Origin of the sequence: Haloarcula sp. JP-L23 (assembly GCF_011602445.1) — an archaeon.
GTDB lineage: Archaea > Halobacteriota > Halobacteria > Halobacteriales > Haloarculaceae > Haloarcula > Haloarcula pellucida.
This window is the reverse complement of the sequence record NZ_CP050014.1, coordinates 1,510,660-1,621,461: the sequence shown is the minus strand read 5'-3', so window position 1 is coordinate 1,621,461 and position 110,802 is coordinate 1,510,660. Positions and strand designations below refer to the sequence as shown.

The window sequence follows — 110,802 nt, the reverse complement described above, 5'->3', positions numbered from 1 at the left end:
GCTTTCGAGAGGTCCCGATTGCTGAGTTCGTACTGGTCGAAGCGTGGCGGTTCGCCCGAGCAGTCGTCGGCGACTTCGGTGACGCCGACGTACATCGCCCGCAGTTTCTCGTTGTGGGCCACGTCGTCGTAGAGGTTCGCCATCGCGCCGAGGGTCGTCAGGCCGCGGCCCCAGCCCATCGAGCGGTAGGTCGTCCCGAAGTCCACGGCGGTTTCGAGCGGCGTCGTGAAACCCTCGCCGAGGTCGTCTAAGTTGATGACGGCCTTCGCCGCGACGAGGTCGATGTTCTCCTGCATCGCGTCGGCGAGGCGGTTGCGCCAGTGGGTTTCGGGCGGCACGTCGGGTTCGGGGTCCGGGTGGACGTACACGTCGCCGTCGCGTATCTCGACGGGGAACGTCTGGACGTCGTCGGCCCACGGGTCGAGCGTGTCGCCGCAGGCCAACTCGAAGCGGGCGTGGTGCCAGTGACAGGTCAGGAGGCCGTCGTCGACGGTGCCCTTCGAGAGGGGAAACCCCATGTGGGGACAGCGGTTATCGACGGCGTAGACGGTGCCCTCGTGATGGAAGAGGGCGATAGACCGGCCGCCGACCTGCGCCAGTTGCGGCGAGTTCTCGGCGAGGTGGGCAAGCGGGAACAGTTCGCGGTAGGCGTCCTCGGTAGCCATGTGTGAACAGTCGGCACAGGGGAGTGTAAAGATTCGCTGAGACGAGTGCGTGTTGTCACAGTCGCTTACGCAGTCCCGTCCCCGACGGTGACCGTCCCCAGCGTCGCCGTCCGCTCGTTCGGCGCGCCGACGAGCCGTCCCGTCCAGACGACGGCGACGGTGTCGCCCGACTCGAGGTAGAAGCCGACCGAGCCGTCGCCGTCGAGGTAGTCCCCGTCGCCGTCGCTGTCGACTCGGGGGTCGTCGACGGTGACGGAGTCACCCGTGGTGACGGGGAACTCGGACGCCTCGTCGGCCCACAGCAGCGTCGTCGTCGCGTTACGGTCGGCGTCGGTGACGACGACGGCGAGTTCGGTCGTGCTGGTGGCGGTCAGTCGGTCGCCGCCAGTGTGAGACACCGTAATCGACCCGGCCTCGACGTCGTAGGTGCCCTGTACGTCGACGCTGGGAGTCGCCGTCCGCAGGTCGGCGCCGGGGCCCGCAACGAGCGCCGCCAGCCCCGCGATGGCCAGCGCTGCGAGTAGCCAGACCGCGACGCGCTCGACGGTCACGACACCGCGCGTGCCCGACCGGGAGGTCCCCCTCATTGGTGCATCCGTCCAGCGGCACCGAAATAAGCGCCTCGGTCACGCTCCGACGGCGGCCGCACCCGTCGCCGCGACGACCAGTACCAGACCCGTTCCGTTGAAGTGGCTGAGTCCAGTATCCATCGCACAACGAATGAGCCAGGACTTCTATGAGATACTGGGCGTCTCGCGGGACGCCTCCGAAGACGAGATTCAGGAGGCGTACCGCGAGAAGGCCCGGGAGTACCACCCCGACGTCAGCGACGACCCGAACGCCGAGGAGAAGTTCAAGAAGGCGAAGAAGGCAAAGGAGGTCCTCACGGACGACGAGAAGCGCCAGATGTACGACCAGATGGGTCACGAGCGCTTCGAACAGGCCGAGAAACGCGGCGGCGCCGGCGGTGGCGCCGGCCGCGGCGGCATGGGCGGCGACCCCTTCGGCGGCGCCGGCGGGTTCGACATGCAGGACATCTTCGACCAGTTCTTCGGTGGCGGCGGTCGCCGAGGCGGCGGCAACCGCCCGCAACAGGGCCAAGACCTCCAGACCCGACTGGAGATAGACCTAGAGGAGGCCTACACGGGGACCACGAAGCAGTTGAACATCACGCGTCCGGAGACCTGTGACGATTGCGACGGCAAGGGCCATCCACCGAGCGCCGACTCCCAGACCTGTCCGGAGTGTAACGGACAGGGCCAGACCACGCGGGTCCAGCAGACACCGATGGGGCGAGTCCAACAGACCGCCACCTGTCGCCGCTGTGAGGGTGACGGAACGCTGTACGACGAGACCTGTTCGACCTGCCGTGGCAGCGGCACCGTCCAGAACGACGCGTCGCTGGAGGTGGAGATTCCGCCCGGCATCGAGAACGGCCAGACGCTCCGGATGGAACGTGAGGGCGCGCCCGGCGAACGCGGCGGTCCCAACGGCGACTTGCTGATACAGTTGTCGGTCCGGGACCACCCTGACTTCGACCGCGAGGGCGACGACCTCTCCCATCAGCACGCCATCTCCTTCCCGCAGGCCGTCTTCGGCGATACGGTCAGCGTACCGACGCTGGACGGTGACATCGAGATGGACATCCCCGCCGGAACCCAGAGCGGCGAGGTGTTCCGACTGGAGGGCAAGGGGATGCCCCGCCTCCGCCGACGCGGGAACGGCGACCTCTACGTGCAGGTGCAGGTCGTCACGCCCGATAGCCTCAACGAGGAGCAACGCGAGGCCTTAGAACAGTTCGCGGAGGCCGGCGGCGAGGAGGTCGACGTCGAGGAAGGGTTCTTCGAGAAACTGAAGAACTCCCTGTAACTGCCTCGGCGGGTCGTATCGGAGCGAGCGATTCTGCGGCCGGGTTCCGTCTGGCTTTTGTCCGGGCACGCCTAACAGACGCCCATGCAGGTACTCGGCGACCTCGTCGCAGACGGGCGCGGCCGTGACGGCCCCCTCTTTACCGCACCGGAACGGACCGCGCCGTACAGTTACCGGGACTTCTGTACGAACGCCTGGAAAGGCGGGAACCTCATGCGCCACTACGGCGTCCGGAAGGGAACCCGTGTCGCCGTCGTCGCCGGGCCGAAGGACCCCGTCGACGGCGACGAACCCGGCTATCTCGGGACTGCTCCGGACCCGTTGTTGGCCGTCCTCGCGGCGACGCTCGACGGCGCAATCGTCGATCTGGACCCGCCGGGCGCCGTGGACGCGACGGCGCTGGTCGCCCCGGCGGCGTGGCTGGACCGCTACGAACTCGGGCCGGGGACGAAGGCACTCGCCTACGGCGGGCCGAGCGACGACCCGACCGTCGCCCAGTTCGAGCGTGAACTGTGGAGCGAGAACCCGCTGCAACCGCCGGGCGAAGTCGCGCCCGACGACCCGGCGCTGGCCGGCGAACGAACCTACACCCACGGCGACCTGCTGGCGGCGAGCGAGCGAGTCGTCGCCGAGAACGACCTATCAGACGAGACGACGGTCGCACTCCGAGCCCCCGTCACCACGGCGGGCGCTATCGTGGCAGGCCTCCTCGCACCGATGCAGGCGGGGGCGACGGTGTTGCTCGGCGACGACGACGCCGACATCGCCGTGGCTCCCGAGGGAGTCGACGTACCGGAGAAACGGGCTATTCGGCCGAGCGCTATCTCAGTGTGAGGCGCGGTACTCGCCGTGTTTGACGCCCAGAAGGAGCGTCACGACGCCGAACACGAGCAGTCCACCCAGCACCATCATCACGGTGCTGGTGGTCATCGGACTCATCAACGTGCCGACGGCGAGGACGCCGAAGAGCAAGACGAAGGCGGCGGCGGTCTTTGTCAGGTCGAATTCCATGCCGGTCGGGGGTTGGGGTGGAGCGCGCCTAAACGTTGTCCTCGCGGTCATTCCGTCGGGCGAGCGAAGTCCGCGAGCGTCACCAGCAGTCCCAGAACCCACCCGACGGGGAACGAGATGGCGACCCACATCACCACGTAGGCCGCGCCTTCGAGGTCGAACGTCCGGGAGAACAGGTCGGCGAGGCCGACCGGAGCGAGGAGGGTGTCGAGCAACCACTGGGCGAGCGCGGTGCTGCCGGGGAGCACGACGGCGGCGAGCGTCTTCGAGAACAGCGCCGCGACCACCGGCGGGAGGAAGATGGCTGTCATCGCGAACGGGTAGGCCAGTGCGACTGTCGTCCCGCGCCCGCCCACCGTACGCGCTCCGACCGCAAGCGCCGCCGAGACGGTCGCGACGACACCCGCGAGACCGATGGCGAGGACGCCACCGGTGACGAGGTCCAGTTCGAACCGCGCCAGCGCGGTGAGCCCGCCCCAGACGAGTACCGAGAGGAGGACGACGCCAACGACACCCAACCGCGTCGCCGTCCCGTCGATGCGGCGGGTCTGGAACCGGAGGAACGCGCCGAGCAACACGAGGGGGTAGACGAGGCCGATGACTGGGACGCCGATGGCAGACCACAGTCGATAGAGGACCATCCCGAACTGCGAGTCCGGCGTCCACGTGCCCAGTACAGTGTCGCCCGCGTTGCGCTGGCGCGGGTAGACAATCTCCATCCACGTCTCGTGTAACCGCCTGAGGTCGACGCGTATCCCACTGACGACCCCGTCACTCCCGGTAGCCATACTCGCCAGTTTACCCCTCCCACCGTTAAAGGTTTCAGGCCGATACGGCCGTCCTGACAGCCTAACGACAGAGAACCGGTCGGTTCACCGAACGGCACAGCGACGACGGACGACGTGTGGTTCCGGCCCGTCAGTCCCACGCGTCGGGTCCGAACGACGGATCGATGCGCCGGTCGGTCCGTTCGACGTCGTCGATGCGGGCGACTTCCTCGTCCGAGAGGGCGAGGGAACTGCTCGACAGGTTGTCGACGATGTGGTCGCGACCGGTGGCCTTCGGGATCGCCGTGACGCCCTTCTCGCGCAGCCACGCGAGACTGACCTGTGCGGCGCTGACGCCGTGGTCGTCCGCGACGTCGGTGAGAACGTCGCTCTCGAACACCTCGCCGCGGGCCAGCGGCGAGTACGCGACGAGTTCGTAGTCGTACTCGGCGGCGTGGGCCCGGAGTTCTCGCTGGGGGAGAAACGGGTGCATCTCCACCTGATTGGCGAACAGCGGGGCGTCGAGAACCTCCATCGCCTCTTCGACGTGGTGTGGTTCGAAGTTCGAGACGCCGACGTTCCGTATCTTGCCCCGCTCGTACAGTTCGTCGAACGCCGCCAGCGTGCCTTCGGCGTCGTAGTCACCGCTCGGCCAGTGGACGTACAGGGCGTCGACGGCGTCGACGCCGAGGTCGTCGAGGCTGTCGCCCACGCTGTCGAGGACGTCGTCGTGCGAGAGGTTCGACGTCCAGACCTTCGTGGCGAGGAAGACGTCCTCCCGGTCGACGTCGGCCGCGGCGATACCGACGCCGACGGCGGCCTCGTTGCCGTAGGCCTGTGCGGTGTCGACGTGGCGATAGCCGGCTTCGAGCGCCGTCTGGACGCTCGTCGCACACGCGTCCGGGTCGTCGTTCTGCCACGTTCCGAGGCCGAGCATCGGCATGCCGCTCGCTCGCGGAACGCTATCGGTGGTAGAGTCCTGCTGAGACATGTACGGGACCCAAGTTCCTGCGCCGGAAAGGAGTTCGGAAAGCGGTCACGGTGGGCGATTGGAAACCGACATATTCACGACGGGGACCGTCCAAACCCGAAGTATGACAGACGGTAGTGCGGACGTGTCTCGCCGGGCGTTCATGCGGACCGCCGCAGGGGCCACCGCGGCCTCCGCTGCCGCGGGGACCGCTACTGCACAGGAAAGCGGCGGAAACAACTCGAGCGACGGCGGTGGCGGCGGTGGCGGTCCGCCGGACTACGGCAGTTGGTTCAGCAACGTCCAGAACTTCGACGGCGAGACGGTCGATGCGACCGGACAGGACACGGTAACCGTTACAGTCGGCGCGGAAGGCAACGGTGGCGCGTACGCGTTCGACCCACCCGCAGTCCACGTCGACAACGGGGCGACCGTGAAGTTCGAGTGGACGGGCGAGGGCGGTGGCCACAACGTCAAGTCACAGGGCGACGGCCCACTCGACTCCGGGTCGCCCGTCTCGTCCGCTGGTGTCAACTACGAATACACCTTCGAGGAGGACGGAATCTTCAACTACGTCTGTGTGCCCCACGAGGGCCTCGGTATGAAAGGCGCCGTCGTCGTCGGTACCGACTACCCCACCTCGGGCGGCGGTGGCGGCGGCGGGGACGGCGGGTCTCCGGAAGTCCCGAACGGCGCGAAGACGCTCGGGGTCGCCACCTCCTTCGTGATGGTCGCGACGCTGGGTCTCGCGTACTTTTTCATGCGGTACGGCGGCGACTACGAGACGCCCGACGTCGAGTAATCGACCGGGTGCCGGCCGGACTCAGACCGAGTCCGGCCCCGTCTGAATCGCTAGGTCGACGTCGCGGCGCTCCCCTTCGATATCCGCGACGACCCGCTCGACGATTCGCGTCGCTTCCTTGTGGATCAACGGTTTGACCTTCTCGATGACCCAGTCCAGCGAGACGAGTCGTGGCAGGTCGACGGCGTTCGACGACGCCGAGTCCGGATCGAACTCGATGTGGAGGACGACTCGCGAGGCGACGTCGACGCCGTCCGGCGCCGACACCTCCTCGACGTACCAGTACCCATCGGCGTCGATGTCCTTGACGATACGCCAGTCGATACGCTCGGGTTCGTCGACACCGGTCACCTCCGAACGCGCGGTGTAGGTGAGCTTCCACCACGAGAACACGAGGTCGTAGTTAGTCCCCGGCGTTCCGTCACCGTCCTGTGTAACCCGGTCGATGTACTCCGAGTAGCGCGCGTACCCCGGGAAGTCGAGCAGGAACTCGTACAGCTCCTCGGGGGGCGCATACACCACCGTGCTGACCTCGACTTCGTCCACACGCCCAATGGGGATGGGTTCGGAAGTAAACTTTCGGGCGTGACCGCCGCCAGCTGCCGATAATGTTGCCGCAAGATTTCTCGTGCGCATGAGAGAGAAGGAGAAATATTATTATCCTGTATCCGATAGGGGAGAGTACATGAGTGCATCCGACATCCAACGCGTAGAGGACGAGGACGAGGAGTCAGTCGGGTGGGAGGCCATCAGAGACCTGCCCCCGAGCGCGAAACTCGTCGCGAAGGTGCTGGAGTACAACGAGACGCTTACCCAGAGCCAACTCGCCGAGGAGACGCTTTTGCCACCTCGAACGGTCCGATACGCGCTGAACCGACTCGAAGAGGTCGGCGTCGTCGACTCCCGGTTCTCCTTTGCGGACGCGCGAAAGCGCATCTACACGCTCAGTATCGAGTGAGCGCCCCCGCGGCCCGCCACCGAGCGTCGCGTCGAGCCCCGGTATCGCCGGCAGCCCCTCTCGAAACAGGGCAACGTTGATTAGTTACCCGCCAGAGACGTTGGATATGAAAGTCGTCCTGATTGGTGTGGGACAGGCCGGTGGGAAGGTCACACAGTCCCTCGCAGAGTTCGACTACGAGATGGGGTTCAACGCCGTTCGCGGCGCGCTCGCGGTGAACACCGCGAGACCGGACCTCCAGAACCTCGACATCGACACAGCCCTCATCGGACAGGACCGGGTGAAGGGCCACGGCGTCGGTGGCGACAACGAACTGGGCGCACAGATAATGCAAGAAAACGCCACGGAGGTACTAGAGAACCTCGACGGCCGCATCACGACCGAGGCGGAGGCCGTCGTCATCGTCGCCGGTCTCGGCGGCGGGACTGGCTCTGGCGGCGCACCAATGTTGGCTCGCGAACTGAAGCGCATCTACGAGATGCCCGTGTACGTCCTCGGCATCCTCCCCGGCAAGGACGAAGGCGGCCTCTATCAGGCCAACGCGGGCCGCTCGCTCAAGACGGCCGCCCGCGAGTCCGACTCGCTGCTCCTCGTCGACAACGACGCGTGGCGCGGGAGCGGCGACAGCGTCGCCGACGGCTACAAGCGAATCAACGACGCCATCTCTCAGCGCGTCGGCCTCTTGCTCGCCTCCGGCGAGGCCGTCGAGGGCGTCGGCGAGAGCGTCGTCGACTCCTCGGAGATCATCAACACGCTCCGTGGCGGCGGTATATCCTCTATCGGCTACGCCAGTGCACAGGCCAGCGAGGACCCAAGCGAGAACGTCAACACCATCACGAGCGTCACCCGCAACGCCCTCCTGACGAGTATGAGCCTCCCGAACGCCGTTGAGGCGGAGTCAGCCCTGCTGGTCGTCGCCGGCGACCCGGAACGACTCTCCCGGAAAGGCGTCGAACGCGCTCGCCGCTGGGTCGAAGACGAGACGGGCAGCATGGAGGTCCGTGGCGGCGATTTCCCGCTCGGGTCGGACAAGATAGCCGCGCTGGTCGTCCTCTCGGGCGTCGAGCGCTCGGGCCGCGTCGACGACTTCATGCGGAAGGCCAACGAGGCCGCAAAGTCACAGGGCGGCACCGTGGACCCTGACGAGTTCGACAACGAGAATCTGGATAGCCTCCTGTAACTCCACTTGTTACTTCGTCGGACGGCGTTCGGCCACCACTCGTCGTGAAAACGTCGAGAACGGCCGGCCACTCGCTTCGCTCGTCGTCGGTGAGACGGCGGTTCACGTCCGAACCGCTCGATACAGTGGGTCTACAGTAGACTGCCGCCGTCGAACTCGGTCCGTTCGTAGTCCTGTTCTAGCAGTTCCAGAATCGTCGGCGCGATGTCGTAGAGGTCCGCGTCTCGAACGGTGGCGTCGGCGTCGTCGATCAGCAACGTCGCGTTGTCGAACGAGTGCATCCCGTTGCGCGGGCCGACGTCGAAGACGGCCTCGCTGCCCTTGAACCCGGCCTTGAGGTCGAAGCCGTGGTTCGGGACGACGACGAGGTCCGGGGCGATGTCGTCGTGGTCGCCGCGGAACGCCTCCTCGCGGGTGACCACGCGGTCGGCGACTTTGTTGCCGTTCGGGCCTTCGAGGGCCTCGAGTTTCTCCTTGAGGTCGTTCCGAACCGACTCGTACTCGTCCTCGTCGACGCCGCCGTCGGGTTCGCGCCCGTCGAGGTTGATGTAGAACCGGCCGGGGATGAGCGAGTAGGCTTTGGCGTCTTCGCTGATGTCACCCAGTTCGGAGTGGTCCTCGTCCTCGAACTCCAGCCACCCCTCCTGTTCGAGCCACTCGTTGAAGTGGACCTCGTACTCGAGCGTGGTGAAACCGTGGTCCGAGGCGACGACCATCGTCACGTCGTCGGCGAGTTGCTCGCGGAGTTTGCCCAGATACTCGTCGACCTTCTCGTAGAAGTCGAAGAACTCCTGCTGGTACTCACCGTCCTGCTCGTAGTGTTTGAACAGGAAGTGATTGACCCGGTCGGTGGTCATGAACACGCCGAAAAAGAGGTCCCAGTCGTCCTGCTCGACGTAGTGTGAGAACGTCTCGTAGCGCTTTTCGAGCGTCTCGTGAGCGTCCTCGATGAACTCCGTCTTGTCCTCGTCGTGACCCAATTTGGCGTTGACGTCGATGCGGTAGTTCGTCTCTTCGAGCCGATCGCGCAGTTCGTCGGGGTAGGCGGCCTTGTCGACGCCGGGCGAGAGGAACCCGGAAACCATGCGCTGGACGTTGCGCTGGGGCGGGAACGTCACGGGGACGTTCAGCACCGTCGCGTCTCGACCCGCCTCGGTGACCCGGTCCCAGAGGCGCGTCGCCTGCACGTCCCGACCCATGGGCACGTACGTGTCGTAGGAGCCGACCTCGCGGTCCTGAAAGCCGTAGACCCCAGTCTGGCCGGGGTTGACACCGGTCGTCAGAGCGGGCCAGCAAGCGCTGGACTCGGGCGGAACGATGCTGTCGATGGGGCCGCCGCTCCCCTCGGTCTTGAGGTCGGTGAGGTTCGGGAACACGTCCGGATGCTCGTCGATGAGGCTGTACGGCACGCCGTCGATACCGAAGAAGGCGACGCGGGGAGCGTCGTCACCTTTCAGACGGTCGAATAGACCCATACCCGTCGTTAGACCGGTCGGGGACAAGAAGCTTCTTTTCGTGGCTGTGTCACGGACACCGGCAAAACGCTCGCCGTCGCCGTCGCGTCGATTACCGCTCTGCGTTCTCCGGGACGACTGTCAGGTGTGCGATGCCCGGCGGTATCGGGTCCTCTCGCTCCGTTCCACCACTGACGTCGGCAAGTGTCGTCTCGGATTGATCGGTCGCCATTGTATCTGTAACACCGGCCGCCACCCTCAAAACATTACCCATGCTCATACATAATCGGCAACGACTGCCGATATTATCGGAGAGCATACGCCCCGTATCCGTCGTGTGCTCTCGACCGACGGGGGCTGTCGCTGGCGTGGACGAGGACACGGACGACACGAAAGAAAAAGGCGGTCGACCGCGCTTCAGTTGAAGTGCTCGTCGTAGAGGTCTTGGGCGTGCTCGATAGCGTCCATCGCGGCCTGCTTGTCCTCCCATCCGAGCGTCTCGACTTCCTTGCCCGCTTCGAGGTTCTTGTAGGTCGCGAAGAACTCGTCGATCTCGTCGAGCGTCTGCTGGGGGATGTCGTCTACGTCCTCGATGTGGTCGTAGCGGGGGTCCTCGCTCGGGACGGCGATGACCTTGTCGTCCTGTTCGCCGTCGTCGTCCATTTTCATCAGCGCGACTGGGCGGGCCTCGATGACGCAGCCGGGGAACGTCTGGTCCTCGACGAGGACGAGGACGTCGAAGGGGTCCTCGTCGTCGTAGTACGACTGCGGGATGAACCCGTAGTCCGAGGGATAGTGAACGTTCGAGTGGAGCACGCGGTCGAGGACGACGCCGGGGATGTCCTTGTCGTACTCGTACTTGTTGCGCTCGCCCTTGAGGCACTCGACGACGGCGTAGATCTCTTCGGGCGGGTTCGGTCCGGTTTCGAGGTCTTCCCAGAGGTTCGTCATCACCCGCGACTGCGCGACGCCGGCAAAAGTTACTTTCGTAATCGTCCCGGAGCGGGACGGCGCGGAGGCATAGAGACGGCCCGGCGTCGAACGGGCGAATCGTGAGTACGACGCTCCCTCCGTAATACATAAAGTATTTATGCAGTACTCTTGCAGGATTATCCAACAGTCGACGGAGACAGCTTCAGGGCACCCTACGCGACAGGGGCCAGACGGGTTTGGCCCGTACAACTGCTGTACATACCGCGTTTTCGATAGTTGTTGCTGTCTGAAATATGGGCCTCCGTCGTCCGGTAGTAATCGTTCGTACGTCGGAGTTAACAAGTGTTAAATAGCTTGATGACATTTAACTAACCATGTCAGAGGCACAATCCATCAAGGGTAGCCCCGGCGTTGCAAAGGACTTGACCGCGTTCCAGCAAAACATCCTCGTCATTCTCGCAGAAGAGCCACGATACGGCCTCGCTATCAAGCGCGAACTCGAAGCGTACTACAGTGACGAAGTCAACCACGGGCGTCTCTACCCCAACCTCGACGACCTCGTCGAGATGGAACTGGTGGAGAAGAGCGAACTCGACAAGCGTACCAACCAGTACTCCCTGACCGACAACGGCAAAGACGCCGTCCTCGACCAGCTCGGCTGGGAGTTCTCGAAGTTCGTCACCGGCGAGGACCGCGCCGACGAGCTCCACGACCTCGTCGACGCTCAGGAGTAATCGACTTACTGCTCCGGTAGCCGACCACCCGCTTTTTCGACCGTCACACGGATCGACTCCTCGAGCAGCGCCCGCTGTTCGTCGGTCGGCCAGACGTTCCGCTGGAAGTACTCCTCGCGGAACTCTCGCAGTTCGTCGGTCGTCGCGTCCGCAATCGGCTTCGCGTAGTGGTTGCCCATGAAATCGGCGAGCGCGTCGGCGGTAGCACCGTGGACGTCGCCGTGGTCCGCCCGGACCGCGTCGACGACACGACGGTTCTGTTCTTCGACCGCGTCCCACTCGTCGGGCGCCTCCGGTCCGGAGAGTCTGACTTCGACACCACGGTCGGTGTCCTCGACGCGGTCCGGGCGGATGACGCCGTCCTCGACCCATTCGGCGGGGTGACAGACGATTACCTCGCCCGTATCTTCCTCACGAATCCGCGAGGTGTAGCCGCGTTCGTCGAGAAGTGCCGCTCGTTCCGCCCGGTACGCCGCCGCTTCGTCTTCGTCGACCGCTTCCCGGGCGAGTCTGGTGAGACGTTCCACCTCGTCGACCGTCTCGCTTGGCAGGTCAGTCATCGAGTGCGTCGTTGGCTAGTTGGTCCGCGCGGTCGTTTATCTCTCGCGGAACGTGCTCGATGTCCCACTGATCGAACTGGGTCAACAGTTCGCGGACCCGGACCCGCTTCTCCCGGAGGTCCGGGTCGTTCGTATTCCACTCGCCGCGTACTTGCTTGACGATGAGTTCCGAATCCCCACGGACGTGTATCTCGTCGAAGCTGTAGTCGGCGGCGACTTCGAGGACCTTGATCAGGGCGGCGTACTCGGCCTGATTGTTCGTCGCGCGGCCGATGGTCTCGCCACCCTCGGCGACGATGCCGCTGTCGTCGACGAGTACGTACCCCACCGAGGCCGGCCCGGGGTTCCCGCGGCACGCGCCGTCGAAGTAGGCGTGGACGCGCCCGCCGTCCTCGCCACGCAGGAGCGCCTCCAGTTTGGCGGTGTCGTCGCCTTGCACGACGACCTTACCCTCGTATGCGACGGCCGTCGCGCCGCCGTATTCCGCGCGCCAGCGCTCGTGGCCGGTGCTTCCCTCCTCGATAGTGACCCCAGCGTCGGCTAACTGCTCTCGGGCGACAGTCTCGTCACACTCGATGACCGGCATTGTTCGAGAACGACCGGGGAGTCGCAAAAACCGTTGTGGTCTCCCCGCAGGACGCCGACCGGTCAGTTACCAGCGCGCTTTGCGATACGCTGTGCGCCGGTCTGGCGCCCTTCTTCGCCACCGACGTAGCGGTCGACGATTGCCACTGCGCCACCGGCCGTGACGACGAGTCCGAAGAGGAGCATGACCGTCAGGAACGGGTCGACGGCATAGAGGAACATCGGCGACACCGTCAGTAACAATCCACAGACGATGGCCGTCACCGCTGCCAGCGGGGCGGCCTGCTTACCCGAGGCCGCCCGGTATGTGGAATGACCGACGGCGAGCGCCGCTATCTCGCCCACCAACAGGTTCGTCAGTGCCTGTGTGTGTGGAACCGAGAAGACAGCCGGCAAGAGTATGACGACGACGCTTACGACGGTTGCAGCCAAACCGAGCCACTTCGTTGCATTCACCATGATTTATATCACCCGTTGTTACTCAGTCCAGGTACGTAATACTTGTTCACAGACGTTCGGCAGGGACAGGTTCATGCCCGACAGGGGCAAAGCGCAGATAGATGCAGCTCGACGAGTTCATCGAGGGGTTCGAACGTGACGAGGCCGCCGAGAAGCGTCGCCTCGCCGAGGAGAAGTCCTACGCCATCACCGATCATCTCGAAGACGTCGAGCGGCAGTTCCAGGAGACGGTACAGGGCGACTCGCTCTTTGGTTCGACGGCCCCCGAGATATTCGTCGGCCGGTCGGGCTACCCGAACGTCTCGACGGGCCTGCTCTCGCCCGTCGACCGGGACGCCGCCGCCGAAGGGTTCGCGACGAGCAGCGAGTGGTACGACGCCGGTCTCGGCATCGAGGACGTCCTCCAGCGCCGTACCGGGATGCTCAACTCCACTCGCCCGACGGCCGTCGATGCCGTGAGTACGGGCGGCGGGCGCGAAAGCGGTACCGGCGGCGCCTACGACGTGTGGAACGGCTTCGTCGGCGTCCAGCGCGAAGTCGCCATCGCCGACCATCCGGTCGACGTCGAGGTCGGACTCGACGGTACGCCCGAACTCGACGTGCAGTTCGATGACGTGGGGACGCCGACCGGGCCGCGTGCCCACGCGACCGGCGCGGACTTAGCAGAGAACCCCCACGTCCCCCGGCCCGTCGAGAAGACGCTCTCGGACGACGACTGGCAGGCCGAGGGCGCGATGACGTACCTCTACCGCCGCGGTTTCGACGTCTACGACATCAACACTATCCTCTCGGCTGGGGCGCTCGGACAGGCCAACGAGCGGTCGCTGGTGCCGACACGGTGGTCCATCACCGCAGTCGACGACACCGTTGGCCAGTACCTCCGGGGGACCACGCGTAACAGCGACACTATCGACAAGCCCGAAGTCTGGTACAACGAGTACATGGGGAACCGCTACTGGGTCCTGCTGGCACCGGGCCGCTGGGAGTTCGAACTCGTCGAGATGAAAGCACCCGAGAGCGTCTGGAACCCCCGGCCCGGGACAGGGTACTACATGTCGAGCGCCCACGAGGGGTACGAGGGTCGGACGGGGTACGTAGAGGAGACGGCCGGCGCGTACTACGCCGCCCGACTGGGCGTTCTCGAACACCTCCAGAAGCGCGGCCGACAGGCCAAGTGTCTCGTCCTCCGGGAAATTACCGACGAGTACTGGGCGCCCGTCGGCGTCTGGCAGGTCCGTGAAGGGGTTCGGAACGCCTTCGATGGCGACCGAGGGGTCGGCGAGCACCCCCTCGCCGGTGAACCCGGCGTCGGCCAGTCGTTCCGCGAGACGCTCTCGGCCGTGGGCGACCACCTGCCGGTCAGTATGGGGGCACTGCGCCGCAAGTCCGAACTCGTCGCCGGCCTGCAGTCACAGCTCTCGGACTTCTGACCCGTCAGAAGTGACAACGATTAATGCAGACGTTGCGGTACTTCCCAGCGTGTCCCCTCCACTCCTGTTGTTCCCCGGTATGCCCGGTACTACCGAACTGGTCGTCATCCTCGTGCTGATGGCGTTGTTTTTCATCGTCCCCCTCGGCCTCGTCGCCGTCGCGTACCTGTTCGGAAAGCGACGTGGTCGGGCCGAGGTGGCCGACAGCGACGGGACAGAGCGTGTCGAGTAAGAGACAGGGAGTCGCCTTCTCACGCCCGCTGCGGCCGGAATCGACTGGTTTAACCGTCCGAATCCGTGAGGTTCGACTGTGTCCCCTCAGCCCGCAGACACTGCCCCGCCCGAGGAGTTGACGAGTCAGGCCTACCACATCACCGTCGACGACGGCCGAGATTCGTTCTGTGCACTCAGCATCGAGTCGCCCGACGTCGATGCGGCGTGGCTCATCTCGGATACGGTCCACTCGCTAGAGAGCATGCGATAGCGTCTCAAAAGCGGTTTTAGCCCGCCCGTGCTACGCCCAGCCATGTACCTGCTACTGCAGGGTCCGGGACTGGGCGGGCTGGTCGTCGTCGTCCTCTTGCTGCTGGCGATGGTGATCCCCGTCGTCGTCGTCTTCGGTATCGCCCTGTATCTGACGAGCGATCAGTGGGACGACCGGAAGGACGTGGTCGGGACGCCGGCGGACCCGACGGTAGACACGGACGAGACGCCCGCAGAAGACCAGCGTGCCGACGACGAGTCGGCGTAGTTACTCGGTCGGGACGGGACCGGTGCCGATGACCTCACGGACCGCGGCCTCGAACTCGTGGCGGTCGGTGAAGTACGGTACGTCGACGTCCTCCATGACCACGGCCAGTTCCTGCGGGCCGTCGGGCGTCCGGATGGTGGTGTCTCCCTCTCGGTCGACGACCGTGCTGTGTTCGATGCCCCACGTGAGTCGGGCGGTGACGCGGGCCAGCGGCGCCCCCTCGACGTCGGGCCCCTCGCCGAGTTCGACGGCCGGCGCCTCTTCCTCGCTATCGTCGTCGCTCATACTCGAACTGTTCCCGCCGGCCCGATTAGTGCTTTCGGAATGCGAGCGGTCCGTCGGCACCGTTCGCCACGCATCGCTCGCGCGCACGTCATGCGCCCGTCTGACGGGTAGTTTTGAGGAACGCCGTCCTAGAGGCGTCTATGACCAGTCTGACGGACGTCTACGAGGGGGAGGTCGGCCGCGTCGCGTCACGTCGCCAGCAGCTCGTCGGGTCGGGGCTGTTCCTCGCCGGGGTCGCGGGACTCGTCGCCGCCATCGCGCTGGCGACGACGAACGTGGGGTCGACGGTCGGCCTCGGGGACTACGCCGCCCGGAAGGCCGCCGGCATCCTCGCAGGCATCGGTCTCCCAGTGGTCGTCCTCGGCGTCTTCGCCGTCCTGCCGGCGAGTCGACGCGTTCGGGCGACGGCGATTCTCGGCGCGTGCGTCTCCATGCTCGGCGTCGCCGTGTTCCAGCACATCTACCCCTACAACTGGATGACGAACGCGCCGCTTCAGGCACTCGGGACCAGTATCGTCTACGTCGCCGGCGTCCTGACGACGTTCTGGTGTCTCTTTGTGGCACTCGCGACGTTCAACACCCGGAAGTCGCCGGGCGGCACCGCTCGAATGGCAGTTACCGAGGAGGGGACTATCAAACTCGTCGAGGAAGCCCGCTCGATTCCGGGCCTCGGCGGCATCGGGTTCTTCGGCGAGGACCCGGACGGCGGCGTCGAGACGCAGACCAACCGACACGAGGCGGGGCACGGGACAGTCAGTGACGGCGGCGACGAGAGCGAGGTGCTTCGGTCCCCTGCCGGATCGGGTACACAAAGCGGGACGGCGTCCACGACCGGCCCACAGAGCGCCGGCCGGCAGTCCGCAAACGGGCGACCAGACGAGACCGACGCCGAGCAGTCCACGAGCGTCGGCCCGTCGGAGCACGAACTCGACCCGGATATCGCCAGTGCCGGCCCAGAATCCGCCCCGAGCACGGACGGCGGGACGACGCCCCACACCGGTCAGGACCCCATCACCGAGACGGCCGTCCACCGCGGCGAACCCGACAACTACTGCGGTAACTGCCGGCACTTCCAGTACGTGATGGACGGCGACGACATCCAGCCGTACTGTACGTTCCACAGCGAGCAGTTGGACGACATGGACCCGTGTCCGGCGTGGGTCACCAACGACTGACGCGAACCCCGGCGTTTAACACGCCCGCGTTGCTTAACGGAGGACAACAATGGAGTTTTGCGACGACTGCGGTTCGATGATGAAGACAGAGGGCAACGTGTGGCTCTGTGAGAGTTGCGGCTACGAGAAACCGCGCAACGCCGACGCCGAACGGGAGATGGCCGTCACCACGCAGGGTCAAGAAGAGTCGGAAATCGTCGACACCTCGGAAGTGGACGCCGCGGACATGGGGCCGACGACCGGCGCCCGCTGTCCGGAGTGTGGCAACGAGCGAGCCTTCTACGAGATGAAACAGATTCGGGCCGCCGACGAGTCCGAGACCCGGTTTTTCACCTGCACCGAGTGTGAACACAAGTGGCGCGAGGACGACCACTGAGATAGCGTGTCCGACGACGCCTCGTTTCCAGACGTTCCCGCAGACCACCTGCGCGAAGAGGGGTGGGAACTGACAGACGAGAGCGTCGAGACGGTGTTCAAACTGCCGACGGCCAGCGTCGTCGGCGCGACGAAACTGTACGATGACGTGCGCACGCGTGCGGCGGCCGAGGCCGCCGCCGGCGTCGACTACCAGTGGCGCTTCTTCTTCGCGACGGCGCTGACCTTCCGTCCCCCGCTGACACCGGGTATCGGCCCGGCCATGATTCTCCCGACAGTCCGTTCGGAGGCCAACTCGACGTTCGCCGACGAACTGCGTGACCGTGGCTTCGAAGACGTCGAGCGCGGTCGACGGGAGCGGATTCGGACCGACAGCGGTGCCCGGGCGAGGCTCCGGACGTACACGGCGTCGATGCCGCTCCCCGAGACCGACGCGACGCTGTCGATAACGGGATGGGTCGGGGTCTGGCACGGTGACGGGTTCCGCATCGCCGCCGGCGCCTATCCCGACGACGCCATCGGCGAGTTACTCGGCGTCGACGACCCGCCCGAACGGCTCCGACGCCGACCCAGCGAGTACCGCGACGACCTGCTCTCGCTCATCCGCGCCGTCGAGTGACGGCGGCCAGTACTGGCCCCTCCGGAACGAGTTCGACGGGGCCGAGTCCGAGACGGCGAGCCACGGGACTCGGGTCGGCGGCCGCTCCGATGCGCGCGACCGGGACGCCACGGGCCTGTACTTCGACAGTTAGTCCAACGGAGGCCAACGCGGCCGCCACGTCCATCGTATCGGCCGGGAGCCGACGCCACAGCGAGAGGGCGGCGAGGAGCGACGGGAGGTCGACGGCGACGACGTCGTCGTAGCCGACGACAGTCAGCCCGTAGCCGTCCACCTCGACGTCGAGGTCCGCTTCGACGCCGAGGGACGGCCGGTCCTCTATCGCGTCCAGTAGCTCTGCAACGGTCTCGATTGGCTCGCGGTTCCGCCGCTCGGTCGTCGTAGTCACTCGTTCTCGCGGGTAGTAATAGTCAGCGTGCCGTCGACACGCCAGTGTGCGTAGTCGGCGTCGTCGCCGGTCTTGCTCGGTACGTCGACTTCCATGTCCTCGAACTCGTAGGTTATCTCGGCGTTACGGCCGGTGAGCCGGTCGTACAGTCCGATAGCGAGTTCGGGCCACGTCGTCGTCTCGTCTGGAGCCTCGGCTTCGCTCATACACCCACACGTACGTGTCAATGGGGCTTGAAACCACGGCCCAACTAATCCGGGACAGGGAGAGTCGACCTGATTTTTCAGGGACGACGGGCGAAGGTGAGGTAGCCGGTGTGGCCGACCCCACCGGTGGACGGCCGCGAGCCTCGGTCGTCGAAGTCCATCTCGCGCTGGATGGTGTCGAGCGTCTCGACGTTGTCGAGGCCCACCTCGGTGGCCGCAACGACGACCTCGCGCGTGTTCTCGACGAACGGGGAGTACACCGCGAGCGATCCACCGCGGTCGAGCAACGTCGGCGTTCGCTCGACGACGGTCGGCGCGTCCTCGGTGTCGAGCGTGACCACGTCGAAGCCCGAGAGTTCGTCGAGGTCGTCGGTCACGTCGCCGGTTCGGACCTCGACGGCGTCCTCGACGCCGGCCACCGCCATGTTCTCGCGGGCCACCTCGGCGAACTCGGGGTCTATCTCGTAGGTCACGACGTCGGCACCCAGTCGACCCATGTACGCGCTGAGGATGCCGGTCCCGGTCCCCGCGTCGAGGACTCGGTCGCCCGCGGCGACGCCCGTCTTGCCGACGACGAGGCCCACGTCGCGGGGCATCATCGGCGCGCCGGTCCGTTCGAGGTGATTGAACAGGTCCGGGCCGCGGAGGCGTCGGACGGTAAAGCCGGTTCCCAGATGCGTCTCCACGACGTCGCCGGGTTCGACGTCTTCGGGGACCTCCAGAATGCCGAGGTCCGATTCGAAGCGCTCGCCCGGGTCCAGCAGGTACTCGCGGTCCTCGTGGACGAACAGGTAGGACACGTTACTCCAGTTGGTCGACGGCGTCCGCGAGGTCGCCGTCGTTGTCTTCGAGGGCCTCGCGGGCCGTCTCCTCGTCCACACCCGTTCGCATCGCGACGAGTTCGACGTCGTCGGCGTCGACCACGGTTCCGTCGTCACCGCTCTCGGCCGTCTCGCTGTCGCCGGCCACGTCGTCGCTTCCGGCGCCCCGTTCGCGGGTCTCGGGGTCGCCGACGACCTGATACGTCTTCTGGCCCTGCGCTTCCATCAACTGGACCTCCGCGTCGGTAAAGACGAGTTCCTCGTCCGGTGTTCGGATGATTACCTCTTCGGCATCGATGTCGTCCATGTCGATGCCCATCTGTTCCATCATCTGCTTCATCTTGCGAGGGTTCATGCCCCCGCCGCCGCCTCCAAACATACTCCGGACTGCGCGTTCTGGATAAAAAAGGCTAGCGACCCACCTTTTTCGACGGGGGCATCGGGCGCGTCGCGCCCTCAACCCCCGCGCAAAAACGTGGGCGAAAAAGGCCGGTCGCGCGCCGCGCGACCGGGACGGCAACCGATGAGACAGCTACCGAACGGCCCACACCTCGGTGTGGCCGTCCGCTCTCACGCACCGTCGTCCGTCGTCTTCCGGGGCAGGTCACCGTACAGTTCGCGGTTCATCAGGTCGGCGACGAACTGCCGGACGGCGACTATCAGTTCGTCCTCGTCGGCGTAACTGACGACGCGGGCGTCCCAGCGCTGGCCGATGCTGCGAATCATCGCGCTGGAGACGGCGTCCTCGTGGGCGAACAGCACCCGTTCGCGGTCGGTTTCGTCCATGTCTTCGAGTACCGACCCGACTTCCATCCCGACGCCCAGTTTGTCGCCCAGTCCCGGGACGACGAACAGCGTCGCGTTGCTGGCCCGGGCGAAGGCGATGCTCTGGCTCGCGGCGTCCATCTCCGAGAGCGGTATCTCCGGGTCGACGGCGAGGAAGGCGTTGACGCCGGGGTTCTCTCGGAGACGTCCCTGCACGCGCCGAAGTGTCGCCATCATCTCGTCGAGTTCGTCGTCGTCGGCCCTCGCGGCCGGGAGCGAGACGGCCGCCGGGTCGACGCTGTCGGGAACCAGCTTCTCGACGTCGAAGGTGGTGTACGGACCCATCAGGTAGACGAGGAAGTCGCCGTAGGCCACCTCGCCGAGCGAGGACTTGATGCGGGCGCGCATATCGGGGCCACTCCCGGATAGTATATAAAACACGGCGTTACTCAGCGTCGGCTGACTCAACAACCGTTATGTCGGTCGCGCCACGAGTTACGGGTAGACAGATGGGCATCAAGACACCCGAGGAGGGGACCGGGCCGGCCGACCCAGCGGACCTCCTGCCAGAGGGGGGCGTCCTCACGTTCGAGGAGTACATGGCGATGCAACGCGCCGTCGGCAACGAGACGCGCTTTCGCATCCTCTATCGGCTGAAACGCGACGGCTCGATGAGCGCCAAAGAGCTTCGCGAGGCGCTGGACCTGCCCGGAAACACGCTCCACCACCACCTCGACACGCTGGTCGACGTCGGCCTCGTGGAGAACCGCAAGCGCAAGGAACCCGACAGCGAAGGGCTGTACTCCTACTACCGCGCGACCGGCCTCGGCGAGGGTCTGCTGGACCACGGCGTCGAGGAACTGCTGCGGCGCGAACAGGTGTTCGCGGACGCCTATCAGTAGTCACTCCTCCCAGAACACGTCGATTTCGTCCGGGTGGACCGTGACGAGGTGGTTCGACCCCATCCGGACGTCGTAGGCCTCGATATAGAGCGTCATCGTTCGGTCCGGCCCGTTCTCGACGGTCACCGCGAGTTCGTAGTCACCGGGCGAGCGGATGCCGCTGTCGTACTCGCGGATGTCGCCGTTCCCGAGCGTGACGGATTCGTCGAGGTGTCGCCGACCGTCGGGGCCAGTCAGCGTGAGCGACACCGTCCGCTGGGCGCCGCTCTGGTTACGCAGGACGAACAGAATCGGGTCGTTCTCGGGAGGAGTCACCGGCGCGGTCGCCGTCGGTTCGTCGGTCCCAGTGTCTCGCTGGTCGTCGGTAGGAGAGTGGGTCGCACCGGGACCCGTGCACCCGGCGAGCGATGCGGCGGAGAGGGCGGCGGCCGTGAGGACCTGACGGCGGCGCATATCCGCACTTCCGAGCGGTCGAATAAGTGCTTTGTTCAGTCGCCGTCGGCACCACGGCGAACCTTCACGGCCATCCCCGTCTCGAAGTCGGTCATCCCGTGGCCCGGCAGTTCCGCGCGCCCGACGGCCAGCAAGTCGCCGTCCTCGTGGACGACCAGCGCCTCGTCGCCGGGACGCAGGTCGGGGTCGGCCTGCTGGACGAACTTCGCGAAGGCGTTGCGCCCCTCGCGGACGAACGGTTCGCTCTCGTCGCCGACGACGACGCGATGGCGCGGCGCTTCGAAGTGCGCGTGCAGGCGGTGGCCGCCGGCAAGCCCCAGCGTGTAGCGGCCGTCGGTGCCGTAGGTGACCAGACGGCCGTCCTCGGCGATGACCTGTCGCGGCCGGCCGGAACTCGTGTGCGTTACCTCGATAGCGTCGACCGACGGGAACAGGGCCCGGCCCGCGCCGCGGCCGAACTGGTAGTCTGCGCCGCGGCGGAGGCCACGGTACTCGCTCTCGCTCATTGGCGGTGTTCACGGCCGGGACACCAACCCCCTTTCGGTCCGGCGGCAGACCCACCATCCTGGCATCGAAGTGACAGGAAGCCGCAATACTGTGGTGTTTGTGACTGTCTAACGCACCCCCGTCCGTCGGTTTTGGGGAAATTTATACCGGATGAACGCAAAGCGAGGGGTACAATGGCTACCGACAACCGAAAAGTGATACTGGGTGCGCTGTTGCTGTTTGTCAGCACGGCGCTCATCCTCGGGACAGGACCGATAGACGTCGCCATCCCGGCCGTCGCCGCCGGCGTCGCGGCGCTGGGGCTGGCGGCGGGTGCGCTCCTCGTTGGCACCTCCGAAGACGGTCGCCCGGTCTAAGCCCGACAGCGTATATTCGCCGAGACCGACTGCTCGTGAGTGACCACTACAGCAGGAACCGGTCCGGGTCCTCGCTCAGGTCGACGAACCCGTCGACGGCGTCTTTCAGGTCCTCCGAAGAGGACTCCTCGAAGCCCATCGCCTCGATGCGACAGCCCTCGTGACGAACGTAGCGACAGACCCGAGCGAAGTCGCCGTCGCCGGTACAGAGGACGACGGCGTCGTTGTGTTTCGCCAGCGTGACGGCGTCGAGACTCATCCCCACGTCCCAGTCGGCCTTCTTCGACCCGTCCTGGAACGTCTTTATCTCCTTGATACGCGTCTCGAAGCCGATGTCGACGAGCGCCTCGAAGAACGTCTCTTCTTCGGGTGAGTCCGCACGGATGACGTACGCGATAGCACGAGTGAGTTCCCGGCCGTCGACGGCCGCCTCCAGCAGAGCCGAGTAGTCGATGTTCCGCGTGTAGAGACTCCGGGCGGTGTGATAGAGGTTCTGCGCGTCGGCGAGGACGGCGACGCGCTGACCCGGGTGTGATACGGTCATAACTGGATTTGGCGGCCCCTCTCGGATAGGTTTTCGGATGAACAGGAAAGAACACAACAGCTAAGTCCCTCACGGTCTGTCACACAAGCATGCGACGCCGCTCTCACGCCACGGACGGACCGGTCGTCAGCGGCGTCTGCGTCCGCTCGAAACGTAAGCGCACGCACAACTACTGACTCGCGGCGGGCGTGGCGCCCCCGTCACGGGTCGATTTCTCCCGCACCGCCTGCAACCGGACCACATATCCCACAGCGACACCACAGCACTCAGCAATGACAGCAATCGATTTCCACGGCGTCTACCCCGCGATGTGTACGCCGTTCAACGACGACGAGGACCGCAGTATCGACTTCGAGACACTCCGAGCAGACGCCCAGCGACTCGAAGCGGCGGGCGTCGACGGCCTCGTCCCGGTCGGCTCTACGGGCGAGTCCGCGACGATGACCCACGACGAACACGTCGAGGTCGTCGAGGCCGTCATCGACGCCGTCGACGACGTGCCGGTCATCGCCGGCACCGGGTCGAACAACACCCGCGAGGCGCTCTCGCTCTCTCAGCGGGCCGCCGACGCCGGTGCGGACGCTCTCTTGCTCATCTCGCCGTACTACAACAAGCCCGAACAGCAGGGCCTTATCGACCACTACACGACCATCGCCGACGAGGTCGACTGCCCGCAGATCGTCTACAACGTCCCCTCGCGCACCGGACGCAACATCGAACCGGACACGGCCGTCGAACTGGCGAGCCACGAGAACATCCGCGCGTTCAAGGCCGCCAGCGGCGACATGAACCAGATCTCGGAGATCATCGAGCGCACGCGTGACGAGGAGTTCACGGTGCTGTCGGGCGACGACGGCATGACCCTCCCCATCCTCGCTGTCGGTGGTCACGGCTGTATCTCCGTCTCCGCGAACGTCGAACCCGAGCGGACCTGTGCGATGGTCGGCGCGGCACTGGCCGAGGACTACGAGCGCGCTCGGGCCATCCACCACGAACTGGGGCCGCTGTTCCGTACGCTGTTCGTCGAGACGAACCCCATCCCGGTCAAGGAGGCCATGCGCATCCGCGGCTACGGACCCGCACACGTCCGGTCACCCCTGACGCGCCTCTCCGAGGAACACCTCGACGACCTGCGTGACGTACTCGCGGTGCTTGAGGACGAGGACCTCGAAGACGAGTACGCGGAGATAGAGCGATGACGCGGGTCGCCGTCAACGGCCTCACCGGCCGGATGGGCGGTGCCGTCGTCGAGACGGCCGCCGACCGCGACGTCGAGGTCGTCGTCGGATTCGCCACGAGCGACGTCGAACGGGCCCACGGCGTCCCGGTCGTCCATCCCGACGAGGCGGCCGACGCGCTCCGGGAGTACGACGTCGAGGTGGTCGTCGACTTCGCGGCCCCCGAGGGCGCGCTGACCGTCGCCGACGCCTGTGCCGAGACGGGCGTCGCGATGGTCGTCGGCACTACCGGGTTCGACGAGGACGGCCTCGACCACTTCGCCGCCGTCAGCGCGGAGGTGCCGCTCCTGAAGGCGAGCAACTTCTCGCAGGGGATTCAGGTGCTTCAGCGACTCGTCGGCGAGGCCGTCCGCGCGCTGGACGACTACGACCTCGAACTCATGGAGAGCCATCACAACGGCAAGGTCGACGCGCCGTCGGGCACGGCAAACAGCATCCTCGCGACGATTCAGGAAGAGCGGGACGTCGACCCAGTCTACGGCCGCGAGGGACACGCGCCACGTGACGAGGACGAAATCGGCGTCTTCGCCCGTCGAGCGGGCGACATCCGCGGCGAACACGAACTCATCCTCGCGGGCAACGACGAAGTGCTGTCTCTCTCACACCGGGCCGAGGACCGCGGCGTCTTTGCGGCGGGCGCGCTGGACGCGGCGACGTGGCTCGTCGGCCGCGACGCCGGACAGTACGAGTTCGGCGAGGTCGTCGACGCCTCCTAGGCCCCTTCGACAGCCTAATACAGTTCGGTCAATATAACGCATAGCCTTATACGAACCGGCGCCGGAGCGACAGGTATGGCTACGCAACACAGCGGTCGACTGCCAGCGTCGAAGTGCCCCCACTGTTCCGGCGAGTTCGAGATAGCGACCAGCGTCGGACTCTGTCCGGACTGCGGCTACGTTCCGGGCGAAGGGTCGGACTGAGATTCCGCCGGTTTTCGAACGCCGATTTCCCCAGCAAGGTGTCGTCGCCGTGACCGGTCGAAATCCCCGGTCGCTATACGTCCGGAGGCGGTACCGACGGTCAAGATGCTCGGACAAGACCTCGAACAGAACATCGGGGACCTCTGGACAGCGTACGAACAGGGAGCCACCGTAGAGGACGTCGAACCGCCGCAACTGGACACGCTCGATGCGTTCCTCGCCGCACTGGAGAACGGCGACGTCCGCGCCGCCGAGAAGGTCGACGGCGAGTGGCAGGCCAACGAGTGGGTCAAGCAGGGCATCCTGCTCAACTTCGCGTTCCGGAAGACCCACAGCCGAGAGTACGGCGGGGTCAAGTACCACGACGTGCTTCCCCTCCGCGACACCGGTGACCTCGGCGAGCGCGGCACCCGGAACACGCCCGACGGGACGACCATCCGCCGGGGCGCGTACCTCGGCGAGGACTGCATCATGATGTCCCCGTCGTTCGTCAACATCGGCGCACACGTCGGCGACGGCACCCTCATCGACTCCTGTGACACCGTCGGCTCTTGTGCCCAGATCGGCGAGAACGTCAAACTCGGCGCGAACACGCTCATCGGCGGCGTCCTCGAACCGGTCGAGAGCGCGCCGGTCATCGTCGAGGACGACGTCTCGCTCGGTGCCGGCTGCCGGGTGACCAGCGGGTTCGTCGTCGGCGAGGGAAGCATCGTCGGCGAGAACACGCTCCTGACGCCGCGCATCCCCGTCTACGACCTCGTCGAGGACGAGGTCATCTACGGCGAACTGCCGCCCGAGCGGCGTGCGTTCCAGCGCTTCGTCGACTCCTCGGTCGGCGAGAACGACCTCATCCCCGGCGGCGCGTACAAGCCCGCCGTCGTCGCCACCGACGTCGAGGAGGAGACGCTCGAGGCGACGGAGCGAGAGGACGCGCTCAGAGACTAAGCAGGGGAGAGTACCCCCTCGGGTTTCGAGCAGCGACCGAAGGGAGCCGTGAGTAGTAGCGAGCAGATAGACCACGTTCTCCATCGAGTGCCGGAGCGTAAGCGCGTGTTACCCACACGGACGGCTCCCCACTATCTGTTGTATATTTGTTACCAACTCGCATAGTGGTCGGTATGAGCGAGCGACTCGTCATCGCACGTCTCGCACACTCGCTCCGGTACGAGTGGGGTGCGGGCGCCGCTGGCGGACTCGTCGGCGGCGTCGGAATGGGAATCGTCTTCCACGCCGGTGCGAACCTCATGCCGTTCGTGGGCGCGCTCTACGGGTGGCCGACGGTGGTCGGTGGCTGGGCCGTCCACCTGCTGAACAGCGTCCTCGCCGGCGTGGTGTTCAGCCTCCTCGTCTCGCATCCGTTGGTCGACGAGCAGACGACTGAACTGGCCGAGTACGTCGCGGCCGGCGTCGTCTACGCCGCCGCTATCGGTCTGCTCTCGACGGGGGTGTTGTTGCCCGTCTCGATGCAAGCGCTGGGCGTCCAGTCGTTCCCGGAGCCACTGGTGCCGCTACCGGGGCTACTCGGTACCTTCCTCGTCGTCGTCTCGGTGGGCGTCGCTCACGTCGTCTACGGCGTCCTCCTCGGGGCGACCTACGCCGTCGTCCACGACCACTCGCGAGCGAGTGTCGACGTCACCGAGGAGAGTTAGGCCGTCGACGTGTCACTCGTCGTTTCGTCGAGTGTCGCCTGTCGGCCGCCGGAGGTCTCTCTGCGACCGCCGTAGGCTTCCTGCAGCGTGAGTGCGAGCGCCCCGAGACCCAGCAGGAGTGCGACCAGTTCGAGGACGCCGCCCAGCACCGGAACGGCACCGAGGATAGCGAACCCGAGGAGGCCGACCACGAGCGCGACCCAGCGGTTGTCGCCGTCCGCGAGCGAGAGGGCCCACGCGCCGACGGCGTACTGGCCGTAGACGACGGCGACCCACACGCTGATGCCAAACGCCACCGCGCCGACCAGCGAGAGTGGGATGCCGACGATAGTGGCCGCGAGGACTATGAGGGCGAGCGGGACGGCTACCAGCGTCAACAGGCCGATACCGCCAGACTTCACGGGGTCGTCGGCGACACGCTCGGCCACGCGGGTGGAGAACGCGGGGAAGGCGGCCAGCAGGACGACGCCGAGCAACAGGTTCGCGAACAGCCCGTAGATGGTGCCGAGCCATCCCGGGACCGCGAGGCCTCCGAACGTCGGTCCGGCACTGTCGCGGATGGAGGCGTCCTGGACGACGGAACCACCGACGCTGGCGTCGGGGTCGCGGGTGAACGTCTCGGCGTCGTAGCGGAAGTCCCCGGCCACCTGCGCGTTCGGCCCGAGGACGATAGTCTCGGCCCCGGCAGTCACGTCACCGTCGACGGTGCCGTCGATGGAGAGGTACGCCGCGCCCGATTCGAGGGACCCACCGATACGGGCCGTCTCGCCGATTTCGACCGTGCTTCCGGCGGCGTTCACGTCGCCGGCGACGTTCCCGTCGATGCGGACGGTGCCGGCAGCGGTCTGGACGTTCCCGCCGACGGTGCCGCTCTCCGTGACGTGGACGGTCCCGGCGGCCGTCGAGACGTCGCCGGTGACGGTGCCGCGGACGATGACCGTGCCGGCGATGCCTTCGATGCTGTCGTACGTCTCGTCCGGGCCGACGACGACGGTACCGGCCGCCCCCTGAAAGGACTGGGCGGCGGCGACGCCGCTGCCGACCGACAGGAGGAGGACGAGGGCGAATGAGAGGGCGACTACTCGCCGCCAGACGGTGGCTGCTGGGAGACTCATGGGCGAAGCTACCCTCAGCCGAGTAATAAGTATTTGCTGACACGTGCTGTCGCTGGCACCGGCCCGAAAGGCTAGTCAGGGTCTATCTCCGCCGACCACCGAGTCGTCCCGACGACCGAGTCCGGACGACGGGTCGCCACTGTCGCCGCGTACGAGTGACTTACTACCGCCCGACTGGCGTCTCGGTGGATCGCCGCCCGACGCTCTCAGAAATAATTCGGATATGACAAGTCTGCTAGCCGTGTCGGGACGTGACGCGAAAGCGTGGCCGCCGCTGGCGCCGGCCGATACGCCGAAGCGGAACCCTTGTTAGCCGCCGTCGCCGTTGTACGGCCAATGAGTCACGACTCGCCGCCCGTCCGCCGCCTCGCGGACTGGGACCACGACCGACTCGGTCGACTCGCGGCCGAACACGGGACGCCGCTGTACGTGCTCGACGTGGACCGCGTCGCCGAGAACTACGAGCGATTCGCGTCGGCGTTCCCCGACGCCCACGTGATGTACGCGGCGAAGGCCCACACCGGCCGCGCAGTCCTCTCGAAACTGCTGGAGACCGGCGCCGACATCGAGTGTGCCGCGTGGGGGGAACTCCAGCGTGCAATCGACGCCGGTGCGGACCCGGATACGTTGCAGTACACCGCCGTCAACCCGCCGGACCGCGACCTCGACTACGCCGTCGACCTCGCTGAAGACCACCCCGGACTGACCATCACCGGCGGCGCCCGGGACACGTTCGACCGCCTCGAAGCACGCGGCTACGACGGCCGCGTCGCCATCCGCGTCAACCCCGGCATCGGCACGGGCCACCACGAGAAGGTCGCCACCGGCAAGGACGCGAAGTTCGGCATCCCGTACGAGCAGGTACCCGAGGTGGCCGAAGACGTGGCCGAGCGGTTCGACCTCGTCGGCATCCACGCCCACGCGGGGAGCGGCGTCCTCCACGACGACCTAGACGACCACTGTCGAGCCATCGGGAAGGTCGCAGACATGGGCCGGCAGATAGAGACCGAAGTCACGCCGCTGGAGTTCGTGGACTTCGGCGGCGGGTTCGGCGTCCCGTACCGCGAGGACGAGGAGCCACTCGACATGCAGGTCGTCGGTGAGAAGGTCCGCGACGCCGTGGGGGAACTGGACGCCCAGATCAAACTCGAACCGGGCCGCTACGTCGTCGCCGACGCGGAACTCATCCTCACCGAGGTCAACACCGTCAAGGAGACGCCCGCAGCAACCGTCGTCGGCGTCGACGCCTCGCTGGCGACGCTCATCCGCCCGGCGATGTTCGGGTCGTACCACCCGATTCGGAACGTCACCGCGCCCGACCGCGAGGCCGACCCCGTCTCCGTCGGCGGCCCGTGCTGTACGAGCGCCGACGTGTTCTGTACCGACCGACCAATCGCTCGCCCGGAGCGCGAGGACCTGCTCGCCATCGGCAACGCCGGCGCGTACGGCTACGAACTGGCCAACCAGTTCCACTCCCAACCCCGACCGGCCGAGGTGGCTATCGAGGGCGGCGAGACGCGCGTCGTCCGCGAGCGAGAGACGCTCGACGACGTGACGAGTCTGGAGCGATGAGCGCGACGTTCGACCTCGCGGACTTCCACCGGCGGGCCGTCGAGACGGACTCCACCGAGTCGGTCGACGAGATGCGGACGGTCCTGCTCGACACCCTCGACGCGGCCGACGTAGCCGCGAGCGTGGACGACCTCGGCAACGTCGTCGCCACGCGCGGCGCGGCCGACCACGAGGCCGCCGCGAGCGCCGACACGCATCTGGTCCTCAACACCCACATCGACACCGTGCCGCCACACGTTCCCTACGAGCGACGGACGGAGCGACCCGGTGACGAGGCAGTCGACGGGAGCGAGGACGCGGGCGAGGGCGACGTGGTCTGTGGCCGCGGTTCGTGCGACGCGAAGGGACCGCTCGCGGCGCTGCTGGACGCCTTCCTCACCGTCGACCCCGAGGACGGCGCGGTGACGCTCGCCGTCTCCATCGACGAGGAGACCACGCAGACCGGCGGCGCACACCTCGCCGAGACTATCGACGCCGACGGCTACATAGTGGGCGAACCGACGGGACTGGACGTGTGTACGGCGGCGAAGGGCCAGTTCGAGGGGACCGTCACTATCCACGGCGAGAGCGCCCACGCCGCCGACCCGGGGAGCGGGCTGAACGCTATTCGTGCTGCTGCGCCGATTCTGCAAGCGATGGAGAGTTACGATGAAACGGAGGGACCGGACGACCACGAGACGCTGGGTCGCCCCATCCTGACGCCGTCGATGGTGGAGGGGGGTGAGGCGACCAATCAGGTGCCCGCCGAGTGCACCATCACCTTCGACCGGCGGAGCGTCCCGCCGGAGACGAGCGACGCGTTCTGTGCGGATCTGGAGGCCCACCTCCGGCAGTGGCTCCCCGACGCGATGGACCTCGACGTGGCGCTCATCCGACCCGACACGCCGTTCCCGGAGGCGTTCGCGACGGACCCCGACGCGGAACTGGTCCGGACCTTGCAGGAAGCCAGCGGCGGTACGGTCAGGCCGTTCGAGGCGGCGACGGAGGCCTCCTACTTCGCTCAGCAGGCCCCGACGGTCGTGTTCGGGCCGGGCGTCCTCACCGACGAGGTGGGCGCCGTCGCGCACTCGAAGCGTGAGTACGTCAGGCTCTCGGACGTGCGAACCGCCGCGCGTGCGGTGCGTGAGACGGTCGAGCGACTACTCTAACAGCGCCATCGCCTCCTCGTCCGTGACCTGCGAGAAGTCCCGGTAGAACTGCCCGACGGCACTGAAGTTCGTCGGCTCCTCCAGCGTGACGAGGCCGTCCGTGACGCGTGCGACGGCGTCGGCCGTCTCCGGCGAGGACACCGGCACCCCGACGACGACGCTCGCGGCTCCCGACGCTTTGATCCGTTCGACGCAGGCCCGCATCGTCGCGCCCGTCGCGAGGCCGTCGTCGACGACGAGGACCCGCTTGCCAGAGAGGTCCAGCGGCGGCCGGTCGGCGCGGTAGCGGTCGAACTTCTCTTTGGCCGCGCGCTGTTCGTGTTCGGTCTGGCTCTCCAGGTAGTCGGTCGTCAGGTCGAGCGAACCGATGAGTGACTCGTTGCGCCACGTCGTCCCGTCGTCGGCGACGGCCGCGACGGCCAGTTCCGGGTTCCCCGGCGCGCCCACCTTGCGGGCGACGACGACGTCTAAGGGGACGCCGAGTGCGTCCGCGACGGGACGCGCGACAGGGAGCCCACCGCGGGGGATAGCCAGCACGATGTCCGCCTCGACGTCCTGCCGCCGGAGTTCGTCGGCGAGTCGGTCACCGGCGTCCGAGCGGTCTGCGAACATGTCAGTAGCTACGACGGTCGGTGGCTTAACGCTCGCGGTCAGTCCTGTGGGGAGGGTCGTGGGGACTCCTCGCCCACGGCCAGCGTCTCCTCGACCTGCCAGTAGGTCAGTCCGAGCGCGAACAGGGCCATCGCCGTGCCGACGGTGAAGGGGGTGCTGAAGCTTCCGAGGTTGAACAGCACGCCGGACGCGAGGGGGCCGACGGCGACGCCGAGGCCGAAGGCCATCGTCAGCACCGACAGCGTCGTCCCCGACCCGCGCGCCCCCGCGAGGTCACCGGCGAGCGCCAGCGACGGCGCGAACACGAGGGCGACGGCGATACCCTGTACGAACCGCGCGCCGAGCATCAGCCACGGGTCGGTGACGATACCCTGCGCGTAGACCGACGGGACGAGGACGACGAACCCGGCGACGACGAACGGACGGCGACCGAATCGGTCGCTCGCCCGGCCGATGGGCACCTGTAGGAGGACGTTCGCGATGACGACGGCGGCGAACTGGACGCTGAACATGAACGTCGACTCGTCGAGTCGCATCCGGATCGGGCCCTCCAGCGTCGCGAACAGCGCGATGGTCGTCGCCATCATGAACGTACCGACGCCGAGGACGAACACCGAGTCCAGTCCGTTCCCGTCCGGGTCCATCACGGCGATAGAGAGGTCTTTACTGGCGGCGTCCTCGGCCACCGGTGGGTCCTCGATGAGCAGCGCCACCAGTGCGAAACTGACGACGGCCCCGAGGACGGCGACGGCGAAGGCGGCCGTGAACCCGGAGAACGTCAGTCCGCCGAGGACGTAGGAGACGACGCCCTCGGCACCGAGGCCACCGGTGATGACGACGCCCGCGATTATCGGCCCGAACCCGAAGCCGACGAGACGGAACGTGTTGAAGACGCCGAAGTTCCCGCCGCGTTCGCTGTCGCTCTCGGCGTAGTCGTTGACCAGCGCGATCGTCGCGGGGATGGTAAAGGCCGCGCCGATGCCCTGAAACGCCCGGGCCGCCAGCACCGACCAGTACGAGGTGAGGAACGGGTAGGCGGCGCTTCCGATAGCAAAGAGGACCAGTCCCGTGAGGACGAACGCCCGACGGCGGCCCGTTCGGTCCGAGAGCCGACCGGTGAGCGGTTGGCCAAAGGAGTTCAGCAGGCCAAACAGTGAGAGGACCAGACCGATGAGCGTCTCCTGACGGAGGACGAACCCGAACAGTTCGGTGCCGACGATACCCGCGAGCGTGACCTGCCCGCTGGCGATGTACAGGGGGAGGACGATGATGAGAAAGGAGTTGCCCAGCGCGTCGGCCATCCGGGCGAACGCCAGCGTCAGGATACGGGAGTCGGTACCGAGAACCATCTACCGATTGGTAGGCGGGACGACACCTGAGCGTTCCGTTCTCTCGTCGCCCTCCGAGCGCAGTGCGCACCCTCCACGCGCTCTCGCGAGCGACGTGTGAGCGCCAAACTGTCCCTGTAAGGGATACTTACGGCCACCAGAGATTCAAAGGACCAGTCGATACCGGGCGGTATGGGTTCAGACGACCAGTTGAGCAACAGAGTGGTTATGGCCGTGGCAGAGGCGGAGGGCGTCGACCCGACGGACCTCTCGGAGACGCTCTATCCCGCTATCGACGGCGACGCGCTGGACGCCATCTTCTGTGACGCGCCCGGGAGCGTCACGTTCGAGTACAGCGGGTACGAGGTGACCGCAGACAGCGACGGGGACGTCTCCGCCGTCCCGCTCGAACGGGCGTGAGACCGTCCCGCCGTCGACGCCACCCTACACGTCGTCTGCCAAGTCCGACGCGATACCCGTATACCCCGCCGGCGTCAGTGCGTCCAATTCCGCGCGCACCGACTCGCTCACCTCGAGGTCCGCGAACATCTCGCGGAAGTCCTCGATAGTCACCTCACGGCCGCGCGTGGCCTTCTTTACCTGTTCGTAGGCGTCGTCGTGTCCCTCGCGGCGGAGGATTGTCTGGACGGCCTCGCCGATGATTTCGGGGGTGGCGTCGAGTTCCTCTCGCATCACCTGCTCGTTGGGGACGACCTTCGCGAGGCCGTTCTGGCACTTGCCGTAGCCGACGAGACAGTGGGCGAAGGCGGCACCGATGTTGCGCTTGACCGTCGAATCCGAGAGGTCACGCTGGAGGCGGGAGTTGGTGACGTAATCGCCCAAAAAGACGAGGTCGGAGTTGGCTTTCGAGAGGTTCCCCTCGCTGTTCTCGAAGTCGATGGGGTTGACCTTGTGTGGCATCGTCGAGGACCCCGTCTCGCCCTCGACCGTCTCCTGTCCGAGGTAGCGGTCCGAGACGTACAGCCACATGTCGAGGTCCATGTCGAGCAGGACGTTGTTCGCACCGCGCAAGGCGTCGAACAGGACTTCGAGGTCGTCGCACGGGTTGACCTGCGTCGTCAGCGGTTCGTGGTCCAGTCCGAGCGACCCGACGAACGACTCGGCGAAGGCCGGCCAGTCCACGTCGGGGTAGGCCGCGTGGTGGGCGGCGTAGGTGCCCGACGCGCCCGCGAGTTTCCCGGAGAGGTCGTCGGCGGCGCGTTCGACTCGCGCGATAGCCTGCCCGAGTCGGGAGGCGTAGACGGCCATCTCCTTGCCGAACGTCGTGGGGGTCGCTGGCTGGCCGTGCGTTCGGGCCAGCATCGGCACGTCGCCGTACTCGTGGGCCATCTCGACGAGCGTGTCCCGAATCTCGCGCAGTTCCGGCACCAGCACCTCCTCGGCGGCCGGCTTGACGAGGAGACGGTGCGCGAGGTTGTTGACGTCCTCGCTGGTCAGGCCGAAGTGAATCCAGTTGTCGGCGTCGAGGCCCTCGGGCATGCCCAGACGGATGAAGTACTCGATGGCCTTCACGTCGTGGTTGGTGGCGGTGTACTCCCCGTATCCCTCCGTCTCCAGTTGCTTGACGACGTCTGCGTCCTCGTCGTCGAAGGACTCGTACAGCCCTCGCAGGGCCGACCGCTGGTCCGTGTCGATAGAGAGCGGCGTCGTATCGAGGTCGGCGAGCGCCAGCAGGTACTCGACTTCGACTTCGACGCGAGCGCGCATCAGCGCCCGCTCGCTTGCGTACGGGACGAGCGGTTCGGTGTAGCGGGCGTACCGCCCGTCGAGCGGCGACACGGCGGATAGTGGCCCTCTCTCGGTCATACTCGACTCTCCGAGGGAGGCCCGAAAAAGCGTGTCGTCTCGTCGTCGGCCTACGCGTTCGTCGCGCGTTCGTAGTGGTCCCGATACCGCCGGAGTTTGCGGTAGAGGAGGTAGCCGACGGCGGCGTCGAAGGCGACGACGAAGCCGACGAAGACGACCGCATTCCACGGGAGGAGCTGCGGGAGGTACGTCACCGAGGTGTTGTAGACGGCGTGGATGAGCGCCGCGACGACGATGCCCTTGACGACGATGGGGCCGGCGTCGTCGGGGTTGAACTTCGCCAGTCCGAGGTAGTAGCCGGCGAACGACGAGTACAGCACGTGGCCCGGGCCGACGAACGCTCTGCTGGTCGCCGTCTGGAGCGCCGCCACGATGGGGTCACCGTTCTGGGCCGACGCCGCCTGCGTGTACCCTTGCGAGATGTACAGCGCGTTCTCGATGGTCGCGAAGCCGAGGCCGGCGACGGCGCCGTACACCACGCCGTCGACGACGGCATCGATAGTGCCGTAGCCGCCGACGCGAATGGCGAGCCACTTCACCGTCTCCTCGATGGGGCCGACGACGACGAAGAAGAACAGCGCCATCCCGACGACGGGAATCCAGGTGAAGAGCGGTTGGAGTAGCGTGTTGACCAGCGCGGCGATGCTGGCGAAGAGGATGGCGAGGACGAACGTGACGGCGAGCGGTTCGAGCGGTTCGCGCATCGTCGGATCGCCGTACCAGAGGTAGCCGACGATAGCCAGCGCAGGGACGACCGACAACGCCCCCAGCGCACCGAGTTCCGGCCGTCGAACCGCCAGCAGGACCGTCCCGGCTAGCTGGGCGACAAACAGGAGCACGGCGAGCGCGATGAGGAGCCAGCGCCGGGACGCGTGCAACGCTCCGTAGAGTCTGACCGAGAAGCCGTCGAGGGCGGACCGCGGTTCCCACTCGGCGACGTCGTAGAGGTCGGTCGACCCGGAGAGCGCCGCCGCCACCGGGTCGCTGTCTTGGTCTGGCACGTGCGCCACGTCACGAGGGAGCTACCTCAGACTTTCGGCGGTAGTACTGGCGCCGTCGACAGTCTAGCGGCACAGCGAGTGCGCTCCCGCCGGTCGCGCCCATCGCTACCCCAACCAACCGTAATCCGCGTTCGCGTCCCCGAATCGGCCGTCCGGCGGGTCGTATCGATAGAGGTCCTGTCCGAGCGCGAGCCACGCCAGTCCGTACGGGAGCGCCGCCCACGTCGAGAGGTCGAACCCGAGGAACGCGACGGTCCCGACGGCGAGCGAGACGCCGAGCCACGGCGGCTGGACGCGGGTCCTGACGAGGCCGACGCTCGTAAGCAGCGATCCGCCGACGAGCGCGAGGACGCCCAGTCCGACGACCACCTCACCGACCCCGGTGAGCGCCCGGAGCAGTTGGCCGGCGGCGAAGACGACGCCGCCGGCCGCTCCCAGCCACGCTCCACCGGTGCCGGGTCGCTTCATCCGGGCGCCGTGGAAGCTCTCGACGGCGTAGTGGCCGGCGACGACGCCCAGTGCCGAGAGCGAGACGGCGACCAGAATCCAGTCCCTCTCGCGACCGGTGACGCTCAGTGCCACGGTCCAGCCGACCCACAGGAGTCCACCGAACGCGGCGACGGCTCCAGCCTGCTGACACCGTAGCTTCGACATATCCGCGACTGAACGGGCCGGCTACAAAGGAACATCGACACGGCACCGACTCGGTGCGTGTGACAACGACGCCCGTGTCCGTCGTGTTCATACGCTCAGCGTTCGTTTCGCAACTACTTTGCACGGCCCCACCCGCCACTCAGGTATGAAACTCGCCGGTATGGCCAGCAACCGTGGCCGGAACCTGATGAACATCGCGGACCGCGCCCCGGGCGGGGCGGAATTCGCCGTCGTGCTGACGAACGACGCCGACGCGCCCGTCCTGGAGGCGGCCGCCGAGCGCGGCATCCCGACGGAAGTCGTCGAGCGCGAGGACGACGAGGCCCGCGAGGCCCACGAGGAACGCGTCCTCTCGGCGCTCTCGGAGTACGACTTCGACCTCGTGACACTGGACGGCTACATGCGTATCCTCAGTGAGACGTTCCTCGATAACGCGCCGACGACGCTGAACGTCCACCCCTCGCTCCTGCCGAACTTCCCCGGCGCGGACACCCACGAGCAGGTCATCGAATCGGGCGTGAAGGTGACTGGGTGTACCGTCCACGTCGTCGACGAGACGGTCGACGGCGGCCCCATCGTCACGCAGGAACCCATCCCGGTCTTCGAGGGCGACGGCGAAGACGACCTGAAAGAGCGCGTCCTCTATCAGGGCGAGTTCACTGCGTACCCACGCGTCATCAAGTGGTTCGCCGAGGACCGCGTCGATATCGACTGGGAGTCCGGTACCGTCGACGTCGAGGGCGACGAAGGCGGGAACTTCCCTGCACGCCGCCTCGTCTCCGACGACCGGGCCGCCGACCTCCGCTACGGGGAGAACCCCCATCAGGACGCTGCGCTGTACGCCGATACCACTGTCTCCGAGGCCAGCGTCGTCCACGCCGACCAGTTGAACGAGGGCGCGAAGGGCCTGTCGTACAACAACTACAACGACGCCGACGGCGCACTGAACCTCATCAAGGAGTTCGAGGAGCCAGCGGCGGCCGTCATCAAGCACACCAACCCCGCGGGCTGTGCGACGGCCGATACGCTTTCGGACGCCTACGAGAAGGCCCTCTCGACGGACCCGATGAGCGCGTTCGGCGGCATCGTCGCGCTCAACCGCGAGTGTGACGCCGCCACGGCCGAACAGATCATCGACTCGTTCAAGGAAGTCGTCGTCGCGCCGGGCTACACCGACGCGGCACTCGACGTCCTCTGCCAGAAGGAGAACCTCCGCGTCCTCGAGGTGACTGACAACTTCGAGGTCACGGACACGCTGACCGAGAAGCCACTCGTCGGCGGCCGTCTCGTACAGGAGCGAGACACCCAGCACCTCACAGCCGAGGACCTCGAAGTCGTCACCGACCGGGAACCGACCGACGAGCAGATAGCGTCGATGCTGTTCGCGTGGCACACGCTGAAGCACGTGAAATCGAACGGCATCCTCTTCGCGAAGGGCACCGAGACGGTCGGCATCGGCATGGGACAGGTCTCCCGCGTCGACGCCGTCCGACTCGCTGCGATGAAGGCCGAGGAACACGCCGAGGGCAAGGACGCCGAGGGCGCCGTGATGGCCTCGGACGCCTTCTTCCCGTTCCCGGACGGCATCGAACACGCCGCCGAGGCCGGCATCGAGGCGGTCATCCAGCCCGGCGGGTCGAAGAACGACGAGAGCGTCATCGAGGCGGCCGACGAACACGACATCGCGATGGTGTTCACCGGCCAGCGGTCGTTCAGACACGACTGACGACGGGCGCGTGTGCCGTCGGTGGTTCGGACGCGGCCGGGAGCGTCCCGAAAGAGGCTTCAAAAGCGGTCGTAAACCGTGGGTCTATGCCGGACGATACTGACCGGGAAACGGCAGTCCGTGACGCCGTCGACGTCTCACAGAGCGGAGCACCGGCGGGTGGGCACACCATCCGCGACAGGTTCTCGGCCGACGAAATATTCCAGCGCATCGTCGTCGCGGCAGACGAAGAGATTACCGCCACCACGCGGGAACTGTTCTTCAGCGGACTTGCCGCGGGGTTTGCCATCACCGTCACGTTCCTGCTGTACGCGTCGCTGTACGCGTCGACGGACGGCGACCCGGTTCTGAGCGCGCTGCTTTACCCGCTCGGGTTCGTCTTCATCATCCTCGGGGACTACCAGTTGTACACCGAGAACACGTTGCCGCCGGTCGCGCTGACCCTCGAACGGCTGGCGAGTCTGCCGTCGTTGATGCGCATCTGGGGACTCGTCCTCCTCGCCAACCTCGCGGGCGGGTTGCTCGGTGCGCTCGCGCTCTCCTCGACCGGCGTGCTCTCGCCGGCGGCGGCCTCGGCGGCAGAGGGGTTCGCACAGAAGGCCATCGAGACGCCCTGGTGGACGCTGTTCTCGAAAGCGGTGTTCGCCGGCCTCATAGTCGCTGGCGTCGTCTGGGTCGACTACTCGCTTCGCGACAGCATCTCGCGACTGGCGCTCGTGTACGTCTCGTTTCTCGCTATCCCGTTCGGGAACCTCTATCACGTCGTCGTCTCCGCGACGGAGATGCTGTATCTCGTCTTCAACGGCGAACTCGCGCTCTGGGTCGGCGTCTCGCAGTTCGTCGTCCCCGTCCTGCTGGGCAACTCTATCGGCGGCGTAGTGTTGGTCACCGTCGTCAACTACTTCCAGACGACTGAACGGCGGCTGGCGTCGGCCCGCGAGGCCGGAAAGAAAAACCGGCTCACGGTTCGCGAGTGGGTGCTTGGTGGCTTCTCCGATTCTGGTCGGTCCTACGTTCCCGTCAACGGACACGACAGGGACTGATGACCAAACCCATATGCCCCGTCTGTGACTAGTGGGACTGTGAGCTGGGTCTCGGAAAACCGCCACTGGCTACTGTTTGCCGGCGTCGTCCTGTCGACGCTGGGCGCCGTCGGCGTCGCCGCCGTCGGCCTCGTAGCGACCCTGTCGACGCTCCTGACCGGGGGCCCGATTCTGGGTATCGTCGCCGCGTGGATTCTCGGGACGCTCGTCCTCGCCGGCCTCGACGTGGTCTGTCTCGCCGCGCTCCTCTCGGAACTCGCCAGTCGGGCGTCTATGCCGAAAAGCCAGCGCGCGGCCGGTTTCTTCCGTCGCGTCGAGTCGGTCCTGCCGCCGCTCGCCGCACTCGGCCTCGGCGACCGGTTCGAACCGTCCGTCGAAGCGCGGCGCGCCGAACTCACCGAACGCTACGTCGACGGGGACCTCTCGGAGGCGGAACTCGAAGCGGAACTACAGGCGTTACTGGACGAGGACGGACGGGCAGGGTCCGGTCCCGTCGAGACCACGCGCGAGAGTGCCGTCGACGCGGCCAAACAGCGTGACCTCGCCGACGACCGAGAGGTCGAAACGGAGACGTAGCGACTCAGTCGCCGGCCGTCGGATGGCCCCGGACCGCGGTCACGCGGATTTAAATCGCGTCCGGCCGTCGTTCGTGGTATGGGCGACTACACGATTCTCCGTGTCGACGTGGACGCCGGCGTCGTCGCGCGGGTACTGGACGCGGTTCCCGGCGTCGCCGTCGCCGAGGCCGAGGCGTCGACGGTGGCCGACGAGGCGGTCGCAGGGACTGCGCCCGCAGGCAGTCGGGGCACCACGGCGGAGACAGAGTGCGGCCCGGACGCCGACACAGGGGCCGAGGAGGAAGCGCCGTCGGCACTCCGTGAGTGGGGGCTGCTGGGAGTCGGCGTCTCGCTGGTCCTCCTCGGGATTGCGACGGTCGGTATCTGGTGGTACCGCCGACGTGACGGTGGCGACGACGGGTCCCTCGCGGGTGGGGAGACACCACCGCCGACGACGAAGGTCGACCGACCGACGGCAGGGCCGTCCGACAGGGAGACGGCGGCCGCCGAGTCGAGTCCGGAAACTGAGGGCGTCCACGAGACACCGGCCCCGGACGACTCGTCGGCCGAACACGGCGAGTCCGTCTCCAGTACCGTTCTCGACGAGGAACCGACGCCCGAGGACGCCGAACCGAACGGACGGACCGAGGACCGCTCGAACGTCGAGTGGGCCACGAAGGACGCGCGCGACCGGCAGACCGAGTCCGAGAGCGGCGACGCGGAGACGGTCGACGAACCGACGCCGCGGCCCGGTGGGACCGTCGACGTCGCGCCGTTGCTCGGCGTGGCCTTCCTCGCGGTGAGCGGGGCCGTCGTCCGCTGGATACAGGACGACCGGCGAGACGAGCAGTAGGGGCCTGTTGGCGACGGCGCTCGGCCGAGTTGGCGGCCTCGTTCGATGCGTACACCGGTCCGACAGGCTAAAGCGCGCGGCTCCGATTGTTCCGGGTATGGAGTTCCACGAGGCCGCGAACTTCCTCTTCGAGTTGCGCCGGTTCGCGTCACGGGCCGGCACCGACGCCACGCGGGGCCTGTTGTCCGATATCGACGACCCACACGAGGGTCTTCGCTGTGTCCAGATCGCCGGCTCTAACGGGAAGGGCTCGACCGCCCGGATGGTCGAGCGCGCCCTCCGGGAGGCCGGACTGGACGTCGGCCTCTACACCTCGCCGCATCTCGACGACGTACGCGAACGCATCAGAGTCAACGGACGGAAGGTACCCGAGGCCGCGCTCGTCGAGTTCGTCGAGACGGTCGAACCGTACGTCACCGAACGGGGTGCCGACGGGGAGTCACCGACCTTCTTCGAGACGCTGACCGCCTTCGCCCTCTGGGAGTTCGACCGACAGGACGTCGACGTCGCGGTACTGGAAGTCGGCATCGGCGGGCGATACGACGCCACCAGCGTCGTCGACCCCGTCGCCAGCGCCGTGACGTCGGTCACGCTAGAGCACACACACATCCTCGGGGATACCGTCGAGGAAATCGCCCGCGACAAGGCCCACGTCGCGCCCGACGACGCGTCGCTGGTCACCGGGGCCACGGGCGACGCCCTCGCCGCGGTCCGCGAACAGGCCGGCGACGTGGTGACCGTCGGCGGCGGCGACGACGTCGACGTGACCGTCACCTACGGCGGTCGCGACGGCCTCGAAGGTGCGGTCACCGTCGACGGTCCGGACTGGCACGTCGACACCCACCTCCCCCTGCTTGGCGAGCATCAGGCCCACAACGCCGGTATCGCGGCGACGCTCGTCCGGCAGGTCGCCGACGTGACACAGGCGGACCTCGAACGCGGCCTGCGAAACGCCCACTGGCCCGGTCGCTTCGAGGTGATGGGCGAGGACCCACTGGTCGTCCTCGACGGCGCACACAACCCCGGCGGCCTCGAACGCACCGTCGAGACGCTCGACTCGTTCGACTACGACGACCTGCACGTCGTCGTCGGTGCGATGGTCGATAAGGACCACGCGGGCGCCGCCGAGGCGCTGTCGGCGGCCGACCACGCCGTCGCCTGCGAACCGAACGTCGACCGGGCCGAGAGCCCGGCGGTCGTCGCCGAGGCGTTCCGGTCCGCAACCGATGCGGACGTCGAGACGCGCCACGACGTGGCCGGTGCGCTCGGGGTGGCGCTCGACGCGGCCGACGACGGCGACGCCGTCCTCGTCACCGGGTCGCTCTATGCGGTCCGGGAGGCCCGTACGCGCTGGGCGCGCGCGATGGTTCCCAAACGCGTCGACTCGATCTCGGAGTCCCGCGAGACAATCAAGGCCGCCCACGTCACCGACGCCGGCGCGTGGCGGATGCGCGGGAAGGGCGTCCACCGCGTCCTCCGAACTCGCGTCCAACCGCGGCAGGCCCAGTACCTCAAGGAGGAACTGCTGTCGCTGGGCGGTGAGTGTGCCATCTCCGGGCTGAACGATCAGGACGAGGAGCGCGTCGACGTCGTCACGATGGCGACGATGGCCCAGTACCGACGGCTGACCGACAAACTCGACGGCCAGCCCTACGGCCTCTCGACGTTCGCCGACGAACTTCGCGAGGCTCTGGACATCCAGCAGCCAGACGACGCGCGTGGCTATCCGTGGGAGGACGGCACCGCCGTCATGGGCATCCTCAACATCACGCCGGACTCGTTTCACGACGGTGGGGAGTACAACGCCGTCGAGGACGCCGTCGCCCGCGCCGAGCAGATGGTTGCAGACGGCGCGGACATCCTCGACGTCGGCGGCGAGTCCACCCGGCCGGGGGCGGACGTCGTCCCGGTCGCGGAGGAGATAGACCGCGTCGTCCCCGTCGTCGAGGCCCTCGCCCACATGGACGTCCACGTCTCCGTCGACACGCGGAAGGCCGCCGTCGCGCGGGCGGCCCTCGACGCGGGCGCGGACATCCTCAACGACGTCTCCGGCCTCGAAGACCCCGAGATGCGACTGGTCGCCGCCGAGCGCGACGTCCCCGTCGTCGTGATGCACTCCATCGAGACGCCGGTCGACCCCGACAGTGACATCCACTACGACGACGTCGTCGAGGACTGCATCGACCAGTTGACCGAACGGGTGTTGCTGGCCGAGAAGGCCGGACTGGACCGCGAGCAGATTCTCGTCGACCCCGGCATCGGCTTCGGGAAATCGGCCGTCGAGAGCTTCGAACTACTGGACCGACTGGCGGAGTTCCGGGCGCTGGGCTGTCCGATTCTGGTCGGTCACTCCCACAAGTCGCTGTTCGGCCTCGTCGGCGAGGACCCGGGCGACTGTCTGGAGGCGACCATCGCTGGGACGACCCTCGCGGCCGAACGCGGGGCCGACGTCGTCCGGGTCCACGACGTGGCGGAGAACGCCGCTGCCGTCAACGTCGCCGAGGCGGTCCGTGACCCCGAGCGCTCCGACACTAACTGAACCCGACCACGAGGTCGCAGTTCGCACAGTGCCAGAGTGTGACCGTCTCGTCGCCTGCGACAGTTACCCTCCCGTCGTCGTGGATACGCACCCGGTGGACGCGGCGGCCGGCCCCGAGGTCGTCTGCCCGTTCGACCTGCGCGCCGCAGTCGGGGCAGGTCATAGCGGGGACCATGACCGGGCTTGGTCGTACAGACATATAGTTACAGCTTCTAGCGACTGAGGTGTTCAGATCCGGCGGCGCTACGTGCATAGATTTCACACGACATCACATAGGCAAAAAGCACTTATCGGCCGCTCCTCCAGCCACGGTATGAACCAGCGGGACGTCGTGAGGGAGGGGTACGACGAGATAGCGGCAACGTACGCGGCCGAGCGAGATGGAGAGGGGCGCGAACGTGCCCTCGTCGAACGACTCGCGTCGACTCTCGGCGATGGGAGTCTCGTCCTCGATGCAGGCTGTGGAGCGGGTACGCCAGCGACCGAGCTCCTCGCTGAGCGACACGACGTGCCCGGTCTCGATATCTCACGCGAGCAGTTGCGGACGGCGCGCGAGCGAGTCTCGAGCGCCGGACTCGTACAGGGTGACCTCGCTCACCTCCCGTTCGGTGACGGGACGTTCGACGCCGTCGTCTCCTATCACGCGGTCATCCACGTTCCCCGCGAGGAACACGCCGCCGTCTTCGCCGAGTTCGAGCGCGTTCTCCGGCCGGGCGGGCACCTGCTCGTCGCGGTCGGGGCCGAGGCGTGGGCCGGGGAGAACGACGACTGGTTGGACACCGGCGAGCGGATGGCGTGGAGTTTCCACGGCGTCGATCGGAACCGTGAGTTACTCACAGACGCCGGATTCGAGATAACGGATGTCGAGGAGATACCCGACGAACTCGGCGGAACGTTCGCCATCGTACGGGGCCGGGCCTAGTCCTCGGCTACGGGCGGGTCGACGGCCTCGGTCTCGTTCACGCGGATGCCCTTCGAGGCGAGGTGGCGCATCTGCCGGCGGACGAAGTCCTCCTCCGTCGTCCCCCGAGTGGCGAGAATGACCATGCGCGCGTCGCCCGCGGGCCGCATCGTCCGCCCGGCCCGCTGTGCCCCCTGCCGCCGGGACCCGCCCAGTCCCGAGGCGACGATAGCGAGTTCGGCGTCGGGCAGGTCGATTCCCTCGTCGCCGACCCGCGAGACGACCAGCGTGTCACGTTCGCTCCGACGGAACTCGTCGAACAGTCGCTCTCGCTGGGCGTGGGGGGTCTCGCCGCTGATGAAGGGCGCGTCGATGGCCTCGCTGATGGCCTCGCCTTGGTCCAGATACTCGACGAACACCAGCGCCTTCGCGCCCGGCTGTTCGGCGAGCGTGTACCGTATCTCGTCGACTTTGCCGGTGTTGCTGGCGGCGGCCTGTCGCCGGTCGTGACCCGACGTGGCGGCGTACTCCGAGCGCTCGCCGTCCTCGCCCCACGGGACCAGCCGAATCTCGACTTCGGGTTCGGCGACGTAGCCCTCGTCGAACAGTTTGCCCCAGTCGGTGCCGATGGGCGGGCCGACGAGCGTGAATATCTCCTCCTCGTCGTCGCTCTCGCGGGTCGGCGTCGCCGTCAGGCCGAGGCGGTGTTTGGTCTGGAGGTCGGCGCTCCGGCGGTGGATGGGACTCGGGACGTGGTGGACCTCGTCGTAGACGATGAGCCCCCACTTGCGCTGGTCGAACAGTTTCCGGTGGCGGTCCATCCCGGCGGTGCGGTAGGTGGCGATGGTGACCGGGCGAATCTCCTTCGTCCCGCCGTGGTACTCGCCGATGTCGGCGTCGGAGAGCGACGTGTGTCGGACGAGTTCGTCGTGCCACTGCGTCGCGAGTTCCCGCGAGGGGACGAGAATCAGCGTCTCGCCGCCGATAGCCGCCATCGCTCCCATCGCCGCCACCGTCTTGCCGGACCCCGGTGGCCCGACGAACACGCCAGAGCCCTGCTCGGTGAACCGCTCCACCCAGTCGGCCTGATAGTCCCGCAGGCGAAGCAGGAGGTCCATCTCCAAGGCGTCGCCCTCCTCCAGTTTCCGGTCGTCCCGGACCGGATAGCCCGCCTCGTACAGCGTGCGCTTTACCTCGGCGGTGGCGTCCTCGTTGACCCACGCCTCGGAGTCCGAGATGGGCGCCCGGAGGGTGTCCTCGGCGAGTTTCTGCCGGGCGACGTTGCCCATCAGGTCGTCGCTGTCGGCTTCGAGGACGACGTAGCCGTCCTCGTGCGTGTAGAGACGGAACTTGCGGGCGCGCTCCCACTGGCTCGTCACCCACTCTTCGAGGTGAGGTGAGCGCTCCCCGAGAACGTCGCGCATCGTCGCCAGCAATCCGTCGATCGACTCGTGGGGGGCCGCCCAGATGTCGGCTTCGCGAATCTCGTAGACGTAGCCGCCCGACCGATTGGAGTCCTGTAGGCGGGCGAACTGCGAGAGTTGCGCCCGCGTGAACTGGTCGGGGTGTTCGACGACGACTTCCCGGCGGTCCGGAAACAGGACGACCCGTTCGCGGTCGGTCACCTCGGCGACGTCGGTCGGGTACCAGACGGCGTCCGTCTCGGCGACGTCCTGTCGCTGGATGTCACCGTCGGCGGCGAGCGCTTCGAGGGCGTCGCGGGCCTCGTCGGGGGTCAAGTCGGTCTTCCGGGAGAGTTCCGTCGCAGTCAGATGTGGCCGACCGACGGCGTCGATGGCGTCGTACACCGCGTCGAGTTCGATAGTCGTACCGGCCGTCTCGTCGGCTGGCTCCTCTGCTGTCACTACAGGCAGGGACGGGCCAGAGGGGCAAACGGGTTTCGTCTGGGCGGTGCACCCCCCTCTCAGAAGAACCCGTACGCCTCGACCAGTCGCTCGTACAGCGACTCGTACTCGCCGCGCACCGCGTCGTGGTCGAAGGCCGCCAGCGACTCGTCGACGGTCCGCCGTTCCATGTCCGCCGAGGCGACTATCTTGTCGGCTATCTCCTGCGGATTCGTCACGCGGAAGGCCCGGTCGCGCTGTTCGACGAGTTCGTGCGCGCTGGACCCGGCCTGATACTCCACGATGCCGATACACCCGGCGGCCAGCGCCCACAGGAGGTCCGTCGCGAAGTACTCGCGGAACGCCGTCTGGACGAACACCTGCGCGCCCTTATAAATGGAGACGCGCCGCTCGCGGTCACACGCGCCGACGAACTCCACGCGGTCGTCGATTCGGAGGTCGGCGGCCTCCTGTTCGTAGACCTCGCGCTTGGGTCCGTCGCCGACGACGGTGGCAGACCAGTCCTTCTGGCGGAGTTCCGCGAGGGCGAGGAACAGCGACTCCATGTTCGCGCTCTCGTCCAGCGGATGGGCGTACACCACGTCGACTTCCTCGGCCGGGTCGGCCTCGCGGACGAGGTCCATGTCGATGCTCTCGGGGACGATGGTCGTCCGGTCGTCGGGCGCGCCGGCCTCCCAGAGACCGGTTTGGACGAGTTCCGAGGGGGTGACGAACTGGTCCGGAGCGCGGAGCGACCAGTCGGTCCGGCGGGCCTCGGGCAGGGCCTCGTCGCCGTACCACTCGACGACCAGCGGCGCTCGGGAGAGCGTCCCGCCCAGCGAGGCAGCGAGCAGCACCGACGGCGGCGAGGGCACCGCGTGAATCACGTCGGGGCGGTAGTTCGCGAGCAGTGCGGGCAGACGCGTACAGAACGAGGGGACGGTCGGCGAGACGGTGACGGCGCGGTACGTGACCTCCTCGGGGGCGAACCGCTTGCCGTAGCCGTCCCACCACTGTGAGCAGAACACGGACACTTCGTGGCCGGCGTCGGCCAGTTCGCCGGCGACGCGTTCGATTCGGCGTCGACCTTCGGTGTCCCGGTAGTGACTCGTCTCCATGGCGACGACCGCGACACGCATACCCATCGTCTCGGTGGGGGTTCTCAAAAAGCCACCCGTTCGCCGGCAAGGGTTTTGGTCGCGCCACTCCTCGGGAGAGGCGTGTACGACTACGACCTCGAACGCTACCTCAACGTCCGCAGCGCCTACGGGGCCTCCATCTCCCCGGAGGGAACGCTGGCCTTCCTGATGGACACGACCGGCGTCGGACAGGTCTGGACGCTGTCCGAACCCGGCGGGTGGCCGGACCAGCGGACCTTCTACGACGAACCGGTGAGTTTCGTCGACTACTCGCCGACCCGCGAGGAACTCGTCTTCGGGATGGACGAGGGGGGCAACGAGCGCGCCCAACTGTACCGGCTGGACGACGACGGCCGGGTGACCGAACTGACGGCGATGCCCGACGCCAAACACCGCTGGGGTGGCTGGCGACCCGACGGCGAGGCGTTCGCGTTCGCCTCGAACCGCCGCGACGAGGCCGTCTTCGACGTGTACGTACAGGACCGCGACGCCACCGGTGACGATGCCGAACTGGTGTACGAAGGCGACGGGTGGTTCACCGTCTCCGGGTGGTCGCCGGACGGTCAGCACCTCGCCATCAGCGAGGCCCACTCCAGTTTCGACCAGGACGTGTACGTCCTCGACGTCGAATCGGGCGACCTGACGCACCTGACGCCACACGAGGGGAGCGTCCGGTACACGAGCGTCTCGTGGGGCCCCGAGGGCGGCGCGCTGTATCTGGTCACGGACGAGGGACGCGACACGCTGGCGCTGGCACGCCTCTCGCTGGAGGGTGACCTCGAAACCGTTCGTGACGACGAACAGTGGAACATCGACGGCGTCGCCATCGACCAGGACACCGGCCGCCTCGCGTACTCCCGGAACGTCGAGGGCTACAACGAGATTACGGTCGGCGAGTTCGACGGACCGACGACCGTCGAGGCGTTCCCGTCACCGGACCTGCCCGGCGGCCTCGCCGGCGGCGTCGCGTGGGGGCCGGAAGCCGAGGAGTTCGCCGTCAGCGTCACCGGCCGCACCGTCAACACGAACGTCTTCGTCGTCGACGCCGAGCGCGGCGAGAGCGAGCGCTGGACGGACGCGTCGACGGCGGGCATCCCACAGGAGACGTTCGTCGAACCCGAGGTGGTCCGCTTCGAGAGCTTCGACGGCCGCGAGATTCCGGCGCTGTTCTCGCTCCCGCCGGCGGCCGAGAACGACGGGAGCACCCCCGTCATCGTGGACATCCACGGCGGCCCGGAGAGCCAACGCCGCCCCTCCTTCGCCGGCCTCACACAGTACTTCCTCTCGCGGGGCTACGCCGTCCTCGAACCGAACGTCCGCGGGTCGACGGGCTACGGGAAGGCCTACACGCACTTAGACGACGTAGAGAAGCGGATGGACTCGGTGAAGGACATCCGCGCCGGTGTCGGCTGGCTCCACGACCACCCGGCGGTCGACCCGGACCGCATCGTCGCGATGGGCGGGTCCTACGGCGGGTTCATGGTGCTTGCGTCGCTGACGGAGTACCCCGACCTGTGGGCCGCGGGCGTCGACGTCGTCGGCATCGCCAACTTCGTCACCTTCCTACAGAACACCGGCGAGTGGCGCCGCGAACTGCGCGAGGCTGAGTACGGGTCGCTGGCCGAGGACCGCGAGTTCCTCGAATCCGTCTCGCCCATCAACAAGGTAGAGCGCATCACCGCACCGCTGTTCGTCCTCCACGGCGCGAACGACCCGCGGGTGCCCGTCGGCGAGGCCGAGCAGATAGCCGACGAGGTGGCCGACCACGGCGTCCCCGTGGAGAAACTGATATTCGACGACGAGGGCCACGGCATCAGCAAGCGGGAGAACCGCATCGAGGCGTACACCCGCGTCGTCGAGTTCCTCGACGAGCACGTCTGACCGGGCGCGTATAGACCGGCCTCGCGAGCGACCGCCGGACTGCGGCCGGGTGGAGTCGACAGTCCCATCGCAGTCTGTCGGTCTCCAGCGTATCCGCACCGAGAGCGATTGATTGGGTTTATACGCGGTCCGCCCCAGCCACGCGGCATGGACGTATCCGACCGCTCTCGGGCCCGAGTCGAAGAGCGACTGAGCCGGCTCGACGCGGAGTTCGGCTCGCCGGCGGTCACGCAGACGACGTTCGAGGTGGACGAAGAGAGCTACGAGCGAGCGGTCGAGCGGTCCCGCGACGGCCAACTCGACGTCCACGCCATCGTCCGCGACGAGGACGGCGCCGTGATGCTACGAGAGGGCGACGGAGAGTGGATGCTCCCGCGTGGACAGACCCGCCCGGACGAAGACCTAGAGACGGCGGCAAAGCGCATCGTCCGAGACGCCGCCGGCGTCGACTGTACCGTGACGGACGCGGTCAGAGCGACCATCTCCGGCGTGCGAAACGGTGACGACGAGTCGGCCGAGACGGTGTATCGACTGAGCGTCGTGTTCACTGCAGAACTGACCGAAGCAGAAGGCCAGCGGGGCGACGAGGCGGTCCGGTGGGACGCGAACCCCGACGCGGTCGGCGAACTCGTCTAGACGACGCCCGTGACCGTCGCGGCCTCGATGGCGGCTTCTTCGCTCATCCCGTCGCCCAGAATCGTGTACCGGTCGCGAATCTCGTGGGCCGTGGTCAACGCCTCGATGACCGTCTCGCGGTCGATGCCGAGGTCGTCGGCCGTCGTCGGGGCGCCGAGCGCGCCGAGCGCGTCCCGGACGTCGCGCCAGCGCCCCTTCGGCCCGCTGTGGAGGTACTCCGTCATGATTGCCCCGACGCCGACCTGATGGCCGTGGAGCGCGGCGTTGGGTGCGATGCGGTCGAGTTGGTGCGAGAAGAGGTGTTCGGCGCCGCTCGCGGGCCGGGACGACCCCGCGATGGACATCGCGACGCCGGAGGAGACGAGCGCTTTGACGACTATCCACGAGGACTCTTCGAGTCCCTTCTTGATGGAGCCAGCGTTCTCGACGAGCATCTCGGCGGTCATCTGCGAGAGGGCACCGGCGTACTCCGAGTACGGGACGTTCTTCAATCGATGTGCGAGTTCCCAGTCGCGGACCGCCGTGTAGTTCGAGATGATGTCGGCACACCCGGCGGTGGTCAGGCGCCACGGGGCCTCGGCGAGGATTTCGGTGTCGGCGACCACCGCAAGTGGCGGTTCCGCGGCGACGCTGTGGCGGGTGTCGCCCTCCGGGACCGAGCCTCGCCCGGAGACGATGCCGTCGTGGCTGGCCGCCGTCGGGACGGAGACGAACCCGAGGCCGAGGTCGTCGGCCGCCATCTTCGTGATGTCGATGGCCTTCCCGCCGCCGACGCCGATGGCGAACCCCGCGTCGACCTCCTCGGCGTGGGCGATGACGCGCTGGACGGCGTCGAAACTCGCCTCTTCGATGACGATTTCGGCCGGGTCGTACCCCGCCGCCGCGAACTGCTCGACGACCCGTTCGCCCGCGACGGCGTGTGGCGTCGGGCTGGAGACGACCAGCGGCCGACCCGAGAGGTGGAGTTCCTCCACGGCGGCGAGCGTCTGGTCGAGCACGCCGTGCCCGATGACGACGTTCCGCGGGAGGCGTATCCATGTAGATTTCTCGAACATACCCCAACTCCTCCCCGTGATGGGAAAATTGTTTGTCCTCACACGGCACTGCGGGCGGTTTGTTCCGAGCGGATGTAGCGGATACAAACGCTTTGGCAGTCGTCTCACCAGTAATTACCAGAAACAATTATTAACGTCCCCGGGTGGCTGCGGACGGGATGACACGAAACCCAGACACGGCTGACGACACCGGCGCGGAGACGTCCCGGCGGACGTTCATGAAGGCGACCGGAGCGGCGACGGCAGCGGCGGCGGTAGGCACCGGTGCCAACAGCGCTGTGGCACAGACCGACGGCGACGTAGACGCGATTCTGAACGACCTAACGCTCGAACAGAAGGCGGGGCAGATGACGCAGGTGGCTATCAGTTCCTTCGAACCCGATCCCGGGGAGTCGAACGTCCCAGACAGTTTCGGCGTCGACACCGTCGGCGAGTACTTCAGCGAACTCGGCGTCGGGTCCGTCCTCTCCGGCGGGGCGGCCCCGCCAAGTTTCGACGGAAGCGAGGTTGTCTCGGGCATCAACGCCTTGCAGGAGTACAACCTCCGGAACGCCGACCACGGCGTCCCGTTCCTCTACGGCGTCGACGCGACGCACGGCAACGCCCTGCTAGCGGGCGCGACCGTCTTCCCCCAGCGACTGAACATGGGGTCGACGCGCGACGTCACACTCGTCGAACGGGCCGAGCGTCACACCAGCGACGCCACGGCGTCGATGGGCGCTCACTGGACGTTCGCGCCGACGACGGACCTCCAGCGTGACCCCCGGTGGGGCCGATTCTTCGAGGGCATCAGCGAGGACCCGAAACTCGAAGGCGACATGTCTCGGGCACGCACCCGCGGGTTAGAGGACGACGACCGACTCACCGCGTGTGTCAAGCACTTCGGCGCGTACTCCATCCCGAACAACGGCAACGACCGCGCGCCAGCGTCCACCTCGCTCCGAGACCTCCGCACGAACGTCCTCCCGCCGTACCGCGAGGCGTTGCAGGCCGAACCCGGCACGGTGATGGTCAACAGCGGCGCGGTCAACGGCAAACCGGCCCACGCCTCCCACTGGCTACTGACGCGGATGCTCCGGGAGAACTACGGGTTCGAGGGGGTGGTCGTCTCGGACTGGGACGACCTCGACCGGATGCTGACGAACCACGACTACGCACCGACCTTCCGGCAGGCGACGAAAGAGGCCATCAACGCCGGCGTCGACATGTACATGATAGGCAACGGTGGGAACGCCCCCGGTCCCGTCGAGTACATCGACACCGTCGTCTCGCTGGTCGAGGACGGCGAGATACCGATGGCACGCATCGACGAAGCGGTACGGCGGATTCTCGAACTCAAAGTCGACCTCGGCCTGTTCGCGGAACCGACCGTCGACGAGTCCCGCATCGACGGCACCGTCGGCGGCGCACAGGAGACGTCCGAGCAGTTGGCACGGGAGTCGCTGGTCCTCTTACAGAACGACGACGACACGCTCCCGCTCTCGGGTGACGAGAACGTCCTGCTGACCGGCCCCGGCGTCGACGGCGACGGGAACAACACGCGGGCGCTGATGCAACACGGTGGCTGGACGCTCGGGTGGCAGGGGCCGAGTGCCGGCGGCCCGTTCCCGCGACAGCGTCTCCTGACCGAGGAACTTCGCACCCGGGTCGGCAGTCTCACCCACGTGCCGACGACGTACGAAAACACCACGTGGTGGGCCGGACAGGGCGACGGCGAGAACCAGCAGAGCGACGAGAACGGGGAGTTCGAGTTCACCGACGAACAGGAGTCGGCCGTCCGGTCGGCCGCACCCGGCGCCGACGCCGTCGTCGTCGTCCTCGGCGAAGGGAGTCACAACGAGGGCTTCGGCGACAGAGACGAACTCGTCCTCGACGAGTCACAGCAACGACTCGTCCGGGTCGTCTCCGAGACGACGGCCGACTCGACGCCCGTCGTAGGCGTCCTGCTGGCCGGCAGTCCCCGCGGTGGCCCCGAGACGTTCGCGCACCTCGACGCACTGCTGTTCGCCGGGCAACCCGGGAGCGACGGCGGCGCGGCCATCGCCGACGCCCTCGTGGGCAACTACAACCCGTCGGGCAAGCTCGCGTTCAGTTGGCCGGGCAACGCCGGGACGCCGGTGGGGACGACGCCGGTACAGTACAACCGCTACCCGCCGACGTCGACGGGCGGGACCGACAACGCTCCGCTGTTCGAGTTCGGACACGGGCAGAGCTACACCACCTTCGAGTACGGGACCGCCTCGCTGTCCCGGACCACCGTCGGGAATCCGGCGAACCAGTCCGAGGTGACTGTCAGCGTCGACGTCACCAACACCGGTGAGATGGCGGGCGACCACGTCGTCGAGGTGTTCAACACCGAGTCGTACGGGTCGGTCCTCCAGCCGATGCGTCGACTGCTGGGCTACGAGCGCGTCTCGCTCGACGTCGGCGAGACGAAGACGGTCGACGTGACGGCCGACCTCACCGCACTGGAAGTCGTTCCCGGTGACATCCTCGGCGTCCAGCCGAAAGTCGTCGAGGCCGGCGACTACGAACTCACGGTCGGTCGGGACGGCCCGACGACGACGCTGACGGTACAGAACACGGGAAGCATCACCGACTCCGATCCCGTCCCCGGACGCTACGACATCGACAACGACGGTGACGCCGACATGGCGGACGTGAAAGCGCTGATGCAGGGCATCAGGACCCGCGACGACGACTGACGAGCGGGGCGGCCCACCCAACAGCGAACTCGCGTCGTCGTACACGGGTCGACCAAAGACTAAAGTACTGGAGAGAGGACGGGGCTACCGGTGCAGTGCCCCGTTGGCACCCAGTACAACGGACCAAACGATGCCGAACAAACCAGATATAGATGCGGCGACCATACGCGGGAAACTCCAGCAGTACGGCTTCTCGGAGACGGCAGCGGAGACGTACCTCGCCGTCGTAGAGCGCGGGTCGGCGACGGCCAGTACCGTCGCAGAGGCCGCCGGGGTCTCGACCAGTTACGTCTACGACGTCTGTGACGACCTCGCGGCCGACGGCTTCGTCACCGTCGAGGACCACCGGACGCCGACGGAGATACGAGCGGTCGACCCCGCCGACGCGTTCGGGCGCCTCAAGAGCGACCTCGACACGCTGGAGTCGGCCGTCACCGCTCGGTACCAACAACACACCGGCGAGGAGGACACGTTCGAAGTCGTCAAGTCTCGGCCGACGATGGACAAGCGACTGGAGAGCCACATCGACGCGGCCGACTCGGAGGTGGTCCTCCAGTTACCGGCCCAGCGACTCCCGACCGTCGCGGACGCACTCAAGCGGGCGCGGGACCGAGACGTCCTGGTCCTCCTCTCGCTGAACGGCGACCCGAACCACGGTCCGAGAGGTGCCCTGAAGACGTCCCCGGAGGGGGACGCCGACGGCATCGCCAGCGTCGTCCGGTCCGGCCTCGCCGGCGGGCCGTCGCTGCTCGCGGCCGACCAACGGCGCGGGTTCGTATCGCCGGCGACGCTGTTGAGTTGGGACCACGACGAGACTCGCGCAATCGCGTTCCGGCAACACGACGTCGCCTCCGTGCTGGTCGGGTCCTATCTGGGGAACTACTGGCCCATCGGCGAGGAACTGCTCGTGGCCAGACCGCCGTCGCTCCCGGTGACGTACCGGATGTTCCGCCCCATCGTCTTCGCCGTGACGTTGCAGTTGCGGGCCGGCAACGACGTCGCCGTCGACCTGTACGCCCGACGGGTCGGTACCGACGACTCCTTCGAGACTATCAGCGGCACCGTCGTCGACGTCCGGCAGAACCTCGTCTCGCCGGTCAACAGCGACTTCGGGTTCGAGAACTCGCTGATAGTCGACACCGGGTCCGAACGCATCAGCGTCGGCGGGGTCGACGCCTTCCTCGAAGACTACGAGTGCAAACAGGCGACCGTCAGGCCGACCTAACGCCAGATTACTCCGACACACTGTCCACGGCCACGTCGACCCGCTCTCTGTCCGGACGTCTGTCACAGATGCGGTAACTGGTGCCAAACTATACTGTCAAGTAGCGATATCTTTCCAGTCGAGGCGGGCGTCTGGGTCGCCAGCACCGCCGACGCACCTCAGCAATGATAGCGATACACGTCGAATCGAGCGGTCAGGTACCGACAACGGGTCCGACGAGGCGAGGCGTCCCTGTGACGACGTGGCTGTCCCCGAACGAACACGTGCGGAGCCACCCATGCTAGGGACGCTGTTACAGGTCCCGGTTCTGGGCATTGAGTTCTCGACGCTCGTCATCCTCTTTATCGCCGCGTTCGCCGGGGGTGCCTTCGGTGCGGCACTCGGGGCGCTCCCGGCGTTCTGTTTCACCGGGTTCATGGTCATCGCGGGCGAGGCCGCCGGGTTCGCGCAAGCCGAGCTGGCCGGGAACGTCACCGGACTAGTCGCGTTCGGCCCGGTGTTTGCCCCCCACATCTCCTTTGCCGGCGGAGCGGCCGCCGCGGCCTACGCCGCCAGAGAGAACGAGATGGGTGCCGGCTTCGACTACCACAACGCGAAAGCGATTACCTTCGCGCTCGGCACCGAACCGAGCCACCTCGTCGTCGGTGGCCTGTTCGGCATCGCGGGGATGCTCATCACGCAGTTCTCCGCGGCGCTCGCGCTCCCGTGGGACCCAATCGCTATGGGCGTCACCCTCAGCGCCCTGCTCCACCGCGTCGTGCTGGGCTACTCCATCATCGGCGTCGTCGCCGGTGACGGCCTCTTCGACATGACGCCGTTCGAGCGCGGCGAGAAACGGTCGGCGGGCGTGGTCGGCGGCGACGCGGACAAACCCGGCAAGGAACGGTTCGCCGTCGAACCGTGGCTCCCCCACCAGTACAAGTGGACCGGCGTCGCCCTCATCGGACTCGTCACCGGCATCCTCGGCGGCTACATCTGGTTACGGACCGGGAGCTACTTCCTCGGGTTCGGCATCAGCGCGGCCTCGCTGACGTTCCTCAACCTCGGCGTCGAGAAGATTCCGGTGACACACCACATGACGTTGCCGGGGTCGACGGCCGGCGCCGCCGTCGTCGCCAGCGACCCCGCCGCCAGCGGCATACTGGTCGTGGTCGTCGCCGCAGTGTTTGGCATCTACGGCGCGCTGCTGGGCGAGGTGTGGCAACGGATATTCTACGCGCACGGCGACACGCACTGGGACCCGCCCGCGGCGGCTATCACGCTCGCGACGTTCACTATCGCGGTGCTGTCCATCGTCGGCGTCTTCCCCGGGTCGGCGTGGGTGCCGGCCCTCGGGTTCTGACTCGTCGGGTCCCGTCTTCCGTCTTCCGTCGCGCCTCACTCGGTGAGGTCGTCGAGTAGCGCGATCTCCGTCTCTCGGTCCGGGCCGAACTGACGGCCGGTTCGCTCGTTCTCCCGGTGTTCCGCGACCGTTCGCTGGAGCGCGAGTCGCTGCGGGGTCGACGACCAGCCCAGCGCCCTGAGTTTCGCCGTCTCCAGTACGTGTGGCGAACTCCGGTACATGGGGAAATCCTGTGGTTCGAGGCCGTTGCGCGCGAGGTCGCGCGCGGTGGCCCCGACAGTCTCGACGCCCGTCTCACAGGTCTCTGCCAGCAGGTCTATCCACTGCCCCAGCATGGGTGCGTGTTCGTCACCGACGTTGTAGGCCTCGCCGGCCGCACCATTCTCTGCGACGATACGGAGCGCACTCGCGACGTCCTCGACGTAGGCCATCTGCCAGAGGCTCAGACCGTCGCCCGGGACGACGATGCGGTCCGCTACGTCCACCCGGTCCACCCAGTAGGCGAACCGTTCGGTGTAATCGTGGGGGCCGTAGACGACGGTCGGCCGGACGCTCATCGCTCGGACACCCGCCTCGGCGGCCGCGAACACCGCCCTGTCGCCCTCGGCTTTCCGCGGCCCGTAGGTCTCGGCGCTGTCGGTCGTGGCCTGCTCCTCGGAACACGGTTCGAGCGCCGTGTCGTCCTCGCGTTTCGGGACTCGCTCCTCGCCGTAAGCCGCTCCGCTGGAGACGTAGACGTACGCGTCGGCGTCGGCGAAGACGTCCGTCGCGGCCCGGACGTCTGCCGGGAAGTAGGCCACGCAGTCGACGACCACGTCTGGGTCCACAGCGTCGGAGGCTGCTTCGAGCGCCGCCCTGTCGCGGCGGTTGCCCTCGAAGTGAGTCACGGACTCGTCGTCGGCGAAGGGGTTCTCCCGCGTCCCCCGGTTGAACATCGTCACGTCGTAGTCGGCGTCGCGGAACTCCGCGACGGTGTGGCGACCGATGAAGCGCGTCCCGCCGATGACGAGTACGTCGTCCATACCGGCGTATGGAGCGGCGGCGTCAAAACGAGTTGGGTGACAGTCGGACGTCCCGCTGACCCGAACCGAGCGCGACTGCCGTCGGCGACCGACTCGACGAGTCGTGCACATTTTGTTCACCCGTTCACGCCATATGCACGATATCGCTCACGCCCCTCAGCAGTCGCCGCCGAGGGAGCTCGCCCCAAAAATTGCCCAAATCTGCGTATTTGGTCCGAATTACGGCATTTTAGATATAATTGGACACGCGTTACGTAATACTTCGTAGTGATTATGTGTGAATAATAACCCACATAATTTATTAACCATGCCCAAATTGTGTTCATTTGCATGCAGCGACAATCCAAGCGAACTCGGCGACGGTTCATCAAAGGTGCAGGCGCTATCGGCACGGTCGCACTCGCGGGGTGTGGCGGGAACGGTAGTTCGGACGGCGAGAGCGGGTCCGACGGGTCCGGCGAGACCACGGGGACCGGCACGGAGTCCATGGCCGACAGTATCGTCTTCTACAACGCCGGGAGTCTCAAGTACGACCCCGGGACGGAGGCGAACATCAAGCGATTCGAGGACGAGACGGGCATCTCCGTCGAAGTCAACGAGGTGCCGTGGAACAACCTAAAGACCAGCCTCACCACCATCTGGCGGAACAAGGACGCGACGGTCGACGCCTTCAACGGCCCGACGTGGTGGCTAGCGGACTTCGTCGCCTCCGACTGGCTCGAACCGCTCGAACTGGGCGACAGCCACATGTCTAACTTCCCGAAGAACCTCCAGGACCTCGTCACGCTGGACGGGAAGACGTACATGGCCCCCGAGTTCGGCAAGTGGGGGACGTACCTCTACGACCAGACGCACTTCGAGGAGCAGGGCGTCAGTGAGGCTCCGCAGACGTGGGACGAAGTCGTCTCCAAGGGCCAGCAGTTGAAGACCGAGAACACGTCGCCCTTCGCGTTTACCTGGTCGAACAAGAGCGTGTTCACGTTCAAGCAATTCCTCTACCAGGCGGGTGGCCAGCTGTTCAACGATAGCAACGAGCCCGTCTTCGTCGACGGAGGGATGGACGTCATGGATTTCTTCACGAAACTCCGCAAGCAGGACCTGATTCCCGAGGGCATCTCCAGTATGGGCGAGGGTGGCGCTGGCGACACGTTCATCGCCGGCCAGCTAGCCTCCGTGGAGTCGTGGACGCCGCTGGGCGCACGTGCACTCGACGCCGACGGGTGGGGCAAGGACCGTCTCGCCAGTGCGAAACCCCCGAAAGGTCCCGACTCTCGTGCGACGTTCCAGGACACGAACGGTATCAGCGTCTCGGCGTTCTCCGAGAAAAAGCGGGCTGCCAAGAAGTTCGCTCAGTTCATGACGACGACGAAGTCGTCGAAGACGAACATGAAGGTGGAGGGCAACCCCGCGGTCATCCCGTCGGTGTACGACTCCGAGGAGATCCAGAGCCAGTACCCGTCGTGGCTGCTCGAGGACATGAAGTTCAACCTCGAACACGCAAAGAGCGAGACGTATCTCGCCCAACCACAGGTCGACGACTACCTCGCCGAACAGATCACGCCCGCGCTTCTGGGCGACAAGGACCCACAGAAGGCTCTCGAGACGGCACAGAGCAACATCGAGCGGCTGTATCAGGACATCGGGTTGCTCTGACCGGGACCCGTCACAGAATCGCCAGCTAATCACACAGCGACCCTCACCACATGTCGACAGAAAAACAATCACTGCGACGCAAACTCGACCGGCTGTTCGTACCCCTGACGGTCGGCCCGACGATGCTCTGGATAGCCGGCATCATCGTCTACCCGACCCTGAAGTTACTCTGGAGCAGCGTCTTCTGGACGAATCCGATAACCAGTCAAAAAGAGTTCGTCGGCCTTCGGAACTTCAAACGACTCATCTTCGCCGAGGAGAGCAGCGGGACGTTCCTCGGCCTCGCACCGGATTTCGTTTCGATTACCTGGCACACGTTCGTCTACGTCGGGCTGAGCGTGAGTATCTCGTTCGCGCTGGGACTGGGCATCGCGCTCCTCCTCGACAAAGACCTCAAGGGACGTGGGTGGTTCAGGACCGCCGTCATCGTCCCGTGGATTCTCCCCTACGTGATGAGCGGGCTGATGTGGCGCTGGATGTTCAATTCGGAGTACGGCGCCATCAACGGGATACTCACCCAATCCGGCCTCCTGTCCAGCAAAATCGCGTTCTTCTCGGACGGGACGCTGTCGATGATGGCGCTCGTCATCGCGGACATCTGGGTGTTCACGCCCTTTATCATCATCATCCTGCTCGCGGGGCTCCAGAACGTCCCAGAGCAGTTGTACGACGCCGCCGAAGTCGACGGCGCCGGGAAGATATCGCGCTTCGTGAACGTCACGTATCCGTTCCTGAAGCCGTCTATCCTCGTTGCCCTGACCATCCGAATCATCTTCGACATCCGCGCGCTCGACCTCGTCTGGGTCATGACCCAGGGCGGCCCGGGGAAGTCGACGGAAGTCTGGGCCTCCTGGCTCTACCGCACCGCACAGGTATTCAACCGCCCCGGAGAGGGTGCAGCACTCGGTGTCGTCCTGCTCGCGGTCACGTTCATGATCGTGGCGCTGCTGTACAGAGTCTTCGGTGAGTCACCCTACTAACAATGAGCACGAAACAATCCACCCTCGGTCAACTGATCGCGGCCCTCGGACTGGACACCGAGAACGAGTGGTCCCATGTCGTCCGTGAGCGCCTCGTCGCGTACGGACTGTTGGGACTGTACGTTTTCGTCATCTGGTTCCCCATCTACTTCATCTTCATCACGAGCATCAAACCGACGTCGGCGGTGCTGGACATCCCGATATCCTTCGTCCCGACCCAGCCGACGGTCAGCAACTACGTCGAAATCTTCCAGAACCGGCCGTTCGAACTGTACACGCTGAACAGCCTCATCGTGGCGAGTACGACAACCGTCATCTGTGTCACGCTCGGGACGGTCACCGGCTACTCGTTCTCCCGGTACGACTTTATCGGCAACAAGACGCTGTTGCTCTCTATCGTCGGGGCGCGGATGATTCCGCCCATCGCGCTCATCGTGCCGTTCTTCAGCATCATGTCGAACCCGCCGCTCGTCGGCGGCCTGACCGGGAGTCTCTACGACACCCGAATCGCGCTGATACTGACGTACACGTTCTTCAACCTCCCCTTTGCCGTCTGGATAATGAAGAACTACTTCGACGGCGTGCCCGAGTCGCTGGACGAACAGGCCCGTATCGACGGCTGTTCGCGCTGGGAAGGGTTCGTCAAGATCATCCTCCCGATGGCGAAACCCGGCATCGCCGCGACGGCGATTCTCGCCTTTATCTTCTCGTGGAACGAGTTCGTCTTCGCGCTCGTTCTCACCTCCTCCGAGCAAGCACAGACCCTGCCCATCGCCGTCTCGCTGTTCGTCGCCGACGACTTCGTCGACTGGGCACACCTCGCCGCAGGCGGGATGATCGCGGCCCTGCCGGGCATCCTGTTCGGCCTGTTCTTCCAGCAGTACATCGTGAGCGGACTGACCCAAGGAGCTGTCAAGGAGTAATCAACAATGGCACACGTAGAACTCAACGACCTCGTAAAGGAATTCGACGACGTCACCGCAGTCGACGGCATCTCGCTGGACATCCCCGACGAGAGCTTCACCGTCTTCGTCGGCCCCTCGGGGTGTGGCAAGACGACGACGCTTCGTCTCATCGCCGGCCTCGAACGCGCCACGGACGGGGAGATTCGCATCGGCGACGAAGTGGTCAACGACCGGCGCGCGTACGAACGGGACATCGCGATGGTGTTCCAGAACTACGCGCTGTACCCCCACAAGACCGTCCGCGAGAACATGCGCTTCGGGCTGGAACAGCACGACACGCCCGAGGACGTCATCACGGAGCGGGTCGCCGAAGCCGCAGAGCTACTGCAGATACAGGACTTGCTCGAACGCAAGCCCTCGGAGCTCTCCGGCGGCCAACAACAGCGCGTCGCGCTCGGCCGAGCCATCGTCCGTGACCCCGCGGTGTTCCTGATGGACGAACCGCTGTCGAACTTGGACGCGAAGCTCCGCGTGCAGATGCGCGCGGAACTCAACAAACTCCACGAGGAGCTATCGACGACGACGGTGTACGTCACCCACGACCAAGTGGAAGCGATGACGCTGGCCGACCAGATCGCCGTCATGGACGACGGGCAGATACAGCAGGTGGGCGCGCCCACGCACGTCTATTCGAACCCGCGCAACATGTTCGTCGCCGGGTTCCTCGGGTCCCCCAGCATGAACTTCATCGAGGGGACGCTCGAACGCGACTCCGCAGAGAAGCTACAACTCGACATCGGGACGGACACCCACGATATCCCCGACGAGTTCGCCGACGAACTGGAGGCGTATCTGGACGACCAGGTCGTGCTGGGCATCCGCCCCGAGAACATCTCGCTCAATCAGGACGGCATCGCCGCGAACGTCCACCCCGCCACCGTACAGGTCGTCGAACCGCAGGGCGAGAAGACGGTACTCGAACTTGACCTCGACACCGGCCAGACCATCAAGGCCGCCGTCGACCCGGACACGACGGTCCAGATGGGCGACAGCGTCAACCTCAGATTCGACCGCGACTCGCTCCAGTACTTCGACCCCCAGACCGGGGAGTCCCTGACGCACGAGGCGAAGTCCGAGCAGAAACTGACCGCCTGACGATGCGACCAGACACCACCCGTAGCCTGTCACGCGTTACACTGGCTGCGTTCGGCATCGCCGGGATACTGGCGGCTATCGCCGTGTACGACTACGCGACTGGTGTCCACGGCGGCGCTATCGTCAGCAGCCTTGGGACAATCGTCGCGACGCTGTTTGGGGTCCTCACCGAGTAATATGAGGGACCATATTTATGAATACGACACAGACTGTGAATATAACGACGTGCGGCGGACGAGGATGTCCGTCGTAGACGTATGCAAGACCGAATGTACCGATTCCGTCGGTGGAGCCTCCCGGTGTCGAGAATGTCGATTATAAACAAGGCTATACGCGTCGCTACTATAGCTACGAACCGACAACCGGCGCGTTCGATACGGAATAACTCGTGACTATGTTGCCCGAGGAACGACGAAAAGAGATAGTTCGAAAAGTAAACAGCAGTGACAGGGTCACAGTCGAAGAACTCACCGAGACGTTCGGTGTCTCGGGGGCGACGATTCGACGCGACCTGGCGTCGCTGGCCGAAGACGGTCTCATCGAGCGGTTCCACGGCGGTGCGCTCCCTGCCACGAACGGACGGGAGGACGTTACGGACACCCGAGTGACGAACAGCGTCGAGAATCCAAACGGGAAACGTGCCATCGCCGAACGGGCGGTCGAAGAGTTGAGCGACGGCGACGCCGTCTTTTTCGACACCGGCCAGACGACGATGGAAGTAGCGAGAGAGCTTCCGGAGTCGGTGTCGCTCCTCGTCGCGACGAACTCCCCGGAGAACGCGTTCGAACTCCGGAAAGCCTGCGGTGAGGTGAAAGTCGTCGGTGACTCGCTCCGACCGACATCGGATGCCCTCGTCGGTCCGAGCGGCGAGTCGTATCTGCGCAAGACGAACTTCGACATCGTCTTTCTCGAAACCGACGCCATCCAACAGGACGGGAGCCTCTCGGTGTCGAACGAGGACGAGGCCCGTATCAAGTCCTTGCTGGTCGACGGCGGCCATCGCGTCGTCCTCGTCGCTGACGGGAGCAAACTGGGCCAGCAGAGTTTCCGTGAGTTCGCCACCGTCGACGACATCGACGTGTTCATCACCGACGTCGCGCTGGGCGAGGATATGCAGGCCGTCTTCGACCGGGCCGGCGTCGACGTCGTCGACAATCTGGTCGTCGTGAGCTAACAGTCGGGTTTCGAAGCGGCCGTTAGCCGACCTGCGTTCTCGGCCCGGATAGACGAGCGTGGCGCGTCGTCCGCAGCGTGACGGTACGTAGCCGTCCTCGCAGCGGCCGGGAGAATCGTTCTCGTCTGCTGTCTGTCCCGCGGAGAGCGAGCGAGACGTCTCGAAAACCGAACGGAGCGACGCCGGTCCTCAGTCGTCAGAGGAGGCCGCGAAGTCGGCCTCGCCGGCCTCGGCCGCGGGCGTCGCGGCGGCCGGCGGTTCGTTGCGCACGTCGTCGCGTTCGCGGTCGGAGATGACCTCCGCGTAGGCGTCGGGCATCACCATGGTGAAGTTGTCGAGTTCGGCGTCCCAGTCCGCTAGCAGTTCGTTCGCGCGGTCCGAGTCGGTGTAGGTCGCGTGGTTCTCGACGAGGCGGGTGATCATCTGGCGGTCTTTCGCCTCCAGCGTCTCGCGGATGGAGACCATGCCAGTGTTTGCCTGTTCGGCGAAGGATCCATCGGGGTCGTAGACGTAGGCGACGCCACCGGACATCCCGGCCGCGAAGTTCTTGCCCGTCTCCCCGAGGACGACGATGGCGCCACCGGTCATGTACTCACAGCCGTGGTCGCCGACGCCCTCGACGACGCCCTTGACGCCCGAGTTCCGGACGCCGAAGCGCTCGCCTGCCATCCCGTTGATGTACACCTCGCCTTGGGTCGCGCCGTAGAGGGCGACGTTGCCGATGACGATGTTGTCGCTGGCCTCGTAGGGCGCTGCCTCGGGCGTGTTGACGATTAGCTTCCCGCCGGAGAGGCCTTTGCCGACGTAGTCGTTGGCCGTGCCGGTCAGTTCCATCGTCACGCCCTGTGCGAGGAACGCGCCGAAGGACTGGCCGGCGGTGCCGTCGAAGTCGACCCGGACGGTGTCGTCCGGCAGGCCGTCGCCGCCGTACGTCCGGCAGATGCGGTTCGACAGCGTCGCACCGACCGCGCGGTTGACGTTGTCGATGCTCGTGTCGATGGCGACCGGTTCGCCGTTCTCGATTGCGGGTTCGGCCGCTTCCAGCAGGTCCCAGTCGAGTTGCTCGTCGACCTCGTGGTCCTGTTCGCGCTGTTTGTACCGGCCGTCGTTGTCGGCCGGTTCGGCGATGACCGAGGAGAGGTCGAGTTTCTTCGCCTTCGGTTGCGTGACGTCGTCGCGCTGTTCGAGCACGCCCGCGCGGCCGATCATCTCGTCGACCGTCTCGAAGCCGAGTTCGGCCATTATCTCGCGTAGTTCCTGCGCGACGAACGTCATGTAGTTGATGACGTGCTGTGGCTCCCCGGGGAACCGGCTCCGCAGGTTCTCGTTCTGCGTGGCGATGCCGACCGGACAGGTGTTCTCGTGACACTGCCGGGCCATCACACAGCCAGAGGTAACCATCGAGGCGGTCCCGAAGGTGTACCCCTCGGCGCCCAGCAGGGCGGCGACGGCCACGTCACGGCCCGTCTTCATGCCGCCGTCGGTGGTGATTTTGATGCGCGAGCGAAGCCCCGTCGCGCGGAGCATCTGGTTGGCCTCGGCGACGCCCAGTTCCCACGGGAGACCCGCGTTCTTGATGGACGTCTTCGGCGACGCGCCGGTGCCGCCGTCGTGGCCCGAGATGTGGACCACGTCGGCGTTGGCCTTCGCGACGCCGGCCGCGATGGTGCCGATGCCGTCCTCGGCGACCAGTTTGACGTTGATGTCGGCCTCGGGGTTCGAGGCCTTGAGGTCGTGGATGAGTTGCTTCAGGTCCTCGATGGAGTAGATGTCGTGCAGCGGCGGCGGCGAGATGAGGCCGACGCCCGGCGTCGCATAGCGGACGTGGGCGATCATCTCGTTGACCTTCTTCCCGGGGAGGTGGCCGCCTTCACCGGGTTTGGAGCCCTGTGCCATCTTGATCTGGAGTTCGTCGGCCGCGGCGAGGTACTCCGAGGTGACGCCGAAGCGACCGGAGGCGACCTGCTTGGTCGTACACTCCTTCTCGGTGTGGAACCGCTCGGGCGGTTCGCCGCCCTCGCCGGTGTTGGCGTTGGCGCCGAGACGGTTCATCGCGATAGCGTTGTTCTCGTGCATCTCCGGGGAGAGCGACCCCAGCGACATCGCCGCCGTCTCGAAGCGCGTGACGATGTCCTCGACGGGTTCGACGTCCTCGATGGGGACGGACTCGCGGTCCGAATCGAGTTCGAGGAGGCCCCGAAGCGTCTGGAGTTGCTCGTTCTGGTCGTTGACGAGTTCGGCGAACTCTTTGTAGGTATCGTAGTCGCCCATACGGACGGCCTGCTGAATCTTGCCGACCGTGTTGGGGTTCCACTGGTGGTGGATGCCGTTCGAGCGGAACTCGTACTCGCCCTGCCGGGGCATCTCGGGTTCCTCCTCGCTCCACGCCACCTCGTGGCGCTGGAGCAGGTCATCCTCTATCTCCTCGATGCCGATACCCTCCGTGCGGCAGGTGGTGCCCTCGAAGTACTCGGCGATGAAGTCCGAGGAGAGGCCGACGGCCTCGAATATCTGGGCGCCCTGGTAGGACTCCACCGTGGAGATGCCCATCTTCGCCATCGTCTTCAGCAGACCGTCCTCGACGGCCGTGATGTAGGCGTCGATGGCGTCCGAGAGGTCGGCGCCGTCCGGGCCGGCGACGAGGTCCTCGATGGTCTCGTAGGCGAGGTATGGGTTGACCGCGCCCGCACCGTAGCCGATGAGCGTCGCGAAGTGGTGGACGGCGCGCGGGTCGCCCGATTCGAGGACGAGGCCGACGTGGTTGCGCAGGCCGTTGCGGACGAGGTGGTGGTGGATGCCACCGACCGCCAGCAGCGAGGGGATGGGGACGCGGTCCTCGCCGGCGGCCTTGTCCGAGAGGACGATGATGTCGTGGTCCTCGGCCGCGGCGTCGGCCTCGGCGCGTGCGTCTTCGACGGCCTCGCGGAGGTCCGTGCCCTTCTCGTAGGTGATGTCGACGACCTTCGTCGACATGCCGTTCTCGTCGATGTCCTTGATGGCCTTCGTCTCGGCGTCAGTGAGAATCGGCGAGTCGAGGACGAGTTGCCGGGCGTGCGCCTGTGTCTCGTCGAGCAGGTTGCGCTGGAAGCCCAGACGGGACTCGAGCGAGGTGACCAGTTCCTCGCGGATGTAGTCGAGCGGCGGGTTCGTGACCTGTGCGAAGAGCTGTTTGAAGTAGGTAAAGAGCGGCCGGTTGAACTGCGAGAGGACCGACAGCGGCGTGTCGTCGCCCATGGAACCGACCGGGTCCTTCCCCTTCTCGGCCATCGGTTCGATGAGGTGGTCGACCTCGTCGTAGGTGTAGCCGTACATCGCCTGATGGCTCCGCAGACCACTCACTTCGTGGCGCGGCGTGTTGTCAGAGCGGTCGGCCACGTCGTCGATGTCGACCTGCTCTTGTGCGACCCACTCGCCGTACTTCTCGCCGGCGATGTCGTCGAAGACTTCCTCGTCGGGGATGACGCGACCTTCCTCGGGGTCGGCGAGGAAACACTGTCCGGGCTGGAGTCGGCCGCGTTCTTCGATTTCGCTGGCGTCGTGGTCGAGCGCGCCGGCCTCGGAGGACATGACGAGCGTGTTGTCCGAGAGGATGTCGTAGCGACACGGACGCAGGCCGTTGCGGTCGAGGACCGCACCGATGCGGTCGCCATCCGTCGCCGCGACGAGTGCGGGTCCGTCCCACGGTTCGACGAGGGAGGCGTGGTAGTCATAGAAGTCACGCCGGTCGCCGGAGACGTTGTTCATCTCGCCGCGCCACGCTTCGGGGATGAGCATCCGGAGCGCGTGCGGGAGGTCACGGCCGCCCTGCAAGAGCAGTTCGAGCGCGTTGTCGACGCTCGCGGTGTCGGACTGGTTCGGGTCGTCGATGATTGGTTTGATGGTCTCGACGTCGTCGCCAAAGCGCTCGCTCTGGATGTCCGTCTCGCGAGCGCGCATCCAGTTGATGTTGCCCTGAATCGTGTTGAACTCGCCGTTGTGGATGATGCGGCGGTACGGGTGTGCGAGGTGCCACGCGCCGAGCGTGTTCGTCGAGAAACGGGCGTGGACCATCGCGAACGTCGACTCGAAGCGCTCATCGGAGAGGTCCGGGTAGTACTCCGGTAGCTGTTCGGCCTTCAGCAGGCCCTTGTAGACGACGACGTCGGTAGCCAGCGAGACGACGTAGAAGCGTTCGTGGCCCGGCGGCTGTTCGGATTCGACGGTGTTCTCCAGCACGCGGCGGGCGACGTAGAGCTGGTTGTCGAGTTCCTCGCCCGTCTTTCCCTCGACGGACGTGGTGACGAACTGGACGACGGCCGGTTCGGATTCGAGTGCCGTGGCACCGATGTCACTGTTGTCGGTGGGGACGGTCCGCCACTCGAGGACGTCCAGCCCTGCACCGGCGAGTTCCGTCTCGACGAGGTCTTTCAGACCCTCGGTGGCCTCGTCGTCGTCCTTCGGCAAAAAGAGCGTCCCGACGGCGTACTCGCCCGGTGCAGGCAGGGCCGCGTCCAGTTCCTCGGCGAAGAACTCGTGTGGAATCTGGAGCATGATGCCCGCGCCGTCGCCGGTGTTTTGCTCGGCTCCGGTGGTCCCTCGGTGTTCGAGGTTTTCGAGCAAGTCGAGCCCGTCCGATACTGTCCCGTGGTCGCTGCCGCCGTCGAGGTCCATGACGACCCCGACGCCGCAGTTCGACCGTGCGTCTGTCGGGTCCGCGAGCCCGGCCCCGCTCGCAGACTGATCGCTGTCGTATCGCTCAACCATGTGTGCGCGCATCTATCGGGGACTCCCATAAGAGGATGTTCCTGAAGGTATTAGTGTTCTTTAGCCCCACATTAGGACATATATATTTATCACGATAGTTGGCGCTGTATTGCGGTTGACAAAGACTTCCGCCGTCGTCGATCCGGAATCGTCGTCGGACATCCGGCAATTCTTGCGCCGTCTGCCGGCCGATTAGCTCGGCGCGCGTGCCGGCGTCGGGTCCTCGATACCCGAGAGGTACGCAGTCAAATCCGTCGTCGTCAGCATCCCGACGACGCCTTCGGTGTCGTCGACGACGGGGACGTGGTGGATGCCGTGTTCGATCAGGAGGTCAGCGACGCTCTCGATGGACTCGTTGGCCGTCGTCGTCACCACGTCGGCAGTCATGTAGTCAGCGACAGAGAGCGTTCCCGTCGACTCGTCGGCCGCGGCGATAGCCACGAAGTCCGTCGAGGTGAGGATACCTGCGAGTTGGTCGTCGTCGTCCACGACGACCACGGAACTGATTCCCTCTTCGAGCATCAGTTCGGCAGCCGTCTCGGCGGGCGTATCGGCAGATACGGTCGTTACAGGTGAGGACATCAACCGTCCAACAAAGATGTCGTCCATGCCCATGTTTCACACACACGCAGGGATAAGGGTGTTGTTACCGACAGGGTAAGCCGCGTATACAGCGGCACCGCCGCATCGTCCCCGATAGTCGTCGGCCGAACCTGTTACCTTTCGGGAGAGTCCAGTCGCTGTCTGCCGTTTGTATGACCCGAGTCTGACGCCGATTTATATATGCCCGTGTAACAGTCCTCTGTGGGGGCACGGAGAAAGTCACACGCTCCCTGAGCCCCATCCTTTCCTGAACGGCCGCGTCGGCACTACTGCTGGATCACTTGTCGTACTCGTCCTTGTGCTGTCCCCGGATATTCACAAGTGCGAGGACGGACTCGCTAAGCATCGCGAGTACTGCCGGGACGAACACCGCATCCCGAGGGGTCCATCGGAAGACATATCCGCCGAGTTACACCGAGCCATCGGCCGTCGAAGGCCGGACCCGCTCGAAAGACCGCACGGCCAACAGCCCGTTGGGAAGTACGCCGTCCGACCGTTTTCGTCGTCGGGTGCCTCGTTGCACTCGCCACCACTCCTCGACAAAGGTCGATGAAAAACGCTTCCCCTCGCTCCGGTCGGGTCAGTACAGACTCAGTAGCTCTTCGCGAAGTACGCCGTCTCCTCGGCGTCCTCACCGCAGATGGCACACTCGTCGTGGACCGGTTCCTCGTCGCGGTCCAGCGGGACCATCACGATTTCGGCGGCGATGGCCTCCTTGATAGGGTCCTCACAGTCCTCGTCACCACACCAGCCACACTTGACGTAGCCGCCGTGCTGGCCGATGGTGCCGAGAATCTTCTCGCGGGACTCGGCCTCGCGAATCTCGCCCTCCAGCGTCTCCTCGGCGCTGGCGTACAGTTTGGCGTGGACGGTGTCGAGGTGGTCCGCGACGGTATCGTCGATGTCTTCACGGTCGACCGTCTCGCTCTCGCCGTCGGGGCGATGGACCAGCGTCGCCTCCTCGTCGTCGACCTCGTGGGGGCCGACTTCGATTCGGAGCGGGACGCCGTTGAGTTCGTGTTCGTTGTACTTGAAGCCGGGATTGCGGTGGTCCCGGTCGTCGAGTTCGACCCGGATGCCCGCCGTCTCCAGTTCGGCGGCGAGGTCCGCGGAGTACTCCAGCACGTCGTCTTTGGTGTCTTCCTGCCAGATGGGGACGACGACGACCTGCGTGGGGGCGAGTGCGGGCGGGAGGACTAGTCCCTGATCGTCGGAGTGGGTCATGATGAGTGCACCCATCGCGCGCCACGAGAGGCCCCAGGAGGTGGTGTGAGCCACCTTCTCCTCCTCGCTCTCATCGGCGTAGGTGATGTCGAACGCTTCGGCGAAGGAGGTGCCCAGATAGTGGGAGGTCGCGGCCTGCACGGACTTTCCGTCGGGCATCAGCGCCTCGACCGTCGTCGTGGTGTGGGCGCCGGGGAACTTGTCGTGTTCGGGCTTGCGGCCCTTCAGTGGCGGCATCGCCATGACCTCCTCGTAGAGTCGCTCGTACTGGTCCAGCCGGGTCATCGTCTCGTCCCACGCGCCCTCCTCGTCCTCGTGGGCCGTGTGGCCCTCCTGCCAGAGGAACTCCTTGGTGCGGAAGAACGGCTTCGTCTCGGTGGCCTCCCACCGGACGACCGAACACCACTGGTTCAGACGCATCGGGAGGTCGCGGTGCGAGCGGGTCCACTGGGCCATGAACGGCGCGATGATGGACTCGCTCGTTGGCCGGACTGCCAGCCGTTCCTCCAGTTCCTCGTGGCCGCCGTGGGTGACCCACGCGACCTCCGGGTCGAACCCTTCGACGACGTCTTTCTCCCGTTCGAGATAGCTCTCGGGGATGAACAGCGGGAAGTACGCGTTCTGGACGCCGGTGTCTTTGAACCAGCCGTCGAGGTGGCTCTGGATGCGTTCCCAGACGGCATAGCCACGCGGGCGCGTGACGATGAACCCGCCCATCGGGGCGTAGTCCGCGAGGCCGGCCTTCTGGACGACCTCGGCGTACCACTCGCCGGGTGAATGCTCTTTGCTCTCCGTGATGCCGAGTTCCTGCTCGCCGCTCATTACCGGAATCGTGGCCCACGCCGCTAATAAACTCCCCGAAGGGTCGGGGCGGTGTGTCACTACGCGCCGAGGGTCGTCAACGACGCCACGGAGTCGGCGACTCGCCGCCCCATGTCCGTTCCGGCGAACGTCGGGACGGGCGTCGTCCGGAGCGCGTAGAACTCGCCGTCCTCGCCGCGGGTGAAGTCCACGCCGACTGCCCGCGCGCCGAACCGCTCCAGTAGCTCACGGACGCGCGTGGCCAGCATCACGTCGACGTCGGTCTGTGACACCGGGTCGCCCGTGTCCGAAATCGAGGTCCGTATCGCCAGTGCGCGGACGTGCGTCTCCCGTCCGTCGTCGACGGCGTAGTAGCGGTGGTCGACCGGTTCGGTCCGGACCGACTCGACGTAGAACGACGGCCGCTGTCTCCCCGTTGGCCGACGGCGCCACGCGAACGGACTGGCCGCCTCGAACCCCGTTTTCGGGCCGTCAAAGTGGACGTCGGGGACGCGACACCCGATCGCGTCCAGCGCGTCGAGTGCGACGACGCGGGAGGCGAAAGCCGTCGTCGAGAGGAACCCGTTCCACGTCGGGACGTCTCGCTGGTCCGCATAGCGGAGGGCCCCGAACGACTCTGGGTGAAGCACGCCGTTAACGAGGGCTTCGAGGCCGTCGACATCGGCCCGGCAGATCGGGTCGGTCGGCCGGAGGAACTCGATGTCGAACCCCCGCGCGGCCAGTCGTTCGGCGACCGGCCAGAAGGTTGGGTGGTCCGGTTCACACACGAACCCGATACTGACCATACCGTCGACTCTCGCGGACGGCGTAAAAAAGTCAGCCAGAACCGAGGGAGTCAGGTGGCTTCGCCGTCTAGAGGCCACCATGAACTGGCCGGGTCATCTGGGGTTCCATCTGGGCGACGTCCACGTCGACTTCGGCGTCGTCCTCCTCGTCTCCGGCGTCGCGACGGCGACCCTCTGTGCCCTCGGACTGGCCGCCTACCGTCGGCGCGGGTCGCGGGCGTACCTGCTCGTCGCGCTCGCCCTCAGCGCGCTCGTCGCTCGGCCCCTACTGGCCGGATTATCCATGGTCGGCGCCGTCAGCCCCGACAGCCACCACACGCTCGAACACGCCGCCGACGCACTCCTCGTCGCGCTGGTCTTAGGGGCCGTCTATTATTCCAGACGGATCGAGAAACGACTGGATAACGAGGGATATGAGTAACGAGACGCGGCGGCTGATTCGGGACCGCATCGACCGCGACCCGGGCATCCACTTCCGGGCACTGACCAGAGCGCTGGACCTCGCGACGGGACAGGTCCAGTACCATCTGCGGCGACTCGACGACGTCACCGCCGAGACGGTCAACGGACGAACGCACTACTATCCGCCGGAGTACGACGGCTGGGAGCGACGAGTCATCGCCCTGCTCCGCCGCGAGACGGCCCGAGACGTCGTCACGACACTGTTCGAGACGGACGGCGCCCGACCCGACGCCGTCGCCGACCACCTCGGCATCGCCCGGAGTACGCTCGAACACCACCTCGACGGTCTGGTCGAACACGACGTCGTCGAGAAGCGCCGCGAGGCCGGCCGCGTCACCCTCGAACTCGTCGACCCCGAGGAGACCGCTCGACTGGTCCAGACGCTGGACCCGAGTCTCCCGGCACGGCTCACCGACCGGTTCGAGCGGTTGGTCGACAACCTGCTCGACAGTCCGGAGTGAAGCAGACGGAAGCGGGCCTTCGACGGGTTCGAGCCCGCGAGACGTCGCGTTCGGCTGGTGTACCAGAATCCAGTAATGGGTCGCCACCCTAGGCCGGAGCGATGACAGACCGCGGTATCTCACGACGCGAGTTCGCGAAGAGCGCCGTCGCCATCGGTGGGACGGCCGCGCTCGCCGCCTGTCTCGACCGTGGCACACCCGACGTACCCGAGGGGACCGACGACACTGCCAGTCTGTCGGCCCGCCAGCACGCGTGGAACGACGCGCTGGCAACCGACGACGCCGGCAACCCGCGGATGGCGCGCCACCACGTCCTCCTGTTGCTCGACTACGAGCGTGACGGGAGGCCGACCGACGGCGACCGGAGGCAGGTGGAAGACGCGCTGTCGACGCTGGAGCAGGCCTACGAGTGGAGCAACGACGGCCTCCTGTTCACGCTCGGCTACGGCCCGACCTACTTCGACCGGTTCGAGGCGAACCCGGCGGGCGTAGACGTACCGGAGCCGAAAGCACTGGCCCCCTTCGAGGACCCCGAACCCGATACGCCCGACGCGCTCCTCCATCTCGCCAGCGACCACGAGAGCGTGGTGCTGGCCGCAGAAGAGGCGCTGAAGGGGACCCGCAAGACGGTCAACGACCACGAGATGCCGTCGTCGTTCGCGGGCGTGTTCGGCGTGGCCGACCGCCGGACCGGGTTCGTCGGGACCGGCCTGCCCGCCGAGAAGCAGGACGTCGACGGCGTCCCCGACTCCGAACCCGTCCCCGAGGAGGCCCCGCTGTTCATGGGGTTCAAGTCCGGTTTCAAGGGGAATCAGGCCACCGAGGACCGCGTGACCGTCGACGCCGGCCCCTTCGCCGGCGGCGCGACCCAGCATCTCTCGTTCATCCGCCTGCACCTCCAGCAGTGGTACGAACAGGACTCGCGCGACCAGCGGGTCTCGAAGATGTTCTGTCCCGCCCACGCGGACGAGGGGAAAGTAGAGGGCGTCGGCGAGAACCTCGGTACGGACAGCGCCATCGACGAGTGCCCCGAAGACGCCGTCGAGAGCGGCCGCCGCGAGGGCGTCGTCGGCCACTCACAGAAGCTCTCGCGCGCTCGCGAGGACGACAGCCCCACCATCCTCCGCCGGGACTTCGACTCGACGGACGGCGGCGAGGCGGGCCTGCACTTCCTCTCGCTCCAGCGGTCCATCGAGGACTTCGTGGCGACCAGAGAGGCGATGAACGGTACCGACGTGGCCGAGAACGCCGCGGTCGGGCAGCGTACCAACAACGGCATCCTCCAGTACATGACCGTCGAGCGCAGGGGGAACTACCTCCTGCCGCCGCGGAATCTCCGGGCGCTCCCCCCGGCCGACCCTGCCTGATTCGCCCACCGTACCAGAATCGTCTTTGAAAGCAGGTGGCTACCCGACTGTATGAACCGACGACGGTTTCTCGCCAGCACCGGTCTCGCCGGTGCGTCGCTCGTCGCTGGCTGTGGGTCCTTCCAGAGCCAGTCGACACGCTCGCCGCCACTCGTGGAGAATCGCCCCGACGCCACCTACCGCCCGACCCACGTCGAAGGGATGGGGATGGCCGGGATGGCACAAGCGGGCGACTACATGGTCGGCCTCGGCTACTCGTTTCCCCACCGCTTCTGGACCGTCACGGGCACCGACACCGAACGCGTCGACATCCGCGACACCGACAGCATCCACCTGATGGCGACGGTGTGGGACCCGGAGACGGAGATGGTCCTGCCCATCTCGGCCGGCGTCGCCATCACCATCGAACAGGACGGCGAGACAGTCGACGAGAAATCGCCGTGGCCGATGATCTCCCAGAGTATGGGCTTTCACTACGGCGACAACTACGAACTCGACGGCGACGGTCTCTACACCGTCCGCGTCCGGGTCAACGCCGTCTCGGACCGCCGTCTGGGCGCCTTCGCCGGACGGTTCGGCGACGCCGCCGAGACGAGCGTCGAGTTCGACTTCGCACAGTCGGCGCTCGACGAACTCTCCTACGAGGAGTTCTCGGAGACACAAGGCGAACGCGGCGCCGTCGACCTGATGGAGATGTCGATGCGTCCCGTCTCCCAGACGCCGGTCGCGGACGAACTGCCCGGGACGCTACTCGGGACGAAGAAGGGCAGCGACGGGGTGTACGCCGCGACGTGGCTCTCCGAGGCCGACTTCCTCGCCGACGGCGAGTCGTATCTGGCCGTCTCTGTCCGCACGCCGTACAACCGCGTTCCCCTGCCGATGATGTCCCTCGATGGAACCGTCGAGACGGGCGGCGAGACGGTGTTCGACGACGCGCTTGGCGCGGCGCTCCACCCCGACCTCGGCTACCACTACGGCGCCGTCGTCGAGACGTCCGAGTCGGACCCCTCGGTCGGCGTCGACGTCGTCGCCCCCTCGCAGACATCCCGTCACGAGGGGTACGAGACGGCCTTCCTAGCGACGCCGTCCTTCTCGTTCTAAGCCGAACGGACTCTCGTCCGCCTGCCACGGCCACCCCGGCAATCGCGTCTGGACGCCCGCAGCCAGCGCCGCGTCGAGGTCGTCCGCCCCAGCGGCGTCGCCTTCGGCCCCGTGGGTCCGCACGTCGGCGACGTGGAACGTGGCCTCCGCGAGCAATCGGAGCGGCTGGTCGCCCGCGAGCATCCCCGCGAGTTCACGCCCGAGCAGTTCGTCGACGACGAATCCGGGGTAGTCACCCTCGACGTCGAGGTCCCGGAGCAGACGGACGAGCGCCGCGACGTTGACCGCCCGGTCGCCGTCGGCGAACACCGCCTCGACGGCCTCGCGGTACGCGCGCTCGTCGATGGCGTCGACGTCGACGCCGAACAGGTCGCCGAGGTGGTCCCGGGTGTCGTTGACCAGCGGCACGACCACGTCGGCCCGTTCGAGGGTCCACTCGTACTCCTCGGCGACGACGGCAGGTGTGACGTGCATGAGGGTATCCTCGCGGCCCGTCGCCTTCGGTGTGGCGGCGCGGACGACTCGGGCCGGTCCAGTGCCGAGGCCGGCGCGTATCGGGAACACGAGACTTATTCCGGGGGCGTTCGTCGCTCCGCCGACGATGGTCCCTCCAACACGCCGCCGCGTCCTCCACGGAGCCGCAGGCCTCGCGAGTGCGCTCGCAGGGTGCGGTGGGTTGCTCGACGGAACCGTCGAATCGACACGCGAGACACCGACCGCCGGCGAGACGACCTACGCCGGTTCTGAGTCGGCCCCCGAGACCCTCGGGCTCAGAGCGGACGTCGACCGACCGCCGGTCTGGCTCTCGGACGCCGACGGAGACGACGGCGGGCGGCCCACCGAGTCGGAATACTCGTCTCGCCACACGAGCGCCCTCGTCGACAGCCCCGAACGTGCCGAGCGCGTCTCCGTCGCCGACGTACCGGGCACAGACCGCGTCGGGTCGTTCCTCGGGGAAACCGATTACGACAGCGAATCGGTGTACATCGAGACCCATCAGGTCGAGGATTGCTTCCGCCTCGAACTCTGTCACGTCGCCTGGAACCCGGACGAGGTGCGGACCGACTACGCGCTCTCCAGCCGTCCCTACGACGAGCCCTGCCGGGCAGACGAGAAAGTGTACGCGGTCCGGTTCATCAGGATTCCGGCGCCGCTCGACGACGACGAGGTCAACGGCCACGGCTCCTCAATAGGGACCGGAAGCTGTGACAGCGGCCCGATGGCCGACTCGGAGATGGCTGCCGCGAGTAGCGACGACGCAACGGCGACTGAACCCTCCGAGCAGTCGACGGAGACGACGGAGGGGTCACAGTGACGGACCCGGCTGCGGGGCAGACCCGACGGGGGTTCCTCGCCGTCGTCGGCGCGAGCGCACTCGCCGGCTGTGGTGCCGTCGAACGCTTCGCCGACGGCGACGAGCCGACCATTCGGAGCCACGAGCTACCGGACGTCGACACCGGCGACGACGAGCGCCCGCACCACCTGCTGTTTCCGGCCGTCCCGGTCCCTATCGAGGACGCGTATCTCGGGGCCGGACGCGACCGGACCACGGAACTCCTGTCTGGCCTGCCGACGCCGCTGGGCCCCGACGAGATACCCAACGGGCACATCCGCGAACACCTGCTCGACGCGGCCGACCACGCGACCGAGAACATCGACGACGCCCGGCGGGCGGAGACGGGGTTGATGGCGTTGCGGGCGATTCGTGAGAGTCGACAGAACGCCCGCTACGCGGCGGAAGGCTGGCGGTTCGTGAGCGAGGGGCGGCGGGCCGCTCCCCTGCGCGAGGAGCGCCGGAACGCGGTCGCCGAGGCGCGGTCGTTCGACTCCGAGTACACCTACCTCGGCGACGACCCGGTGCGTGCAGCGCTCGTCCACGCCCGCATCGAGACGGCACTCCGACGCGCGACCGACGCCGAGGAGCCCTCGGTCAACCACGACGGATCGGCGCTGCTGACCGTCGCGGAGTGGGGCGAGGCCGCCGAGTCCGCCCACGTGTACCTCGACGACGCCCGCCACCTCGACGCGCAGTTCCGGGCCTCGCTTCCGGCCGATGCGGGCACGGTCGAAGCACGGCTACGCGGCGCGGCCGAGGCGCTGTTGGCCGACCTCCGCTCCCGGGCTGTCCCACCGGAACCGACCAGCGGGGACTGGGAGGCCCCCGAGCGCGTGCGCTGGGAGGTCAGAGACGAGGCCGTCGACGGGACCACTCGGGTCACGGAGGCCGCCGGACCAGCGAGCGCGCTGCTGGACGCGACCGGCCGCCTCGCCGGGTTCGGCGCGCTGGAGCGGGTCCGACGGCGAATCGAGGAGGGCGAACAGTTCCGCGTCGAGAGCGCCGCCGACGTCCGTCGGTTCAGGCAGACCGCCGTCGACGCACTGCAGAGTACGCTCGGGACGGGGCCGACACCGGGACTGGTCCGGACCGTGCTCACGAACGCCGCCGACCGGATCTGGAGCGCCGACTGGGAACTCAGTCGCGCCCAAGGGGACGTCCGCCCCGCGCAACTGGTCGACCCAGTCTCGGAGTACGTCGTCGCGACCGCACTGGCACGGGCAGCACCGGATGCGGCCGAACGGACCGTCGACGCCCTCGAATCGGTCTGACCACACAGACAGCGTCGGCCTCCGACCGCTCCGGAGTGCGAAGTCTTTAATAATTCGAGCGGGGTACTGACGTGTACAATCGGTTTTCCGGGCAGTTCTCCGCCTGGAGGTCGTTCACCGAACAACGGACAACTGTATGACCGTACGAGACACTCGGTCCAGACCGACCCGCGACGGAGTACACGCCACCAGCAGGCCGCCCGCCCGTTCTACACTATGAGCACGGTAGACAAGCAACTCGAAGACGTACGCGCAACGATCGACGAAGAGGTTCCGAACCACATCTCCATCTCCGACGTCACCTACGAGGGACCGGAACTGGTCATCTACACACGTGACCCAAAGGAGTTCGCCGCCGACGGTGACCTCGTCCGCCGACTGGCGTCGAGACTCCGAAAGCGCATCACCGTCCGCCCCGACCCGGACGTACTGACCCGACCGGAGACCGCAGAGGATCGGATTCGCGAGATAATCCCCGAGGACGCCGGCGTCAGCGGCCTCCAGTTCCTCGCCGACACCGGGGAAGTCCTCATCGAGGCCGAGAAGCCCGGTCGCGTCATCGGCCGGCGCGGCGAGACGCTCCGGGAGATTACCAAAGCAGTCGGCTGGACGCCCGACGTGGTTCGCACGCCGCCCATCGAGTCGCCCACCGTCTCGAACGTCCGGGACTTCCTCACGCAGGAACGCGACGACCGGCGGGACATCCTCGAACGCGTCGGCCGACAGATTCACCGCGAACCCATGTCCAGCGAGGAGTGGGTCCGGGTCACCACGCTCGGCGGATGCCGGGAGGTCGGCCGTGTGGCGTACATCATCTCGACGGCCGACACGCGCATTCTCGTCGACTGCGGTGACAAACCCGGCGAGCGAACCGAACAGCCGTATCTCGACGTTCCCGAAGCCATCGGGTCCGGTGCGTCCTCGCTGGACGCCGTGGTCCTCACTCACGCCCACCTCGACCACGCGGCGCTGGTTCCCCTCCTGTTCGAACACGGCTACGACGGTCCAATCTACTGTACGGAACCCACGCGGGACCTGCTCGGCCTGATGACGCTCGACTACATCGGCCGCGCCGACGCCGCCGGCCGCAAGCGCCCCTACGAGACCGAGATGGTCCGCGAGGCGGTCAAACACTGCATCCCGCTTGAGTACGGCGACGTCACCGACATCGCGCCGGACGTGAAACTCACGCTCCACAACGCCGGCCACGTACTCGGTAGCTCTGTGGTCCACTTCCACATCGGCGACGGCCTCTACAACGTCGCGTTCTCCGGGGACATCCACTACGACAACACCCGCCTGTTCGACGGCGCCGTAAACGAGTTCCCACGGGTGGAGACGCTCGTCCTCGAATCGACCTACGGCGGCCGCAACGACTACCAGACCGATCAGGACGACTCCGAGCGAAAGCTCAAGCGACTCGTCTCAGAGGCCGCCGACCACGAGGGGACCGTGTTCGTCCCCGTCCACGCCGTCGGCCGCGCACAGGAACTGATGGTCGTCTTAGAAGAGGCGATGCGCGAGGGCGACGTCCCCGAGATGCCCGTCTACCTCGACGGGATGATCTGGGAGGCCACGGCGGTCCACACGACCTACCCCGACTACCTCCGCGACGACGTTCAGGACCGCATCCACGACGCCGACCGCAACCCGTTCCTCGCCGATCAGTTTACGCCCGTCGAGGACGGCGACGACCGCGAGGCCATCGCCGACCGCGAGGAGGCCAGCGTCGTCCTCGCGCCGCCGAGTATGCTCACCGACGGCCCCGCCCGGACGTGGCTCGAACACCTCGCACCCGACCCGGACTCGACGCTGACCTTCGTCGACTATCAGGCCAAGGGGACGCTGGGCAAGCGCCTCCAGAAGGGTATCGACGAGGTGTCGCTGAACGGCGACAGTCTGTCGGTAGAGATGCGCGTCGAGACGATAGACGGGTTCTCCGGCCACGCCGACCGGCAGGGTCTAGAGAACTTCGTGAAGACGATGCATCCCCGTCCGGAGAAGGTACTCTGTGTCGACGGCGACGAGTCCGCCACGCAGGACCTCTCCTCGGGGCTGTACCACGACTACAACGTCCGTACCTTCACGCCGGAGAACTTAGAGACGTTCCGGTTCGTCTAGGGAACCCACTTTTTACAGTCGGTCGAGAGTGCGACGCTCTGACGGTGAAACCGCTCGCCGTCGGCGAGCGGTATGCTCCCCACACCACGCTCGTCACTGCCTGCCCTCCCCCGCTCGCCAGCGACGGAGCGCTGGCGAGGCCACCGCCGGCCGCCCCGTCGACGACACCCGCACGTAACGCTTTTTCCGGCGGCGCGCACTCTCACTGTCGTGAACAGCCGGAACGGTGGCGCTGGGGTCTCGCTCGACGCTCGGTCGCTCCTCGCGTTCGCGACGCTGGTCGCGCTGGTCGCCACCACGGGCAGTCTCTACCTCTCGTTGGGACTCGGGCTGACGCCGTGTCGGCTCTGCTGGTACCAGCGCATCCTCATGTACCCGCAGGTGGTCGTCCTCGGCGTCGCCGCCGTCGAACGACGTCCCGCGGTCGCACGGACAGCCCTGCCGCTCGTCGGTCTCGGCGGCGGCCTCGCGGCCTATCACTCGTGGTTGCAGGTGACCCAGACCACCTGTGGTCTCGGCGCGATAAGTTGCGCACAGATTCAGTACCGCGTCCTCGGGCTGACGATTCCGAACCTCTCCCTGCTCGCGTTCCTCATCGTGGGCATCGCCGTCGCGGTGGCGTGGCGACGTGGGTGACTGCACGGATTGCCGGGCGCCCCAGCGCTTTTATCGTCGGCCCCGTTGGAGCGGCTATGGAGTACACCAGACTCGGTTCGACAGGCACAACGGTCTCACAGCTCTGTTTCGGGACGTGGCGCTTCGGTCGCGAGACCGGTGGCGTCGTCGAGACGGACCGTGAGGAGGCTCACGAACTGCTCGATGCGGCGTGGGAGCGGGGCATCAACTTCATCGACACCGCGAACGTCTACGGGACGCCAAACGGCACGAGCGAGGAGTACATCGGCGAGTGGCTACAGGACTACGACCGTGAGGACGTCGTGCTGGCCTCGAAGGTGTACTTCCCCTTCGACGGGTGGGGTGAACCCGGCCCGAACGACTCCGGTCTCGGCCGCAAGCACATCCGCGCCCAGATAGAGGGGACCCTCGACCGGCTCGATACGGACTATCTCGACCTCTACTACATCCACCGCTGGGACGAGGACAGCGACATCGAGGAGACGCTACGGACGCTGAACGACCTCGTCCGCGAGGGCAAAGTCCACTATCTCGGCGCGTCGACGATGGCCGCGTGGCAACTGACGAAGGCCCTCTGGAAGTCAGACGTGGAGGGCCTCGAACGGTTCGAGGTCACCCAGCCACTGTTTCACGCCGGCTACCGCGACGACGTGAAGGACTACCTCGACGTCTGTGCGGATCAGGACATGGCCGTGTGTCCGTACTCCCCGCTCGCGGGCGGGTTCCTCACCGGGAAGTACGAGCGCACCGACGACGACGACCCGACGGCCTTCGAGGGACCGGAGGGCGCCCGTGGCTCGCTCGACGAGCGGTTCGACGACTACTACCTCTCGGAACGTGGCTGGCACGTACTCGACGAGATCAGGGCCGTCGCCGACGAACTCGACGCGACGCCGGCACAGGTGGCGCTCCGCTGGAACATCGAACAGCCAGACTTCACCTGCGTCCCCATCGTCGGCGCCCGCACCGTCGACCAATTAGACGAGAACGTCGGCGCGACGGACATCTCGCTGTCGGACGACCAGTTCAACCGCATCGTCGACGCCCGCTACGCCGAGAGCGGCGAACGGTGGGGTCACCGGGCCGAGTAGGTCGGCGACCACCGAGGAGTTACCAGCCTATTCTTTTTCCTGTTGGGCGATAGATAGCCGAGGATGGCAACCGTCGCAGAGTTCACGATGCCGCCGGAGACGTTCCTGCTGGGAGCGGTCTTCGAGTCGTACCCGGACGCCGTCGTCGAGATAGAGCGCATCGTCCCGACCGGGTCGACCGTGATGCCGTACGTCTGGATAGAGGGCGTCGACGGCGAGACGGTTCGTGAGTTCCTCTCGACCGTCGAGGAGTTCGAGACGGTCACGCTGGTCGACAGCGTCTGCGGACGGTCGCTCCTCCGATGCACGTGCGTGGGGACCCACGAGGGACTGCTGGGAGCAATCGTCGACAGCGACGTGACGATGCTGTCGGTGGTCGGCACCGAATCGGGGTGGCGCGTCGACGTGCGTGGCGACGAACAGCGCGCGATTACGGCGTTCGACCGGGCCTGTCGAGACGCCGGTATCGTCCCGACGCTGTCGGAGTTGACCGACGCCGGGTCGGCGGCCATCGAGGGGGCCCCCGAACTGACCGACAGACAGCGCGAGGCGCTGACGCTCGCCCACGAACGCGGGTACTTCAGCGAACCCCGGACCACCACGCTAGAGGAGATGGCGACCGAACTCGGCATCTCTCGACAGGCGCTGTCGAACCGGCTCCGCCGAGGCTACCGGACGCTCGTCGAATCGCACGTCCTCGAGACCTGACCCGCCACGGACGGTATCAAGAGATTACATAGTCAACCCGCTCTGCTTTACTGCTGTCGGGACTGTTTCGACTCGATGACCGACCGGACGCCATCGACTGTCCGCGGGCAGTCGGGGCACGACGCCGTCGCAGACGGCACAGCGTGTGACTTCACGGACGTATCGACCCACACTCGGACGCACAAGACCCGTGCCGAGTTCGACGCGACCACGGACCTCGCGAGCCTCGCAGTCCCCGAACTCGTGGGCCGCCTCGAGGGGACAGACCCCTGTTCGTTGCCGTCGCTGTACGAGAGCGTCAACCCCGAGGCGCTGGACGAGTTGTTCGCCGACGACCGGGGAGCGAACTGCAACCTCTCGGTTACTTTCGACTACGCCGGGTACAGCGTGACGGTGCGTGACGGCGCGGTGTCCGTGTCACCGGCCGAGTAGTCCAGTTACTCCGGCGCTTCGGCGGGGTCTACCACGTCGCCCGTCGCCGGATAGACGCCGACCTGCGCACACTGGTCCGCGAGCGGACAGGCCTCCGGGTCGTCCAGACACGCCGGCTTGCGTGCCGTGCAGTACTCCCGGCCGAACTGTATCATCGCCGTGTGACCGAAGCCGCACTTCTCTGGGGGGACGTCGTGTTCGATGTACTCCCGAACCGTCTCGTGGTCGGCGTCGGCGGGTGCCAGTCCCATCCGCCGGGCGATGCGGTGGACGTGCGTGTCGACGGGGAAGACGCCGCCGCGGCCGCCGGCGAACAGGAGGACGCAGTCGGCCGTCTTCGGCCCGACGCCGTTCATCTCCAGCAAGCGGTCCCGAACCTCGTCCGGGTCCGCCTCGCGGACGAACTCGTCGAACTCGTCGGCGCCGCCGTAAACCTCGCAGAGACGCTGGGCGATGGCGATTATCCGTTCGGATTTCTGGTTGTACAGGCCCGCCGACGAGATAGTCTCGGCCAGCGTCTGCTGGTCGGCCTCGGCGAGCGTCGCCGCGAGGTCACCGTCGTCCCCTCGCGGGTCGGTCCCCTCCCCGCCCGGACTGTCCGAGGCGCTTCGCGCCTCGCTCCCCCCATATCGCTCCATCAGCGAGTCGTGTGCGGGTTGGCTTGCCTTGTCCGACGTGTTCTGGCTGAGAATCGTGCGCACCAGACACTCGAAGGCCGGCCGGCCGCCGTAGGTCTTCGTCCAGTACATCTCGCCGAGACGGTCGACGACGGCCTCGGCCCGCGTCGCTGCCGTCGACGGGTCGAACGTGGCCGCCCGACCGCCGCCCGACTCGCCCCCGCTGATGTTCTCCTCCGGTTCCGGGTCTGCCATGTCTGTCCGGTGGGTCCCGAGCGCCAAAACCCCTTCACCAAACACGGTCGGTGTGTGGAACGATGGTGCGCGAAAACGCAGTCAGACCGGGTCGACGGTCAGGGTCAGCGTCAGGGCCGCGCCGTCGGCGAGCGCCCCGACTACGTCACGGTCGACGTCGCCGGCGGCCGCGTCGGCGCCGACCATCACGGTCCGGTCGTCCACGTAGTCGCTCGTCCGCAGGACGTGGCTCCGGTCGCTCTCGAAGGTGAGGTCGGGGTGGCCCGACCCCTCGACGGTGACCGTGTGGCCGTCGACCTCGATGGTCGCTGTGATGGTCGCGTCGGCGTCCCGACACGCCTCGACGAACGCGTCGTCGAAGTCAGCCGGGACGGTGTCGGCCTCGATTCCGAGGATACAGTCGCCCGCGGGCGTGAGGAAATCGTCGCTCGTGACCTCCAGCGTACTCGCGTGCTCACCGCTGACGTGTTCGTGGCCGTGCGCGGTGACGACGGCTTCGAGTGACATACGCCGCCGTAGCCGACGGGCGTATTTCAACGGGACGACTCGGACCGGGCGACGGTGACCGTCACCGCGCCACAGGCACACTCGTAGGCCTCGCGGCGACCCCACGCCGTCTCGAACACCAGCGCCGGCTCCCCCAGCGGTCGGTCGCAGTCACTGGCGTCACACGTCGGGGCCGTGCCATCGCGCAGGTCGTGAATCATACCCTATCGGAGCGGTCGAAGCCACCTTAATCCGAGCCGTCCCCGGAGTGAAAGTGAAAGTAATAGCCGGCGTCGGGGTAGTCCGACGGCCCGTCAGACGGGCGTCAGCAACCGGCACCGCCACCGTGGGGATAAAGGATATGCCCCCAGCGGACGGGTCACAAGGTATGTCGCTGGAGTGGCGCGGCGCGGCGGTAGCGCCGGACGACGAGATGCCGACGCCGGAGACTTGGGACCCGGTGAGCGTGCCGGGCCGGCCGACGGCGTTCGCCGGAGCAGACGCCGTGGCCTACGAGACGACGTTCTCGGACCCGCGGAACGAGGACGAAGCTCACGCGGTGCTGGTCCTCCGGGGGACGTACGCACAGACCCGCGTCTGGTGTAACGACGAACAGGTCGCGACACACGACGCGTACTTCACACCGCTTCGGGTCCGACTGCCCGACGCCGAGGAGTACCGGGTCGTCGTCGAGTGCCGGGTCCCCGAGGACCGTTTCGGTGGTCTCCACGCCACCGAGGCCCTCCCGGACGAGCGGTGTGTCCCTGGCATCTGGTGGGGTGCACGGCTCGAGACCTACCCTGACCCGTACGTGAGTACCGTACGGGCGCGACCGCGGCTGACCGACGAGGGGGCGGCCGTCGACGTGACGGCCGACGTCGTGGCGAACGAGGCCATCGACGACCGCATCACGTTCTCGATTCGCCCGGAGGGGAACGTCCGCGGCGGCGGGATGATGGACCGCTCGCGGGTCGCAACCGGGTCGGGCCACACGACGGTCCAGCACACCATCGACGTGCGCGACCCGTCGCTGTGGTGGCCACACGACCGGGGCGACCAGCCGCGCTACGTCGTCCGGGCGAAACTCGACGACGCCGCAAACGAGATCACGACGGGGCTGCGGACGGTCAGCTACGACGACGAGGGACTCCGGGTGAACGGGGAGCGCGTCCCCGCGCGTGGCGTGACGCTGTTGGACCCGACGCCGGAGGACGTGGAACGGGCCGCCGACGCGAACGCGAACCTCGTTCGGGTGCGGGCACAGGCGACCCCGCCCGCCGTCGCCGAGGCCTGTGACGAACACGGCCTCCTCCTCTGGCAGGACCTCCCACTGACCGGCCCGGCGGGTTCGACGCGGACCGCGGGAAGTCGTTGGCCGCGAGTTAGAACGGGAGTACGGGCATCATCCGAGCCTCACAGCTCTGGGCGTCCACGACGACCCCGTCAGCCCCTATGCCGACGGCCTCGGGTCCGGGTTCCTCGACCGCCTGCGCTTTCGCTTTCGGGCATGGCGGGCCGACTACGACGCTGCCCCCGCAGAGGCCGTCGCCGACGTCGTCGACGCGGTCCCGGCGTTCCCCGTGGTCGGCCCGCCCGGTATCGACCCCGATGCCGTCACGCTGTACCCCGGGTGGCAGTACGGCACCGTCAGTGACCTCTCGTGGCTCTGTGACCACTACGGCGTCGGCGACGTCGTCGGTGGCTTCGGTGCGGGGTCGCTGGGTACCGACGACCCGGCGGACGAAACGGGGTTCGACCGCGCGACCCACGACGCTCGCGTCGACGGCGGCGCCACCGAGTCACAGACCTATCAGGCACGCGTCGTCCAGACAGTGACCGAACACCTCCGCCGACAGGCCAGCGAGGTGGCGGTCCTCGATAGCCTCCGAGACGTCGGGGACGCCGGGATGGGCGTGCTCGAAGAGGACGGCACGGCGAAACCCGCGTACGCCGTCCTCACCGACGGGTACGAACCGACGCAGGTCGTCCTCTCGGACCCGACGCCCGGCGAGAGCGACGTCGTCGTCTGCCACGACCGGCCCGACACGGCGACGGTGACCGTCGAGTGGGACCACAACGGCGACCGAGAGCAGGCGGAACACACCGTCGGTCCGTTCGGCCGCGTCACCGTCGGGTCGCTGACGCTCGCCGCGGGCGACGAACTGACGCTCGCCGTCGCCGTCGGCGACGGTGTGGTGACGAACGAGTACGAGATAGGCGGCAGTATATAAGCTATTTCGAAACCGTGTGAATGCTTCACTCCTCCGTATTCGGGTGTGTGAGGCGTCGCCACGGTATCGTATGCACCGGAATATTTAAACAATATCCCCCGGTACTAGCAGACACCAGAACGCTCACGCGTTCAGGCAGTATCGCGTCGCGCCCAACATGAGAGGGAACCCTTGTTATTGGTGCCAGCCCCTCAATAGCGGAGCGCCTGTCTGTGCGAGAGCGGTGATGGCATAGAGGTTTCAACAATGGCAGACTCGATAGACGAATCAAAGAACGTTACAGTAACAGAAGAGGATCTCGAAAACAAATCGAAGGGCGAGCTCATCAAACTCGCCGGCCAGCTCCGTGACCGACGGAACGAGCTGAACCAGATGGCCTCCGAGCGGGCCTCTGACCGCGACGACCTGAACGCGAAGACGCGCGAGAAGGTCGACGAGGCCCAGGAACACCGCGAGAAGCGCGACGAGCTCAACGAGCAGGTCCAAGAGCACAAGGACAAGCGCAACGAGCTCAACGCCGAGGCCAACGAGCTGTTCGACAAGGTCGACAACGTCAAGAACGACCTCGAACTCGACGAGGGCAAGTCCGTCGACGAACTCAAGGACGAGATCGAAGACCTCGAGTTCAAACAGCAGACCGAGGTCCTCTCGTCGGAAGACGAGAAAGAGCTCATCGAGAAGATCGAGGACAAGCGCGAGAAGCTCCAGAGCAAGAAGGAGAAGCTCGACCAGAGCGGTGACCTCGAGGGGCTCAAGGAGGAGGCCGAAGAGGTCCGATCAGAAGCCTCGAAGCACCACCAGAAGGTCACGGAACTCGCCGACGAGGCCCAGAAACATCACAACCAGATGATCGAGGCCTACCGCGAGGCCGACGAGATCCGTGACGAGGCCGACGAGAAGCACGAGGAGTTCGTCGAGGCGCAGGAAGCCGCCGACCAGCACCACGAGGACTTCGTCCGCGTCCAGAAGCGCCTGCGCGAACTGGACAAGAAAGAGGAGAAAGAAGAGCGGTCCCAGCGCGAGGAGAAGCAGGAGGCCGCTCGCGAAGAGGCCGAGGAGATCTACCAGAAGTTCAAGGAAGGCGAGACCCTCGACACCGAGGACCTGATGAAGCTGCAGAAGGCCGGCAAGCTCTAGAGTCTGCGCTCTCTTCTCTCCGTTCTCCCGTACTGTAGATGCATCACTGGGTCACGACGCTGTTACAGTCGCCCGGTCCGCTCGCACTCCTCCCGACGGCAGTCGGTGGCGTCGTCTTCGGCCTCGCGCTCGCGGCACCGCCGGGACCGATGAACGCCGTCATCGCCGAGGAGAGCGCGCTGCGTGGCTGGCGGGCCGGACTGCTGGCGGGACTCGGTGCGATGACCGCGGACGCCTGCTTTTTCGTCCTCTCGCTGGTCGGTGCCGCGACTGTCGTGACCGAGACCCCGGGCCTCCGGGACGCGATGGTCGCCGCCGGTGGGCTCCTCATGCTGTGGTTCGCCTACGGTGCCGTACAGGACGCGAACGCGCTCTCGTCGGTGGAGACCGAGGCGGGCGACGCCGGGGAGAGCCGTGGCTTCCGGAAGGCGCTGGTGCTGGCGCTCACGAACCCGTATCAGGTCGTCTTCTGGCTCACCGTCGGCGTCGGCCTCCTCCAACCCGGGACGCTCGACGTCCTGTCGTACCTCCCCGCTATCGGGGCCGATGCGGCGGGGCTACTCGTCGTCCAGACCGGACATCCGGTGTTGCTTGCGGGGCTGTTTGGCGGTATCGTCCTCTGGATAACGGGGTTCCCGGCGGCAATCGTCGCCGCCCGCAAGCGCGTCGAACGGCTGGCACCGGTGGTCGCGTGGGTCAGCGCCGCGATTCTCGCGGGGTCTGGCGTACTCTTTCTCGCACAGGTGGCGGGGCCGGTGCTCAGTCGACTCCAGTCGTCCCTCGTCGACGTGGGCGGGGCGCTCCTGTAGCGCTACGAGTCGCCCATCCCGGTCGCGACGTCGTCGAGTCGGTCCTCGGTATCCATCTCGGCGACTTCCGCCTCCAGCCACTCCTGGAACCAGCGCGTGCGCTTGAGTCGCTGGTGGACGATGGACTCCGCCGTGTCGCTCTCGACGCGTTCCTTGGCGTCTTCGCCGCGGTCGATGACGCGGTCGACCATCTCGGCGGCATCCATGTGGGTCCGGGACTCGTAGCCCATCCGCAGGAGCATGAGCGCCGTCCCGTTGGCACCGATTTTGTCGAGGATGTCCGCCTCGATGAGACACCGGGTCTCAAGCGAGAGGTTCGAGAGGTCACCCTGATAGGAGTGGTCCTCGATGGCGCGACACACCTGTTCGACGAACGACTCGGGGTAGTCACCGTGCGCGGTGAGGTACTCGCGCGCGATTCGGGCACCGGCCTCGGCGTGGACGTCCTGTTCGGCTTCCAGTTTCGCGATGTCGTGAAAGAGGGCCGCCACGCGGGTCACGTCGACGTTCGCGCCCTCTTTCCGGGCGATATCCGTCGCGATGTCGACCACGTTGAGGATGTGATTGAAGCGGTACTCCGCGGAGTGCCACGGGTACCACCGCATCCGGCCACCTTCGTCCTCGTTCTCGACGCTGGCGGCGAGGTAATCGTGGACGAACTCCTGCATCGCTTCGAACTCCTCGTCCGAGACTGGTGACTCCCTAATCTCGACGCCCACACCACCACCTCCGGCGATAGGTTCCGATATTCATCTTACAGACAAGAAGGTACGTTCGACTCTTTAGCGTTACGACAGGGCGAACGCGGTCTCTCGTCTGGATACGCCGGAGAAATCACGGGATGACGACACAATATCGAGTTGCCGAGTGGAAGTCCCGATGGTTGAGCGAGCGCGGGACGACAGCGCGGGCGGGACGAGCACCCGTCGAGGCGTCGTGCGCTTGCAGGACATCCTGGCGGCTAGTCGGCACGGACAGTTCGACCGACCGATGGTACACATTCAGGCAGTTTTTCGTCAGTATAATCCCCCATTACCCACTACTGTCCCAACACACAACACATTCACCCCACAAATAGAAGCTTATTCTCGACGCCCACCCTGTAGTTCCGAGGCCCAGTAGGGAACGCGAGGCCACCGCGAATGGGCTGTACGTTTATGCCAGTTCCCGACCAGACAGGATATATGGAACTTCGACCAGCAGAACCAGCCGACAGGCCGGCAATCAGGGACGTTGCACGCCGGTCGCTGCAGGCGTCCTACTCGCTCGGTCCGCAGGCGATAAACAGCGCCATCGAAGAGTGGTACGACGAGGGACGACTCGAAGAGACGCTCGAAGACGAGGAACGACTCCTGCTGCTCGCCGAGAAAGAGGGACAGGTCGTCGGGTTCTCCGAGAGCGTCACCGCAGCGGACAACACCGGGACGCTGCTCTGGCTACACGTCGACCCGGCCCACCGCGGCGAAGGCATCGCGTCGTCGCTGTTCGAGGCCACCCGCGACCACTTAGCGGACCTCGGTGCGCCGCATCTGCTCGGCCGGGTACTGGCGGACAACGTCGAGGGGAACACCTTCTACGAGGACCGTGGTTTCGATAAGGTCGGCACCGAACAGGTGGAGATCGACGGGCGCACCTACGTCGAGAACCTCTACAGCGAGACCGAACAGTGGGGCCGAGAACCCGTCGAGACGGCCGAGGGACGGACCGTCTACGTCGACCACGACAACCACGAGCGTGGCTCTATCGCGCCGTTCCACGTCGTCCACGTCGACGAGGACGGCGACGACCGCTATGGCTACTTCTGTAGCAACTGCAACACGCTCGCCAACGCGATGGACTCGATGGGACGCATCGAGTGTGATTCCTGCGGGAACGTCCGGAAGCCACTCCGCTGGGACGCCGCCTACCTCTAGTTCCCGGTGTCGTTCCGGGGCGGCGAATCGTCCGCTTCCCTGCGAGGCGGGGGCCGCCGTGCCGGCCTGAGTATCAACACGTAGTACAGCACGAACAACACGACAGCGATGCTGACCCCGACGAGGATATCACGGACGACCGACCCAGTCGCGAGGAGTACGAGGCCCATACCACTGCCGAAGAGTGGGTGGAGTGCCGCGACCATGTCTGAAATGTCGTTCGGTACGGATAAAACAGCGTACGAGCGTTCTCTCTGCGTGGGAACGGTGTTCGGCCCGACCGGCCACACAGGACTCGATACCGCACAAACCGAGTCGGCCACGGCGTTTCCCACGTCACCACCCGACCGTACCGACGTGTAGCACCGCTCTATCGACCGTTTCTTTGGTGTCGTGTGAGCGAAGCCCAGAATACCGAGAACCGCCGAGAGAGCGCGGACCGGGGTTCGTCCCGCGAATCGCCAGTCTCGAACTGGCGACCGACACCGGCCACGTCGCGGTCAGTGACTGGGACGCGACGCCGAAGACGTCACGGCTCACGGCATCGAGATATCCAGGGCGGCGGAAGGAGTCGTCTCGTCACGTCTGTTCCTCGCAGAATAGTCCCGGGCGGATTCGAACCGCCGTCAAGGGCTCCAAAGGCCCTTATGATTGGCCACTACACCACGGGACTTCGCTTCGGTCGTTTCGCTGACCTCACGCGAACGCCGACTGGCCGTTCGCGGAGGGCTGTATCAGAACGAATCGCCGGAACCCACTTGAACGCTTCGAGAGTCAGTCGCTCGAAACCTCGGCCTCGACTTCCAGTAATCCACAGACGTCGTCCTCCGCGTTGAAGCAGTCCGGACACTGCGGTTCTCGGTCGATGATGGTGTCGAGTCGCTCTGCGACCGTCTCGTCGATGACGCCTTCGAGTTGTTTGGCCTCGGTCCGGAAGTCCTCGACTTCGAGCACCTCGACGAGGAAGCGTTCGATGATACAGTAGTTCTGGAGCGCGTCCCGTGCCTGCTGGATACCCTCGTCCGTGAGGTCGACACCCTTGTACTTCTCGTGGTCGAGCAAGCCTCGCTCTTCCAGTTTGCCGATCATCTCGTTGGCACTGGCGGGACTGACGTCAAGCAGTTCGGCGATGTCGCCGGTCGAGGCCGGGCCGTCTACCTGTTCCTGTGTGAGATAGATGGCCTTCAGGTACTGCGCCTGTGTGTTCATTGTCGTTCCTCCATGAGGTCGGTCACTTCCTCGACGCCGTCGGCCTCCTCCTCGCGAATCGTCCGGAGGACGTCCAGCAACCGCTCCCGGTCGACGCTGAACGCCGTGTCGGAGGCTTCGATAGACGCGATGAGGTCGTCGTAGAACTTGTAGGCGGTCTCCTCGTTACACAGTTGGTCGTAGAGGACGCCGTCGAAGTCTTCGTCTGCCTCGTACTGTGCCTCGACGAGCATCTGTATCTCTTCGAAGGGGACCGTCTCGGCTTCGAGGTCCTCGACGAGCTGTTCGAGGCGGCTCCGGTGGTCGGCCGACTCCGAGGCGGCGTGGTCCAGTAAGCCCCGGAGCGACGGGTCCAGCGACGCGTCGGTCTCTTCAGCGTGTTTCGCCGCCCGTGCCTCGACGACTTCCTCGAGGACGATGCCGATCTGGAGGAGGCGGGCGAGCTGGTGGTCCGACCCGACGGGCTGTGTCAGACTCATGTGGACCCCCCCGGGCTTGTCGAGACAGTCATAGCAAAACGTCGGGGAGGGCGTAACTTAAGCCGTTCCCTGTACAGCGCACGGAGTGGGTAGGGGTGTCAGTGTGCGAGAGCCAGAAAGCCCCACCCGTAGCTAGCTGCCCGAGCGGGCTGGGAGTGAGCGGGGCGACTGGCCGAAGACGGCGGACGATGTAAGACCGCAACGTAGTGAGAAGCGCAGCGACTCCCCCGAGTTCAGCCAGTCGGGGCTTTCTGGCTGTCTGAATCGCTCTGCTCCGTGACTGTCGCGTCACTACACACCGCCGACAGTGCATCGCCGATACCTTTAGTCGCGTGGCGAGTGCAGATGTCATCTGAGATTAGCCATGACTGACCACCCCGAATGGTACCGAGATGCGGTCGTCTACTCGATCGACGTCAAAACCTTCGCCGACGGGAACGGGGACGGCATCGGTGATTTCGTGGGCGTACGCGACCGATTGGACTATCTCGAAGACCTCGGGGTGACCTGTCTGTGGCTGTTACCATTCTATCCTAGTCCGTGGCGGGACAACGGCTACGACGTCGCGGACTACTACGGCATCGACGAGCGACTGGGGACGATGGGCGACTTCCAGCGGTTCGTAGAGGACGCCCACGACCGGGGGATGTACGTCCTCGCCGACGTCGTCTTCAACCACACGTCGACCGAGCATCAGTGGTTCCGGCGCGCTCACGAGGGCGACGAGGAGTACCGGGACTACTACCTCTGGACGGACGACCCCGCGGACGCGCCCGAAGAGGAGACCATCTTCCCGGGCGAGGAAGAGGACGTCTGGACCTACGACGAGGCCGCCGACGCCTACTACTACCACCAGTTCTACCACTTCCAGCCGGACCTGAACGTCTCGAACCCCGCGGTACAGGAGGAGATGGAGCGGGTCCTCCAGTTCTGGACCGAGCGGGGCGTCGACGGCTTCCGTGTCGACGCCGCGACGCCGATGATAAGCGCGAAAGGCGCAGACCCCGTCTCTATCGACGAACCGCACGCCCTGTTCAAGCGGATGAAGGCCGCGGTCAGTGCCGTCGACGAAGACACCGTCTTGCTCGCGGAGGCCGACGACGAACCGGAAAGGCTCAAGCAGTACTTCGGGGACGGCGACGAATTCGACCTCCTGCTGTCGTTCGTCGCCAACGCACACCTCGTCTGGACGCTCGTAGACGAGAACGCAGACCACCTCGCCGAGGCGTTCGACCGTCTCCCGGCGTACGAGGACATCGTCGAGGCCGGGCAGTGGGCGAACTTCCTTCGGAACTTCGACGAGTTGAACCTCGGGCCGCTCCCCTTCGAGGAGTTCCAGCGCGCCTTCGAGGCCATCGGTGCCGATTCCGACACGCGCATCTACGGTCGCGGCGTCCGCCGTCGCCTCGCCCCGATTCTGGAGGGCGACACCGACCGCATCGCCTGTGCGACGAGCCTCTGTTTCGCGCTGCCGGGCACGCCTATCGTCGTCGCCGGCGACGAGATCGGGATGGGCGACGAACTGTCGCTTCCGGGCCGAGACGCCGTTCGCACGCCCATCCAGTGGACCGACGAGCCGAGCGGCGGGTTCTCGTCCGCCGACGCCGAGGAGTTCGTCCGACCGCTCGTCGAGGGTGAGTACGGCCCCGAGGCCGTCAACGTCGCCGACCAGCGTGCCGACCCCGACTCGCTTCTGGCTCGTGTCCGGGAGCTTATCGCCACCCGCAAGGCCTGCCCGGAACTCTCTCGGGGTGAGCAGTCGGTCGTCGACACCGACGACTCGGCCGTCTTCGTCCACCGGAGCGACTGGGACGGAACGACGCTTCTGACTGCCCACAACGTCGGTCCAGACGCCGTGACGGTTCCGCTCGACACGCCGGACGACGTGGCGACGCACCTGCTCGGTCCCGGCGGTTACTCGCTCGACAGCGACACGCTCACCGTCGAACTCGGCGGCTACGACTACTGCTGGCTTCGGTTCGGCCGGCCGAAGACGCGGTCGGCGTAGGCCGGGCGGGCGGCCGCCCGAATCAGCAGAGGAGAAAGCGGAGCGCGTCCGGAAGCCGACGACGCCACGCGGCTTCGTGGTGCCGCGCGTCGGGGTCCTCGCGGTAGCGGAGGGTCGACACACCGCAGTCACGGAGGAGTGCCACCATCCGTTCGGCGTCGGCCACGTACGCCCGCGACCGTTCCGGGTCGTCGGGGCGCTCGTTCCCGCCGACGTCGACGTAGACGCGTTCGGGGAGCGCGTCGGCGCGGGTGACGTACTCGAAGATGTCCGCCCCGACCCACCAGAACGCGGGGCTCAGCACGCCGGCGGCCCCGAACGTCCCGGGATACTCGAAACAGCCGTAGAGGCTGACGAGTCCGCCCATCGACGACCCGACGAGGGCCGTCTCGGACGACGACGACGTAGTCCGGAACCGGCCGTCCACGACGGGCTTGACCGTCTCGACGAGGTAGGCGAGGTACTCGTCGGCCCGGCCGGGCACTCCGTCGTCGGGTATCGTCCCGTCGAGCCCTGCGGAGTCCGTGCGTCGGAACGGGGAGTACTCGGCGAACCGCCGGTCGCCCTGATTCGGGACGCCGACGACGATAGCCTCGACGCCCGACGCTGCGAGTCGTTCCATGGTCTCGTCGACCCCCCACTCGCCGGCGTAACTCGTCGTCTCGTCGAAGAGGTTCTGGCCGTCGTGCATGTAGACGACGGGATACGTCCGCTCGGTCGTCTCGTAGGACGGCGGTACGTAGACGAACAGTTCACGGCTGTTGTCCAATCGTGGACTGTAGACCGGCGTCGATACGCTGACGTCGCCGACGACGGTCCGCGCCGGGTCGTCGCCGTAGGCCTGCCAGTCGACGGAATCGACCATACCGATAGCCCGCTATCGGCCCGCTTAACGCTACGGGTATTCCCGCGACGTCGTGTGCCGTCGCTCGACGGCGTCGTGTCCGACCGCAAAAGCGGTGGCGTCGTTCGCGCCGTCCGTCGACGACAGCAGAGCGAAGCTCCCGCGGCCCCCGCTCCTGTGAGTCGCGTCGCCGCCGAAAGAACGGGGTCTTTCGAGCCGTCGGTCGTGACTGCGTCACTCGCGGGTCACTGCGTTCCCCGCTCGTGAAACCGAGGTCGCTGCGCGACCTCGCTACTCCCGAAGCCGCTCGTAGATCAGGGTCTCGAGGTCGTCGCGGAGTTCGTCGACCGCGACCTCTTCGAGGACGGGGACGAAGAAGCCCTCGACGAGCATGTTCTTCGCCGCGTCCGGGTTGACACCGCGGGAGGTCATGTAGAACATGTCCTCCGCGTCGACCTGCCCGACCGTCGCGGAGTGGGAGGCCTCGGTGTCGTGGTTGTTGATGATGAGCTTCGGCGACGCGTCGGCTTCGGACTCGTCGGAGAGCATCAGCGTGTTCTCGCGCTGGTAGGAGGACGTGTCCCACGCCTCGCGGCCGACGTCCTGGACGCCTTCGTACACCGACCGGGCCTGGTCGTCGAGGACGCCGCGGGTGACGAGGTCGGCGACCGTGTGTTCGGCCTCGTGCCAGACGCGGGCGGCGATGTCGAAGTGCTGGTCGTCGTGGCCGAAGAACGCGCCGACGATCTGTGACTCGGAGGAGTCACCGAGCAGGCGCGTCTCGACGTTGCTCTTGGTCAGCCGCGAGCCGATGTTGCCCTCTATCCAGTCGATGGTGCCGTAGGTGTCGGCGTGGCCGCGCTTGACCTGGTAGTTGTAGCTCTCTTCCGAGAGGTTCTGGAGCGTGCCGTACTGGACGTAGGCGTTTTCGCCGGCGACGGCCTCGACGACGCCGGAGTAGTACCGCGACCCCTCGACGTCGTCGCCGGTCGTCTGGCGTTCGAGGATGGTGACCGAGGCGGACTCCTCGGCGACGACGAGCGTGTAGTTGAACAGCGACTGGCTGTTCATCGTCGTCCGAATCTTCACGTCCTCGGCGTCGACGCCCTCGGGGACGTAGACGACCGTTCCGGCCGAGAACAGCGCCGTCGACAGCGCCGTCAGGTAGTCCCGCTGGGGGTCGACGACCGAGCCGAAGTGCTCCTCTATGAGGTCGCCGTGTTCGGCGAGCGCGTCGCTCCACGAGAGGACGTCGACGCCCTCGGCGTCGATTCGGTCCTTGTCCTGTGCGTAGTCGAGCGGGTCGACCAGCGTCTCGTAGTCGAGCGCGTCGAGGTTGGTCCACTTGCGACCGGGCGTCTGGATGACGTCGGGCATCTCGAGGTCGTCGAGCGCCGCGAGCGCCTCTTTCCGGGTTTCGAGGAGCCACTCGGGTTCGTCTAAGTCCTCGGAGATCTGTTCGACCTGGTCTTCGGAGAGTGTGGCGTGTACCTGCGTGCTCATGGTTATCCGAGCGAGCCCTCCATCTCGAGTTCGATGAGGCGGTTGAGTTCGACCGCGTACTCGATGGGCAGCTCTTCCGTGATGGGTTCGATGAACCCGGCGACGATCATCTGCTTTGCGTCGTCGTCGTCCAGTCCACGCGACTGGAGGTAGAAGACGTCCTCGTCGCCGATTTTACCGACGGTCGCCTCGTGGGCGACGTCGACTTTCGACTCCTGAATCTCCATGTACGGCATCGTGTCCGACGTGGAGTCGTTGTCGAACATCAGCGCGTCACACTCGACGGACGTCGAGGAGTTCTCGGCGCCGTCGGCGATGTGGACGAGGCCGCGGTAGTTCGTGCGGCCGCCGTCCTTCGCGATGGACTTAGACTCGATGGTGGACTTCGTATCGGGCGCGTTGTGATAGACCTTCGCGCCGGTGTCGATGTCTTGGCCCTCGCCGGCCATGGCGATAGTGATGTGGTTGTCCGTCGCGCCGGGGCCCTTGAGGACGGTAGAGGGGTACAGCATCGTGGCCTTCGAGCCCATGCTGCCGGAGACCCACTCCATCGTACCGTCGGCCTCACAGATGGCGCGCTTGGTGTTGAGGTTGTACGTGTTCTTCGACCAGTTCTGCACCGTGGAGTACTGGACGTGGGCGTTCTCGCCGACGAACACTTCGACGCCGCCGGAGTGGAGGTTGAACGCCGAGTACTTCGGGGCGGAACAGCCCTCGATGTAGTGGACCTCGGAGTTCTCCTCGGCGATGATGAGCGTGTGCTCGAACTGGCCCATCCCTTCCGAGTTCATGCGGAAGTACGCCTGTACCGGCATCTCGACGGTGGTGTCCTCGGGGATGTAGACGAACGACCCGCCGGACCACACCGCGCCGTGGAGCGCGGCGAACTTGTTGTCGCTCGGGGGGACACACTTCGTCATGAAGTGCTCTTTGACGAGGTCTTCGTGCTCCTGGACGGCCTTGTCCATGTCACAGAAGATGACGCCTTTCTCCTCCCAGCGCTCCTGCATGTTCTGGTAGACGATCTCGGACTCGTACTGGGCGCCGACGCCCGAGAGGGCGTTCTTCTCGGCTTCCGGGATGCCCAGTTTGTCGAACGTGTCCTGAATCTCCTCGGGGAGGTCTTCCCAGGACTCGGCGCCGCCGCGCGTCTCGATGTCGGGGCGGATGTACGGGACGATGTCCTCGATGTCGACTTCCGAGAGGTCGGGCGCGCCCGGCCAGCCCTCGGGCATCAGCATCTGCTGGAACTGCTCCAGTGCGCGCAGACGGCGCTGGAGCATCCACTCGGGTTCGTCCTTGTCTTCCGAGATGACCCGGACGGTCTCCTCGGTGAGGCCCTTCTCGGTCTCGAAGGCGGAGTTCTCCTCCTTCTTGAATTCGAAGCGAGCCTCGGTGTCGGTCTCTTTGAGGTGGTCTTGATCTGAGCTCATTGTTGTGTAGGTGTTGTGACTCTGAAGGGAAGGGTGTTACGCGGCCTCGTAGGCTTCCTCGCGGACCCAGTCGTACCCCTCGTCCTCTAGCTTCTCGGCCAGTTCCGGGCCGCCGCTCTGGGCGATCTGGCCGTCGAGCATCACGTGGACGTGGTCGGGTTCGACGTAGTCGAGGATGCGCTGGTAGTGGGTAATCTGGAGGATACCGGCACCCTGCTCGTCGCGCAGCGCGTTGATGCCGTTGGAGACGTCCTGCAGTCGGTCGATGTCGAGCCCCGAGTCGATCTCGTCCAGCACGGCGATGGAGGGTTCGAGGATGGCGGCCTGCAGGACCTCGTTTTGCTTCTTCTCACCGCCGGAGAACCCGGCGTTGAGGTAGCGGGAGGCGAACTTCTCGTCCATGTCCAGTTGCTCCATCTTCTCCTGGAGGATCTGCTGGAACTCGGCGACGCCGACCTCGCCTTCCTCGACGTTGCCCTCCATCGGGGAGGTATCGTAGCCAGCGGCGTCCTCGTTGGTGTCCTCGCCGTCGGCCTCGGCCTCTTCCTCGTCCTCTTCGAAGAGTTCCTCGCGCTCTTCGAGTTTGGCGTTGAGCGCCGTGCGAAGGAAGTTCACCATGGTGACCCCTTCGATTTCGGCGGGGTACTGGAAGCCGAGGAAGATGCCGAGCGCGGCGCGCTCGTTCGGTTCGAGGTCCAGGAGGTTCCAGGTGCGCATGTCCTCCGGAATCTCGAAGTCCGCACCGAACTCGTCGTCCTCGAGGTGGATGAGGACCTCGCCGTCGGTGACTTCGTAGGCCGGGTGCCCAGCGATGATCTTCGCTGTCGTGGACTTGCCAGACCCGTTGGGACCCATCAGCGCGTGGATCTCACCGGAGTTGACTTCGAGGTCGACACCGCGAAGAATCGTCTCACCGTCCTCTTCTGCGACTTCAGCGTGGAGATTGTTGATTTCGAGTACTGCCATAGTGGTCTCTTAGGTCAACCGAAAAGAGGTACGTTTCACCCATCAAGCTTTCGCATTGCAGCGTACTCGACTTTCGCATATAGAAACAATATTTCTCAGACTGGAAAAGGCTCGGTCCGGCGACTACATGTACTGACCGAGTCCGGTCTGTTCTTGCCCGGATTTGACCTCGTTCCACGAGATGTCGAGTGCCTCGAGAATTCTGGCGATAGGGCCCTTCAACGTCTTGTCGAGCATCTTGTCCCAGTCTATCTCGAACTCGGGGGGGATCTGATCGGCGTACTCGAAGCAGATGACGTCTGGGTTCCGTCGGAACTCCCCGTACAGGGGGTCGCGTTTGGGGTCGAGGCCGAGTTCGTCCTCGACGCGTTCGAAGAAGTCCGCGTGGACTCGGTCGAGATAGAGACGTTTGGGTTTCGAACCGCTCTGGAAGTTCGTCCCCAACAGGAGGTTGGCGTACTTCGCGCCCCGTACCTGTGCGGTGTCGGTGTCGTAGTTGTCCAGTTTCTTCCCGATGCCGCCGGGGATGCCCACGTCGTCGTAGTCGACGTTGCCGGCCTGATAGTCCTCGATGACCTCGCCGACGTAGTCTTTGATGTTCTCGGCGTCCTCGCCGTGGACGATGCGGTCGATGACGTCCTTCTGGACGCGTTTGGTGATGGGGGCGATGTCCGAGCGCTGGTACTCGAAGCCGGTGATGTCGATGTCGTCGACGTGCTTGCCCTCCTTCCAGACGATGTGGCCGGCGTAGCGTTTCTTCTTGCCCGCCTGGAAGAACCGCCGGTACAGTTTCTCGAACTCTATCTGGAAGCGGTGGTCGTCGGCGTTGAGTCGCTCGCCGGCGAACTCGTCGTAGGAGGCGTTGATGACGTCCTCCAGTTCGAACCCCTTCTGGATGGTCGCCGCGATGGTCAGCAGTTCGTCGTCGTCCATCGCGGGGTACTTCTCGCGCATCTCGTCGGTGACGGTGACGTCGCCGTCGACGTCGTCCGGACCGACGTCGCCGACCTGCAACATCACCGAGTCCGTGTCGCCGTAGACGACTTCGTACCCTTCCTCGGCGACGACCTCGTCGGTGTAGTCGATGACCTCGCGACCCGTCGCCGTCACCGCCGCACCCATCTCCTTGTCGTAGAGACGGAACCGGTCCCAGCCAAGCACACCGTACAGCGAGTTCATGATGACCTTCACCGCGGCCTGTTGACGGTCGTAGCGCTCGTACTCGGGGTCGTCCGGGTCGTGGTTGTTTCGCAGGCCCTTCTTCTCCTCGCGTTCGGTCAGCAGTTCGTCGACCATCTCCCGGATGACGCCGTCGGGTTCCTTCCGGAAGTGGGTCCCGTTGGGTGCGACGTAGGTGTCGCCGTCGTAGGTCTCGGGGTCGACCTTCGTCTCGGGACTCGCGTTGGTGGTCACCATGCACATCGGGTACAGCGACTTCAGGTCCAGCACCGTGACGTTCTCTCGAACGCCGGTGATTGGGTCGAAGACGGCCCCGCCCTCGTAGTCCTCGCTCTCCTGTTGGCCCTTCGAGGGGAGCGCGAACTCGCCGTACAGTTTGTGCAGGACGTACATGTCGACGGCGTCGCCGGGCGTCGTCGCGTCTTCGAGTTTACACCCGACGAACGTGCGGACCTCGTCCCAGAAGTCGATGATGTCCTGTTCCCTGTCGAGTTCGACGCACAGTTCCACGTCCCGGAGGTTGTACTCCAGCAGGCGTTCGGGTCGTCCTCCAGAGGTCGCCGATGTCGCCGGTGTAGCGTTCCTTGCCGACGCCGAGTTCCTGTTCGCCGACGGCGTCCAGACGGTAGGATTCGAGTTCCGTGAACTGCGTGCGCTTGTACGCGTACAGCAGGTCGAAGACGACTCGGCCCTTGATGTCCGGCCCCTGCCAGTCGCTGCGCCACACCTCGTCGACCCGCGAGAGGCGGTCGACGTTCAGGTCGTAGTCGTGGTCGTAGTGCTGTAGTTCCTCGATACGGTCGAGTAAGTACGGCGCGTCGAAGTCGTCGAAGTTCCACCCCGTCAACACGTCCGGGTCGGTGTCTTCGATGTAGGAGATGAAGGCGTCGAGCATCGCTTCCTCCTCCTCGAAGACGCGCACGTCGGCCTCGAAGTCGGCGTCCTCCCGGATTGGGTCGTACTTCGCGAGGGCCTCTGGACCCTCGATGCCGTCCGGGGATTCGTACAGCCAGACCACGTACTCGTCCGTGTAGGAGTCGTGGGAGGTGAGACAGACGATGGTCTGCTCGCCGTCCTCGGGGAACCCGTGGCGGTCGTCGACCTCGATGTCGAAGGTGTTCACACGCGGTTCGGCGCTGGCTTCGACCGGCGTAATCTCCTCGTGGTGGACTTTCAGGCTCCCGTCGTCGAGTTCGCGGGCCGGGACTCGCACCCCGCTGGTGATGTCCTTGTCGATGAGGAGACGGTTCGGGAAGAGGATGTCCGCCTCGTAGTGGTCGAAGTCGTCCCGCATTTGCCCGACGTCTCTGGGCGTCTGCCCGATGATTTGCAACAGACGCTGACCGCGAATCGACTCGAAGGGGTCCCCGTTCTCGTCCTCGTAGCGCCAGTCGACGATGCGGTCGTACTGTCGCAGTCGGTCCTCGGTGACGCTGTCCGCCGGAACGTAGAAGTACGGTTCGAACTCGTAGACGCGTGCGTGGACCGGATCTTCGTCGTCGGTCCGACCGAAGACGTGGACGACGGGGAACTCGTCGTCGCCCTGTCCCTCCACCGTGTAGTCGACCTGTGTGACCACGAACTCGACAGTCTCGGAAACGTCGGGGAACTGGCGCTCGTCGATGTCGACGACAGTCGTCCCGCTCCCCCCGTTGCCGGCGACGGCCGCTGCCTCCTCGGCCGGCCGAGCGTCACCGCCCCCGTCTACCTCGAAATCCCCGAAGGTGCGCTGGCCTTCGTTACTCATGCTTGCCGACCCTTCGAGACGCCCCATAAAAACGTCGGTGGTCGGCGGTGTTTGACACGGACAGAAGATATATGGTAGGCAATGACATACCATCGCACGACGTCCCCATGTCGCACCACGCATCTCCCGACGGTCAGTCGGACAGGGCGGACGATATTCGGTCGGAGCCCGCACTCCCCGACGCAGTGCAGACCACCGAGACCTACGAGACCGACGAGGGGACAGTGTTTTACGACGCCCAGCAGCCGCTGGCGTGGATTCAGACGGACACTACGCTCGAACTGCAGGACGCGGCCTGACTGAGAAGTCCTTTTACTGGTCGCGGTCCCAACTAGGGTCGTGCTAGACGGCCCCGACGAGACGGACCTGGACAGTAACCCCGGCGTCCTCTCAGAGAAGAGCCCCTTCGAACCGGACGAGTTCGATCCAGAGAGTCTGGGCCCGGACGTCCCGAAAGCGCCCAGTCCCCCCGACGGGAGCGCAAACAGCGAGGTGGCCGGCCTGTTCTGGAAACTCGTCCTCGTGTTCAACGTCGCGTTACTGGGACTCTCGGTCGGCCCGATGCTCGTCTACTTCGAGGGCCGCGTGGACCTCGGTATTCGGGTGTTCCTCGTCGGCCTCCTCGCCTTTGCCTACGGGACCGCACGCTACGTCAAGTTCGAGCGAGAGCGGACGGCAGACGACGAGGCGGGGGAAGACGACGAGGCGGGGGAAGACCGACCGGCCGACGACCCGGATGACGCCGACCACAACGGCTAACCACGCGCGCCGGCTACCGCCGATATGCGCACCGTTCGCGACGCGTCAGGGACCCACTACATCCTGCTGAAAGAGTCCAGCGACGCGAGTCTCATCCGCGACCCGGAAACCGGTGCCGAGCGACACGTCCCCAACGAGGACCTCGAACCCGTCGAGGGGGAGTCACCGCTCGTGACCGCCGCGGGCGCGGTACCCGAGGCCGTCCGGACGGTCGTCTCGGCCGCTCACGACGACCAGTCGCTGGGCCTCCTCGTGGAACTCGACGCCCGCGGCCCCCTCTCGGTCCACCAACTGCTGGACAGCTACGACCTCTGTGAGAGCGACCTGCACGGCCTGCTCGGGGAGTTTCGCGCGGCGGGACTGCTCGAAGAGACAGAAGTGATGGGCCGACGCGGCTACGACGTGACCGAGACGGCCAGCGCGGCCGTCGAAGCCCTCACCGACCGTTAGGCCAGTTCAGCGACCGACTCCTCGATTCGTTCGACCCGGTCGACGTGCGAGCGGTTCGAGGTGGCGTCCTTCTCGACCCGCACGAGGTCGTCGGCCGCCCCGACGAGTTCCTCGTCGTGGCTGACTACCAGAATCTGCTCGACGCCCACCTCGTCCCGCATGTACTCGACGAGGTCCAGCAGTTGGGTGACGTGACCCGCGTCGAGGAAGACCGTGGGTTCGTCGAGGATGAGCGGGGGCATCGGGGCCGACCCCTCGATGCCCTCCGCGAGCAGTCGGTAGATGGCACAGCGGAGACTCAGGTTGAACAGCGCCCGCTCGCCGCCCGACAACTGCTCGGGTTCCAGCGGTTCGCCGTCCTTCTGGAACACCGTCAACTGGTACTCACCGTCGAGTTCGATGTGGGAGTACGAGTCGTTCTGGTAGATCAGCGAGAACGTCTGGTTGAGCATCCGTTCGAGCGTCTCGACGTTCCGCTGGCGCAGTTCGGCCCGAAGGGTTCCGTACATCCCCTGTAGCTGTTCGGCCTCGTCGTAGAGGCCCGCCAGTTTCGAGAGGTCGTCGGCCAGTTCCTCGCGTCGCTCCCGGAGCGACGCGAGTTCGTCGAGTTCGTTCTCGACGGCACCGATATCGCTCTGGTACTCGTCTCGCTGCTCGCGCAACTCGTCGAGTTTCGCGTCGGCCTTCTCGATGTAGTTCTCGGCGCGCTGTTTCTCGTTCCGGGCCTCCGCGACGCTCGACTCGTCGACCTTCTCGGCCAGTTCCTGCTTGCGCTCGCGCTTCTCGGCGAGGCGGTCCCGGCGCTGGTCGTTCATCTCCGCCTGCTGGGACCGCTGCTGCCGTAGCTGTTCGATTTCGGTCTCGCACTCGTCGACGTCGTCCAGCAGGTCCGACACGCGCTCCAGTCGCTGGATGGCCTGTTTGACGGTCTGGTGTTCCTGATTGCACTCGCCGATGACCGACCGGCACTCGGCGGCCTGCTGTTCGGCTTCTTCGGCGGCCTCGCGCTTCGCGTCGGCCTCGACTTCGAGTTCGTCTGCCGACTCGCGCAGTTCCTCGATGCGCTGTTCGTCGGCTTCGAGGCCCGACTCCTTTTCCTCGATGAGTTGGACGACAGTCGAGCGATTGTCTTCGAGCGACGCCAGTCGGTCGGCGGCGTCGGCCAGCGACTCGGCACGTTCGCGGTCCGCTTCGAGCGTCTCGACCCGGTCGCGGGCGTCCGCCAGCGTCGACTCCAGTTCTGCCACGCGCTCCCGGTCGTCCTCGATGGACTCGACGTGTGGCGAGTCCTCGACGTCCTGCCCGCACTCGGGACACTTGCCGGCGTCCAGCAGGTCCTCGGCCTCGGCCAGCGCCTCGCGTTCGCTCTGGAGCTTCGTCTCCAGTTCCGTCACGCGCTGGCGGGCCTCGTCGAGTTCCTCGGCGACGGCGTCTCGGTGGCTCGCCGCCTCGTCACGGCCCACGTCGGCGTCGTCGAACCGCGCTTCCAGCGTCGCGATGTCGTCGTCGATGTCGTCGAGTTGCTCGCGCCGGTCGGCGACTGTCTCGCGGGCACTCGCGAGGTCGGCCGCGAGGTCGTCGGCCGCCTCGCGCTTCTCGTCGGCGCGGGACTGGAGGTCGTCGGCCTGCGATTCGAGCGAGTCGGCCTCGCCGCTGTGCTTCTGGGCCTCGACTCGCTGTTCCTCGATGCGCGAGCGGAGGTCGTCCGCCCGGTCCTCTAACTCGCCGAGACGCGAGTCGACGGCGTCGGGGTCGGCTTCGTCTACCTCCGTCGACGCGAGCGTCTCCGAGAGGTCCGATTCGAGCGACTCGCGTTCCTCCTTCAGGTCCGCGATGCGCTGTTTGAGGCGCTCGCGTTCGGTCTCGGTCTCGGTAATCTCGGCCTCCAAGTCCTCGATGTCGGCGGTCAGTTCGTCCAGCGTCTCGCGGCGGTCCTCGTACTCGTCGAGGACTGATTGGGCCTGCTCTAGCGTCTCCGCGGCCGTCTCTCGCTGGTCCTCGATGCGCTCGATTTCGTCTTGGGTATCCGAGAGGTCCGTCTCCAGCGCGTTCAACCGCTCGTGGAGGTTCCGGTCCGCTTTGGCCTCGATTTGCTCGTCGAGTTGCGAGAGTCGGCTCTGTTTGTCGTCACGCACGCGCTTGACGCCGACGCGGGCGTCGCTTGCCCGCTCGCGGTACTCCTCCAGTTTGCCCAGTTGCAGGAGGTCGTCCAGCATGTCCTGCCGGTCGCTGGGCGAGGCGTTGATGAGTTTGTTCACCTCGCCCTGCCGGACGTAAGCGCAGTTGACGAACGCCTCGCTGTCCATCCGCAGGAGTTCGGTGACGCGACGGCGGACGGCCCGAGCGCCCTCGAACGTGTCGTCTGGCGTCTCCAGCACGCACTTGGCAGTCGTCGCTCGCTCGCCCGTGTTCCGCACGCGGCGCGTGAGGTGGTAGTCGCCGCCGGCGTGGGAGAACCACAGTTCGACGGTGCAGTCGTCGGCCCCGATGGTGACCACCTCCTCTAAGTTCTCGTCGATGGCCTTCGAGCCATAGAGCGCGAAGAAACACGCCTCCAACAGCGAGGACTTCCCGCTCCCGTTGAGGCCGTGGATGACGGTGACGCCGCGGTCCAGCGTGAGGGCGGCGTCGTCGTAGCACTTGAAGTTCTCCAGACGGACGCGCTGGAACCGCATCAGTAGTCCCCCCTCACAGGAACTCCTCCACGTTGGATTGGCCACCATCGTCGTCCGGCGGTGCGTCCTCGCTGCCGGATTCGGGCGTCGAGTCCGCGGCGTCCGTCTCGCCGCCGTCGGGTTCGGCCGCCGCCGCTTCGGGCGCGTCGTCGGTGCTGACTGCCTCGTCGGGACTGCCCGTCAGCGAATCCGGGTCCTCCGCTACCAGTTCGCGAACGCGGCTCTCGACGGTGTCGGCGACGTTGGCGTCGGCCACTTTCGAGGCCCGGACCGTCTCGTCGATGTCGCGAGCGGCGCCGCTCAGACCCAGTTCCCGGACGCGTTCGGTGACTGCCTCGTCGGGGTCGGCGAAACTCACGCTCGTTTCGCGTTCGTCGGCCGCAAGTTCCCGGTGATCGGTGACCCGCGCGACGAGTGCGCCCTCGTCCAGTGCGAACTCCTCGACGCTTGCCGGGGCGATGGGGTCGCCGTCGCCGTCGATACTGACGATGACGACGGCGTCGTCGAGGTCGTGTTGGCCGACGCGACTCCGGACCCGTTCGACGCCCTCCTCGGGCCCCAGTTCCACGTCGACGAAGACGAACTCGCGGGTGTCGAGACCGCGCCGGGTGATACGCGTCTCGCCGTCGAAGGTGACGATGTTGTACCCGCGGTCCTCGCGTTCGCTGGCGCTCGCACGCTCGGTCGACCCGCAGTAGGTGACCCACGCGCCCTCGACCTCCCGTTTGCCGGGCTTGTGGTTGTCCCCCAGTAGCAGGGCGTCGAACTCGACCGAAGATTCGGCGAGTACTTCGGCGGCGTCCCAGTCGCCGTAGTCGAACGGCTGGAACAGACCGTGGGTCACGAGCGCCGCGTGGTCGGCGTCGTGGGGTTCGAAGTCGTATTCCAGCGTGTCACGCTTCGAGCGCGGCACGAAGTCGAGGCCGTAGAAGGCCGTATCGCCGACGGCGGTCGGCTCGTCGTCCAGCCGCGTCGCAAGCCCCAGCGACGCATAGAGGTCGAGCCACTGCGCGTCTCGCTTCGCCTCGTGATTGCCCACGACGGCGAGGAACGGAATGTCGGCCTCGGCGAGGTCCTCTAGTACGTCGAGCGTCCCCATGATGTCCGAAAGCGTCGGCCGCCGGTCGTGGAACAGGTCCCCCGCGTGGACGACGGCCGCCACGTCGTCCTCGATGGCGTCGTGGACGACGCGGCGGAAGGCGTCGAGGAAGTCCTGCCGGCGCTCGGGCACGTGGTACTGCTGGTACCCGATGTGTGTGTCGCCGGTGTGTATCACCCGTGTCATCTGTCAGGTCGTATGCCAGCGCCTCCTAAAGAGGTGTCGCGACCGCGGTGAAAGTGGTCACCGACGCGCGAGTGAGTGGCGGTCGGGAGTGTCACTCACCGCGACCGTCACCGTCTGCGGCCGCCCGGAACCGCTCGAAGGCCGCGAGCGCCGTACGCCCCTCCTCGGCGAGCCCACTCACCTCGTGTTCGGCCCGTTCGACGGCGCGTTCGAGCGTGTCGACGCCGACCGTCTCGACGAACGAGGCCGCCGCGTCGACGTCGTCGGTGGCCCGACTGGCTCGCTCGATGACCGTCCGATAGTCCGCTCGGCCCCACCGCTCTGGGGACGTCTCTGTCGGCAATTCCGGGTCCGCAGACCCGTCGGTCATGCGAGATGCATCGCGAGCCTCACCGTCGGCGAGCGCTGCGAGCGCCGCCTTCACCTGATCGCTCTCGGTCACAGGGCGTCTGGCTTCGCCTTCGGTCAAAAAGGTTCGTCCCGCGAGGCCCCACACGAGAGTTCAAGTACGGTGCCGAGACCACGGCCGGCCATGACCGACGTGGAGACACTCGAAGAGCGGGTTCGGGCCGTCGAACGTGCAGTCACCGACGGCGATCACGGGTTGCCGGCGGTCGAGGACCGCGCGGAACTAGACGCCCGACTGACGGCGGTCGAGGACCGAGTCGACCGACTGGACGAACGCACTGCGGACCTCGAAGCGGCCACGCAGGCACTCCGGGGGTACGTCGGCAACGTCCGGTCGGTCAACGAGGACGTCGAACAGCGTGCCGACACCGCACTGGCCGCGACGGACCGCCTCGAACGCCGTCTCGACGACGCGCTGGACGACCGCCAGCCGTCGTCGCCGGCCACAGAGCAACAGCCAACGGCGACGGATGTTCCCTCTCGCGGGCGGTGGCAGGCGCCCGAGGCTACACCGAACGAGTTAGACAGCGAGCGGCCCCGTCCGGCGACCGAGGGCCCGACGACTCCCGTCGCAAACGGGGACGAGACCGACCAGTCGGCGACGCCGGACAGCGGCGTCCTCGAACGGATACGGGCCCTCCTGTGATACTCCGGGTGGTCCTCGGTGCGGCGCTCACCGCGGCGTTGCTCGCGGTGACGGCGCCCGCACTCTCGACGGCGCAGGCCGACGCCGCCGACGCCACCGTCGAGCGGCAACTGTCGGCCCTCTCGGAGCGACTGGAGACGATGGTCGCCACCGACGACGCCACGCTTGGCCGAGGTGCGCGCCGGGTCACAGCGATTCGGCTTCCGGAACGGACCCAGACGAGTGCCGGCGTCAGTTCGCTCCGGTTCCACAGTCGCGAGGGCGTGGGGGTCGCCAGCTGGCGTGTCGGCGACGCGAGCGGCCACAGAGAACGCCTCGTCGGCGTGCCGATACGCCCCGCCGGCGGGTCGCTCAAGCTCCGCGAACCCGGTGTTCACCGTCTCGCGTTCGGGTTACGGGTTCGAGACGGTCAGACGGTCGTGACGGTTCGGCGGCTGGCTGGCACCGCCGACAGGCCGGGGAGGGACGGATAGATGCGTCGGTGGTTCACGGACGACGCCACAGACGACGAGGCCTGTCGATGTCGCCCGTCGTTCGACGGCGAGACGCTCAGGGTCGCAGCCGACGAGTGTCCCGAGCGCGGGCGACTGGGCGGCTCGCCGGACTGTCGAGCGACGGTAATCGACGCGCTGGGAGGGGAAGACGTCGACGCCGTCGTCACGCGAAGCGACGGGCGAGAGAGAGCCTACCTCGACGGCGCGGCCGCGCTGCTCGTCGCGGCGGGGCGTTTCGCCACGCGGGTCGCACCGCTCGACCAGCGACTGGCCGACCGCGCGCGTCGTGAGCCACTGGCGGCCGCGACGGAGGCCACCGGCCGTGCGGGCAGGTCGCCGACGTCGCCGCGGCGACTGGGTTCGCGCTGGCCGCCGAGCGAGCGAACGCCGACGCCGCGCTCGAACCGTACGTCGGTCCGGCAGTCAGCGACGCCCGTATCGCCGCGAGTCCGCCAGACGACGCGACGCTTCGGGACCGTCGGACCGTCGAGACCGACGCGGTCGTCCGGCGGTACGACACGCCGGCGTCCTCGCTCGACTGCTACCACGTGCGCCCCCGAGAACACGAGTTCGACGCGGCGACGACGGCCACTCTCGCGTCGGCCGTCGAGCGACTGGCGACTGCACCGCTCGACGACCAGTCGACACCGTATCAGGCCGCATCGGCGGTTACCGACGACGGCACCACAGCGGCCGCACTCGGGGCCGTCCTCCGGAAACACACGCGGGGGCTGGGCGTCCTCGAAGACCTGTTTGCCGACCCCCGCGTCTCCGACGTGTTCGCGACGGCACCGGTCGGCGAGACACGGCTGCGCGTCCGCGTCGACGGCGAGACGATGCGGACGAACGTTCGACTAACCGCTGAGGGCGCACGAACGCTCGCGTCTACGTTCCGCCGTGCGAGCGGACGGGCCTTCTCGCGGGCGAGTCCGACGCTCGACACGACGACTACTGTCGCGGACCGACAGGTCCGGGTCGCTGGCGTCATGGAACCGATGAGCGACGGCCTCGCCTTTGCCTTTCGGGCCCACGACGAGACACGCTGGCGGCTGGCCGACCTCGTCGCAAACGGGACCGTCTCACCGCGAGTCGCCGGGTTGCTCTCGGTCGCGGTAGAGCGCGGTGCCGCCTGTCTCGTCGCCGGCCCTCGCGGCGCCGGGAAGACCACCACGCTGGGCTCGCTTCTCTGGGAACTCCCGCGGTCGGTCCGAACCGTCGTCATCGAGGACACGCCGGAACTCCCCGTCACGGACCTGCAGTCCGACGGCCGGGACGTCCAGCCGTTGCGAACCGCGAGCGGCGACGGGCCGTCGGTCGACGCGAGCGAGGCATTACGGACCGCGCTTCGACTCGGAGAAGGCGCCCTCGTCGTCGGCGAGGTCCGTGGCGAGGAGGCCAGCGTTCTCTACGAGGCGATGCGGGTCGGCGACGGCGACAGCGCAGTGCTGGGCACGATACACGGCTCGGGCGGGGAGAGCGTGCGCGAACGGCTCGTCTCGGACCTCGGCGTCCCGGAGAGCGCGTTCGCGGCGACGGATCTCCTCGTGACGCTCGCCCCACCGACGGCCGAGGCCGGCCGTGGCGTAGCCGCCGTCGAGGAGGTGCGAGACCACGGCGAGGGCGTGGGGTTCGCGTCGCTGTTCGAACGCGACGGCGAGCGTGCGACAACCACCGGTCGACTCGGTCGGGGGAACAGTCACCTGCTCGAATCCCTGTCGCACGCCGGCGAGTCCTACGCGAGCGTACTCGACACGGTCGAGACGCGAAGCGCTAGCTTCACAGAGCAGGCCAGTCAGCCGCCGAGGGCGGAACCCGGGACGACCGAGCGATGACCGAGCGACTGGACTCGGGCGAACTCGCCGAACGGCTGACCGACGCTATCAGCGTCCCGGAGCGCTACCGGAGGGCGACCCACGTTCTGGGCGTCGGGTATCGCCCGGAGCGGTTACTCGCCGTGAGCTACGCCGTCGCCGTCGCCTGTTGGCTCCTCGGTCTCACGCTCTTCACGGTCGAGTCCGGGACGCCCGCCGTCGTCGGTGGCACCGCGTGCCTCCTCGTTGCAGTCGGGTCGGGGCTGGCCGGTCGCTACGGTATCCCGCTGGCCGCACAGGCCCGGCGGATACGCGCACTGGGGGCCGCCCCGTCGCTCGTCGTGACGCTGGGTCTGGGGATGACGCTGTGGCCGAGTTCCGAACGAGCGGCGGCGTTCGCGGCGGCCGCCGCCGACGGCCTCCTGGCCGACCGACTCGACGCACACAGGCGACAGGCGAGCGACACGCCACGAGACGGCCTCCGACGGTTCGCCGAGCGGTGGAGCGACGAATTTCCCGCACTGGAAGCGGCGATACACCACGTCCAGCGAGCGGCCGTCGCACCGCCCGGCGAGCGGGCGACCGTACTCGCGACCGCACGGCGGCGGATTCTCGACGGGACCCGCGACGAGATGGCGACGTTCGCCGCCGACCTGCGCGCTCCCGCGACCGGACTGTACGCCTTTGGCGTCTTGCTCCCGCTTGCGATGGTGTCTCTCCTGCCAGCAGCGGCCGCCGCGGGCGTCCCGGTGACCGCGCCGCTACTCGTCGTCGCCTACGGGATGGTCCTCCCGGCGGCCCTCGTCGTCGCGAGTGCGTGGCTCCTCGCGCAGCGACCGATCGCGTTCCCGCCGGCGGTGGTACCGCGGAGTCACCCCGACGTGCCGTCGACGTCGGTCCCGGCCCTCACTGCTGGCATGGTGGCCGCCGTCACCGGCTGGCTTGTCGGGACCCTCGTCGCACCCGGATGGGGGCCGCCAATCGCGGCGCTCGGGAGCGGGACTGGCGCCGCGCTGGTGGTCCACTATCGCCCGGTTCGCGAGGTCCGGGACCACGTCACCGACATCGAGGACGGACTGCCAGACGCGCTGACGGCTATCGGGCGACGCGTCGACCGCGGGAAGTCGGTCGAGGCGGCACTAGAGGAGGCGGTCGACGTGACGCCGGCGCCGTTCTGTAACCGCCTCGACGCGACGCTCCACCGCCAGCGGACGCTCGGCGTCGGCATCGAAGCGGCGTTCTGTGGCGAGTACGGCGCGCTCAGAACAGTCCCGAGTCCGCGTCTCCGGCGCGCGGCGGTGCTACTGGACGCTGCCGCAGATATCGGCCCGCCGGCCGGCGAGACCATCACGACGATGGGGGAGCATCTGGCGGAGCTCTCGGCGGTCGAACGGGAGACGCGCCGTGACCTCGCACAGGTCACCGGGACGCTCTCGAACACCGCCGCGCTGTTCGGACCGCTCGTCGGCGGCGCCACCGTGGCGCTCGCGGGGACGATGCAGAGCGGCGGCCCCATCGAAGCCGTCTCGGCGGCCACGCTCGGCCCGGTGGTCGGTTGGTACTGTCTCGTCCTCGCGGCGGTGTTGACCGCGCTCTCGACGGGCCTTCACCGCGGGCTGGACCGAGCACTCGTCGGGTACCGGGTGGGACTGGCGCTCTGTTCGGCGACGGCGACGTACCTCGCGGCCGTCGTGGCGACGGGACTGCTGGTCTGACGCCAGCGTTTAAATCGGAAGGCGGGGGCAGGCCATCCATGTTCGATACGCACGTCGACACGCTGTACGTCTGGGTGGCGCTCGGTACCGTGAGCGTCGCTGTCTTCGGCGTCGTCGTCTCGCTGCCCGCGTCGGCACCGCCGGACGCGACGGCCACCGCCGCGACGGTCGACGAGGTCGCGACCAGTCCAGCGGGGTCGGTCGCCACCCGCGAACTGGACGCTGTTGAGTGGTCCCTGTCGGATCGAGAAATCGGTCTGCGCTCCGGTGGAGGAGTCGCTCACGCGACGGTCCTCGAACCGTTCGTCCCCGCGCTCGACGGGCGCCTCGCCGCCGTACTCGAGGGCAGACGGCCGAGTCGGTACTTCGGGTCGCCCACCGGTCTCCGACGGGCGGCCGAGCGAGCACGCACCGCCGACACCGGGTGGCGTCCGGCACCCGAGAGACTGACCGTCAGGCACGTCGCCTGGGGAGGAGTCGATGTCACGCTCGTCGGATAAGGGCGCGACGGAACCGCTCGCCGCCCTCGTGGCCGTCTTCGCCGTCTCGACCGGACTGGCGCTGTACGCCGGCGTCCTCGACGGCGCGCTGGTGTCCGCGACCGGCGACCGGAACGTCGCGGCGCCGACCGCCGATTCCGTGGAGCAGCGACTGAGT

115 protein-coding genes, 1 tRNA gene and 2 pseudogenes (2 of these 118 cut by a window edge) are annotated in these 110,802 nt (G+C 66.5%); 65 read left to right on the top strand and 53 right to left on the bottom strand.

What is annotated here, in order from left to right:
- Positions 1–665: the start of a Rieske 2Fe-2S domain-containing protein gene (locus G9465_RS08260; protein WP_166968862.1), read on the bottom strand. It extends 1,075 nt beyond the left edge of the window; 665 of the gene's 1,740 nt are visible here — the first part of the coding sequence; its start codon is at positions 663–665; its stop codon lies beyond the left edge, outside the window.
- A gap of 65 nt (positions 666–730) precedes the next feature.
- Entirely contained in the window at positions 731–1,252 is a 522-nt protein-coding gene (locus G9465_RS08255; protein ID WP_166968860.1) for a hypothetical protein, read from the bottom strand.
- A 133-nt stretch (positions 1,253–1,385) separates the two neighbouring features.
- Here G9465_RS08255 and dnaJ point away from each other — a divergent pair, with 133 nt between their 5' ends.
- Together dnaJ and G9465_RS08245 are read left to right on the top strand one after the other, a co-directional pair.
- On the top strand, positions 1,386–2,534 hold the full coding sequence (gene dnaJ, locus G9465_RS08250) for a molecular chaperone DnaJ (RefSeq protein WP_166968858.1): 1,149 nt from the start codon (positions 1,386–1,388) through the stop codon (positions 2,532–2,534).
- A gap of 84 nt (positions 2,535–2,618) precedes the next feature.
- Positions 2,619–3,368, top strand: a complete 750-nt coding sequence (locus G9465_RS08245) for a hypothetical protein (RefSeq protein ID WP_166968856.1) — start codon at positions 2,619–2,621, stop codon at positions 3,366–3,368.
- Here the strand turns inward: G9465_RS08245 and G9465_RS08240 are convergent.
- The 3 genes from G9465_RS08240 to G9465_RS08230 form a co-directional block, all read right to left on the bottom strand.
- Entirely contained in the window at positions 3,360–3,545 is a 186-nt protein-coding gene (locus G9465_RS08240) for a hypothetical protein (protein ID WP_166968854.1), read from the bottom strand. The genes G9465_RS08245 and G9465_RS08240 overlap by 9 nt on opposite strands.
- Before the next feature lie 47 nt (positions 3,546–3,592).
- Positions 3,593–4,333, bottom strand: coding sequence for a hypothetical protein (locus tag G9465_RS08235; protein ID WP_166968852.1), 741 nt, complete (start codon positions 4,331–4,333; stop codon positions 3,593–3,595).
- Between the two features lie 130 nt (positions 4,334–4,463).
- The gene (locus tag G9465_RS08230) at positions 4,464–5,303 is read right to left on the bottom strand and encodes an aldo/keto reductase (protein ID WP_349674906.1); all 840 of its coding nucleotides are present in this window, start codon (positions 5,301–5,303) and stop codon (positions 4,464–4,466) included.
- 103 nt (positions 5,304–5,406) lie between these two features.
- Between G9465_RS08230 and G9465_RS08225 the strand changes: the two genes are divergently transcribed.
- Positions 5,407–6,084 (top strand): halocyanin domain-containing protein, encoded by a 678-nt coding sequence (locus G9465_RS08225; RefSeq protein ID WP_166968850.1) that lies wholly within the window; start codon positions 5,407–5,409, stop codon positions 6,082–6,084.
- 21 nt (positions 6,085–6,105) lie between these two features.
- On the opposite strand, the gene G9465_RS08220 is transcribed toward G9465_RS08225, so the two are convergent.
- A complete protein-coding gene (locus G9465_RS08220) occupies positions 6,106–6,630 on the bottom strand; it encodes an SRPBCC family protein (RefSeq protein ID WP_166968848.1) in 525 nt (174 codons plus the stop codon).
- Positions 6,631–6,769: 139 nt separating this feature from the next.
- On the opposite strand from G9465_RS08220, the gene G9465_RS08215 reads away from it, so the two are divergent.
- Positions 6,770–7,042 (top strand): helix-turn-helix domain-containing protein, encoded by a 273-nt coding sequence (locus G9465_RS08215; protein ID WP_166968846.1) that lies wholly within the window; start codon positions 6,770–6,772, stop codon positions 7,040–7,042.
- A 106-nt stretch (positions 7,043–7,148) separates the two neighbouring features.
- A complete protein-coding gene (locus tag G9465_RS08210; protein WP_166968844.1) occupies positions 7,149–8,222 on the top strand; it encodes a tubulin/FtsZ family protein in 1,074 nt (357 codons plus the stop codon).
- Between the two features lie 131 nt (positions 8,223–8,353).
- Here G9465_RS08210 and G9465_RS08205 read toward each other — a convergent pair whose 3' ends face one another.
- Together G9465_RS08205 and G9465_RS08200 are read right to left on the bottom strand one after the other, a co-directional pair.
- Positions 8,354–9,697 carry an alkaline phosphatase family protein gene (locus G9465_RS08205; RefSeq protein ID WP_166968842.1) on the bottom strand — a complete coding sequence of 448 codons (1,344 nt, stop codon included), beginning with the start codon at positions 9,695–9,697 and terminating at the stop codon, positions 8,354–8,356.
- Between the two features lie 396 nt (positions 9,698–10,093).
- Complete coding sequence (locus G9465_RS08200; protein ID WP_166968840.1) at positions 10,094–10,627, bottom strand: inorganic diphosphatase; 534 nt, start codon at positions 10,625–10,627, stop codon at positions 10,094–10,096.
- A 356-nt stretch (positions 10,628–10,983) separates the two neighbouring features.
- Between G9465_RS08200 and G9465_RS08195 the strand changes: the two genes are divergently transcribed.
- Positions 10,984–11,343 (top strand): PadR family transcriptional regulator, encoded by a 360-nt coding sequence (locus G9465_RS08195; RefSeq protein WP_166968838.1) that lies wholly within the window; start codon positions 10,984–10,986, stop codon positions 11,341–11,343.
- A gap of 5 nt (positions 11,344–11,348) precedes the next feature.
- Here the strand turns inward: G9465_RS08195 and G9465_RS08190 are convergent, their stop codons facing one another.
- The 3 genes from G9465_RS08190 to G9465_RS08180 all read right to left on the bottom strand — a co-directional run bounded on the left by G9465_RS08190 (position 11,349) and on the right by G9465_RS08180 (position 12,947).
- Positions 11,349–11,903, bottom strand: coding sequence for a rnhA operon protein (locus G9465_RS08190; RefSeq protein WP_166968836.1), 555 nt, complete (start codon positions 11,901–11,903; stop codon positions 11,349–11,351).
- Positions 11,896–12,489, bottom strand: coding sequence for a ribonuclease HI (rnhA, locus tag G9465_RS08185; RefSeq protein ID WP_166968834.1), 594 nt, complete (start codon positions 12,487–12,489; stop codon positions 11,896–11,898). The genes G9465_RS08190 and rnhA overlap by 8 nt, the downstream gene beginning before the upstream one ends.
- Before the next feature lie 62 nt (positions 12,490–12,551).
- Complete coding sequence (locus tag G9465_RS08180; protein WP_166968832.1) at positions 12,552–12,947, bottom strand: hypothetical protein; 396 nt, start codon at positions 12,945–12,947, stop codon at positions 12,552–12,554.
- Between the two features lie 101 nt (positions 12,948–13,048).
- On the opposite strand from G9465_RS08180, the gene nreA reads away from it, so the two are divergent.
- The 4 genes from nreA to G9465_RS08160 all read left to right on the top strand — a co-directional run bounded on the left by nreA (position 13,049) and on the right by G9465_RS08160 (position 15,128).
- Positions 13,049–14,377, top strand: a complete 1,329-nt coding sequence (gene nreA / locus G9465_RS08175; RefSeq protein WP_166968830.1) for a DNA repair protein NreA — start codon at positions 13,049–13,051, stop codon at positions 14,375–14,377.
- A gap of 49 nt (positions 14,378–14,426) precedes the next feature.
- Positions 14,427–14,609 (top strand): hypothetical protein, encoded by a 183-nt coding sequence (locus G9465_RS08170; protein WP_166968828.1) that lies wholly within the window; start codon positions 14,427–14,429, stop codon positions 14,607–14,609.
- 78 nt (positions 14,610–14,687) lie between these two features.
- Entirely contained in the window at positions 14,688–14,861 is a 174-nt protein-coding gene (locus G9465_RS08165) for a hypothetical protein (RefSeq protein WP_166968826.1), read from the top strand.
- Between the two features lie 42 nt (positions 14,862–14,903).
- Positions 14,904–15,128, top strand: coding sequence for a hypothetical protein (locus tag G9465_RS08160; protein WP_166968824.1), 225 nt, complete (start codon positions 14,904–14,906; stop codon positions 15,126–15,128).
- Here the strand turns inward: G9465_RS08160 and G9465_RS08155 are convergent, their stop codons facing one another.
- On the bottom strand, positions 15,129–15,413 hold the full coding sequence (locus tag G9465_RS08155) for a DUF5789 family protein (RefSeq protein ID WP_166968822.1): 285 nt from the start codon (positions 15,411–15,413) through the stop codon (positions 15,129–15,131). It abuts the gene before it with no gap.
- Between the two features lie 140 nt (positions 15,414–15,553).
- On the opposite strand from G9465_RS08155, the gene G9465_RS08150 reads away from it, so the two are divergent.
- Genes G9465_RS08150 through G9465_RS08140 form a run of 3 tightly spaced genes read left to right on the top strand, consistent with a single transcriptional unit; the run spans position 15,554 to position 17,582 of the window.
- Positions 15,554–16,588 carry a hypothetical protein gene (locus G9465_RS08150; RefSeq protein ID WP_166968820.1) on the top strand — a complete coding sequence of 345 codons (1,035 nt, stop codon included), beginning with the start codon at positions 15,554–15,556 and terminating at the stop codon, positions 16,586–16,588.
- Between the two features lie 49 nt (positions 16,589–16,637).
- On the top strand, positions 16,638–16,964 hold the full coding sequence (locus tag G9465_RS08145) for a transcription factor S (protein WP_166968818.1): 327 nt from the start codon (positions 16,638–16,640) through the stop codon (positions 16,962–16,964).
- A 6-nt stretch (positions 16,965–16,970) separates the two neighbouring features.
- Positions 16,971–17,582: a hypothetical protein gene (locus G9465_RS08140; protein WP_166968816.1), complete on the top strand. Its 612-nt coding sequence runs from the start codon at positions 16,971–16,973 to the stop codon at positions 17,580–17,582.
- Here the strand turns inward: G9465_RS08140 and G9465_RS08135 are convergent.
- The 5 genes from G9465_RS08135 to G9465_RS08115 form a co-directional block, all read right to left on the bottom strand.
- Positions 17,563–17,970 carry a hypothetical protein gene (locus G9465_RS08135; RefSeq protein WP_227015761.1) on the bottom strand — a complete coding sequence of 136 codons (408 nt, stop codon included), beginning with the start codon at positions 17,968–17,970 and terminating at the stop codon, positions 17,563–17,565. The two genes, G9465_RS08140 and G9465_RS08135, sit on opposite strands and share 20 nt — an antisense overlap.
- Positions 17,967–18,176, bottom strand: coding sequence for a hypothetical protein (locus G9465_RS08130; protein ID WP_166968814.1), 210 nt, complete (start codon positions 18,174–18,176; stop codon positions 17,967–17,969). The genes G9465_RS08135 and G9465_RS08130 overlap by 4 nt, the downstream gene beginning before the upstream one ends.
- A gap of 77 nt (positions 18,177–18,253) precedes the next feature.
- Positions 18,254–18,976, bottom strand: a complete 723-nt coding sequence (locus G9465_RS08125) for a methyltransferase domain-containing protein (RefSeq protein WP_166968812.1) — start codon at positions 18,974–18,976, stop codon at positions 18,254–18,256.
- A gap of 1 nt (position 18,977) precedes the next feature.
- Positions 18,978–19,376 (bottom strand): nascent polypeptide-associated complex protein, encoded by a 399-nt coding sequence (locus G9465_RS08120; protein WP_166968810.1) that lies wholly within the window; start codon positions 19,374–19,376, stop codon positions 18,978–18,980.
- A 191-nt stretch (positions 19,377–19,567) separates the two neighbouring features.
- Positions 19,568–20,170, bottom strand: a complete 603-nt coding sequence (locus tag G9465_RS08115; protein WP_166968808.1) for a hypothetical protein — start codon at positions 20,168–20,170, stop codon at positions 19,568–19,570.
- A gap of 101 nt (positions 20,171–20,271) precedes the next feature.
- On the opposite strand from G9465_RS08115, the gene G9465_RS08110 reads away from it, so the two are divergent.
- Positions 20,272–20,664, top strand: coding sequence for a transcriptional regulator (locus G9465_RS08110; protein ID WP_166968806.1), 393 nt, complete (start codon positions 20,272–20,274; stop codon positions 20,662–20,664).
- On the opposite strand, the gene G9465_RS08105 is transcribed toward G9465_RS08110, so the two are convergent.
- Positions 20,665–21,117, bottom strand: coding sequence for a hypothetical protein (locus G9465_RS08105; protein ID WP_166968804.1), 453 nt, complete (start codon positions 21,115–21,117; stop codon positions 20,665–20,667).
- A 35-nt stretch (positions 21,118–21,152) separates the two neighbouring features.
- Positions 21,153–21,623 carry a PUA domain-containing protein gene (locus tag G9465_RS08100; RefSeq protein ID WP_166968802.1) on the bottom strand — a complete coding sequence of 157 codons (471 nt, stop codon included), beginning with the start codon at positions 21,621–21,623 and terminating at the stop codon, positions 21,153–21,155.
- Between the two features lie 174 nt (positions 21,624–21,797).
- Here G9465_RS08100 and G9465_RS08095 point away from each other — a divergent pair, with 174 nt between their 5' ends.
- Positions 21,798–21,980, top strand: coding sequence for a hypothetical protein (locus G9465_RS08095; RefSeq protein WP_166968800.1), 183 nt, complete (start codon positions 21,798–21,800; stop codon positions 21,978–21,980).
- Between the two features lie 46 nt (positions 21,981–22,026).
- Here the strand turns inward: G9465_RS08095 and G9465_RS08090 are convergent, their stop codons facing one another.
- Positions 22,027–22,524, bottom strand: a complete 498-nt coding sequence (locus tag G9465_RS08090; RefSeq protein WP_166968798.1) for an NYN domain-containing protein — start codon at positions 22,522–22,524, stop codon at positions 22,027–22,029.
- Between the two features lie 272 nt (positions 22,525–22,796).
- On the opposite strand from G9465_RS08090, the gene dapA reads away from it, so the two are divergent.
- From dapA to G9465_RS08070, 5 genes are all read left to right on the top strand, one after another.
- Positions 22,797–23,723: a 4-hydroxy-tetrahydrodipicolinate synthase gene (gene dapA / locus G9465_RS08085; RefSeq protein WP_166968796.1), complete on the top strand. Its 927-nt coding sequence runs from the start codon at positions 22,797–22,799 to the stop codon at positions 23,721–23,723.
- Positions 23,720–24,478 (top strand): 4-hydroxy-tetrahydrodipicolinate reductase, encoded by a 759-nt coding sequence (dapB, locus tag G9465_RS08080; RefSeq protein WP_166968794.1) that lies wholly within the window; start codon positions 23,720–23,722, stop codon positions 24,476–24,478. The genes dapA and dapB overlap by 4 nt, the downstream gene beginning before the upstream one ends.
- A 75-nt stretch (positions 24,479–24,553) precedes the next feature.
- Positions 24,554–24,682 carry a hypothetical protein gene (locus G9465_RS26045; RefSeq protein WP_255491975.1) on the top strand — a complete coding sequence of 43 codons (129 nt, stop codon included), beginning with the start codon at positions 24,554–24,556 and terminating at the stop codon, positions 24,680–24,682.
- Positions 24,683–24,787: 105 nt separating this feature from the next.
- On the top strand, positions 24,788–25,627 hold the full coding sequence (locus G9465_RS08075) for a 2,3,4,5-tetrahydropyridine-2,6-dicarboxylate N-succinyltransferase (protein WP_166968792.1): 840 nt from the start codon (positions 24,788–24,790) through the stop codon (positions 25,625–25,627).
- A 173-nt stretch (positions 25,628–25,800) separates the two neighbouring features.
- Positions 25,801–26,331, top strand: coding sequence for a hypothetical protein (locus G9465_RS08070; RefSeq protein WP_227015760.1), 531 nt, complete (start codon positions 25,801–25,803; stop codon positions 26,329–26,331).
- Here G9465_RS08070 and G9465_RS08065 read toward each other — a convergent pair.
- Positions 26,328–27,446 (bottom strand): polymer-forming cytoskeletal protein, encoded by a 1,119-nt coding sequence (locus tag G9465_RS08065; protein WP_166968790.1) that lies wholly within the window; start codon positions 27,444–27,446, stop codon positions 26,328–26,330. The genes G9465_RS08070 and G9465_RS08065 overlap by 4 nt on opposite strands.
- Positions 27,447–27,782: 336 nt before the next feature.
- On the opposite strand from G9465_RS08065, the gene lysA reads away from it, so the two are divergent.
- Positions 27,783–29,018 (top strand): diaminopimelate decarboxylase, encoded by a 1,236-nt coding sequence (gene lysA, locus G9465_RS08060; protein WP_166968788.1) that lies wholly within the window; start codon positions 27,783–27,785, stop codon positions 29,016–29,018.
- The gene (locus G9465_RS08055) at positions 29,015–30,166 is read left to right on the top strand and encodes a M20 family metallopeptidase (RefSeq protein WP_166968786.1); all 1,152 of its coding nucleotides are present in this window, start codon (positions 29,015–29,017) and stop codon (positions 30,164–30,166) included. The genes lysA and G9465_RS08055 overlap by 4 nt, the downstream gene beginning before the upstream one ends.
- Here G9465_RS08055 and G9465_RS08050 read toward each other — a convergent pair.
- Complete coding sequence (locus G9465_RS08050; protein ID WP_166968784.1) at positions 30,158–30,778, bottom strand: phosphoribosyltransferase; 621 nt, start codon at positions 30,776–30,778, stop codon at positions 30,158–30,160. The genes G9465_RS08055 and G9465_RS08050 overlap by 9 nt on opposite strands.
- 38 nt (positions 30,779–30,816) lie before the next feature.
- Positions 30,817–32,127 (bottom strand): MFS transporter, encoded by a 1,311-nt coding sequence (locus tag G9465_RS08045; RefSeq protein WP_166968782.1) that lies wholly within the window; start codon positions 32,125–32,127, stop codon positions 30,817–30,819.
- A 171-nt stretch (positions 32,128–32,298) separates the two neighbouring features.
- Between G9465_RS08045 and G9465_RS08040 the strand changes: the two genes are divergently transcribed.
- The gene (locus G9465_RS08040) at positions 32,299–32,526 is read left to right on the top strand and encodes a HalOD1 output domain-containing protein (protein ID WP_166968780.1); all 228 of its coding nucleotides are present in this window, start codon (positions 32,299–32,301) and stop codon (positions 32,524–32,526) included.
- 24 nt (positions 32,527–32,550) lie between these two features.
- Here G9465_RS08040 and purB read toward each other — a convergent pair whose 3' ends face one another.
- From purB to G9465_RS08025, 3 genes are all read right to left on the bottom strand, one after another.
- A complete protein-coding gene (gene purB / locus G9465_RS08035) occupies positions 32,551–33,933 on the bottom strand; it encodes an adenylosuccinate lyase (protein WP_166968778.1) in 1,383 nt (460 codons plus the stop codon).
- Between the two features lie 50 nt (positions 33,934–33,983).
- The gene (locus G9465_RS08030) at positions 33,984–34,934 is read right to left on the bottom strand and encodes a PrsW family intramembrane metalloprotease (protein ID WP_166968776.1); all 951 of its coding nucleotides are present in this window, start codon (positions 34,932–34,934) and stop codon (positions 33,984–33,986) included.
- Between the two features lie 105 nt (positions 34,935–35,039).
- Complete coding sequence (locus tag G9465_RS08025) at positions 35,040–35,588, bottom strand: hypothetical protein (protein ID WP_166968775.1); 549 nt, start codon at positions 35,586–35,588, stop codon at positions 35,040–35,042.
- 145 nt (positions 35,589–35,733) lie between these two features.
- Here G9465_RS08025 and purH point away from each other — a divergent pair, with 145 nt between their 5' ends.
- From purH to folP, 5 genes are all read left to right on the top strand, one after another.
- Positions 35,734–37,314: a bifunctional phosphoribosylaminoimidazolecarboxamide formyltransferase/IMP cyclohydrolase gene (gene purH / locus G9465_RS08020; protein WP_166968773.1), complete on the top strand. Its 1,581-nt coding sequence runs from the start codon at positions 35,734–35,736 to the stop codon at positions 37,312–37,314.
- Between the two features lie 86 nt (positions 37,315–37,400).
- Positions 37,401–38,357, top strand: coding sequence for a formate/nitrite transporter family protein (locus tag G9465_RS08015; protein WP_166968771.1), 957 nt, complete (start codon positions 37,401–37,403; stop codon positions 38,355–38,357).
- Between the two features lie 39 nt (positions 38,358–38,396).
- Positions 38,397–38,933, top strand: a complete 537-nt coding sequence (locus G9465_RS08010; protein ID WP_166968769.1) for a hypothetical protein — start codon at positions 38,397–38,399, stop codon at positions 38,931–38,933.
- Between the two features lie 78 nt (positions 38,934–39,011).
- Positions 39,012–39,767 carry a hypothetical protein gene (locus tag G9465_RS08005; protein WP_166968767.1) on the top strand — a complete coding sequence of 252 codons (756 nt, stop codon included), beginning with the start codon at positions 39,012–39,014 and terminating at the stop codon, positions 39,765–39,767.
- A gap of 97 nt (positions 39,768–39,864) precedes the next feature.
- On the top strand, positions 39,865–42,306 hold the full coding sequence (folP, locus tag G9465_RS08000; RefSeq protein ID WP_166968765.1) for a dihydropteroate synthase: 2,442 nt from the start codon (positions 39,865–39,867) through the stop codon (positions 42,304–42,306).
- On the opposite strand, the gene G9465_RS07995 is transcribed toward folP, so the two are convergent.
- Positions 42,299–42,481, bottom strand: coding sequence for a hypothetical protein (locus G9465_RS07995; protein WP_166968763.1), 183 nt, complete (start codon positions 42,479–42,481; stop codon positions 42,299–42,301). The two genes, folP and G9465_RS07995, sit on opposite strands and share 8 nt — an antisense overlap.
- A gap of 138 nt (positions 42,482–42,619) precedes the next feature.
- On the opposite strand from G9465_RS07995, the gene G9465_RS07990 reads away from it, so the two are divergent.
- The gene (locus G9465_RS07990; protein ID WP_166968761.1) at positions 42,620–43,228 is read left to right on the top strand and encodes a class I SAM-dependent methyltransferase; all 609 of its coding nucleotides are present in this window, start codon (positions 42,620–42,622) and stop codon (positions 43,226–43,228) included.
- Here the strand turns inward: G9465_RS07990 and G9465_RS07985 are convergent.
- Positions 43,225–45,072, bottom strand: a complete 1,848-nt coding sequence (locus tag G9465_RS07985; protein ID WP_166968759.1) for a DEAD/DEAH box helicase — start codon at positions 45,070–45,072, stop codon at positions 43,225–43,227. The genes G9465_RS07990 and G9465_RS07985 overlap by 4 nt on opposite strands.
- Before the next feature lie 59 nt (positions 45,073–45,131).
- On the bottom strand, positions 45,132–46,190 hold the full coding sequence (locus G9465_RS07980; protein WP_166968757.1) for a glycosyltransferase family 4 protein: 1,059 nt from the start codon (positions 46,188–46,190) through the stop codon (positions 45,132–45,134).
- An 81-nt stretch (positions 46,191–46,271) separates the two neighbouring features.
- On the opposite strand from G9465_RS07980, the gene G9465_RS07975 reads away from it, so the two are divergent.
- On the top strand, positions 46,272–48,071 hold the full coding sequence (locus G9465_RS07975) for a S9 family peptidase (RefSeq protein ID WP_166968755.1): 1,800 nt from the start codon (positions 46,272–46,274) through the stop codon (positions 48,069–48,071).
- A 147-nt stretch (positions 48,072–48,218) separates the two neighbouring features.
- Positions 48,219–48,707, top strand: coding sequence for an NUDIX hydrolase (locus G9465_RS07970; protein ID WP_166968753.1), 489 nt, complete (start codon positions 48,219–48,221; stop codon positions 48,705–48,707).
- On the opposite strand, the gene G9465_RS07965 is transcribed toward G9465_RS07970, so the two are convergent.
- A complete protein-coding gene (locus G9465_RS07965; protein WP_166968752.1) occupies positions 48,704–49,762 on the bottom strand; it encodes an NAD(P)-dependent glycerol-1-phosphate dehydrogenase in 1,059 nt (352 codons plus the stop codon). The genes G9465_RS07970 and G9465_RS07965 overlap by 4 nt on opposite strands.
- A 158-nt stretch (positions 49,763–49,920) precedes the next feature.
- On the opposite strand from G9465_RS07965, the gene G9465_RS07960 reads away from it, so the two are divergent.
- The 3 genes from G9465_RS07960 (at position 49,921) to G9465_RS07950 (ending at position 55,034) form a co-directional block, all read left to right on the top strand.
- Entirely contained in the window at positions 49,921–52,467 is a 2,547-nt protein-coding gene (locus tag G9465_RS07960) for a glycoside hydrolase family 3 N-terminal domain-containing protein (RefSeq protein WP_166968750.1), read from the top strand.
- A gap of 130 nt (positions 52,468–52,597) precedes the next feature.
- On the top strand, positions 52,598–53,692 hold the full coding sequence (locus G9465_RS07955; RefSeq protein WP_166968748.1) for a TrmB family transcriptional regulator sugar-binding domain-containing protein: 1,095 nt from the start codon (positions 52,598–52,600) through the stop codon (positions 53,690–53,692).
- A 277-nt stretch (positions 53,693–53,969) separates the two neighbouring features.
- Positions 53,970–55,034 (top strand): hypothetical protein, encoded by a 1,065-nt coding sequence (locus G9465_RS07950; RefSeq protein WP_166968746.1) that lies wholly within the window; start codon positions 53,970–53,972, stop codon positions 55,032–55,034.
- Between the two features lie 35 nt (positions 55,035–55,069).
- Here the strand turns inward: G9465_RS07950 and G9465_RS07945 are convergent, their stop codons facing one another.
- Positions 55,070–56,056 carry an NAD-dependent epimerase/dehydratase family protein gene (locus tag G9465_RS07945; protein WP_166968744.1) on the bottom strand — a complete coding sequence of 329 codons (987 nt, stop codon included), beginning with the start codon at positions 56,054–56,056 and terminating at the stop codon, positions 55,070–55,072.
- A 330-nt stretch (positions 56,057–56,386) separates the two neighbouring features.
- Between G9465_RS07945 and G9465_RS07940 the strand changes: the two genes are divergently transcribed.
- The 6 genes from G9465_RS07940 (at position 56,387) to glpR (ending at position 61,923) form a co-directional block, all read left to right on the top strand.
- Positions 56,387–57,709: a substrate-binding domain-containing protein gene (locus G9465_RS07940; RefSeq protein WP_166968742.1), complete on the top strand. Its 1,323-nt coding sequence runs from the start codon at positions 56,387–56,389 to the stop codon at positions 57,707–57,709.
- 50 nt (positions 57,710–57,759) lie between these two features.
- Complete coding sequence (locus G9465_RS07935; RefSeq protein ID WP_166968740.1) at positions 57,760–58,689, top strand: carbohydrate ABC transporter permease; 930 nt, start codon at positions 57,760–57,762, stop codon at positions 58,687–58,689.
- A 2-nt stretch (positions 58,690–58,691) separates the two neighbouring features.
- On the top strand, positions 58,692–59,612 hold the full coding sequence (locus G9465_RS07930; protein ID WP_166968738.1) for a carbohydrate ABC transporter permease: 921 nt from the start codon (positions 58,692–58,694) through the stop codon (positions 59,610–59,612).
- Between the two features lie 6 nt (positions 59,613–59,618).
- The gene (locus G9465_RS07925; protein ID WP_166968736.1) at positions 59,619–60,749 is read left to right on the top strand and encodes an ABC transporter ATP-binding protein; all 1,131 of its coding nucleotides are present in this window, start codon (positions 59,619–59,621) and stop codon (positions 60,747–60,749) included.
- 2 nt (positions 60,750–60,751) lie between these two features.
- On the top strand, positions 60,752–60,925 hold the full coding sequence (locus G9465_RS07920; RefSeq protein WP_166968734.1) for a hypothetical protein: 174 nt from the start codon (positions 60,752–60,754) through the stop codon (positions 60,923–60,925).
- Positions 60,926–61,143: 218 nt separating this feature from the next.
- Complete coding sequence (gene glpR, locus G9465_RS07915; RefSeq protein ID WP_166972968.1) at positions 61,144–61,923, top strand: HTH-type transcriptional regulator GlpR; 780 nt, start codon at positions 61,144–61,146, stop codon at positions 61,921–61,923.
- 189 nt (positions 61,924–62,112) lie between these two features.
- Here glpR and gltB read toward each other — a convergent pair whose 3' ends face one another.
- The 4 genes from gltB to G9465_RS07895 all read right to left on the bottom strand — a co-directional run bounded on the left by gltB (position 62,113) and on the right by G9465_RS07895 (position 70,100).
- A complete protein-coding gene (gltB, locus tag G9465_RS07910) occupies positions 62,113–66,666 on the bottom strand; it encodes a glutamate synthase large subunit (protein WP_166972966.1) in 4,554 nt (1,517 codons plus the stop codon).
- Positions 66,667–66,858: 192 nt separating this feature from the next.
- A complete protein-coding gene (locus G9465_RS07905; RefSeq protein ID WP_166968732.1) occupies positions 66,859–67,275 on the bottom strand; it encodes a CBS domain-containing protein in 417 nt (138 codons plus the stop codon).
- Positions 67,276–67,860: 585 nt separating this feature from the next.
- Entirely contained in the window at positions 67,861–69,315 is a 1,455-nt protein-coding gene (proS, locus tag G9465_RS07900; RefSeq protein ID WP_166968730.1) for a proline--tRNA ligase, read from the bottom strand.
- A gap of 59 nt (positions 69,316–69,374) precedes the next feature.
- On the bottom strand, positions 69,375–70,100 hold the full coding sequence (locus G9465_RS07895) for a hypothetical protein (protein WP_166968728.1): 726 nt from the start codon (positions 70,098–70,100) through the stop codon (positions 69,375–69,377).
- Between the two features lie 79 nt (positions 70,101–70,179).
- Between G9465_RS07895 and G9465_RS07890 the strand changes: the two genes are divergently transcribed.
- From G9465_RS07890 to G9465_RS07875, 4 genes are all read left to right on the top strand, one after another.
- A complete protein-coding gene (locus G9465_RS07890) occupies positions 70,180–70,521 on the top strand; it encodes a hypothetical protein (RefSeq protein WP_166968726.1) in 342 nt (113 codons plus the stop codon).
- Positions 70,514–71,023 carry an ArsR family transcriptional regulator gene (locus G9465_RS07885; RefSeq protein ID WP_166968724.1) on the top strand — a complete coding sequence of 170 codons (510 nt, stop codon included), beginning with the start codon at positions 70,514–70,516 and terminating at the stop codon, positions 71,021–71,023. Before G9465_RS07890 ends, G9465_RS07885 begins: the two co-directional genes overlap by 8 nt.
- Before the next feature lie 101 nt (positions 71,024–71,124).
- On the top strand, positions 71,125–72,390 hold the full coding sequence (locus G9465_RS07880; RefSeq protein ID WP_166968722.1) for a Dyp-type peroxidase: 1,266 nt from the start codon (positions 71,125–71,127) through the stop codon (positions 72,388–72,390).
- 51 nt (positions 72,391–72,441) lie between these two features.
- Positions 72,442–73,491: an iron transporter gene (locus tag G9465_RS07875; RefSeq protein ID WP_166968720.1), complete on the top strand. Its 1,050-nt coding sequence runs from the start codon at positions 72,442–72,444 to the stop codon at positions 73,489–73,491.
- Here G9465_RS07875 and G9465_RS07870 read toward each other — a convergent pair.
- Positions 73,465–73,965: a hypothetical protein gene (locus tag G9465_RS07870; protein ID WP_166972964.1), complete on the bottom strand. Its 501-nt coding sequence runs from the start codon at positions 73,963–73,965 to the stop codon at positions 73,465–73,467. The genes G9465_RS07875 and G9465_RS07870 overlap by 27 nt on opposite strands.
- A gap of 127 nt (positions 73,966–74,092) precedes the next feature.
- Here G9465_RS07870 and G9465_RS07865 point away from each other — a divergent pair, with 127 nt between their 5' ends.
- The 7 genes from G9465_RS07865 to G9465_RS07835 all read left to right on the top strand — a co-directional run bounded on the left by G9465_RS07865 (position 74,093) and on the right by G9465_RS07835 (position 81,086).
- Positions 74,093–74,806 carry a hypothetical protein gene (locus G9465_RS07865; RefSeq protein ID WP_166968718.1) on the top strand — a complete coding sequence of 238 codons (714 nt, stop codon included), beginning with the start codon at positions 74,093–74,095 and terminating at the stop codon, positions 74,804–74,806.
- Positions 74,803–76,098, top strand: a complete 1,296-nt coding sequence (locus G9465_RS07860; RefSeq protein ID WP_193571741.1) for a hypothetical protein — start codon at positions 74,803–74,805, stop codon at positions 76,096–76,098. Before G9465_RS07865 ends, G9465_RS07860 begins: the two co-directional genes overlap by 4 nt.
- A gap of 216 nt (positions 76,099–76,314) precedes the next feature.
- Positions 76,315–78,219 (top strand): beta-CASP ribonuclease aCPSF1, encoded by a 1,905-nt coding sequence (locus G9465_RS07855; protein WP_166968716.1) that lies wholly within the window; start codon positions 76,315–76,317, stop codon positions 78,217–78,219.
- Between the two features lie 210 nt (positions 78,220–78,429).
- Positions 78,430–78,855, top strand: coding sequence for a disulfide bond formation protein B (locus G9465_RS07850; protein ID WP_227015759.1), 426 nt, complete (start codon positions 78,430–78,432; stop codon positions 78,853–78,855).
- A 56-nt stretch (positions 78,856–78,911) separates the two neighbouring features.
- The gene (locus tag G9465_RS07845; protein ID WP_166968712.1) at positions 78,912–79,946 is read left to right on the top strand and encodes an aldo/keto reductase; all 1,035 of its coding nucleotides are present in this window, start codon (positions 78,912–78,914) and stop codon (positions 79,944–79,946) included.
- 63 nt (positions 79,947–80,009) lie between these two features.
- The gene (locus G9465_RS07840; RefSeq protein ID WP_166968710.1) at positions 80,010–80,654 is read left to right on the top strand and encodes a helix-turn-helix domain-containing protein; all 645 of its coding nucleotides are present in this window, start codon (positions 80,010–80,012) and stop codon (positions 80,652–80,654) included.
- Positions 80,655–80,729: 75 nt separating this feature from the next.
- Positions 80,730–81,086: a HalOD1 output domain-containing protein gene (locus tag G9465_RS07835; protein ID WP_166968708.1), complete on the top strand. Its 357-nt coding sequence runs from the start codon at positions 80,730–80,732 to the stop codon at positions 81,084–81,086.
- A gap of 5 nt (positions 81,087–81,091) precedes the next feature.
- Here the strand turns inward: G9465_RS07835 and nth are convergent, their stop codons facing one another.
- From nth to G9465_RS07820, 3 genes are all read right to left on the bottom strand, one after another.
- Complete coding sequence (nth, locus tag G9465_RS07830; protein WP_166968706.1) at positions 81,092–81,958, bottom strand: endonuclease III; 867 nt, start codon at positions 81,956–81,958, stop codon at positions 81,092–81,094.
- Between the two features lie 81 nt (positions 81,959–82,039).
- On the bottom strand, positions 82,040–82,465 hold the full coding sequence (locus tag G9465_RS07825; protein WP_166968704.1) for a DUF371 domain-containing protein: 426 nt from the start codon (positions 82,463–82,465) through the stop codon (positions 82,040–82,042).
- Between the two features lie 26 nt (positions 82,466–82,491).
- Entirely contained in the window at positions 82,492–82,665 is a 174-nt protein-coding gene (locus G9465_RS07820; protein WP_166968701.1) for a hypothetical protein, read from the bottom strand.
- A gap of 167 nt (positions 82,666–82,832) precedes the next feature.
- Here G9465_RS07820 and G9465_RS07815 point away from each other — a divergent pair.
- The 3 genes and pseudogenes from G9465_RS07815 (at position 82,833) to G9465_RS07805 (ending at position 86,621) form a co-directional block, all read left to right on the top strand.
- A pseudogene (locus tag G9465_RS07815) lies at positions 82,833–84,675 on the top strand (hydrolase).
- 246 nt (positions 84,676–84,921) lie between these two features.
- Positions 84,922–85,812, top strand: a complete 891-nt coding sequence (locus tag G9465_RS07810) for a coiled-coil protein (RefSeq protein WP_166968699.1) — start codon at positions 84,922–84,924, stop codon at positions 85,810–85,812.
- A gap of 38 nt (positions 85,813–85,850) precedes the next feature.
- Complete coding sequence (locus tag G9465_RS07805; protein ID WP_166968697.1) at positions 85,851–86,621, top strand: LysE family translocator; 771 nt, start codon at positions 85,851–85,853, stop codon at positions 86,619–86,621.
- Positions 86,622–86,623: 2 nt separating this feature from the next.
- On the opposite strand, the gene G9465_RS07800 is transcribed toward G9465_RS07805, so the two are convergent.
- Positions 86,624–87,340: an HD domain-containing protein gene (locus tag G9465_RS07800; protein ID WP_166968695.1), complete on the bottom strand. Its 717-nt coding sequence runs from the start codon at positions 87,338–87,340 to the stop codon at positions 86,624–86,626.
- Positions 87,341–87,805: 465 nt separating this feature from the next.
- Here G9465_RS07800 and G9465_RS07795 point away from each other — a divergent pair, with 465 nt between their 5' ends.
- On the top strand, positions 87,806–88,534 hold the full coding sequence (locus tag G9465_RS07795) for a GNAT family N-acetyltransferase (RefSeq protein WP_166968693.1): 729 nt from the start codon (positions 87,806–87,808) through the stop codon (positions 88,532–88,534).
- Here the strand turns inward: G9465_RS07795 and G9465_RS07790 are convergent.
- From G9465_RS07790 to G9465_RS07775, 4 genes are all read right to left on the bottom strand, one after another.
- The gene (locus G9465_RS07790) at positions 88,531–88,740 is read right to left on the bottom strand and encodes a hypothetical protein (RefSeq protein WP_166966291.1); all 210 of its coding nucleotides are present in this window, start codon (positions 88,738–88,740) and stop codon (positions 88,531–88,533) included. The genes G9465_RS07795 and G9465_RS07790 overlap by 4 nt on opposite strands.
- A gap of 394 nt (positions 88,741–89,134) precedes the next feature.
- Positions 89,135–89,207: transfer RNA gene (locus G9465_RS07785), tRNA-Gln, on the bottom strand.
- A gap of 101 nt (positions 89,208–89,308) precedes the next feature.
- On the bottom strand, positions 89,309–89,743 hold the full coding sequence (locus G9465_RS07780; RefSeq protein ID WP_166968691.1) for a metal-dependent transcriptional regulator: 435 nt from the start codon (positions 89,741–89,743) through the stop codon (positions 89,309–89,311).
- Positions 89,740–90,222: a ferritin-like domain-containing protein gene (locus tag G9465_RS07775; RefSeq protein ID WP_166968689.1), complete on the bottom strand. Its 483-nt coding sequence runs from the start codon at positions 90,220–90,222 to the stop codon at positions 89,740–89,742. The genes G9465_RS07780 and G9465_RS07775 overlap by 4 nt, the downstream gene beginning before the upstream one ends.
- A 364-nt stretch (positions 90,223–90,586) precedes the next feature.
- Between G9465_RS07775 and G9465_RS07770 the strand changes: the two genes are divergently transcribed.
- On the top strand, positions 90,587–92,230 hold the full coding sequence (locus tag G9465_RS07770; protein WP_166968687.1) for an alpha-amylase family protein: 1,644 nt from the start codon (positions 90,587–90,589) through the stop codon (positions 92,228–92,230).
- Positions 92,231–92,252: 22 nt separating this feature from the next.
- Here the strand turns inward: G9465_RS07770 and G9465_RS07765 are convergent, their stop codons facing one another.
- The 5 genes and pseudogenes from G9465_RS07765 to G9465_RS07745 form a co-directional block, all read right to left on the bottom strand.
- Positions 92,253–93,095 carry an alpha/beta hydrolase gene (locus G9465_RS07765; RefSeq protein WP_166968685.1) on the bottom strand — a complete coding sequence of 281 codons (843 nt, stop codon included), beginning with the start codon at positions 93,093–93,095 and terminating at the stop codon, positions 92,253–92,255.
- A 270-nt stretch (positions 93,096–93,365) separates the two neighbouring features.
- Positions 93,366–94,577: a Fe-S cluster assembly protein SufD gene (gene sufD / locus G9465_RS07760; protein ID WP_166968683.1), complete on the bottom strand. Its 1,212-nt coding sequence runs from the start codon at positions 94,575–94,577 to the stop codon at positions 93,366–93,368.
- Positions 94,578–94,579: 2 nt separating this feature from the next.
- Positions 94,580–96,010, bottom strand: a complete 1,431-nt coding sequence (gene sufB, locus G9465_RS07755) for a Fe-S cluster assembly protein SufB (protein ID WP_166968681.1) — start codon at positions 96,008–96,010, stop codon at positions 94,580–94,582.
- A 36-nt stretch (positions 96,011–96,046) separates the two neighbouring features.
- On the bottom strand, positions 96,047–96,976 hold the full coding sequence (locus tag G9465_RS07750) for an ABC transporter ATP-binding protein (protein WP_166968679.1): 930 nt from the start codon (positions 96,974–96,976) through the stop codon (positions 96,047–96,049).
- A gap of 123 nt (positions 96,977–97,099) precedes the next feature.
- Positions 97,100–99,902 (bottom strand): annotated as a pseudogene (locus G9465_RS07745) (DNA-directed DNA polymerase).
- 107 nt (positions 99,903–100,009) lie between these two features.
- Here G9465_RS07745 and G9465_RS07740 point away from each other — a divergent pair.
- Genes G9465_RS07740 through G9465_RS07730 form a run of 3 tightly spaced genes read left to right on the top strand, consistent with a single transcriptional unit; the run spans position 100,010 to position 101,111 of the window.
- Entirely contained in the window at positions 100,010–100,201 is a 192-nt protein-coding gene (locus tag G9465_RS07740; protein WP_166968677.1) for a hypothetical protein, read from the top strand.
- 40 nt (positions 100,202–100,241) lie between these two features.
- Complete coding sequence (locus tag G9465_RS07735) at positions 100,242–100,661, top strand: hypothetical protein (RefSeq protein ID WP_166968675.1); 420 nt, start codon at positions 100,242–100,244, stop codon at positions 100,659–100,661.
- Between the two features lie 24 nt (positions 100,662–100,685).
- Positions 100,686–101,111, top strand: coding sequence for a hypothetical protein (locus G9465_RS07730; protein WP_166968673.1), 426 nt, complete (start codon positions 100,686–100,688; stop codon positions 101,109–101,111).
- On the opposite strand, the gene rad50 is transcribed toward G9465_RS07730, so the two are convergent.
- From rad50 to G9465_RS07715, 3 genes are all read right to left on the bottom strand, one after another.
- Positions 101,108–103,786 (bottom strand): DNA double-strand break repair ATPase Rad50, encoded by a 2,679-nt coding sequence (gene rad50 / locus G9465_RS07725; RefSeq protein ID WP_166968671.1) that lies wholly within the window; start codon positions 103,784–103,786, stop codon positions 101,108–101,110. The genes G9465_RS07730 and rad50 overlap by 4 nt on opposite strands.
- Before the next feature lie 13 nt (positions 103,787–103,799).
- Positions 103,800–105,071 (bottom strand): DNA double-strand break repair protein Mre11, encoded by a 1,272-nt coding sequence (gene mre11 / locus G9465_RS07720; protein WP_166968669.1) that lies wholly within the window; start codon positions 105,069–105,071, stop codon positions 103,800–103,802.
- Between the two features lie 91 nt (positions 105,072–105,162).
- A complete protein-coding gene (locus G9465_RS07715) occupies positions 105,163–105,513 on the bottom strand; it encodes a hypothetical protein (protein WP_166968667.1) in 351 nt (116 codons plus the stop codon).
- A gap of 90 nt (positions 105,514–105,603) precedes the next feature.
- Between G9465_RS07715 and G9465_RS07710 the strand changes: the two genes are divergently transcribed.
- Both G9465_RS07710 and G9465_RS07705 read left to right on the top strand, forming a co-directional pair.
- The gene (locus G9465_RS07710; RefSeq protein WP_166968665.1) at positions 105,604–106,125 is read left to right on the top strand and encodes a hypothetical protein; all 522 of its coding nucleotides are present in this window, start codon (positions 105,604–105,606) and stop codon (positions 106,123–106,125) included.
- Positions 106,122–106,598, top strand: coding sequence for a hypothetical protein (locus G9465_RS07705; RefSeq protein WP_166968664.1), 477 nt, complete (start codon positions 106,122–106,124; stop codon positions 106,596–106,598). Before G9465_RS07710 ends, G9465_RS07705 begins: the two co-directional genes overlap by 4 nt.
- A 212-nt stretch (positions 106,599–106,810) precedes the next feature.
- Here G9465_RS07705 and G9465_RS25585 read toward each other — a convergent pair whose 3' ends face one another.
- Positions 106,811–107,167, bottom strand: coding sequence for a hypothetical protein (locus G9465_RS25585; protein ID WP_227015756.1), 357 nt, complete (start codon positions 107,165–107,167; stop codon positions 106,811–106,813).
- Between G9465_RS25585 and G9465_RS07700 the strand changes: the two genes are divergently transcribed.
- The 4 genes in view from G9465_RS07700 to G9465_RS07685 are tightly spaced (at most 38 nt apart) and all read left to right on the top strand, a layout consistent with a single transcriptional unit that may run on beyond the window.
- Positions 107,168–108,451, top strand: coding sequence for an ATPase, T2SS/T4P/T4SS family (locus G9465_RS07700; protein WP_227015755.1), 1,284 nt, complete (start codon positions 107,168–107,170; stop codon positions 108,449–108,451).
- Entirely contained in the window at positions 108,448–110,145 is a 1,698-nt protein-coding gene (locus G9465_RS07695; RefSeq protein WP_166968662.1) for a type II secretion system F family protein, read from the top strand. Before G9465_RS07700 ends, G9465_RS07695 begins: the two co-directional genes overlap by 4 nt.
- A gap of 38 nt (positions 110,146–110,183) precedes the next feature.
- Positions 110,184–110,645: a hypothetical protein gene (locus G9465_RS07690; protein ID WP_166968660.1), complete on the top strand. Its 462-nt coding sequence runs from the start codon at positions 110,184–110,186 to the stop codon at positions 110,643–110,645.
- Positions 110,626–110,802, top strand: partial view of a hypothetical protein gene (locus G9465_RS07685; RefSeq protein WP_166968658.1) — the start only. Its footprint extends 210 nt past the window's final position; only the first 177 of its 387 coding nucleotides appear in the window; its start codon is at positions 110,626–110,628; its stop codon lies off the right edge, out of view. The genes G9465_RS07690 and G9465_RS07685 overlap by 20 nt, the downstream gene beginning before the upstream one ends.

Bases quoted from the DNA above. Each gene is read 5' to 3' on its own strand.
- G9465_RS07730 (WP_166968673.1), top strand. From the start codon at position 100,686: ATGCGCACCGTTCGCGACGCGTCAGGGACCCACTACATCCTGCTGAAA.
- G9465_RS08240 (WP_166968854.1), bottom strand. From the start codon at position 3,545: ATGGAATTCGACCTGACAAAGACCGCCGCCGCCTTCGTCTTGCTCTTC.
- G9465_RS07955 (WP_166968748.1), top strand. From the start codon at position 52,598: ATGCCGAACAAACCAGATATAGATGCGGCGACCATACGCGGGAAACTC.
- G9465_RS07925 (WP_166968736.1), top strand. From the start codon at position 59,619: ATGGCACACGTAGAACTCAACGACCTCGTAAAGGAATTCGACGACGTC.
- G9465_RS07890 (WP_166968726.1), top strand. From the start codon at position 70,180: ATGAACTGGCCGGGTCATCTGGGGTTCCATCTGGGCGACGTCCACGTC.
- G9465_RS07920 (WP_166968734.1), top strand. From the start codon at position 60,752: ATGCGACCAGACACCACCCGTAGCCTGTCACGCGTTACACTGGCTGCG.
- G9465_RS07980 (WP_166968757.1), bottom strand. From the start codon at position 46,190: ATGCGTGTCGCGGTCGTCGCCATGGAGACGAGTCACTACCGGGACACC.
- G9465_RS07770 (WP_166968687.1), top strand. From the start codon at position 90,587: ATGACTGACCACCCCGAATGGTACCGAGATGCGGTCGTCTACTCGATC.
- G9465_RS07930 (WP_166968738.1), top strand. From the start codon at position 58,692: ATGAGCACGAAACAATCCACCCTCGGTCAACTGATCGCGGCCCTCGGA.
- G9465_RS07905 (WP_166968732.1), bottom strand. From the start codon at position 67,275: ATGGACGACATCTTTGTTGGACGGTTGATGTCCTCACCTGTAACGACC.
- G9465_RS07750 (WP_166968679.1), bottom strand. From the start codon at position 96,976: ATGGCAGTACTCGAAATCAACAATCTCCACGCTGAAGTCGCAGAAGAG.
- G9465_RS07885 (WP_166968724.1), top strand. From the start codon at position 70,514: ATGAGTAACGAGACGCGGCGGCTGATTCGGGACCGCATCGACCGCGAC.
- G9465_RS07895 (WP_166968728.1), bottom strand. From the start codon at position 70,100: ATGGTCAGTATCGGGTTCGTGTGTGAACCGGACCACCCAACCTTCTGG.
- G9465_RS26045 (WP_255491975.1), top strand. From the start codon at position 24,554: ATGGCTACGCAACACAGCGGTCGACTGCCAGCGTCGAAGTGCCCCCAC.
- G9465_RS07765 (WP_166968685.1), bottom strand. From the start codon at position 93,095: ATGGTCGATTCCGTCGACTGGCAGGCCTACGGCGACGACCCGGCGCGG.
- G9465_RS08160 (WP_166968824.1), top strand. From the start codon at position 14,904: ATGTACCTGCTACTGCAGGGTCCGGGACTGGGCGGGCTGGTCGTCGTC.
- G9465_RS07775 (WP_166968689.1), bottom strand. From the start codon at position 90,222: ATGAGTCTGACACAGCCCGTCGGGTCGGACCACCAGCTCGCCCGCCTC.
- G9465_RS08200 (WP_166968840.1), bottom strand. From the start codon at position 10,627: ATGACGAACCTCTGGGAAGACCTCGAAACCGGACCGAACCCGCCCGAA.
- G9465_RS08115 (WP_166968808.1), bottom strand. From the start codon at position 20,170: ATGCGCGCCCGCATCAAGTCCTCGCTCGGCGAGGTGGCCTACGGCGAC.
- G9465_RS07940 (WP_166968742.1), top strand. From the start codon at position 56,387: ATGCAGCGACAATCCAAGCGAACTCGGCGACGGTTCATCAAAGGTGCA.
- G9465_RS08110 (WP_166968806.1), top strand. From the start codon at position 20,272: ATGGGCATCAAGACACCCGAGGAGGGGACCGGGCCGGCCGACCCAGCG.
- G9465_RS08210 (WP_166968844.1), top strand. From the start codon at position 7,149: ATGAAAGTCGTCCTGATTGGTGTGGGACAGGCCGGTGGGAAGGTCACA.
- G9465_RS08195 (WP_166968838.1), top strand. From the start codon at position 10,984: ATGTCAGAGGCACAATCCATCAAGGGTAGCCCCGGCGTTGCAAAGGAC.
- G9465_RS08040 (WP_166968780.1), top strand. From the start codon at position 32,299: ATGGGTTCAGACGACCAGTTGAGCAACAGAGTGGTTATGGCCGTGGCA.
- G9465_RS08255 (WP_166968860.1), bottom strand. From the start codon at position 1,252: ATGAGGGGGACCTCCCGGTCGGGCACGCGCGGTGTCGTGACCGTCGAG.
- G9465_RS07880 (WP_166968722.1), top strand. From the start codon at position 71,125: ATGACAGACCGCGGTATCTCACGACGCGAGTTCGCGAAGAGCGCCGTC.
- G9465_RS08105 (WP_166968804.1), bottom strand. From the start codon at position 21,117: ATGCGCCGCCGTCAGGTCCTCACGGCCGCCGCCCTCTCCGCCGCATCG.
- G9465_RS07805 (WP_166968697.1), top strand. From the start codon at position 85,851: ATGCATCACTGGGTCACGACGCTGTTACAGTCGCCCGGTCCGCTCGCA.
- G9465_RS07695 (WP_166968662.1), top strand. From the start codon at position 108,448: ATGACCGAGCGACTGGACTCGGGCGAACTCGCCGAACGGCTGACCGAC.
- G9465_RS08230 (WP_349674906.1), bottom strand. From the start codon at position 5,303: ATGTCTCAGCAGGACTCTACCACCGATAGCGTTCCGCGAGCGAGCGGC.
- G9465_RS07790 (WP_166966291.1), bottom strand. From the start codon at position 88,740: ATGGTCGCGGCACTCCACCCACTCTTCGGCAGTGGTATGGGCCTCGTA.
- G9465_RS07820 (WP_166968701.1), bottom strand. From the start codon at position 82,665: ATGATTCACGACCTGCGCGATGGCACGGCCCCGACGTGTGACGCCAGT.
- G9465_RS07825 (WP_166968704.1), bottom strand. From the start codon at position 82,465: ATGTCACTCGAAGCCGTCGTCACCGCGCACGGCCACGAACACGTCAGC.
- G9465_RS07780 (WP_166968691.1), bottom strand. From the start codon at position 89,743: ATGAACACACAGGCGCAGTACCTGAAGGCCATCTATCTCACACAGGAA.
- G9465_RS07990 (WP_166968761.1), top strand. From the start codon at position 42,620: ATGAACCAGCGGGACGTCGTGAGGGAGGGGTACGACGAGATAGCGGCA.
- G9465_RS07935 (WP_166968740.1), top strand. From the start codon at position 57,760: ATGTCGACAGAAAAACAATCACTGCGACGCAAACTCGACCGGCTGTTC.
- G9465_RS07965 (WP_166968752.1), bottom strand. From the start codon at position 49,762: ATGTTCGAGAAATCTACATGGATACGCCTCCCGCGGAACGTCGTCATC.
- G9465_RS07810 (WP_166968699.1), top strand. From the start codon at position 84,922: ATGGCAGACTCGATAGACGAATCAAAGAACGTTACAGTAACAGAAGAG.
- G9465_RS08075 (WP_166968792.1), top strand. From the start codon at position 24,788: ATGCTCGGACAAGACCTCGAACAGAACATCGGGGACCTCTGGACAGCG.
- G9465_RS07970 (WP_166968753.1), top strand. From the start codon at position 48,219: ATGGACGTATCCGACCGCTCTCGGGCCCGAGTCGAAGAGCGACTGAGC.
- nth (WP_166968706.1), bottom strand. From the start codon at position 81,958: ATGGCAGACCCGGAACCGGAGGAGAACATCAGCGGGGGCGAGTCGGGC.
- proS (WP_166968730.1), bottom strand. From the start codon at position 69,315: ATGAGCGGCGAGCAGGAACTCGGCATCACGGAGAGCAAAGAGCATTCA.
- G9465_RS08205 (WP_166968842.1), bottom strand. From the start codon at position 9,697: ATGGGTCTATTCGACCGTCTGAAAGGTGACGACGCTCCCCGCGTCGCC.
- G9465_RS07945 (WP_166968744.1), bottom strand. From the start codon at position 56,056: ATGGACGACGTACTCGTCATCGGCGGGACGCGCTTCATCGGTCGCCAC.
- G9465_RS07690 (WP_166968660.1), top strand. From the start codon at position 110,184: ATGTTCGATACGCACGTCGACACGCTGTACGTCTGGGTGGCGCTCGGT.
- G9465_RS07995 (WP_166968763.1), bottom strand. From the start codon at position 42,481: ATGGTCCCCGCTATGACCTGCCCCGACTGCGGCGCGCAGGTCGAACGG.
- G9465_RS07855 (WP_166968716.1), top strand. From the start codon at position 76,315: ATGAGCACGGTAGACAAGCAACTCGAAGACGTACGCGCAACGATCGAC.
- rad50 (WP_166968671.1), bottom strand. From the start codon at position 103,786: ATGCGGTTCCAGCGCGTCCGTCTGGAGAACTTCAAGTGCTACGACGAC.
- glpR (WP_166972968.1), top strand. From the start codon at position 61,144: ATGTTGCCCGAGGAACGACGAAAAGAGATAGTTCGAAAAGTAAACAGC.
- gltB (WP_166972966.1), bottom strand. From the start codon at position 66,666: ATGGTTGAGCGATACGACAGCGATCAGTCTGCGAGCGGGGCCGGGCTC.
- G9465_RS08150 (WP_166968820.1), top strand. From the start codon at position 15,554: ATGACCAGTCTGACGGACGTCTACGAGGGGGAGGTCGGCCGCGTCGCG.
- G9465_RS08070 (WP_227015760.1), top strand. From the start codon at position 25,801: ATGAGCGAGCGACTCGTCATCGCACGTCTCGCACACTCGCTCCGGTAC.
- dapB (WP_166968794.1), top strand. From the start codon at position 23,720: ATGACGCGGGTCGCCGTCAACGGCCTCACCGGCCGGATGGGCGGTGCC.
- nreA (WP_166968830.1), top strand. From the start codon at position 13,049: ATGCAGCTCGACGAGTTCATCGAGGGGTTCGAACGTGACGAGGCCGCC.
- G9465_RS07795 (WP_166968693.1), top strand. From the start codon at position 87,806: ATGGAACTTCGACCAGCAGAACCAGCCGACAGGCCGGCAATCAGGGAC.
- G9465_RS07740 (WP_166968677.1), top strand. From the start codon at position 100,010: ATGTCGCACCACGCATCTCCCGACGGTCAGTCGGACAGGGCGGACGAT.
- G9465_RS08120 (WP_166968810.1), bottom strand. From the start codon at position 19,376: ATGTTTGGAGGCGGCGGCGGGGGCATGAACCCTCGCAAGATGAAGCAG.
- G9465_RS07950 (WP_166968746.1), top strand. From the start codon at position 53,970: ATGCTAGGGACGCTGTTACAGGTCCCGGTTCTGGGCATTGAGTTCTCG.
- G9465_RS08100 (WP_166968802.1), bottom strand. From the start codon at position 21,623: ATGAGCGAGAGCGAGTACCGTGGCCTCCGCCGCGGCGCAGACTACCAG.
- G9465_RS07960 (WP_166968750.1), top strand. From the start codon at position 49,921: ATGACACGAAACCCAGACACGGCTGACGACACCGGCGCGGAGACGTCC.
- G9465_RS08215 (WP_166968846.1), top strand. From the start codon at position 6,770: ATGAGTGCATCCGACATCCAACGCGTAGAGGACGAGGACGAGGAGTCA.
- G9465_RS08005 (WP_166968767.1), top strand. From the start codon at position 39,012: ATGGGCGACTACACGATTCTCCGTGTCGACGTGGACGCCGGCGTCGTC.
- G9465_RS07845 (WP_166968712.1), top strand. From the start codon at position 78,912: ATGGAGTACACCAGACTCGGTTCGACAGGCACAACGGTCTCACAGCTC.
- G9465_RS07835 (WP_166968708.1), top strand. From the start codon at position 80,730: ATGACCGACCGGACGCCATCGACTGTCCGCGGGCAGTCGGGGCACGAC.
- G9465_RS07840 (WP_166968710.1), top strand. From the start codon at position 80,010: ATGGCAACCGTCGCAGAGTTCACGATGCCGCCGGAGACGTTCCTGCTG.
- G9465_RS08190 (WP_166968836.1), bottom strand. From the start codon at position 11,903: ATGACTGACCTGCCAAGCGAGACGGTCGACGAGGTGGAACGTCTCACC.
- G9465_RS08235 (WP_166968852.1), bottom strand. From the start codon at position 4,333: ATGGCTACCGGGAGTGACGGGGTCGTCAGTGGGATACGCGTCGACCTC.
- sufB (WP_166968681.1), bottom strand. From the start codon at position 96,010: ATGAGCTCAGATCAAGACCACCTCAAAGAGACCGACACCGAGGCTCGC.
- G9465_RS08245 (WP_166968856.1), top strand. From the start codon at position 2,619: ATGCAGGTACTCGGCGACCTCGTCGCAGACGGGCGCGGCCGTGACGGC.
- rnhA (WP_166968834.1), bottom strand. From the start codon at position 12,489: ATGCCGGTCATCGAGTGTGACGAGACTGTCGCCCGAGAGCAGTTAGCC.
- sufD (WP_166968683.1), bottom strand. From the start codon at position 94,577: ATGAGCACGCAGGTACACGCCACACTCTCCGAAGACCAGGTCGAACAG.
- folP (WP_166968765.1), top strand. From the start codon at position 39,865: ATGGAGTTCCACGAGGCCGCGAACTTCCTCTTCGAGTTGCGCCGGTTC.
- purH (WP_166968773.1), top strand. From the start codon at position 35,734: ATGAAACTCGCCGGTATGGCCAGCAACCGTGGCCGGAACCTGATGAAC.
- G9465_RS08130 (WP_166968814.1), bottom strand. From the start codon at position 18,176: ATGAGCGAAGCCGAGGCTCCAGACGAGACGACGACGTGGCCCGAACTC.
- G9465_RS08180 (WP_166968832.1), bottom strand. From the start codon at position 12,947: ATGGTGAATGCAACGAAGTGGCTCGGTTTGGCTGCAACCGTCGTAAGC.
- G9465_RS08045 (WP_166968782.1), bottom strand. From the start codon at position 32,127: ATGGTTCTCGGTACCGACTCCCGTATCCTGACGCTGGCGTTCGCCCGG.
- G9465_RS07875 (WP_166968720.1), top strand. From the start codon at position 72,442: ATGAACCGACGACGGTTTCTCGCCAGCACCGGTCTCGCCGGTGCGTCG.
- G9465_RS08055 (WP_166968786.1), top strand. From the start codon at position 29,015: ATGAGCGCGACGTTCGACCTCGCGGACTTCCACCGGCGGGCCGTCGAG.
- G9465_RS08145 (WP_166968818.1), top strand. From the start codon at position 16,638: ATGGAGTTTTGCGACGACTGCGGTTCGATGATGAAGACAGAGGGCAAC.
- dapA (WP_166968796.1), top strand. From the start codon at position 22,797: ATGACAGCAATCGATTTCCACGGCGTCTACCCCGCGATGTGTACGCCG.
- G9465_RS08025 (WP_166968775.1), bottom strand. From the start codon at position 35,588: ATGTCGAAGCTACGGTGTCAGCAGGCTGGAGCCGTCGCCGCGTTCGGT.
- mre11 (WP_166968669.1), bottom strand. From the start codon at position 105,071: ATGACACGGGTGATACACACCGGCGACACACACATCGGGTACCAGCAG.
- G9465_RS08155 (WP_166968822.1), bottom strand. From the start codon at position 15,413: ATGAGCGACGACGATAGCGAGGAAGAGGCGCCGGCCGTCGAACTCGGC.
- G9465_RS08095 (WP_166968800.1), top strand. From the start codon at position 21,798: ATGGCTACCGACAACCGAAAAGTGATACTGGGTGCGCTGTTGCTGTTT.
- lysA (WP_166968788.1), top strand. From the start codon at position 27,783: ATGAGTCACGACTCGCCGCCCGTCCGCCGCCTCGCGGACTGGGACCAC.
- G9465_RS07870 (WP_166972964.1), bottom strand. From the start codon at position 73,965: ATGCACGTCACACCTGCCGTCGTCGCCGAGGAGTACGAGTGGACCCTC.
- purB (WP_166968778.1), bottom strand. From the start codon at position 33,933: ATGACCGAGAGAGGGCCACTATCCGCCGTGTCGCCGCTCGACGGGCGG.
- dnaJ (WP_166968858.1), top strand. From the start codon at position 1,386: ATGAGCCAGGACTTCTATGAGATACTGGGCGTCTCGCGGGACGCCTCC.
- G9465_RS08225 (WP_166968850.1), top strand. From the start codon at position 5,407: ATGACAGACGGTAGTGCGGACGTGTCTCGCCGGGCGTTCATGCGGACC.
- G9465_RS08015 (WP_166968771.1), top strand. From the start codon at position 37,401: ATGCCGGACGATACTGACCGGGAAACGGCAGTCCGTGACGCCGTCGAC.
- G9465_RS08050 (WP_166968784.1), bottom strand. From the start codon at position 30,778: ATGTTCGCAGACCGCTCGGACGCCGGTGACCGACTCGCCGACGAACTC.
- G9465_RS08090 (WP_166968798.1), bottom strand. From the start codon at position 22,524: ATGACCGTATCACACCCGGGTCAGCGCGTCGCCGTCCTCGCCGACGCG.
- G9465_RS07710 (WP_166968665.1), top strand. From the start codon at position 105,604: ATGACCGACGTGGAGACACTCGAAGAGCGGGTTCGGGCCGTCGAACGT.
- G9465_RS07865 (WP_166968718.1), top strand. From the start codon at position 74,093: ATGGTCCCTCCAACACGCCGCCGCGTCCTCCACGGAGCCGCAGGCCTC.
- G9465_RS08065 (WP_166968790.1), bottom strand. From the start codon at position 27,446: ATGAGTCTCCCAGCAGCCACCGTCTGGCGGCGAGTAGTCGCCCTCTCA.